The organism is Microbacterium aurantiacum (assembly GCF_040532595.1).
Lineage (GTDB): Bacteria > Actinomycetota > Actinomycetes > Actinomycetales > Microbacteriaceae > Microbacterium > Microbacterium chocolatum_B.
This window is the reverse complement of record NZ_JBEVYX010000001.1, coordinates 556,322-671,664: the sequence shown is the minus strand read 5'-3', so window position 1 is coordinate 671,664 and position 115,343 is coordinate 556,322. Positions and strand designations below refer to the sequence as shown.

At 70.5% G+C, this 115,343-nt stretch carries 99 protein-coding genes, 3 tRNA genes and 3 pseudogenes (1 of these 105 cut by a window edge); 65 read left to right on the top strand and 40 right to left on the bottom strand.

What is annotated here, in order from left to right; genetic code table 11:
• Positions 1–825 carry the 3' portion of a pyrroline-5-carboxylate reductase gene (gene proC / locus ABXJ56_RS03335; protein ID WP_353998301.1) on the top strand. It extends 24 nt beyond the left edge of the window, so the window shows 825 of its 849 coding nt (coding positions 25–849); its start codon lies beyond the left edge, outside the window; it ends in the stop codon at positions 823–825.
• A gap of 102 nt (positions 826–927) precedes the next feature.
• Here the strand turns inward: proC and ABXJ56_RS03330 are convergent, their stop codons facing one another.
• Positions 928–5,268, bottom strand: coding sequence for a family 43 glycosylhydrolase (locus ABXJ56_RS03330; RefSeq protein WP_353998300.1), 4,341 nt, complete (start codon positions 5,266–5,268; stop codon positions 928–930).
• Positions 5,269–5,439: 171 nt separating this feature from the next.
• Here ABXJ56_RS03330 and ABXJ56_RS03325 point away from each other — a divergent pair, with 171 nt between their 5' ends.
• Positions 5,440–6,804 (top strand): TrkH family potassium uptake protein, encoded by a 1,365-nt coding sequence (locus ABXJ56_RS03325; RefSeq protein WP_353998299.1) that lies wholly within the window; start codon positions 5,440–5,442, stop codon positions 6,802–6,804.
• Entirely contained in the window at positions 6,797–7,492 is a 696-nt protein-coding gene (locus ABXJ56_RS03320; protein WP_353998298.1) for a potassium channel family protein, read from the top strand. Before ABXJ56_RS03325 ends, ABXJ56_RS03320 begins: the two co-directional genes overlap by 8 nt.
• Before the next feature lie 27 nt (positions 7,493–7,519).
• On the opposite strand, the gene ABXJ56_RS03315 is transcribed toward ABXJ56_RS03320, so the two are convergent.
• Together ABXJ56_RS03315 and ABXJ56_RS03310 are read right to left on the bottom strand one after the other, a co-directional pair.
• A complete protein-coding gene (locus tag ABXJ56_RS03315) occupies positions 7,520–8,191 on the bottom strand; it encodes a potassium channel family protein (RefSeq protein WP_353998297.1) in 672 nt (223 codons plus the stop codon).
• Complete coding sequence (locus ABXJ56_RS03310; protein ID WP_353998296.1) at positions 8,184–9,623, bottom strand: TrkH family potassium uptake protein; 1,440 nt, start codon at positions 9,621–9,623, stop codon at positions 8,184–8,186. Before ABXJ56_RS03310 ends, ABXJ56_RS03315 begins: the two co-directional genes overlap by 8 nt.
• A gap of 69 nt (positions 9,624–9,692) precedes the next feature.
• Between ABXJ56_RS03310 and ABXJ56_RS03305 the strand changes: the two genes are divergently transcribed.
• From ABXJ56_RS03305 to ABXJ56_RS03285, 5 genes are all read left to right on the top strand, one after another.
• Positions 9,693–10,100, top strand: coding sequence for an ArsR/SmtB family transcription factor (locus tag ABXJ56_RS03305; protein ID WP_353998295.1), 408 nt, complete (start codon positions 9,693–9,695; stop codon positions 10,098–10,100).
• 102 nt (positions 10,101–10,202) lie between these two features.
• The gene (locus ABXJ56_RS03300) at positions 10,203–10,394 is read left to right on the top strand and encodes a helix-turn-helix domain-containing protein (RefSeq protein ID WP_301133176.1); all 192 of its coding nucleotides are present in this window, start codon (positions 10,203–10,205) and stop codon (positions 10,392–10,394) included.
• Positions 10,395–10,476: 82 nt separating this feature from the next.
• Positions 10,477–10,575 carry a 30S ribosomal protein bS22 gene (locus ABXJ56_RS03295; protein WP_003792170.1) on the top strand — a complete coding sequence of 33 codons (99 nt, stop codon included), beginning with the start codon at positions 10,477–10,479 and terminating at the stop codon, positions 10,573–10,575.
• Positions 10,576–10,681: 106 nt separating this feature from the next.
• The gene (locus ABXJ56_RS03290; protein WP_353998294.1) at positions 10,682–10,978 is read left to right on the top strand and encodes a rhodanese-like domain-containing protein; all 297 of its coding nucleotides are present in this window, start codon (positions 10,682–10,684) and stop codon (positions 10,976–10,978) included.
• Entirely contained in the window at positions 10,975–11,226 is a 252-nt protein-coding gene (locus ABXJ56_RS03285; protein ID WP_353998293.1) for a glutaredoxin family protein, read from the top strand. The genes ABXJ56_RS03290 and ABXJ56_RS03285 overlap by 4 nt, the downstream gene beginning before the upstream one ends.
• A gap of 108 nt (positions 11,227–11,334) precedes the next feature.
• Here the strand turns inward: ABXJ56_RS03285 and ABXJ56_RS03280 are convergent, their stop codons facing one another.
• The gene (locus ABXJ56_RS03280) at positions 11,335–11,805 is read right to left on the bottom strand and encodes a MarR family winged helix-turn-helix transcriptional regulator (RefSeq protein ID WP_353998292.1); all 471 of its coding nucleotides are present in this window, start codon (positions 11,803–11,805) and stop codon (positions 11,335–11,337) included.
• Between the two features lie 101 nt (positions 11,806–11,906).
• On the opposite strand from ABXJ56_RS03280, the gene ABXJ56_RS03275 reads away from it, so the two are divergent.
• Entirely contained in the window at positions 11,907–12,731 is an 825-nt protein-coding gene (locus ABXJ56_RS03275; RefSeq protein ID WP_353998291.1) for a bacteriorhodopsin, read from the top strand.
• Between the two features lie 103 nt (positions 12,732–12,834).
• On the opposite strand, the gene aspS is transcribed toward ABXJ56_RS03275, so the two are convergent.
• Positions 12,835–14,175, bottom strand: a complete 1,341-nt coding sequence (gene aspS / locus ABXJ56_RS03270) for an aspartate--tRNA(Asn) ligase (protein ID WP_353998290.1) — start codon at positions 14,173–14,175, stop codon at positions 12,835–12,837.
• Between the two features lie 183 nt (positions 14,176–14,358).
• Between aspS and ABXJ56_RS03265 the strand changes: the two genes are divergently transcribed.
• The 7 genes from ABXJ56_RS03265 to ccsB are packed head-to-tail and all read left to right on the top strand — an operon-like array spanning position 14,359 to position 20,927.
• Positions 14,359–15,015 carry a DedA family protein gene (locus tag ABXJ56_RS03265; RefSeq protein WP_353999955.1) on the top strand — a complete coding sequence of 219 codons (657 nt, stop codon included), beginning with the start codon at positions 14,359–14,361 and terminating at the stop codon, positions 15,013–15,015.
• Positions 15,012–16,022: a DUF368 domain-containing protein gene (locus tag ABXJ56_RS03260; RefSeq protein WP_353998289.1), complete on the top strand. Its 1,011-nt coding sequence runs from the start codon at positions 15,012–15,014 to the stop codon at positions 16,020–16,022. Before ABXJ56_RS03265 ends, ABXJ56_RS03260 begins: the two co-directional genes overlap by 4 nt.
• A 9-nt stretch (positions 16,023–16,031) precedes the next feature.
• A complete protein-coding gene (locus ABXJ56_RS03255; protein WP_353998288.1) occupies positions 16,032–16,661 on the top strand; it encodes a histidine phosphatase family protein in 630 nt (209 codons plus the stop codon).
• Positions 16,661–17,266 (top strand): TlpA family protein disulfide reductase, encoded by a 606-nt coding sequence (locus ABXJ56_RS03250; protein ID WP_353998287.1) that lies wholly within the window; start codon positions 16,661–16,663, stop codon positions 17,264–17,266. Before ABXJ56_RS03255 ends, ABXJ56_RS03250 begins: the two co-directional genes overlap by 1 nt.
• Complete coding sequence (locus ABXJ56_RS03245; protein ID WP_353998286.1) at positions 17,263–18,108, top strand: cytochrome c biogenesis CcdA family protein; 846 nt, start codon at positions 17,263–17,265, stop codon at positions 18,106–18,108. The genes ABXJ56_RS03250 and ABXJ56_RS03245 overlap by 4 nt, the downstream gene beginning before the upstream one ends.
• On the top strand, positions 18,089–19,840 hold the full coding sequence (gene resB, locus ABXJ56_RS03240; protein WP_435404950.1) for a cytochrome c biogenesis protein ResB: 1,752 nt from the start codon (positions 18,089–18,091) through the stop codon (positions 19,838–19,840). The genes ABXJ56_RS03245 and resB overlap by 20 nt, the downstream gene beginning before the upstream one ends.
• A gap of 10 nt (positions 19,841–19,850) precedes the next feature.
• Entirely contained in the window at positions 19,851–20,927 is a 1,077-nt protein-coding gene (gene ccsB, locus ABXJ56_RS03235; protein WP_353998285.1) for a c-type cytochrome biogenesis protein CcsB, read from the top strand.
• Positions 20,928–20,933: 6 nt separating this feature from the next.
• On the opposite strand, the gene ABXJ56_RS03230 is transcribed toward ccsB, so the two are convergent.
• The 3 genes from ABXJ56_RS03230 to ABXJ56_RS03220 all read right to left on the bottom strand — a co-directional run bounded on the left by ABXJ56_RS03230 (position 20,934) and on the right by ABXJ56_RS03220 (position 26,542).
• Positions 20,934–21,578, bottom strand: a complete 645-nt coding sequence (locus ABXJ56_RS03230) for a class I SAM-dependent methyltransferase (RefSeq protein ID WP_353998284.1) — start codon at positions 21,576–21,578, stop codon at positions 20,934–20,936.
• 78 nt (positions 21,579–21,656) lie between these two features.
• Positions 21,657–23,786 (bottom strand): YhgE/Pip domain-containing protein, encoded by a 2,130-nt coding sequence (locus ABXJ56_RS03225; protein ID WP_353998283.1) that lies wholly within the window; start codon positions 23,784–23,786, stop codon positions 21,657–21,659.
• Positions 23,783–26,542, bottom strand: coding sequence for an efflux RND transporter permease subunit (locus ABXJ56_RS03220; RefSeq protein WP_353998282.1), 2,760 nt, complete (start codon positions 26,540–26,542; stop codon positions 23,783–23,785). Before ABXJ56_RS03220 ends, ABXJ56_RS03225 begins: the two co-directional genes overlap by 4 nt.
• Positions 26,543–26,697: 155 nt before the next feature.
• On the opposite strand from ABXJ56_RS03220, the gene ABXJ56_RS03215 reads away from it, so the two are divergent.
• Entirely contained in the window at positions 26,698–27,342 is a 645-nt protein-coding gene (locus tag ABXJ56_RS03215) for a TetR/AcrR family transcriptional regulator (protein ID WP_353998281.1), read from the top strand.
• A 22-nt stretch (positions 27,343–27,364) separates the two neighbouring features.
• Here ABXJ56_RS03215 and ABXJ56_RS03210 read toward each other — a convergent pair whose 3' ends face one another.
• Positions 27,365–28,384, bottom strand: a complete 1,020-nt coding sequence (locus tag ABXJ56_RS03210; RefSeq protein WP_353998280.1) for an o-succinylbenzoate synthase — start codon at positions 28,382–28,384, stop codon at positions 27,365–27,367.
• 62 nt (positions 28,385–28,446) lie between these two features.
• On the opposite strand from ABXJ56_RS03210, the gene ABXJ56_RS03205 reads away from it, so the two are divergent.
• Positions 28,447–29,247 carry an LLM class F420-dependent oxidoreductase gene (locus ABXJ56_RS03205; RefSeq protein ID WP_353998279.1) on the top strand — a complete coding sequence of 267 codons (801 nt, stop codon included), beginning with the start codon at positions 28,447–28,449 and terminating at the stop codon, positions 29,245–29,247.
• 204 nt (positions 29,248–29,451) lie between these two features.
• On the opposite strand, the gene ABXJ56_RS03200 is transcribed toward ABXJ56_RS03205, so the two are convergent.
• On the bottom strand, positions 29,452–29,838 hold the full coding sequence (locus tag ABXJ56_RS03200) for a hypothetical protein (RefSeq protein ID WP_353998278.1): 387 nt from the start codon (positions 29,836–29,838) through the stop codon (positions 29,452–29,454).
• A gap of 282 nt (positions 29,839–30,120) precedes the next feature.
• Between ABXJ56_RS03200 and ABXJ56_RS03195 the strand changes: the two genes are divergently transcribed.
• The 5 genes from ABXJ56_RS03195 (at position 30,121) to ABXJ56_RS03175 (ending at position 34,825) form a co-directional block, all read left to right on the top strand.
• Positions 30,121–30,534 carry a glucose-6-phosphate dehydrogenase gene (locus tag ABXJ56_RS03195; RefSeq protein WP_353998277.1) on the top strand — a complete coding sequence of 138 codons (414 nt, stop codon included), beginning with the start codon at positions 30,121–30,123 and terminating at the stop codon, positions 30,532–30,534.
• A gap of 35 nt (positions 30,535–30,569) precedes the next feature.
• Positions 30,570–31,277, top strand: coding sequence for a formylglycine-generating enzyme family protein (locus ABXJ56_RS03190; RefSeq protein WP_353998276.1), 708 nt, complete (start codon positions 30,570–30,572; stop codon positions 31,275–31,277).
• Between the two features lie 69 nt (positions 31,278–31,346).
• Positions 31,347–32,255 carry a 1,4-dihydroxy-2-naphthoyl-CoA synthase gene (locus ABXJ56_RS03185; RefSeq protein ID WP_353998275.1) on the top strand — a complete coding sequence of 303 codons (909 nt, stop codon included), beginning with the start codon at positions 31,347–31,349 and terminating at the stop codon, positions 32,253–32,255.
• A gap of 358 nt (positions 32,256–32,613) precedes the next feature.
• A complete protein-coding gene (locus tag ABXJ56_RS03180) occupies positions 32,614–33,768 on the top strand; it encodes an AMP-binding protein (RefSeq protein WP_353999953.1) in 1,155 nt (384 codons plus the stop codon).
• A gap of 79 nt (positions 33,769–33,847) precedes the next feature.
• Positions 33,848–34,825 (top strand): 1,4-dihydroxy-2-naphthoate polyprenyltransferase, encoded by a 978-nt coding sequence (locus ABXJ56_RS03175; RefSeq protein WP_353998274.1) that lies wholly within the window; start codon positions 33,848–33,850, stop codon positions 34,823–34,825.
• Here the strand turns inward: ABXJ56_RS03175 and ABXJ56_RS03170 are convergent.
• The gene (locus ABXJ56_RS03170; RefSeq protein WP_353998273.1) at positions 34,772–35,122 is read right to left on the bottom strand and encodes a DUF4229 domain-containing protein; all 351 of its coding nucleotides are present in this window, start codon (positions 35,120–35,122) and stop codon (positions 34,772–34,774) included. The two genes, ABXJ56_RS03175 and ABXJ56_RS03170, sit on opposite strands and share 54 nt — an antisense overlap.
• A gap of 65 nt (positions 35,123–35,187) precedes the next feature.
• Between ABXJ56_RS03170 and ABXJ56_RS03165 the strand changes: the two genes are divergently transcribed.
• Genes ABXJ56_RS03165 through ABXJ56_RS03150 form a run of 4 tightly spaced genes read left to right on the top strand, consistent with a single transcriptional unit; the run spans position 35,188 to position 40,108 of the window.
• A complete protein-coding gene (locus ABXJ56_RS03165; protein WP_353998272.1) occupies positions 35,188–35,667 on the top strand; it encodes a PLD nuclease N-terminal domain-containing protein in 480 nt (159 codons plus the stop codon).
• A gap of 1 nt (position 35,668) precedes the next feature.
• Positions 35,669–37,498: a 2-succinyl-5-enolpyruvyl-6-hydroxy-3-cyclohexene-1-carboxylate synthase gene (gene menD, locus ABXJ56_RS03160; RefSeq protein WP_353998271.1), complete on the top strand. Its 1,830-nt coding sequence runs from the start codon at positions 35,669–35,671 to the stop codon at positions 37,496–37,498.
• Between the two features lie 18 nt (positions 37,499–37,516).
• Entirely contained in the window at positions 37,517–38,380 is an 864-nt protein-coding gene (locus ABXJ56_RS03155; protein WP_353998270.1) for a polyphosphate kinase 2 family protein, read from the top strand.
• Between the two features lie 42 nt (positions 38,381–38,422).
• Positions 38,423–40,108 (top strand): DUF885 domain-containing protein, encoded by a 1,686-nt coding sequence (locus ABXJ56_RS03150; RefSeq protein ID WP_353998269.1) that lies wholly within the window; start codon positions 38,423–38,425, stop codon positions 40,106–40,108.
• A 27-nt stretch (positions 40,109–40,135) separates the two neighbouring features.
• Here ABXJ56_RS03150 and ABXJ56_RS03145 read toward each other — a convergent pair whose 3' ends face one another.
• The 10 genes from ABXJ56_RS03145 to ABXJ56_RS03100 form a co-directional block, all read right to left on the bottom strand.
• The gene (locus ABXJ56_RS03145) at positions 40,136–41,158 is read right to left on the bottom strand and encodes an LLM class flavin-dependent oxidoreductase (RefSeq protein WP_353998268.1); all 1,023 of its coding nucleotides are present in this window, start codon (positions 41,156–41,158) and stop codon (positions 40,136–40,138) included.
• Positions 41,155–41,523, bottom strand: coding sequence for a TIGR04076 family protein (locus ABXJ56_RS03140; RefSeq protein WP_353998267.1), 369 nt, complete (start codon positions 41,521–41,523; stop codon positions 41,155–41,157). The genes ABXJ56_RS03145 and ABXJ56_RS03140 overlap by 4 nt, the downstream gene beginning before the upstream one ends.
• Positions 41,520–42,764 (bottom strand): amidohydrolase family protein, encoded by a 1,245-nt coding sequence (locus tag ABXJ56_RS03135; protein ID WP_353998266.1) that lies wholly within the window; start codon positions 42,762–42,764, stop codon positions 41,520–41,522. Before ABXJ56_RS03135 ends, ABXJ56_RS03140 begins: the two co-directional genes overlap by 4 nt.
• A gap of 57 nt (positions 42,765–42,821) precedes the next feature.
• The gene (locus tag ABXJ56_RS03130) at positions 42,822–43,499 is read right to left on the bottom strand and encodes a response regulator (protein WP_353998265.1); all 678 of its coding nucleotides are present in this window, start codon (positions 43,497–43,499) and stop codon (positions 42,822–42,824) included.
• Positions 43,496–46,021, bottom strand: a complete 2,526-nt coding sequence (locus tag ABXJ56_RS03125; protein ID WP_353998264.1) for a sensor histidine kinase — start codon at positions 46,019–46,021, stop codon at positions 43,496–43,498. The genes ABXJ56_RS03130 and ABXJ56_RS03125 overlap by 4 nt, the downstream gene beginning before the upstream one ends.
• A 7-nt stretch (positions 46,022–46,028) precedes the next feature.
• Positions 46,029–46,634: a K(+)-transporting ATPase subunit C gene (kdpC, locus tag ABXJ56_RS03120; RefSeq protein ID WP_353998263.1), complete on the bottom strand. Its 606-nt coding sequence runs from the start codon at positions 46,632–46,634 to the stop codon at positions 46,029–46,031.
• Positions 46,635–46,655: 21 nt separating this feature from the next.
• On the bottom strand, positions 46,656–48,809 hold the full coding sequence (gene kdpB / locus ABXJ56_RS03115) for a potassium-transporting ATPase subunit KdpB (RefSeq protein WP_353998262.1): 2,154 nt from the start codon (positions 48,807–48,809) through the stop codon (positions 46,656–46,658).
• A 2-nt stretch (positions 48,810–48,811) separates the two neighbouring features.
• Entirely contained in the window at positions 48,812–50,494 is a 1,683-nt protein-coding gene (gene kdpA / locus ABXJ56_RS03110) for a potassium-transporting ATPase subunit KdpA (RefSeq protein WP_353998261.1), read from the bottom strand.
• 1 nt (position 50,495) lies between these two features.
• Complete coding sequence (locus ABXJ56_RS03105; RefSeq protein WP_353998260.1) at positions 50,496–50,585, bottom strand: potassium-transporting ATPase subunit F; 90 nt, start codon at positions 50,583–50,585, stop codon at positions 50,496–50,498.
• Positions 50,586–50,863: 278 nt separating this feature from the next.
• Complete coding sequence (locus ABXJ56_RS03100; RefSeq protein WP_435404949.1) at positions 50,864–52,174, bottom strand: isochorismate synthase; 1,311 nt, start codon at positions 52,172–52,174, stop codon at positions 50,864–50,866.
• A 67-nt stretch (positions 52,175–52,241) separates the two neighbouring features.
• Here ABXJ56_RS03100 and ABXJ56_RS03095 point away from each other — a divergent pair, with 67 nt between their 5' ends.
• The 6 genes from ABXJ56_RS03095 to ABXJ56_RS03070 are packed head-to-tail and all read left to right on the top strand — an operon-like array spanning position 52,242 to position 57,367.
• Positions 52,242–52,790, top strand: coding sequence for a DUF402 domain-containing protein (locus tag ABXJ56_RS03095; protein ID WP_353998259.1), 549 nt, complete (start codon positions 52,242–52,244; stop codon positions 52,788–52,790).
• Between the two features lie 9 nt (positions 52,791–52,799).
• Entirely contained in the window at positions 52,800–53,567 is a 768-nt protein-coding gene (locus ABXJ56_RS03090) for a demethylmenaquinone methyltransferase (protein ID WP_353998258.1), read from the top strand.
• A gap of 9 nt (positions 53,568–53,576) precedes the next feature.
• Positions 53,577–54,629 carry a polyprenyl synthetase family protein gene (locus ABXJ56_RS03085; protein WP_353998257.1) on the top strand — a complete coding sequence of 351 codons (1,053 nt, stop codon included), beginning with the start codon at positions 53,577–53,579 and terminating at the stop codon, positions 54,627–54,629.
• A gap of 17 nt (positions 54,630–54,646) precedes the next feature.
• On the top strand, positions 54,647–56,020 hold the full coding sequence (locus tag ABXJ56_RS03080) for an FAD-dependent oxidoreductase (protein WP_353998256.1): 1,374 nt from the start codon (positions 54,647–54,649) through the stop codon (positions 56,018–56,020).
• A 9-nt stretch (positions 56,021–56,029) separates the two neighbouring features.
• Positions 56,030–57,058, top strand: coding sequence for an alpha/beta hydrolase (locus ABXJ56_RS03075; RefSeq protein ID WP_353998255.1), 1,029 nt, complete (start codon positions 56,030–56,032; stop codon positions 57,056–57,058).
• Positions 57,059–57,067: 9 nt separating this feature from the next.
• Positions 57,068–57,367, top strand: a complete 300-nt coding sequence (locus tag ABXJ56_RS03070) for a hypothetical protein (RefSeq protein WP_353998254.1) — start codon at positions 57,068–57,070, stop codon at positions 57,365–57,367.
• Positions 57,368–57,387: 20 nt separating this feature from the next.
• On the opposite strand, the gene ABXJ56_RS03065 is transcribed toward ABXJ56_RS03070, so the two are convergent.
• The gene (locus tag ABXJ56_RS03065; protein WP_353998253.1) at positions 57,388–57,756 is read right to left on the bottom strand and encodes a MerR family transcriptional regulator; all 369 of its coding nucleotides are present in this window, start codon (positions 57,754–57,756) and stop codon (positions 57,388–57,390) included.
• 164 nt (positions 57,757–57,920) lie between these two features.
• Between ABXJ56_RS03065 and ABXJ56_RS03060 the strand changes: the two genes are divergently transcribed.
• Entirely contained in the window at positions 57,921–59,444 is a 1,524-nt protein-coding gene (locus tag ABXJ56_RS03060; RefSeq protein ID WP_353998252.1) for a SulP family inorganic anion transporter, read from the top strand.
• On the opposite strand, the gene ABXJ56_RS03055 is transcribed toward ABXJ56_RS03060, so the two are convergent.
• Positions 59,438–60,667: a GAF domain-containing sensor histidine kinase gene (locus ABXJ56_RS03055; RefSeq protein ID WP_353998251.1), complete on the bottom strand. Its 1,230-nt coding sequence runs from the start codon at positions 60,665–60,667 to the stop codon at positions 59,438–59,440. The genes ABXJ56_RS03060 and ABXJ56_RS03055 overlap by 7 nt on opposite strands.
• Before the next feature lie 61 nt (positions 60,668–60,728).
• Positions 60,729–61,217: a YajQ family cyclic di-GMP-binding protein gene (locus ABXJ56_RS03050; protein WP_053548136.1), complete on the bottom strand. Its 489-nt coding sequence runs from the start codon at positions 61,215–61,217 to the stop codon at positions 60,729–60,731.
• 280 nt (positions 61,218–61,497) lie between these two features.
• On the opposite strand from ABXJ56_RS03050, the gene ABXJ56_RS03045 reads away from it, so the two are divergent.
• From ABXJ56_RS03045 to ABXJ56_RS03010, 8 genes are all read left to right on the top strand, one after another.
• Positions 61,498–62,754 (top strand): sugar ABC transporter substrate-binding protein, encoded by a 1,257-nt coding sequence (locus ABXJ56_RS03045; protein ID WP_353998250.1) that lies wholly within the window; start codon positions 61,498–61,500, stop codon positions 62,752–62,754.
• Positions 62,755–62,844: 90 nt separating this feature from the next.
• A complete protein-coding gene (locus tag ABXJ56_RS03040) occupies positions 62,845–64,452 on the top strand; it encodes an ABC transporter permease subunit (protein WP_353998249.1) in 1,608 nt (535 codons plus the stop codon).
• Entirely contained in the window at positions 64,452–65,426 is a 975-nt protein-coding gene (locus ABXJ56_RS03035) for a sugar ABC transporter permease (protein WP_353998248.1), read from the top strand. The genes ABXJ56_RS03040 and ABXJ56_RS03035 overlap by 1 nt, the downstream gene beginning before the upstream one ends.
• Positions 65,423–67,315: an alpha-amylase family glycosyl hydrolase gene (locus ABXJ56_RS03030; protein WP_353998247.1), complete on the top strand. Its 1,893-nt coding sequence runs from the start codon at positions 65,423–65,425 to the stop codon at positions 67,313–67,315. The genes ABXJ56_RS03035 and ABXJ56_RS03030 overlap by 4 nt, the downstream gene beginning before the upstream one ends.
• On the top strand, positions 67,312–68,124 hold the full coding sequence (locus ABXJ56_RS03025) for a hypothetical protein (RefSeq protein WP_353998246.1): 813 nt from the start codon (positions 67,312–67,314) through the stop codon (positions 68,122–68,124). The genes ABXJ56_RS03030 and ABXJ56_RS03025 overlap by 4 nt, the downstream gene beginning before the upstream one ends.
• 23 nt (positions 68,125–68,147) lie before the next feature.
• Positions 68,148–68,648 carry an FBP domain-containing protein gene (locus ABXJ56_RS03020; protein WP_053548131.1) on the top strand — a complete coding sequence of 167 codons (501 nt, stop codon included), beginning with the start codon at positions 68,148–68,150 and terminating at the stop codon, positions 68,646–68,648.
• Positions 68,645–69,562, top strand: coding sequence for a PfkB family carbohydrate kinase (locus tag ABXJ56_RS03015; protein WP_353998245.1), 918 nt, complete (start codon positions 68,645–68,647; stop codon positions 69,560–69,562). Before ABXJ56_RS03020 ends, ABXJ56_RS03015 begins: the two co-directional genes overlap by 4 nt.
• 98 nt (positions 69,563–69,660) lie before the next feature.
• Positions 69,661–69,745 (top strand) — tRNA-Tyr (locus ABXJ56_RS03010).
• 152 nt (positions 69,746–69,897) lie between these two features.
• Here ABXJ56_RS03010 and ABXJ56_RS03005 read toward each other — a convergent pair.
• On the bottom strand, positions 69,898–71,022 hold the full coding sequence (locus ABXJ56_RS03005) for a calcium/sodium antiporter (protein ID WP_353998244.1): 1,125 nt from the start codon (positions 71,020–71,022) through the stop codon (positions 69,898–69,900).
• A 96-nt stretch (positions 71,023–71,118) separates the two neighbouring features.
• Between ABXJ56_RS03005 and ABXJ56_RS03000 the strand changes: the two genes are divergently transcribed.
• A complete protein-coding gene (locus ABXJ56_RS03000) occupies positions 71,119–72,456 on the top strand; it encodes a hypothetical protein (RefSeq protein ID WP_353998243.1) in 1,338 nt (445 codons plus the stop codon).
• 78 nt (positions 72,457–72,534) lie between these two features.
• On the opposite strand, the gene ABXJ56_RS02995 is transcribed toward ABXJ56_RS03000, so the two are convergent.
• On the bottom strand, positions 72,535–74,136 hold the full coding sequence (locus ABXJ56_RS02995) for a phytoene desaturase family protein (RefSeq protein ID WP_353998242.1): 1,602 nt from the start codon (positions 74,134–74,136) through the stop codon (positions 72,535–72,537).
• A gap of 50 nt (positions 74,137–74,186) precedes the next feature.
• Between ABXJ56_RS02995 and ABXJ56_RS02990 the strand changes: the two genes are divergently transcribed.
• From ABXJ56_RS02990 to ABXJ56_RS02970, 5 genes are all read left to right on the top strand, one after another.
• Complete coding sequence (locus ABXJ56_RS02990; protein ID WP_353998241.1) at positions 74,187–74,981, top strand: inositol monophosphatase family protein; 795 nt, start codon at positions 74,187–74,189, stop codon at positions 74,979–74,981.
• A gap of 158 nt (positions 74,982–75,139) precedes the next feature.
• Positions 75,140–76,498, top strand: a complete 1,359-nt coding sequence (locus ABXJ56_RS02985; RefSeq protein WP_353998240.1) for a M23 family metallopeptidase — start codon at positions 75,140–75,142, stop codon at positions 76,496–76,498.
• A gap of 63 nt (positions 76,499–76,561) precedes the next feature.
• Positions 76,562–76,633: transfer RNA gene (locus ABXJ56_RS02980), tRNA-Thr, on the top strand.
• A 34-nt stretch (positions 76,634–76,667) separates the two neighbouring features.
• Positions 76,668–76,744 (top strand) — tRNA-Met (locus tag ABXJ56_RS02975).
• Between the two features lie 163 nt (positions 76,745–76,907).
• Entirely contained in the window at positions 76,908–77,072 is a 165-nt protein-coding gene (locus ABXJ56_RS02970; RefSeq protein WP_353998239.1) for a hypothetical protein, read from the top strand.
• Positions 77,073–78,669: 1,597 nt separating this feature from the next.
• Here the strand turns inward: ABXJ56_RS02970 and ABXJ56_RS02965 are convergent.
• From ABXJ56_RS02965 to ABXJ56_RS02935, 7 genes and pseudogenes are all read right to left on the bottom strand, one after another.
• A complete protein-coding gene (locus ABXJ56_RS02965) occupies positions 78,670–78,891 on the bottom strand; it encodes a hypothetical protein (RefSeq protein WP_353998238.1) in 222 nt (73 codons plus the stop codon).
• Between the two features lie 190 nt (positions 78,892–79,081).
• Entirely contained in the window at positions 79,082–80,287 is a 1,206-nt protein-coding gene (locus tag ABXJ56_RS02960; protein ID WP_353998237.1) for a hypothetical protein, read from the bottom strand.
• Positions 80,288–80,477: 190 nt separating this feature from the next.
• Positions 80,478–80,801: pseudogene (locus ABXJ56_RS02955) on the bottom strand (transposase); the annotation flags it as partial.
• A 1,367-nt stretch (positions 80,802–82,168) separates the two neighbouring features.
• Positions 82,169–82,930, bottom strand: a complete 762-nt coding sequence (locus ABXJ56_RS02950) for a LysM domain-containing protein (protein ID WP_353998236.1) — start codon at positions 82,928–82,930, stop codon at positions 82,169–82,171.
• A gap of 43 nt (positions 82,931–82,973) precedes the next feature.
• The gene (locus ABXJ56_RS02945; RefSeq protein WP_353998235.1) at positions 82,974–84,032 is read right to left on the bottom strand and encodes an agmatine deiminase family protein; all 1,059 of its coding nucleotides are present in this window, start codon (positions 84,030–84,032) and stop codon (positions 82,974–82,976) included.
• Positions 84,026–86,929, bottom strand: coding sequence for an aminotransferase (locus ABXJ56_RS02940; protein ID WP_353999951.1), 2,904 nt, complete (start codon positions 86,927–86,929; stop codon positions 84,026–84,028). Before ABXJ56_RS02940 ends, ABXJ56_RS02945 begins: the two co-directional genes overlap by 7 nt.
• Before the next feature lie 356 nt (positions 86,930–87,285).
• Positions 87,286–88,959: pseudogene (locus tag ABXJ56_RS02935) on the bottom strand (amidase); the annotation flags it as partial.
• Between the two features lie 191 nt (positions 88,960–89,150).
• On the opposite strand from ABXJ56_RS02935, the gene ABXJ56_RS02930 reads away from it, so the two are divergent.
• From ABXJ56_RS02930 to ABXJ56_RS02905, 6 genes and pseudogenes are all read left to right on the top strand, one after another.
• On the top strand, positions 89,151–89,684 hold the full coding sequence (locus ABXJ56_RS02930; RefSeq protein ID WP_353998234.1) for a TetR/AcrR family transcriptional regulator C-terminal domain-containing protein: 534 nt from the start codon (positions 89,151–89,153) through the stop codon (positions 89,682–89,684).
• A 35-nt stretch (positions 89,685–89,719) separates the two neighbouring features.
• Positions 89,720–90,370 (top strand): hypothetical protein, encoded by a 651-nt coding sequence (locus ABXJ56_RS02925; RefSeq protein WP_353998233.1) that lies wholly within the window; start codon positions 89,720–89,722, stop codon positions 90,368–90,370.
• 100 nt (positions 90,371–90,470) lie between these two features.
• Positions 90,471–91,082, top strand: a complete 612-nt coding sequence (locus ABXJ56_RS02920) for a copper resistance CopC family protein (RefSeq protein WP_353998232.1) — start codon at positions 90,471–90,473, stop codon at positions 91,080–91,082.
• Positions 91,083–91,246: 164 nt separating this feature from the next.
• Positions 91,247–91,646, top strand: a pseudogene (locus tag ABXJ56_RS02915) (copper chaperone PCu(A)C).
• Entirely contained in the window at positions 91,646–92,896 is a 1,251-nt protein-coding gene (locus tag ABXJ56_RS02910; protein ID WP_353998231.1) for a Dyp-type peroxidase, read from the top strand. The pseudogene ABXJ56_RS02915 and the gene ABXJ56_RS02910 overlap by 1 nt, the downstream one beginning before the upstream one ends.
• Complete coding sequence (locus ABXJ56_RS02905; RefSeq protein ID WP_353998230.1) at positions 92,893–94,383, top strand: PepSY-associated TM helix domain-containing protein; 1,491 nt, start codon at positions 92,893–92,895, stop codon at positions 94,381–94,383. The genes ABXJ56_RS02910 and ABXJ56_RS02905 overlap by 4 nt, the downstream gene beginning before the upstream one ends.
• On the opposite strand, the gene ABXJ56_RS02900 is transcribed toward ABXJ56_RS02905, so the two are convergent.
• Positions 94,349–95,179 (bottom strand): oxidoreductase, encoded by an 831-nt coding sequence (locus ABXJ56_RS02900; protein WP_353998229.1) that lies wholly within the window; start codon positions 95,177–95,179, stop codon positions 94,349–94,351. The genes ABXJ56_RS02905 and ABXJ56_RS02900 overlap by 35 nt on opposite strands.
• 75 nt (positions 95,180–95,254) lie before the next feature.
• Here ABXJ56_RS02900 and ABXJ56_RS02895 point away from each other — a divergent pair, with 75 nt between their 5' ends.
• Genes ABXJ56_RS02895 through ABXJ56_RS02875 form a run of 5 tightly spaced genes read left to right on the top strand, consistent with a single transcriptional unit; the run spans position 95,255 to position 98,860 of the window.
• Positions 95,255–96,040 (top strand): DUF2510 domain-containing protein, encoded by a 786-nt coding sequence (locus ABXJ56_RS02895; protein WP_353998228.1) that lies wholly within the window; start codon positions 95,255–95,257, stop codon positions 96,038–96,040.
• A 15-nt stretch (positions 96,041–96,055) separates the two neighbouring features.
• On the top strand, positions 96,056–96,844 hold the full coding sequence (locus tag ABXJ56_RS02890; protein WP_353998227.1) for a sulfite exporter TauE/SafE family protein: 789 nt from the start codon (positions 96,056–96,058) through the stop codon (positions 96,842–96,844).
• A 21-nt stretch (positions 96,845–96,865) separates the two neighbouring features.
• Positions 96,866–97,315: an FAS1-like dehydratase domain-containing protein gene (locus ABXJ56_RS02885; protein ID WP_353998226.1), complete on the top strand. Its 450-nt coding sequence runs from the start codon at positions 96,866–96,868 to the stop codon at positions 97,313–97,315.
• Positions 97,312–97,719, top strand: a complete 408-nt coding sequence (locus tag ABXJ56_RS02880) for a MaoC/PaaZ C-terminal domain-containing protein (RefSeq protein ID WP_353998225.1) — start codon at positions 97,312–97,314, stop codon at positions 97,717–97,719. Before ABXJ56_RS02885 ends, ABXJ56_RS02880 begins: the two co-directional genes overlap by 4 nt.
• 4 nt (positions 97,720–97,723) lie before the next feature.
• A complete protein-coding gene (locus ABXJ56_RS02875) occupies positions 97,724–98,860 on the top strand; it encodes a UDP-N-acetylmuramate dehydrogenase (protein WP_353998224.1) in 1,137 nt (378 codons plus the stop codon).
• A gap of 28 nt (positions 98,861–98,888) precedes the next feature.
• Here ABXJ56_RS02875 and ABXJ56_RS02870 read toward each other — a convergent pair whose 3' ends face one another.
• The 4 genes from ABXJ56_RS02870 to aceB all read right to left on the bottom strand — a co-directional run bounded on the left by ABXJ56_RS02870 (position 98,889) and on the right by aceB (position 103,846).
• Entirely contained in the window at positions 98,889–100,097 is a 1,209-nt protein-coding gene (locus ABXJ56_RS02870) for a pyridoxal phosphate-dependent aminotransferase (protein WP_353998223.1), read from the bottom strand.
• 58 nt (positions 100,098–100,155) lie between these two features.
• Positions 100,156–100,491 (bottom strand): YciI family protein, encoded by a 336-nt coding sequence (locus ABXJ56_RS02865; protein WP_353998222.1) that lies wholly within the window; start codon positions 100,489–100,491, stop codon positions 100,156–100,158.
• 75 nt (positions 100,492–100,566) lie between these two features.
• Positions 100,567–102,162 (bottom strand): isocitrate lyase, encoded by a 1,596-nt coding sequence (locus ABXJ56_RS02860; protein WP_353998221.1) that lies wholly within the window; start codon positions 102,160–102,162, stop codon positions 100,567–100,569.
• 28 nt (positions 102,163–102,190) lie between these two features.
• Positions 102,191–103,846 carry a malate synthase A gene (aceB, locus tag ABXJ56_RS02855; RefSeq protein ID WP_353998220.1) on the bottom strand — a complete coding sequence of 552 codons (1,656 nt, stop codon included), beginning with the start codon at positions 103,844–103,846 and terminating at the stop codon, positions 102,191–102,193.
• 136 nt (positions 103,847–103,982) lie between these two features.
• On the opposite strand from aceB, the gene ABXJ56_RS02850 reads away from it, so the two are divergent.
• Positions 103,983–105,464 carry a helix-turn-helix domain-containing protein gene (locus tag ABXJ56_RS02850; RefSeq protein WP_353998219.1) on the top strand — a complete coding sequence of 494 codons (1,482 nt, stop codon included), beginning with the start codon at positions 103,983–103,985 and terminating at the stop codon, positions 105,462–105,464.
• A gap of 99 nt (positions 105,465–105,563) precedes the next feature.
• Here ABXJ56_RS02850 and ABXJ56_RS02845 read toward each other — a convergent pair whose 3' ends face one another.
• Complete coding sequence (locus tag ABXJ56_RS02845; RefSeq protein WP_353998218.1) at positions 105,564–106,964, bottom strand: NAD(P)/FAD-dependent oxidoreductase; 1,401 nt, start codon at positions 106,962–106,964, stop codon at positions 105,564–105,566.
• A gap of 15 nt (positions 106,965–106,979) precedes the next feature.
• The gene (locus ABXJ56_RS02840; protein WP_353998217.1) at positions 106,980–108,539 is read right to left on the bottom strand and encodes a PucR family transcriptional regulator; all 1,560 of its coding nucleotides are present in this window, start codon (positions 108,537–108,539) and stop codon (positions 106,980–106,982) included.
• Positions 108,540–108,643: 104 nt separating this feature from the next.
• Here ABXJ56_RS02840 and gabT point away from each other — a divergent pair, with 104 nt between their 5' ends.
• The 5 genes from gabT (at position 108,644) to ABXJ56_RS02815 (ending at position 115,294) form a co-directional block, all read left to right on the top strand.
• Positions 108,644–110,002 (top strand): 4-aminobutyrate--2-oxoglutarate transaminase, encoded by a 1,359-nt coding sequence (gene gabT, locus ABXJ56_RS02835; RefSeq protein WP_353998216.1) that lies wholly within the window; start codon positions 108,644–108,646, stop codon positions 110,000–110,002.
• Positions 110,003–110,101: 99 nt separating this feature from the next.
• Positions 110,102–111,463: a flavin monoamine oxidase family protein gene (locus tag ABXJ56_RS02830; protein WP_353998215.1), complete on the top strand. Its 1,362-nt coding sequence runs from the start codon at positions 110,102–110,104 to the stop codon at positions 111,461–111,463.
• Entirely contained in the window at positions 111,460–112,350 is an 891-nt protein-coding gene (locus ABXJ56_RS02825) for a universal stress protein (protein ID WP_353998214.1), read from the top strand. The genes ABXJ56_RS02830 and ABXJ56_RS02825 overlap by 4 nt, the downstream gene beginning before the upstream one ends.
• The gene (locus ABXJ56_RS02820) at positions 112,347–113,897 is read left to right on the top strand and encodes an APC family permease (RefSeq protein WP_353998213.1); all 1,551 of its coding nucleotides are present in this window, start codon (positions 112,347–112,349) and stop codon (positions 113,895–113,897) included. Before ABXJ56_RS02825 ends, ABXJ56_RS02820 begins: the two co-directional genes overlap by 4 nt.
• A 35-nt stretch (positions 113,898–113,932) precedes the next feature.
• The gene (locus tag ABXJ56_RS02815; RefSeq protein ID WP_353998212.1) at positions 113,933–115,294 is read left to right on the top strand and encodes an NAD-dependent succinate-semialdehyde dehydrogenase; all 1,362 of its coding nucleotides are present in this window, start codon (positions 113,933–113,935) and stop codon (positions 115,292–115,294) included.
• Positions 115,295–115,343: the final 49 nt, after the last annotated feature.

Below are 115,343 nucleotides of genomic sequence, written 5' to 3'. Positions count from 1 at the left end.
GCGATCCTCGGTGCCGGCTCGATGGGGGGTGCGATCCTGCAGGGTCTGCTCGCTTCGGGGCGGGCCTCCCGAGTGGTCGTCACCAACCGCACGCGGGCGAAGGCCGACGCGCTGGCGGATGCCGCGGCAACGGCATCCGCGGATCTCGAGAGCATCGCGCTCGAGACCGACCCCGACGGCAACGCCCGGGCCGCGGCATCCGCCGACATCGTCCTCATCGGGGTGAAGCCGGGGATGGTGCCGGGCCTCCTGGACGAGATCGCGCCGCACCTCCGCCCCGGAGCCCGTGTCGTGAGCCTGGCGGCCGGTGTCACGATCGCGACGTTCGAGGCGCACCTGCCCTCCGGTGCCGTCGTGCTGCGGTCGATGCCGAACACCCCCGCGGTCGTCGGGAAGGCCGTGACCGGACTCGCGCCGGGGTCGTCGGCGACACCCGCGGACGTCGCGAGCGTGCGCGCGGTCTTCGACACGTGCGGCGCGGTCATCGAGGTCGTCGAGGAGCAGATCGACGCGCTGTCGACCATCTCGGGGTCGGGTCCCGCCTACGTCTTCCTCCTCGTCGAGGAGCTGACCAAAGCCGCGGTGGCAAAGGGATTCGACGAGGCCGATGCCCGCCTCATGGCCGAGCAGACCTTCGTCGGCGCCGCGGCCCTCCTCGACGCCACCGGGGAGGACCCCGCCGAGCTCCGCCGCCGCGTCACGAGCCCGAAGGGCACCACCGAGCGCGCCGTCGCGGTGCTGCAGGACGCCGACCTCGCCGAGGTCTTCGGACGGGCGACGGATGCCGCGCTCGCGCGGGCGAAGGAGCTCGCCGCCGGGGCGTGATCTCTCCGCCTCGAGGCCGCTGAACAGCGCAACGGCCGCCGACGCGAGTGCGTCGACGGCCGTTGCGCTGTGTGGGGGGATCAGTCGGGTGTCACCCGATGGTCAGCCGCAGGAGCGTGCTCCGACACTCACCTCCTCGGTCGCGCTGACGCCGTCACCGTCCGTCGCCGTCACCGTGACCGTGGTCGGCTCGACGTTGCCCACGCGGGTGGTGAAGGCGTGCGACGACGCCTTTCCGGCCGCGAGGGTCAGTGTCTTGGAACCGAAAGCGGTCTGGATCCGCACCGCGACGGGCTCGGTCTCGCCGCTGGTGACCTTCACGGTGACCAGCACCTTGCCGGCGAGGCAGCGCGTGCCCACTTCGGTGTCCACCTCGGGGCCGGCCGGCGGCACCGTCTGCGGGTCGACGCTCTCGAGGGTCGGGATGACCTTCTTCATCAGCCCGTTCTCGTCGAACTCGAGCTTGTCGATCGTCGTCTCGCGGTTGTTGCCGTTGCCGCCGGGCATCGCGAACCGGTGGTAGGCGATGTACCAGTCGTCGGTGCCGGGGACGTTGATGATCGAGCTGTGGCCCGGTCCCTTGATGCCGAGGGACAGATCCTTCTCCAGGATCACGCCGCGGTAGGTCCACGGGCCGTTCATGCTCGTGGCGGTGGCATAGCCGACGCGGTAGTTCTCCGACCCGGTGTCATCGATCGCGTAGGTCAGGTGGTACAGACCGTTGCGGTAGTTGAAGAACACCCCTTCGCGGAAGTCGGTCAGACCGTTGATGCGCTGGTAGGTCCCGGGCTTGATCGACACCATGTCGTCGTTCAGCTCGGCGAGGACCGGGCTGCCGTTGCCCCAGCCGAGATACCACTTACCGGTCACCGGGTCGTGGAACGCGGCCGGGTCGATCGCCTGGCCCGAGGTCACGGCCTCGTTGTTGACGATCATCGGCAACGGCTGTGCGACGAACGGGCCCTCCGGGCTGTCCGCGACGGCGACACCGAGCGTCTTGCGGTTGTAGGTCGGGTTGTGACCCGAGAAGTAGAAGTAGTACTTCCCGTCCCGCTCGATGATCGTGGGCGCCCACGCGTTGCCGGTTGCCCACGGCACGTTGCCGTTCTCCCCGTCGAGGGTCAGGAACGGCTCCTCCGAGCGTTCCCAGTCCACGAGGTTCTTCGACTTCCAGACGTAGAACTCCTTTCCGCCCCAGCCGGGGAAGCCGTCGGAGGTCGCGTAGATGTAGTACGTGTCGCCGAACACCGCGATGTTCGGGTCGGCGTACAGGCCCGGAAGGATCGGGCTCTTCATCTCGCGTGCCTCGATGGTCCACGTCACCGTCTCACCGTCTCCGGTGGTGAGGGTGTACGTGACGGGCGAGGAGAGGTCCACAGTCGTGCCGCTGGCGGGCGCCACCGTCACGCCCTCCACCGTGGTGAAGGTCGGCGCGAGCGCGGTGAGGTCGGTGCCCCGGTTGACGGGGAGCACGACCGAACGCGCGGTGCTGTCGGTGATGGGGGCGATCTTCAGCGCCGACGGGTCGCTCAGCGACACGTCGATGAGCTGGTCGTCGACCCCGGCGTTGCCGAGGATCTCGGTGGCCGACAGCGCCCGGTTGTACACCCGGATGTTGTCGTACCACCCCTGGAAGAACGCGTCGCCCTCGTAGAAGGATCGTCCGAGGTAGCCGAGCAGGTCGTCGCCGAGTCCGCCGACCGTGGTGCTGAGCGAGGCGTTCTCGCCCACCTTCACGCCGTCGATGTACAGGGTCATCTTGTTGCCCTCGAACACCACGTCGTAGCGGTGCCACTGACCCGAGACGGTGGTGCCGGTGACGGCCGACTCGTTCTGCCACGACTCGGTGGTGATGGCGCTGCGCACATCGCCGCCGCGGACCCGGAGGAAGTAGTAGTCGATGTTGCTCTTCCCGAAGGCGAACGTGAAGAAGTTCCCGCTCGTCCGCTCGGAACGGATGTCCATCGACACCGTCATGGTGCTCCTGCCGTCGAAGAACCCGGTCGGGAACGACGCATAGCCGCCGGATGCCCCGGTCATACGCAGTGCGCTGCCCTTCGTGGCGTCCGTGCCGACCGCTGCCGCACCGTGCGCGGTGAGGTCGGCATCCCCGACGGAGTCCGTCAGGGTCCCGTCGTCGAAGGTGTACTCCGCGATCGGTCCCTGCTGGGGCTCTTCGGGCTCCTCCGGGTCGACGGGGGAGTCGCCGTAGGCGGCGAGAAGGCGCTCCTCCTCGGCAGCCGAAAGGCGCAGAACCGAGCCGTGGCGGAAGCGCTGGTCGAACGAGTACTGGTCGGGGCCGGTGCCCACGCTCAGCTGACGGAACTCCAGGCTCTCCAGGGTGTCGGCGATGTGGCCGTAGTAGCCGCCGTCGTCGCCCATGATCGCCCAGCGGCCGTCGGGCAGCTGGTAGACCGTGTGGCCCTCCATGCGGGTGCGGAGGCCGAAGTCTCCCGCCTCGTCGCGCGCGACGACCGTGGTCCACGGTCCGTCGAGGCTCGGGGCGGTGTCGATGACCGTCCACCAGTCCGACGTGGAGAAGCGGTAGTAGGTGTCACCCTCCTTCGCGATCGAGGAGTCGATGATGTTCGGACCGGTCTGCCCGTCGCCCTGGGCGTTGAGGGATGCCCAGACCTCGGGCTCGGTGAAAGTGACGAAGTCGCGTGTCTTGGTGAGGTACACCCGCAGTGCCCAGTCGGGCGTGTTGTTCTCGCGGCGGTCGCGGGCCGACCAGTACACGTAGTACTCGCCGGTCTCCTCGTTGTAGATCGCCTCCGGCGCCCACACGTTCCCGGCGTGCTCGAAGCCCGCGAAGACGATGCGCTGATCGCTCCAGTTCACCAGATCGGTCGATTCCCACACCACGAGGTTCTTGCTCGCGTTCAGCTGGTCCCATCCGGAACCGCCGGGGCCGCCGCCTTCGGCGTGCAGGTCGGTGCCGATGATCCAGTACTTGTCGCCCTCGGGGGAGCGGATGAGGTGCGGGTCGCGCACACCGAGGTCGCCGCCGAGGTTCGCGAGGATGGGCTCGTTGTCGTTGAGCTTCGACCATTGCAGGCCGTCTTCGCTGTGTCCGAAGAAGATCTTCTCGTATCCGCCTTCGGCCGCGAAGTGCGTCCACAGGTACCCAGCCGTGTAGTCGGTGTCGAGACCCTCGGGGGCGGCGACGACGGTGATCGGGATCTGGCGCGTGGCATTGGTGTTCGCCACGGTCGCGGTGAGGGTCACCGTGGTGTCCTCGGCCCCGCGCGTCACGACACCGGCGGCCTTGCCGTCCTGGGCGGCGGTGGTCACCACGCCCGACGGGGAGGCCGACCACGTGATCGACGTGCCGTTGACCGACCCGGTCGAGGGGAGCGTGATGTTCCCGCGGATGTCGTCGGCGTTCGGGATCTCGATCGCGTCGAGGTCCTCCTGCGCGAGCGCGTCGTCACCCGGCATGGCGCGCACCGTCACGTCGAAGGACCGTGTCTCCGTCGCGCCGCCCCGGGTGAGGGTCGCCGTCAGAGTCGCCGTGGCGTTCGGCTGGCCGCTCGCGGGGCGCGTGATGACGCCGGTCGCGCTGACGATTCCGGCGTCGCTGGTGGACCAGGCGATGCTGGCGCCGTTCACCCCGGTCGTGGGCAGGGAGAGGTTCGTGGTCAGGCCGGAGACGTCGCCGAGCGAGATCGCCGCGGCATCCCGCGCCAGCTTGGTGGCGTCATCGGGGTGGAGGGCGGCGACATCCGTCGCGCTCAGCGCGCTGTCGTAGATGCGGAAGTCGCGGACGCTGCCCGCGAGGCGCCGGTCGGCGTCGTAGTTCGAGCGGCCGATGTAGTTGGCGGTCGTCACGCCACCCCCGAGCGACCCGGGCGTGATCGTGACGTTGGTGTTCTGCGCCACCTGCACGCCGTCGAGGTACAGACGCGCCGTGTTGGTGGCGTCGTCCAGGGTGTAGGTCAGGGTCTTCCACACGCCGCGCTGCAGGTTCTGACCGCTCGTCGTGTTCTGCTCGCCCTGCCAGTTGTTGGGCGAGATGGTGCCGCGGTAGGCGTTGCCCGTGGTGAACAGGTAGCCGTTGCCCGAGTTCGAGGTCGCGGGGGTGCCGAGGCCCCAGATGAAGTACGGGGTCGCCTGGTCCTGCCGGATGAGGACTTCGGCGCTGACGGTGATCGAGTTCAGCCCCGCGAGGATGTTGTTCGGCAGGCGGACGTGGTCGTCGCTGCCGTCGAGCCGGACGCCCTCGGCGCCCGTGAGGGTGGGTCCGCCGACGTAGGTGCCGTCGTTTCCGTTCCCCGAGGCGTCCACCGCGGTCGTCCCCGTGGCGTCGTTCAGGGCGTAGTGCAGCACCAGTCCGTCGTCCGGCGCCGCGGCCGCGGGCTGGGCCGCCACCACCGCTCCGGTCAGGCTGAGTGCGATCGCGGTGATACCCGCGAACGTTCTTCTCCAGCGTGGTTGCGTCATCGCATGTCCTTCCGCATCCGACCCCCGGGCGGGCGTCAGCGGCCGTCGTTGGCCGGTCGCTGGCGATGTTATCGCTCACAGTCAGAGCGTCGCAAGAGTTGTTACCGCGCACGCACGACGTCGGGACATTGCCTCTTGCGCGCGGCGCAAACAGGCGTAGTGTTCTCGTTCGTGCTTCCTCGCGTCGTCGCCGGCACGCGCCGGCGGCGCGTTCTCCGACTGCATCCCGCCCAGGCCGTCGTCTTCGGCTTCGCCTCCGCCGTCCTCGTCGGGACCGCGCTCCTCGCCCTTCCGATATCCGCCGCCGACCGTCGACCCACCGACCTCGTCGACGCGCTGTTCACCGCGGTCTCGGCCGTCTGCGTGACGGGCCTGGTGACGCTCGACACCGCCACCCACTGGAGCGGCTTCGGTCTCGCCGTGATCCTCATCCTCATCCAGCTGGGCGGCCTGGGCATCATGGTGTTCGCGACGCTCATCGGCCTCGTGATCGTGCGCCGGGTCAGCGTCCGGTCGCGACTGAACACCGCGGCGGAGACGGATGCCGTCGGGTCGGCCGATGTCCGCCGTGTGGTGCGCGGCATCCTGATCAGTTCCCTCCTGATCGAGGCCGTCGTCGCCGTGGTGCTCACCGCGCGGTTCGCGTGGGGCTACGGGTTCGACCCGCTGCGGGCCGCATGGAACGGCCTCTTCCACGCCGTGTCGTCCTTCAACAACGCCGGGTTCGCCCTGTTCAGCGACAACCTGATCCCTTTCGCCGCCGACCCGTGGATCTGCCTCCCCATCTGCGCGGCCGTGATCCTCGGCGGTCTCGGCTTCCCGGTCATCATGCAGCTGCGCAGCGAGTGGCGCGTCCCGCGTCGGTGGACGATGAACACCCGCCTCGTCCTCGTGATGACGGTGATGCTCCTGCTGGGTGGGTCGGTCTACATCACGGTGCTCGAGTGGGAGAACCCCGCCACCCTCGGCGCCTACGACCCGGCATCCCGCCTCCTCATCGGCTTCTTCCACTCGGTGCAGACCCGCACCGCCGGGTTCAACTCGGTCGACATCGGCCAGATGCGCGACGAGACCTGGGTCGGCATGGACGTGCTGATGTTCATCGGCGGAGGCCCGGCCGGCACCGCGGGCGGCATCAAGGTCACCACCTTCGCGGTGCTGCTGTTCATCCTCCTCACCGAGCTCCGCGGCGAGGGCGCCGTGAACATCTTCGGCAAGCGCCTGTCGCGCGCCGTGCACCGCCAGGCCATCGCCGTCGTGCTGATGGCCATGGGGGCCGTCATGGCCGCCACGATCGCCCTCATGCTCGTCACCGGATACCCCTTCGACCGGGTGCTCTTCGAGGCGGTGTCGGCGTTCGGCACCGTCGGGCTGTCGACCGGCATCACCTACGAGCTGCCGCCGGCCGCGGAGATCATCCTCTCCGCGCTCATGTTCCTCGGCCGGATCGGCCCCCTCACGCTCGGCTCCGCGCTCGCCCTCCGCCCGCGCCGCATCCTGTACGAACTCCCGAAGGAGAGGCCCGCCATTGGCTAAGTTCCCCCTGTTCTCCGAGAAGTCCCGGCGCATCGCCGAGGCCGACTCCGTCGCCGTGATCGGTCTCGGGCGCTTCGGCAGCGCGCTCGCCGAAGAGCTCATGGCCTCCGGCACCGAGGTGCTCGGCATCGATGCGAGCGAGGAGATCGTGCAGTCGTTCAACGGGACGCTGACGCAGGTGGTGCGCGCGGACGCCACGAAGGAGGAGGTGCTGCGCCAGCTCGCCGTCGACCAGTTCGATCGCGTCGTCGTGGCGATCGGCGACGACGTCCAGGCATCGATCCTCACGGCCTCGGTCCTTCTTCACCTGAACGTTCCGGTGGTGTGGGCCAAGGCCATCAGCGAGCAGCACGGACGCATCCTCGAGCAGCTGGGCGTGCACCACGTGATCTTCCCGGAGAAGGACATGGGACGCCGCGTGGCACACCTCGTCCGCGGTGCCGCGATGGACTACCTCGAGGTCGAACGGGGCTATGCGATGGCGAAGATCGCACCCCCGCAGGTCATCCGCGGCATCCCGCTCGGACAGACCGGCATCCGCAAGTCGCACGGCATCACCGTCACCGCCTACAAGACACTCGAGGAGCAGTGGCGCAACGCCGACAACCAGACCGTCGTGAACGAGGGCGACACGATCCTCATCGTGGGCCCCACGGCGCAGGTGGAGGCCTTCGCGCAGCTGCGCTGACGCCCACCGCGCTGACGGCCGCGGCCGTCAGCGGTCGAGGGCGGCGAAGCGCTCGATGTCGGAGTTCGTCCCCGACACGATGATGAGGTCGTGGTTGGTGACCACGGTGTTCGCCTCCGCGTAGCGGAACGGGCGACCGGGACTCTTCACCCCGACGACGGTGACGTGGTACTTGGTGCGAACGCCGGACTCGTTGAGGCCCACACCGCGGATGAACTTCGGCGGATACATCTTGGCCAGCACGAAGTCGTCGTCGAACCGGATGAAGTCCAGCATCCGTCCGCTCACGAGGTGCGCGACGCGCTCGCCGGCCTCGCGCTCGGGGTAGATGACGTGGTTCGCGCCCACGCGCGCGAGGATCTTGCCGTGCGACTGCGAGACGGCCTTCGCCCAGATCTGCGGGACCTTCAGGTCGACGAGGTTGGCGGTGATGAGGACGGATGCCTCGATCGACGACCCGACGGCGACGACGGCCACCTGGAAGTCCTGGGCGCCGACTTGCTTGAGCGCATCGATGTTGCGCGCATCCGCTTGGACCGTGTGGGTGACCCGCTCGGACCACTTCTGCACGAGGTCGAGGTTGTCGTCGATCGCGAGCACCTCGCGGTCGAGCCGGTCCAGCTCGCCGGCGCAGGCGGCGCCGAAACGCCCCAGCCCGATCACCAGGACGGGGGCGTCGCTTCTGATCCGCTCAACCAACGATGGGCCTTTCCACGGGCAGCGAGTACAGCTGCGATCGGCTGGTCGCGGCCACCGCCGCGGCGAGTGTCACTGTACCAATGCGACCCATGAAGATGGTCGCGGCCAGGACGTACTGGGCGGCTTCCGGTGCGGATGCGGTAAGGCCCGTCGACAGGCCCACGGTGCCGAAGGCGGAGATGACGTCGAAGAGGACGTCGGAGACCGGCTCCTGACTGATCTGGGCCACGATGATCGTCGACAGAGCCACGATCGTGGCGCCCCACGCGACGACCGACAGGGCGACCCTCTGGACGTCGCTGGGGATGCGTCGGCCGAAGGCCTGCACCGAGGGACGTCCCTTCGCCTCCGACAGCACGGCGAGGGCGAGGACGGCGAGGGTCGTCACCTTGATGCCGCCGGCGGTGGAGGCCGACCCGCCGCCGACGAACATCAGCATGCTGCCGACGATCAGCGACGAGCCGTAGAGCTCGCCGACTTCGACGACCGAGAATCCCCCCGACCTCGTCATGGCGGAGAGGAAGAACGCCTGGAACGTCGTGTCGCCTGCGTTCATCGAGCCGAACGTGGCGGGGTTGTTGTACTCCAGGGCGAGGAACGCGCCGGCGCCGGCGAAGAACAGCGCGACGGTCGTGATGAGGGTGAGCTTCGTGTGCAGCGGCCACAGGCGCACGTGCCAGACGTTCTTCCACAGCGCGTAGATGACGGGGAATCCGATGCTGCCGAGGAAGACGCCGGCCATGAGCACCGTGAGGAGGAAGTAATCGTCGGCGAAGGGCACCAGGCCGCCGGGATTCGGGGTGAAGCCGGTGTTGGTGAACGCCATCGCCGCGTAGAACGGCGCCTCCCACAGCGCCTCCAGCGGCGCGATCCCCGCGAAGATCAGCGACGGGTAGAGCAGGATCGCGAGGATGAGCTCGATGAGGAGCGTGGACAGCGCGACCGTCCGCAGGAGCTGACCCACTTCGCCCAGGCGCACCGTCTGCCCCTCGTTCACGGGCCCGCCGTGCGTGCGCAGCGGATTGCTGTCGCTCGCGGCGATGAGCTTCGCGCGAAGTCCCAGGCGCTTCGAGATCACCAGGCCCAGGATCGACGCCAGGGTCAGCACGCCCATGCCGCCGATGTTGACGCCGATGAAGATGAAGACCTTTCCGAGCGGGGAGAAGAACGTCGCGACGTCGACCGTGGCGAGTCCCGTCACGCAGATCGTGGAGACCGCCATGAAGACGGCGTCGACGAGTGGCGCCGGCTGCCCGCTCGACGTCGCGGCCGGAAGCGAGAGGAGGCCCGTGAAGAGCAGGATCAGGGAGGCGAAGACGAGCACGGCGAACCGCGACGGCGAGGAGGTCGTCAGGTGGCGGAAGTCGTCCCACAGGCGACGGAGGGTCAGCGGCGTCCGGGTGCTGTCGGAGCCCGACGATTCCCTCGCCATCCACCGCCCCTTCCGACGTTCGGCCGTGCGTCATGGTACTCCGCCCCGGGGCGCGACTACGCTGGGGTCATGGCGGACATCTTCGACGTGATCGCGGACGGCACGCGCCGCGACATCCTGCGGATTCTGCTCGATCGGTCCGCCGCGGGCGAGCGCGGGACGAGCGTGTCGCAGATCGTGCACGAGCTCGGCGCCAGCCAGCCGACGGTGTCCAAGCACCTCAAGGTGCTGCGCGAGGCGCACCTGGTCTCGGTCCGAGAAGAGGGCCAGCACCGCTTCTACAGCCTGTCGGCGGGGCCGCTCGACGAGGTCGACGAGTGGCTCGTGCCGTTTCTCGACGACGTCGCCGCGGCCGACGAGGAGACCGTCGCGGGGCTGCCGGAATCGGCCGCGCATGCCGCTGACGTGGTCGGTCGTGCCGCGGCATCCGCCAAGCACGCGTGGGAGAACGCGTGGCGGAAACTTCCCGGTCGCTGAGGGTTCTCCCCGCCCCTGCGGCCACACGAGTCACACAGGTTTACACGTGTCCCGCGCAGCCCCTAGAGTGTGGTGAACAATCCTGGGGAAAGGGAATCGGTGATGGCGGACATGCCCGACGTGCGCTTCCTCACCGTCGCCGAAGTCGCGGACATCATGCGCGTATCGAAGATGACGGTGTATCGACTCGTCCACGCGGGCGAGCTGCCCGCCGTGCGTTTCGGTCGTTCGTATCGCGTGCCGGAGGCCGCGGTCACAGAGGCCTTGCAGCGGCCGATCGCCGACGTCGGCTAGACTGATCTGAGGCATTTTTCCATCTGCCCGTTCCCGGACGTGATCGACACACGTCCAGACCCCTGACTTAGTGAGGTTTCCCGTGGGTTCAGTCATCAAGAAGCGCCGCAAGCGCATGGCGAAGAAGAAGCACCGCAAGCTGCTTCGGAAGACTCGCCACCAGCGCCGCAACAAGAAGTAAGCGGCATCGCACCAAGCGCCCCCGATCGGCATCCGCCATCAGTGGGGCGCTTCGTGTCTGTCCCCCCGGGCCTTCGGCCACGTCACCGTCACTTCGGGAGCACACGATGAAGTCCATCACCGTCCAGCAGCTGCGCGAGCGGACCGGCATCCCGCTCATCGATGTCCGCGAGACCGACGAGTACGCCGCGGGCCACGTCCCCGGCGCCGTCAACCTGCCGATGTCGACGATCGGCGACCACCTCGACGAGCTGCCCGACGGCCCGTTCGACGTCATCTGCGCGATGGGCGGACGCTCCGCGCGGGTCGTGGAGGCGCTGGAGGCGCGCGGCCACGACGCGACGAATGTCGACGGCGGTACCAACGGGTGGGCCGCCGAGGGCTACCCGCTCGACCGCCCGTGACCACGCTCACCCTCATCGGCAAGCCCGGATGCCACCTCTGCGACGTCGCCCGGGAGGTGGTCGAGACCGTCGTCTCCGACCTCGATGAGAGCGACATCGAGATCGTCGAGCTGTCGATCCATGACGACCCCGCGCTCTACGCCCTGTGGTGGGAGAAGATCCCCGTGGTGCTGATCGACGACAGGCTGCACGCCCACTGGCGCGTTTCGCCGGACCGCTTGCGCGCCGCGCTCGACGCGGCCGACTGACCCGGCGCCGGCCTCATCGGACACAGGCGATCCGCCGGAAACAGGACGATCCCCCCGGAACGTCCTGTTTCGGGGGGATCGCCTGTTTTCGTGCAGACGCGGCGGTGATCAGGGCGTATCGAGGTCGGCGCGGATGCGGTCGGCCATGGAATCGAGGACCTCGACCAGCTCCGCGCGCTCGTCCTCTCCGAGTTCCGCAGACGCGCGGGAGAGAAGGCCGTTGAACTGCCGGTGCATGCATCGCAGGTGCTCGTGTCCGCGTTCGCTCAGTTCGAGCAGGATGCTGCGTCCGTCGGTGGGATGCGTCTGTCGCTGGACGAGCCCGCGCTGGTCGAGGGACCGCGTCAGCTGCGTCATCGCCGCCGTGGAGACCCCGATCCGGTCGGCGATCTCTTTGGGCGTCGTCGGGCTGTGGAGCGCGACCTGGAAGAGCACGCGGAGTTCGGTCTGCGTCAATCCCGCCTCGGCGGCGAGTCGTTCACGATTGCCCTCCAGTGCGCGCGCGAACCGAACGGCCGCTGCCGCCAGCGGAGGGAGCTCGTACGAGTCTCCTCCCGTCCCTGCTCCGCCGATCTCCATGACATAGATCTTCGTCGATTCCGCCTCTGCGGTGATAGCTAACGAATAAAGTTAGCTATATTCCCCGCCGACGGAGGCGGAGACCGATCCAAGGAGGCATCGTGATTCCGGAGGTCTTGACCGCGGGGCAGTTCGCCACGGTCTACAACGCACTCTCGCTCGTCATCGCCGCTCAGCTCTTCACGGCGATCTTCCTCGTCATCGCCCTTCCGCGCGTGCTCCCGCGGTACCGCACGGCCCTGACGATTGCCGCGATCGTCTGCGGAATCGCGGCGTATCACTACTTCCGCATCTTCGCCTCGTTCACCGAGGCCTTCGAGACGGAGACGCCGGGCGGACTGGGCGACTTCTCCCAGGCGATCGGCGTCGGCTTCAACGAGGGCTACAGGTACGTCGACTGGCTTCTGACCGTTCCGCTTCTGCTGGTGGAACTCGTCGCCGTGCTCGCTCTGACGCGCAAGGCGCAGAACCGACTGTTGTGGATGCTGGTCCCCGCCTCGATCCTCATGATCGCGTTCGGCTACCCCGGTGAGATCAGCTCCGACCCGGTCGCGAGGACGATATGGGGCATTCTCTCCACGATCCCGTTCCTGGTGATCCTCTACGTCCTGTTCGTCGAGCTGACGAAGTCGCTGGCTGTCCAGCCCGTCCGGGTGCGGCGCACGCTCAGCAACCTCCGCTGGCTGCTGCTGTTGAGCTGGGGCGTGTATCCCATCGCGTATCTGCTCCCGTCCTTTGACATCGGAGCGGACGGCTGGGTCTACAAGCAGGTGGGGTACTCGATCGCCGACATCATCGCCAAGGCCGTCTACGCCATCGTCATCTACCAGGTGGCTCGCACCAAGTCCTTCATCGAGGATCCGTCGTTCGCGCGGGCCGAAGAGGGGCACGCGGGCGAAACCGCGCCCGCCGCGGCGCGACGCTGAGTCCACCCAGCTGGCGAGTACAGGCGATCCGCCGGAAACAGGACGATCCCCGCCGGAACGTCCTGTTCCGGGGGGATCGCCTGTTCTCGTGCAGACGCGCTACTCAGGGAGCGAGGCGCGTGGGTCCACGGAAGAGGTAGGTCACCTCGCGGATCGAGTCCTGGCCGAGCAGAAGCATCAGCAGGCGTGCGAGGCCCATGCCGAACCCGCCGTGGGGCGGGGCTCCGTAGCGGAAGAAGTCGAGGTAGAAGTCGAGGTGCTCGGGGTCGAGACCCTTCTCCTTGGCCTGCTCGATGAGGACGTCCACGCGGTGCTCGCGCTGCGCGCCCGTGGTGATCTCGACGCCGTTGAAGAGCAGGTCGTACGACTTCGTCAGCCCGGTCCCCTCGTCGCGCATGTGGTAGAACGCGCGGATCTCGGGGTGATAGTCGGTGATGAAGACGAACTGGTGGCCGAAAGCCTCCTGCACGTGGGCGGCGATCTGACGCTCGCCTTCGGGGTCGAGGTCGCCGTCGGTGCGCGGGATGTCGTACCCGCGGGCCGCGACGATCTCGCGCGCCTCGGCGAGGGGGATCCGCGGGAACGGGACTTCGGGCACGACGACCTCGAGGCCGAAGAGCTCCTGGATCTCGTCGCCGTGCTTGTCCTTGACCGCACGGATCGCCGTCTGCAGGAGCTCCTCCTGCATGCGCGCGACGTCCTCGTGGGACTCGACCCAGCTGATCTCGGCATCGACGGAGGTGAACTCCGTCGCGTGGCGCGAGGTGAACGAGGGGTCGGCGCGGAAGGCGGGGGCGATCTCGAAGATCTTCCCGAAGCCGGCCACCTGCGCCATCTGCTTGAAGAACTGCGGGCTCTGCGCGAGGTAGGCCGTGTTCTCCTCGAAGTAGGGCACCTCGAACAGCTCGGCGTTGGACTCCGAGGGGCTCGCCATGAGCTTGGGGGAGTGCACCTCGATGTAGTCGCGCTCGATCCAGTAGGTGCGCATGGCGTGCTCAAGCGTCGTCTGCACGCGGAAGATGAGGTTGTTGCGGCGCTGGCGCAGGTCGAGGAATCGCCAGTCCATGCGCTTGTCCAGCCCCGAGTCCGCCGCGATCGGGGTCTCGGGAAGAGCCGCCGCCGCGATGTCGAGGCCGCCGATCTTGATCTCCACTCCGCCGAGCTTCACGCGCTCGTCGTGCTTCAACTCGCCCTGCACGGTCAGGAACGTGCCCGTCGCGAGGTTCGAGATCGTGTCGGTGAGGGCGAGGGCCGCGGCATCCTGCTCGGACCCGTCCTCGGTGGGGCGCGTGGCGGGGTTCACCAGCTGCACGGCGCCCGTCTCATCGCGCAGGATGACGAACTGCACCTTCTTCTGGTCGCGGACGGTCTCGACCCATCCCGACACGGACACCGGGCCATCGGCCCGCGACTGCAGCTGCTTGACCAGAACGCGTTCACTCACGAGGCCACAGTCTACGTGTGCGGGTTCCCCGCCCCCGCGCGGCGCCTTCTGCGGATACTCCCAGCTGCCGGCAACGTGCGGTCAGGGATCGGTAACCTGCGCCCGCTAACGTCGCACGCCGTGACCACTCCTGCCCCCGACGGCTCCTGGCTGAGCGCCCTCGCCGACTGGACCGTGTCGCTGATGGACATCGTCGGGCCCGCCGGTGCGGGCCTTGCGGTCGCGCTGGAGAACCTCTTCCCCCCGCTCCCGAGCGAAGTGATCCTTCCCATGGCGGGCCTTGCGGCCAGTCGCGGCAGCTTCACCCTCTTCGAGGCGCTGGCGTGGACGACGGCGGGGTCCGTCGTCGGAGCGTTCGCGCTGTATTTCCTCGGCGCCGCGCTCGGGGTCGCCCGGCTTCGCGCCCTCGCGTCGCGCATCCCGCTCATGAGCCCGGGCGACATCGACCAGACGGTCGGGTGGTTCCAGCGTCACGGGTCGAAAGCGGTGTTCTTCGGCCGTATGCTCCCGATCTTCCGCAGCCTCATCTCCATCCCCGCGGGAGTCGTGCGGATGCCGTGGTGGAAGTTCGGGCTGCTCACCCTCGCCGGGAGCCTGATCTGGAACGGCATCTTCGTGATGTCCGGGTTCCTCCTCGGGGAGGCATGGCCGATCGTGGAGGAGTACGCCTCGATCCTCCAGTACGTCGTCATCGCCGCCGTCGCGGTCGCCGTCGCCTGGTTCCTCGTCTCGCGCATCCGCGGGGTGGTGCGCCGCCGACGGGGCGGGGCCGCCGATGCGAGGACCGCGGATGCCGCGGCCGCGGCCCGCACGGACGCGCCGTCTACGCTGGACGCATGACGACGCCTGCCGCGACGCCGCCTCGAACCTCGCCCTCCTTCCTGGTCGCCCTCCCCACGGTCCTGCTGAATGCCCTCCGTGGGGCGCTCATCGGCATGGCGGAGCTGATCCCGGGGATCTCCGGCGGAACCGTCGCCCTCATCACCGGCGTCTACGAGCGCCTCATCGACGCCGCCGCGCACGTGGTGTCGGCGGTGAAGCGTCTGGTCTTCGGGCCCGACCGTCGCGCCGGCTTCGTCGCGGAGATCCGCGCGGTCGACCTGTGGCTGATCATCCCCGTCGTCGGCGGCATGGCGGCGATGGTGCTGACCTTCGCCGGATTCGTCGAGGCTTTCGTCTCGGGCAACGCGGAGCTCTCCCGCGGTCTCTTCTTCGGCCTCGTCGCGGCGAGCATCGTCGTGCCGCTGCAGCTGATCCCGCGGGTTCGGCGCACGGTCGCCTCGCACGCCCGCGGCGCGATAGTCTTCCTCGGCTCCGCCTTCATCGCGTACGCCTCGATCGACCTCGCCGGCGGCGGACTCGTCGTCGATCCCCCGATCTGGCTGGTGTTCATCGCCGCCGCGATCGCGGTGTGCGCGCTCGTCGTCCCCGGCGTCTCGGGATCTTTCTTCCTCCTCGCGATCGGCCTTTACTCGCCGACGCTCCGTGCCGTCGCCGACCGCGACTGGGGCTACCTCGCCGTCTTCGCCCTCGGCGCGCTGGTGGGTCTGGTCACGATCGTCCGCGTCATGAAGTGGATGCTGGAGAACTACCGCCGCTTCACGCTGCTCGCGATGGCCGGCCTCATGCTCGGCTCGCTCCGGGCGCTGTGGCCCTGGCAGGCGCTCCCCCCGGGGGAGGACCACGGCGTCGGCGAACTCGTCGCCCCGTACGACCCGGTCGCAGGGCCCATCCTTCTCGCTCTCGTGGGCGCGGCGGCGGTCGTCGTGCTGCTCTTCGTCGAGCGGGGACTGCAGAGGCGTGCGGATGCCGTCCGCTCAGACGACCCCCAGAACCCGCCGACGTAGACTGGATAGGTGCCCGCCGAACGCCTCCATCTCGTCCGCCACGGGGAGGTCTTCAATCCCGGGCGCGTGCTCTACGGCCGCCTCCCCGGATTCGGGCTGAGCGAAGACGGGCGCCGGATGGCGGCGGATGCCGCGGCCTGGGTGAAGGAACTCGACCGGCCCGTGACCACTCTCGTGTGCTCGCCGCTGCAGCGGACGCGCGAGTCGGCGGAGCCGTTCACCGCGACGTTCGGACTCGACCCGCGCATCGACGAGCGCGTGATCGAGCCGACCAACGTCTTCGAGGGCCGTCGTATGAAGCGGGCGATGATGAACCCGCTGAACTGGCGTCACCTCAGCCGCCCCGCGCTGCCGTCGTGGGGCGAGCCGTACGCGCAGGTCATCTCCCGCATGGACGCGGCGATGACGGATGCCTGGAACGACGCCGACGGCGGCGACGTGGTCATCGTGTCGCACCAGCTGCCGATCTGGATCACCCACCTGTGGGTGGAGGGCGAGCCGCTGCGGCATGATCCGCGGCGTCGTCGGTGCGCGCTGTCGAGCGTGACGAGTTTCGAAGGCGGTCCCGGACAGTGGACCGAGGTGTCGTACGCCGAGCCCGCGTCCACCGCGGGCGCGGTCGATGTGGGAGCGGTGTGATGACGACGAACCGACGGCGCCGGGTGGCGGCATCCGTCCTCGCCCTGGCGCTCGCGGCGGGACTCACCGCCTGCACGAGCGATCCCCTGGCCGAGCAGTACCGCGAGGGTGACAACAAGGGCTTCATCGCCGCCGACGGCTTCCGCGTCGTCGAGATCCCCGAGGCCGATCGCACCAACCCGATCGAGTTCGAGGCGGTGCTCGACAACGGCGAGACCGCGACGAGCGCCGACTACGCCGGAGAGGTGCTGGTCGTGAACTTCTGGTACGCCGCCTGCGCGCCGTGCCGGGTCGAGGCCCCCGAGCTCGCCGAGGTGCACGAGAGCTTCCGCGACGACGGTGTCGACTTCCTCGGAGTGAACCTCTACGACGGCGCCGAAGCGTCCCAGGCCTTCGCCGAGACCTACGGCATCGAGTACCCGAGCGCGCTCACCACCGTCGACGGCTCGATCAAACTCGCGTTCGCGGGCGAGACGCCGCTGAACGCGGTGCCGGTCACCCTCGTCCTCGACCGCGACGGCCGGGTCGCCGCGCGCCTCATCGGACAGATCAGCGACGCGTCGATCCTCGAGACCCTCGTCCGCGACACCCGGGACGAAGCGTGAACATCGCCGCGATCGTCGCCGACGGCACACTGCTCCTCGCGATCCCGATCGCCGTCCTCGCGGGGCTCGTCTCGTTCCTCTCGCCGTGCGTCCTTCCCCTCGTGCCCGGATACCTCGGCTTCCTCGGCGGGGCCGTCGCCCCGCGTCCGCGGGCCCGGGTCGCCGTCGGCACCTCCCAGAGCTCGGCAGGAGGAGTGACGGATGCCGCGCCCGACGCCGGAGCGCCCTCGCCCCGCAGCGACATCGCCCCCGAGCCCGACGGCTCGCGCGGCCGGCTCCTGTGGGGGGTCGTGCTCTTCATCGCCGGGTTCACCCTGGTCTTCGTCAGCATCGCGATGCTCGGCGGGACGCTCGGGCGCTTCCTCATCGAGTATCAGGACGTCATCACCCGCATCCTGGGTGTCGTCATCATCGCCCTCGGGCTCGTCTTCATCGGCGTCTTCGGGATGGCCCAGCGCACCCTCCGACCCCAGGTGCGCGGGGGAGTGGGACTCGCCGGAGCACCCCTCCTCGGTATCGCGCTCGGGATCGGCTGGACGCCGTGCATCGGGCCCACCCTCGCAGTCATCCTCGGGATGTCGTTCGACTCCGGCTCGGTCGCCCGCGGTGCTGTCCTCGGCCTCGCCTACTCGCTCGGTCTCGGCATCCCGTTCGTCCTCCTCGCCCTCGGCTTCGGCTGGGCGACACGGTCGGTGTCGTTCCTCCGCCGCCACATCCGCACCGTGAACCTCCTCGGCGGCGGTCTGCTCATCGTCCTCGGCCTCCTCATGGTGACCGGGGTCTGGACGGCGCTCATGGCGCAGCTACAGGGGGTGTTCCTCAGTGTCCCGCTCCCGATCTGACCTCGACGGGGTCCGCGCAGACGCCGACGCCGACGGGCGTCGCGAGACGCTCGAGGGTCGCCCGTCCGATCACGCCGACAGTGCGGCATCCGGCGACGACGACATCACCCAGCCGCGTCTCGGCGTCGTCGGGTGGCTCCGCTGGGGCTGGCGTCAGCTCACGTCGATGCGGACGGCGCTGCTCCTTCTCCTCCTCCTCGCCATCGCGGCGGTGCCGGGGTCCCTCGTCCCGCAGCGCGGTGCCGACCCGAACGGCGTCACGCAGTACTTCGCCGACAACCCGGATCTCGCCCCGATCCTGGACGACCTGAGCCTGTTCGACGTGTACACGTCGCCGTGGTTCTCGGCGATCTACATCCTGCTGTTCATCTCGCTCATCGGCTGCGTGATCCCGCGCACGAAGCACCACTGGAAAGCGCTCCGTTCGCGTCCGCCGCGCACGCCCGCACGCCTCGAGCGTCTGGCGGCCTTCCGGTCGGAGACCCTCGAGGTCCCCTCGGGAGCGGATGCCGCAGCCCGAGCCGAAGCGGCCGTCGACAGCGCCGCGCGCCAGCTGCGGCGCGCGGGCTACCGCGTCGAGCGATACGACGGGCGGGGGAGCGTGTCGGTCTCGGCCGAGCGCGGCTACCTGCGAGAAACCGGCAACCTCGTGTTCCACGGCGCGCTCGTGGGCGTGCTCATCGCGGTCGGCCTCGGCGGGGGGTTCACCTACACCGGGCAGACGGTGATCATCGAGGGGCGTTCGTTCGTCAACACCCTCCTCGACTACACCTCCTTCAACCCGGGGCGCTTCGTCGACGAGGAGGCCCTCGCCCCGTACGCGCTGACGCTCGACCGATTCGACGTCACCTACCAGCCCGTCGGCGAGCCGGGAGCCGGCCAGGCGGGTGACTTCGTCGCGAACCTCACCACGGAGCGTCCGGGCGAGGCCACGCAGCCCGCGGAGGTGCGCGTCAACGAACCGCTCGACATCGACGGCGACCGGATCTACCTCATGGGCAACGGCTACGCGCCGACCATCACGATCCGCGACGGCGAGGGCGACGTCGTCTTCTCCGAGCCGGTGCCGTTCCTTCCGCAGGACAGCTTTATGACCTCGCTCGGGGTCATCAAGGTGCCCGACGGGATGCCGGAGCAGCTCGGCATGGTCGGCTTCTTCTACCCGACCCAGGGTCAGCTGGCCTCGGGGGCCTTCACCTCGATCTACCCGGCGCTGATCAATCCGGTCGTGACGCTCGAGGTGTATGAGGGCGACCTCGGCATCGATGACGGAACCCCTCGCTCGGTCTACACCCTCGACCCGTCCGACATGACCCCGATCGCGGGCCGCGACGCCGAGGCGGAGGCCCCGACGCTCGAGCTCGCGCCCGGGCAGACCGCGGAGCTCCCCGGCGGTCGCGGGTCGGTCACCTTCGAGTCGGAGGCGCCCGAGGGTGCCCAGGGATACGACGAATCCGTCAAGCGCTACGTGTCGCTCTCGATCCACCGGGACGCCGCGGCCACGTGGGTGCTCCTGTTCGCGATGCTCGCCACCGGCGGGCTGCTCGCCGCCCTGTTCGTCCCGCGTCGGCGCATGTGGGTCAAGGCGACCGCCGACGGCGACCGCGTCACCGTGCAGTACGCCGGTCTCGCCCGCGGCGAAGACCCCGGTCTGAACCAGGCCGTGGACCAGTTCGCCGACACCCACGGCCAGTCCCTCTCCGCCGGAGAGGGTGCTCCGACCCGCACGTAGACTGGGAACCATGCCCGACGCCCTCGCTCTCGACTCGATCTCGGTGCTCCTCGTGTGGACGGCGATCGCCGTCTACGCCCTGGCCTTCATCGCCTACGCGATCGACCTCGCGCGCCGCTCCGCGGTCGCGATCGAGATGCAGGACGCCCGGGTCCGCGAGAGCGAGCGAGAGCTCGTCGGCGTCGGTGTCTCGGCAGGAGCCGCGGGCGCGGCATCCGGCGGGGAGACCCTTGCGCAGGTCCGCGAGAGTCAGCAGGCTGCCGAGAAGGCACTGAACGCTCCGGTCTCGGCGCGGACCAAGCAGCTGTGGGCCCGCCTCGGGACCGTGCTCACCGTCATCGGCTTCCTCTTCCACCTCGCCGCCACGATCGGGCGCGGAGTGGCGGCGGAGCGCGTGCCGTGGTCGAACATGTACGAGTTCGCCCTGACCGGCACGCTCCTCATCGTCGCGGTGTACCTCGCCGTCCTCTTCCGTTTCGACCTGCGCTTCCTCGGCTCCCTCATCACAGGAATGACGGTTCTGCTCCTGGGTGGCGCGACGCTGTCGTTCTACGTCGAGGTCGTGCCCCTCGCCGATCCGCTCAAGAGCGTGTGGCTCGTCATCCACGTCTTCGTCGCGACCCTCGCGACCGCCCTGTTCGCCCTGGCGTTCGGGCTGTCGGTGCTGCAGCTCATGCAGGGCCGCCGCGAGCGGCGCGCGATCGCCGCCGTGGGCGCGGTGGGGTCTGACGGGGCCGTGTCGACCGGGCCCCGATTCCTTCGCACCCTTCCGAGCGCGGACGCGCTGGAGTCCCTCGCCTACCGCTTCGCGATCGTCGGGTTCATCTTCTGGACCTTCACGCTGATCGCCGGGTCTATCTGGGCGAACGACGCATGGGGCCGATACTGGGGCTTCGACACCAAGGAAGTGTGGACCTTCGTCATCTGGGTGCTCTACGCCGGCTACATCCACGCCCGCGCGACGCGCGGCTGGCGCGGCTCGCGGTCGGCGTGGCTGTCGATCATCGGCTTCACCGCGGTGCTGTTCAACTTCACCATCGTGAATATGTTCTTCAAGGGCCTGCACGCCTACTCCGGCCTCAGCTGAGCGGCCTCAGACGCTCCGCCTGCGCGCCAGCAGGATCGCTTGGCTGTGCGCCTCGGTCGCCCGCGGAGCGCGGACCAGACTCGTCTCCGGCACGAGGTCGACGCTCGCGAGTGCCGACTCCACGTCGGACGGCGTGTGGAGGTGGGCGGTGAGCGCCACCTCGCGACCGTAGGCCCGTCGCACGGTCCGCGGGCCCGACCCCACCTGGAACGCGACGAGGACCGCCGCGCCCGGACTCGACACCCTCGCGATCTCCCGGAGGATCTCGGCCAGACCGTCGGTCGGCGTGTGGATCACCGAGTACCAGGCGATCACGGCGTCGAAGCGAGCATCGTCGAACGGCAGGGTGGCGAGATCAGCGCGGACGAGCTCGGCGTCGTGGGCCGCGCGCGAGGCCTCCTCGAGCATCCCGTCCGAGAGGTCGACGCCGACGAGGCGGAGCGACGGGCGCTGAGCGTGGACGTGCGCGAGGAGCCGGCCCGTGCCGCACCCGGCGTCGAGGACCGACGCCCCTTCCGGAAGTTCCCGCACGACCTCGTCGATCATCGCGCGATCGAGCGGGGCTTCGTGGGAGAGGTCGGGAAGGGCCGCCGCATAGGCGGCCGCCACGGTGTCGTAGGCAATGCGCGTCGCCTTCCCGCGTTCATCCATCGTCGGAGCCTACGGGGAGAGCAGGACGCGAAGGGGCCCCGGGCATGACGCCCGGGGCCCCTTCGTCGCGCGCGTGGGTCAGGCCTCTGCGAGGACCGCGCGTGCGGAGACGGTGCGCTTGCGGACCACCGCCAGGGTGCTGGCGATGAAGGCGAGGATCGCCCAGATGACCAGGCCCGCGATCCCGGCGCCGAGGCCCTCGGCGGGGGTGAGCGCCGAGAGCATCGCCGCGTAGGCGGGAGCTGTCGGGAGGAGGCTTGCGACATCCGCCAGCACGCCGGGGATCGTCGAGACGATTCCGGTGGCGACGGCCAGAACCCCCACGAGCGCGGCGACCCAGCGGCCGGCGCCCCCGAGGACGGCGACGAACGCCTGGTTCACCGCGGCGAAGGCGACACCGGCGACGACGCAGACGCCCGCGAACACCGCCCACTCGCCCCACGTGTACGACGCGGCGGTCTGCACGACCGCGGCGACCAGGAAGCCCTGCACCGCACCGATCCCCGCGGCGGGAAGGAACTGGCGTCCGGCGAGGACCGCCGACGGTGCGCGCGAGGTCAGCGCGCGGCGCGACACCGCCTGCAGAGCGATGAACGTGCCGACACCGCCGAACCACAGGGCGAGGGTCGCCAGGAGCGGCACCGCGGCGGCACCGAAGAGCGACGTGCCCGTGCCCTCGGCGCTGACGGGGTCGGCGACGACGGACGCCAGGTCGGTCGCCTCGCTGTCGGTGTAGCTGGGCAGGGCGTCGGCGGCCTCGGCGAGGCCAGAGGCGAGCGTGTCGGTGCCGTCCGCGAGCTGACCGATGCCGTCTCCGAGATCACCCGCTCCGGTCGCCGCCGTTCGCGCGCCCGCGGCCCACGTCTGCGCGCCGTACGCCCACTCGTTCGCGCCGGAGGCGAAGGTGTTCGCCCCCGAGGCGAGCGCACCGGCGCCGGCGGACAGGTCGTTCGCGCCGCCGGAGAGCTGCTGCAACCCGCCCGCGGCGTCGTTCGCGCCGGCGGCGAGCTCGGTGATGCCGCCGGTGATCGCGCCGTAGCCGCCGGCGATCTGCTGCAGGCTCGCCCCGACCTGGGGGAGCGCGGCGATGCCCTCGACGCCGGCGGCGATCTGGTCGGACTGCCCGAGGATCGCGATCGCCTCGGGGAGCGCCTCCTGCGCGCGGAGGGAGGCCTGGTCCAGCGCCGCGCAGATCTCCGGCGCGGTTCCGGATGCCGCGCAGTCGGCCGCTGCCTGCTCCAGCTCCGCGACGCTCGCCTCGAGGGTCTGCTGGATGGAGGCGCTGTTGGCGGCGAGGGCGTTCGCGGCGTCGACGACCTCGGCGGGCAGCTGCGGAGACGCGGCGATCCCGTCGGCGATCTGCGTCAGGCCGTTGTTCAGCGGGATCATTCCGGCGGCGAGGTCGCTCGCGCCGGTGGACAGCTCCTGCAGGCCGGATGCCGAGAGCGCGGCGCCGTTCGCGAGCTGTCCCGCACCGTCGGCGAGGCCGCCGGCGCCGGTGGCGATCTCGGAGGCCCCGCCACCGATCTGGTTCGCAGCCCCCGCCAGCTGGCCGGCGCCGTTCGCGAGCTCATCGATGCCGTCGGCGAGGGAGACCGCGCCGTCAGCGGCGTCGCCCGCTCCGTCCGCCAGCTCCCCGGCGCCGTCGGCGGCGTCGCCCAGCTGATCCCCGAGCGTGGTGAAGCCGAGGAAGACGTTCTCGAGATAGATCTCGGACAGTTCCTGCCCGGTCGCGGACGCGGCGGCCCGGGCGACCTGCGCGGTGATCGCATCGTCGACGAGACGGCTGTCCGGCGGCGTCTGCACCTCGATCACCGCACGCTCCGGGGTCTCGCCCGGCCGGGTCGAGGTCGCGGCGGCGGAGAAGTTGTCGGGGATCGTGATGACCGCGGCATACTCGCCATCGGCGAGCCCCGTCGCGGCATCCTCGTCGTTGGTGATGATCCACGTGAGGTTGCTGTCGAGTTCATCGGAGCCCTCGACGAGCCCCGATGTCAGCTGACGACCGAGCGGCACGAGCTGGTCGTCGATGGTCACCGGCTCGTCGTCGTTGACGACGGCGGCGGTGATCGCATCAAGCCGCTCGGTGGGGTTGTAGAGCGCGGCGACGAGGATGCCGCCGATCACGACCGGCAGCAGCAGCACGCCGAGGACGGTCAGCCAGGTGACGGGCCGGCGCGAGCGGGCGCGTTCGATGGGCAGGGTCATGCGAGGACTCCGTTCAGGTCGCGCGGCGCCGTGCGGGCGGCGGAGCCGGCGGACGAGAGGTCGAGGATCGTGGCCCCGCGGCGACCGGCGTCGTCGAGGAGCGCCGTGGCGAAGCGGGTGTCGCGCGCGGAGATCACGAAGGAGGTTCCGGCGGCGTCGCGCAGGAGCGCGGCGACCCGGTCGAGGTGCGGGCCCGGAGGGAGGGCGTCGAGGCCGTCGATGACGACCACGGAGGTGCGTCCCCGCAGGGCGCGGGCGATCTCGCCCACCGGATCCTCCGCGTCGCGGAGGAGGGCGACGCCCACGTGGGCGCGGACCCACGCCGCCCGCTCGGGGAGGAGGTGACCGGCCACCCGGAGGCGCCCGTCGGTCGGGGCGAGGCGTCCGGCGACGGTCAAGAGCAGCGCGCGAGAGGTGATCGGGGCCTCCGCGGTCACGACGAGGTCCTCACCGGGCTCGAGGCGGAAGGTCGCGCCGGCGAAGACGGAGCGTCCGTCGTCGGTGACGCCGAGCCCGTCGGCGACCACCGTGGCCGTCGTGTCGCGCTCCGGCCAATCGGTGAGCGAGAGCTCCCGCTCGACGGCCTCGCCCTCGATGTCGAAGTGCGGGAGGATGCGGTCGAGCCAGCGCGGCATCCACCACGCCTTGTCGCCGAGGAGGGTCATGAGCGCGGGGATGAGCGTCATCCGCACCACGAACGCGTCGAGCGCGATGCCCGCGGCGAGTCCCAGGGCGATGGGCTTGATGGACGAGTCGCCTTCGGGGACGAACGCGGCGAAGACGGCGAACATGATCAGAGCCGCGGCGGTCACCACGCGCGCGGAGGCGGTGAAGCCGGAGCGCACCGCGCCGATCGCGGTCTCGCGGGGCGCGCGGCCGCGGCGGGCACGGAGGGCGTGGACGTAGTCCTCCCGCATCCGCGAGACGAGGAAGACCTGGTAGTCCATGGCGAGCCCGAACAGCACGCCCATGAGGATGATCGGCATGAAGCTGATGACAGGGCCGACCCGGCCGACGTGGAGGAGGTCGGCGAACCAGCCCCACTCGAACACCGCCGCGACGATGCCGAACGCGGCGACCACCGACAGCAGGTAGCCGAGGGCGGCCGTGAGCGGCACCGCGATCGAGCGGAACACGATCATCAGCAGGATGAACGACAGCCCGACCACGAAGATCCCGAAGGGGAGGAGCGCAGCCCCGAGGCGGTCGGAGATGTCGATCGCGACGGCGGTGAAGCCGGTGACGACGAGGTCGACACCGTACTCGTCGGCGAGTTCAGGCGCGAGGTCACGGAGAGCACGCACCAGGTCGGCGGTCTCAGGATCGTCCGGGGCGGTCGTGGGGACGATCTGGATGATGCCGGTGTCGGCGGTCGCGTTCGGGGTCGCGAGGGCGACCTCCTTCACGCCGGGGACCTTCTCGACCTCCGCGGCGAGGTCCTCCATCAGTCCCAGCGGGTCGGTGGAGGTCACGATGGTCCCGGTCATGATGAGCGGGCCGTTGAAGCCGGGGCCGAACTCCTCCGCGGCGAGGTCGTAGCTCTCGCGGACGGCGGTGCCCTCCGGCTGGACGCCGCCGTTCGGGAGGGCGAGCGCGAGGCTCGTCGACGGGATGGCGAGGATGCCGAGCCCCAGGACCACCGCGATCGTCGTGATGAGCGGATGCCGGGTGACGGTCATCACCCAGCGGTTGGTCTTGTGCACGCGGCGCGTGCGGCGCGGCGTCCGTCGCTTCCAGCCGACGACCCGCCCGCGCACGAAGCCGAGGAGGGCGGGGGTGAGGGTGATGGCGACCGCGACGGCGATGGCGACGGCGACGGATGCCGCGATGCCCATCGTCGTGAGGAAGGGGATGTTGGCGAACGACAGGCCGATGAGGGCGATCAGCACCGTGACGCCGGCGAAGACGACGGCGGAGCCGGCGGTTCCCGTGGCGCGGGCGACGGACTCCTCCGGATCCATGCCGGCGCGCACCTGGTCTTGGTGCCGGGCGACGATGAACAGGGCGTAGTCGATGCCGACCGCGAGGCCCAGCATGAGGGCCAGCAGCGGGGTGGTCGACGACACGGTCGCGACGAGGGTCGCGAGGAGGATCAGGGCCATCGAGATGCCGACCCCGATGATCGCGGTGGCCAGCGGCAGGCCCGCGACGAGGAACGAACGGAACGTCACCATCAGTACCAGGAGCGCGATGACGACGCCGACGACCTCGGTGATGGTGAGTCCGGGGACGGAGGTGGCGAACAGGTCGCCGCCGAGCGCGACCTGCGAGCCGTCGGGGAGGGCGGCGGCGAGATCGTCGGAGATCTGCTGGAGGGCGGCGGTCGACTCGTCCGAGACCTCCGTCGCCTGGCCCTCGAACTGGAGCCGGACGATGGCCGCGGTCTCGTCCTCGTTCACCAGGCCGGTGACCAGTTCGTCGTAGGGGTCGGTGACCCCCAGCACGCCGTCCAGATCGCCGAGCTCGGTCACGGCATCCTCGATCGCGCCGCGGTAGGGCTCGTCCACGATCGACTCGCCCTCGGTGGCGACCACGACGATCTGCGCGCTCGTGCCGCTCACCTCCGGGAAGGTGCGGTTGAGCTGCTCGAGACCGGCCTCGGCCTCGGTGCCCGGGATCGAGAAGGAGTTGTCGGTGCCCTGATTGAACAGGACCGCGCCGCCGCCGCTGAGGACGAGGATCAGGAGCCAGCCGACGAGGACGCGCCACGGGTGACGGTACGACCAGCGCCCGAGGGCGTACAGAACGGTGGACACAGCGCCTCCGGCTCAGGGATCAGGTTTCGGGTTCGGTGTTCGGGGTGAAGCTCGGGATGTCGATACAGCGCTGTATCGGATACATGAGTGTATCGTAGAGCGCTGCACCCCGGGCCAACCTGAGTGCCCCGTGTGAGATCGAGACCGGAGGAACCATGACGGACGTCGCCGCCACCTCTCCCCGCCGTGAAGCCACCCGGCAGAAGCTCCGCGACGCCGCCGCCCAGACGTTCGCCGAGGTGGGTCTGGACGCGGCATCCGTCGAGGCGATCTGCGAACGCGCGGGCTTCACGCGGGGCGCCTTCTACTCGAACTACGAGACGAAAGAGGAGCTCTTCCTCGATCTCGCCGGCGAGGTGGCGCGCGAGCGGGTGGGCGTGGTGCGCGACCGCGTCGCCGAACTGCAGCGCGAGGGCGTGCTCGCAGAGGCATCGGGGCGGGCCATCGACCTGGTCGGGCAGATCGTCGACACGTCCCTCGAGGACCGCGCCGGTGTGCTGCTGATGAGCGAGATCCGCATCCACGCGCTGCGCTCGCCGGCGCTGGCCGCCGCCTACCTCGCGCAGGAGGACGAGATGGTCGCCGGTGTCGCGCAGATCATCGCCGAGATCGCCGACGGTGACACGCTCCGCTTCCGCCTCGCGCCGGAGCACGCGGCGCGGATGCTGATCACGGCCTGGGAGAGCGCGTCGGTGCGCGCGGTGATGTCCGGGGCCGACCAGGGCGAGCTCTGCCGTCGCTCGAACGAAGAGGTCGCGCGGGTCGCGCAGCTCCTTCTGGAGGAGGGGCCCGCGGTCTGAGCCGGCTCAGGCTTGCGCGAGGTTACGAGGTCTGCGCGAGGACGGCGTGGGCCCGGGTGAGCCGCGCACGCCACCAGGCGGTGCGCTCGGGCGAGGCAGCGTGACGCGCGAGCAGGGCCGGATCGGCGGCGACGCGGGCGACGGGGATCACGCCGCCGCGCGGGCGGAGAGGTGTGGTCGCGACATCCGCAGTGAGCAGCGAGGCGGTGCCGAGACCGCAGTCGAAGTCGAGGTCGGGCAGGGCCGCGGCCAGCGCCGCACCCATCGACAGGCCGACGGACGTGTCGAGGGCGCTGGAGACCACTGCGGGGAGGCCCGCCTCCGCGATCACCGCGAGTGCGCGCCGGATGCCGCCGAGAGGCTGGGCCTTCACCACGACGATGTCGGCCGCACCCGCACGCGCGACGGCCACGGGATCCTCCGCCTTCCGAACGCTCTCGTCGGCGGCGATCGGGATCCCCATGTAGCGGATGCGGCGCCGCAGCTCCGCGAGTTCGTCGACGCTCGCGCAGGGCTGCTCGACGTACTCCAGATCGAACTCGGCGAGCGCGTGGACGGCGTGCTCGGCCTCGTCGACGTTCCAGCCGGCGTTCGCGTCGATGCGGATGCGGCCCTCCGGACCGAGCGCCTCCCGCACGGCGCGCACTCGCGCGACGTCGTCGCTCAGGCGCTGACCCGCCTCGGCGACCTTGACCTTCGCGGTGCGGCATCCGTCGAAGCGGGCGAGGACATCGGCCACCCGCTCGGCAGGGACGGCCGGGACCGTGGCGTTCACGGGGATGTCGGTGCGGAGAGCCGGGGGAGCCGGCATCCATCCGAAGTCGATCGCACCCGCGAGCCAGTGCGCGGCCTCGACGTCGTCGTACTCGGCGAAGGGCGAGAACTCCGTCCAGCCTTCGGGGCCCTCGAGGAGCACGGCCTCGCGCACCTCGATTCCGCGGAAGCGCGTCGCCAGCGGGAGGGCGACGACGTGCGCAGTGGCGAGGAGCTCCGCGAGGGGAGGCAGAGGGGCGGCGGGCAGAAACGGGGCATCGGTGCGCACGCGTCCATCCTGGTCCCCGTCGGGGCGGATCCGGCGCAGGCGCCAGGACGTAGGGTCTTCTCATGCCTCAGCTCGACACCCCCGTACGCCTCGGCGTCCAGCTCCAGCCCCAGCACGTCTCCTACGCGCAGCTCCGCGACGCCGTGGCGCGGCTGGAGGAGATGGGGGTCGACATCCTGTTCAACTGGGATCACTTCTTCCCGCTGTTCGGGGAGCCCGACGGTGCGCACTTCGAGTCGTGGACGATGCTCGCCGCGTGGGCCGAGCAGACCAAGCGGGTCGAGTTCGGAGCCCTGGTGAACTGCAACTCGTACCGGAACCCCGACCTGCAGGCCGACATGGCCCGCACGATCGACCACATCTCCGCCCGTGGCACCGGGACCGGGCGCTTCATCTTCGGCACGGGCTCGGGATGGTTCGCGCGCGACTACGAGGAGTACGGGTACGAGTTCGGCACCGCGGGGTCGCGGCTGGACGACCTCGCCGACGGCCTCGCGCGCATCGAGAAGCGATGGGCTGCGCTGAACCCCGCCCCGACGCGGGAGATCCCGGTCATGATCGGTGGGAAGGGCGAGCAGAAGACCCTCCGGCTCGTCGCCCGGCACGCGGACATCTGGCACAGCTTCGTCGCGCCCGACGAGGTCGCCCACAAGCTCGACGTCATCGCCCGGTGGTCCGAGACGGAGGGGCGCGACACCTCCGACCTCGTCGTGTCGAACGAGCTGCGCGACCGGAGCGAGGCCGACGCCGACGCTCTGTACACCGCGGGGACGCGCCTGTTCACCCTGGGCTTCTCGGGTCCGGAGTGGGACTACGACGTCGTGCGCTCCTGGCTCCGCTGGCGGGACGCGAAGAACGCCTGACCCCGGAGCGCCGGGCGCGGTGCGCGGGGCTCGGTGCGCCGCGTGAAAAACGCGGGCGATATCGCCCCGAACGGGCCCCGCGAGCCCCGACACGCCGCGAATCTCCCCGGCCTTTGACGGCGGGTGTTCGGCATCCGCCCGGTTCGCTTGTCGCCTCTTGCGGGTCGGACGCCGCCGCACCCGCGCCACGCGACAAGTGAACGGTCAGGTCAGGCGGGCGAACGCCAGGGCGGGGATCCAGGCGGAGGTGAAGAGGGCGTAGCCCGCGGTCGCCGAGGTGAGCACGAGGCCGATGCCGGCGATGGTGCGGGCCGTGCCGGGGCGCGATCGCGCCACGGCCAGCGCCAGCGCGACCGGGATGATCGTGCCGATCGCGACGAGGGCCGTGCCGACCTGCGCGGCGGAAACACGGTCGCTCGGGAAGCAGTTCCTCGGGCCGGGCATGCTCAGTGCGCAGGCCTCGGGGCCTGTCGGCACCACCACCAGCCACAGGATGCCGAGCCCGACCGCGGCGATGACGATGACCGCGCCGACCATTGCGCGCAGCCGGCGGTCTGTCTCGGCCGCGACCCGCAAGGTCGGGGAGCTCATGCAGCCGACTCTAGCCGCGCGGTTCCGCGGGCCCCGCGTGAAAGACGCGGGAGAAAACGGCCCGAAAGGCTCTGGCGAAGGCCGACACGCCGCGAATCTCCCCAGGGTTTCACCGGGCAGCCCCCGGGTGCCCGGGGCTCGGTCACGTGTCGCGTCCCGCGGGTCCGCGCGTTGCGCCGGCAAGTAGCGAGTCCGAGACATCGGCTCGGTACCCGCGCGGGCGGATCGTCGCTTACCGTGGAGAGCGCGCTCGGCCCCGGGAGCGTAGAGCGGAAGGCACTCATGAAGATCGTCGCATCGGCCGACTGGCGAGACGGACTCGAGTACGACATTCCGGTCCTCGTCTCCGATGTCATCCCCGGAGAGCCGACCAAGTGCTTCGCGTGCGGGACGGACTCTCCGCTGCGCGAGCGTGATGAGCTGTGGGCGGTGAAGCACCGGCATCCGAAGAACCACGACGGGTTCGTGCGCTTCTACTGCGTCACGCACGTTCCGCCGCTGCCGGTGAAGGCTCCCGCGCCCGCCGCGGCCGCCCCCGCCCGCGCGCGCCGCGCCCCCGCCGCCCCTCGCCCCGAGCGCACGGTCGCCCCGCGGCGCACGCAGGATTTCGATCGCGTCCGCCAGATGTGCCCGAACTGCTTCGTCGAAGTCTCCGCGGCCGGCGAATGCGGCATGTGCGGCTGGTCGGCTGCGTGAATCGATCCGTCATCCGATGACGCGAGAGTGAACCGGTGAGCGACGTCGAACTCGCGCGCATCCCCGCCGGATCCGTCGACCTCGCCGCCGCCCGGGGGCGTCCTCGGCGTCGCGTCCTCCTCGAGGCGTTCGAACTCGGCGTGTACCCCGTCACCGAGGAGCAGCTCGCCGAGGTGATCGGCGAGACCGCCGTGCACCCCCGGCGCCCCGCGGTCCGGGTGAGCTGGCTGCGCGCGATCCGTTTCTGCAATGCCCTCTCGGAGTGGGAGGGTCTCGACGGGGCCTACGCATTCGACGGCGAGGACGTCACCTGGCACGTCGATTCCGACGGCTACCGGCTCCCCACCGAGGCCGAGTGGGAGTACGCCTGCCGCGCCGGATCCACGGGGGCGCACTACGGGCCTCTTCGGGACGTCGCGTGGACGGCCGCCGATGGCGTGAGTTCTCCGCAGGACGTCGGAGCGCGGCATCCGAATCTCTTCGGTCTCTTCGACACGCTCGGGAACGTCTGGGAATGGTGCTGGGATCTCTTCGACCCGGCGCAGCATCGCGCGGTGCGGGTCCTCCGCGGCGGATCGTTCGTCGACGACAGCGCGAGCGCACGCGCAGCGACCCGCCGTGGCGACGCCCCTCGCGAGGGATACGCGGATGTCGGGTTCCGTGTCGCCCGCGGCGGGTTCGACGCGATCGACGCGGCCCAGGGATGGTCGGCGCGAGCGGACCGCGACCGCGCGCTGGAGTGACACCGACGCGCGACACCGACGCGCGACCGCGCCCGACCGGGCGCTTCGGGGCGCGCGTAGTCTGGGCGGGTGAGCGTATCGGGCCTGTTCGACGAGAGTTCCTGGATGCCGGCCCCCGGCGCCCCCGACGGCGGTTACACCGACATCACGTCGCATGTGTCGCTCGACGGGCGCATCGCGCGGATCGCCTTCGACCGGCCCGAGGTGCGCAACGCTTTTCGCCCGCACACCGTCGATGAGCTGTTCCGGGCCCTCGACATCGCCCGGCAGGACCCGCGGATCGGCGTCGTCCTGCTCACCGGCAACGGTCCGAGCCCGAAGGACGGCGGCTGGGCCTTTTGCTCGGGCGGTGACCAGAGGATCCGCGGCCGCGACGGCTACACCTACGCCGCCGACGATGCGGTGGCGCCGGATGCCGCCCGCGCCGGCCGCCTGCACATCCTCGAGGTGCAGCGGCTCATCCGATTCATGCCCAAGGTCGTCATCGCCGTGATCCCCGGGTGGGCGGCCGGGGGAGGACATTCGCTGCACGTCGTCTGCGACATGTCGATCGCGAGCGCCGAGCACGGACGCTTCAAGCAGACGGATGCCGACGTCGGATCGTTCGACGCCGGATACGGCTCCGCCTACTTCGCCCGCCAGATCGGGCAGAAGTTCGCCCGTGAGGTCTTCTTCCTCGCCGAGGAGTACTCCGCGCAGCGCGCCTACGAGATGGGCGCCGTCAACCGGGTCGTCCCGCACGCCGAGCTCGAGCGGGAGGCGATCGCGATGGCGCGGACGATCCTGACGAAGTCGCCGACGGCGATCCGCATGCTGAAGTTCGCCTTCAACGCCGTCGACGACGGGATGGTGGGGCAGCAGGTGTTCGCCGGAGAGGCGACCCGCCTGGCCTACGGCACCGACGAGGCCGTCGAGGGCCGCGACTCGTTCCTGCAGAAGCGCGATCCGGACTGGTCGCCCTACCCCTGGCACTACTGATGCACGCCGGATGCCGGCCGGGCGCGGCGGGCCGAACTCCTCCGATCCGGGGCCGCCGGAGCGGCACGCGTGGCGTGTCGGGCGGTTCCGGCGCGGAATGGAGGAGTTCGGTACGGGCGGGTAGCGCGATAGCACCCCCGCGGCAGGCGACGGCAGCACCCCTGGCAGGACTGATGCACGCCGGATGCCGGCCGGGCGCGGCGGGCCGAACTCCTCCGATCCGGGGCTGCCGGAGCGGCACGCGTGGCGTGTCGGGCGGTTCCGGCGCGGAATGGAGGAGTTCGGTACGGCCCGGCGGCGGCAGTTCGGTGCGGCGCGGCGGCGCGACGTCGGTCGCCGGCGGCCGGGCGGCGCGGCCATGAGGCTCGAGACGGCCGCGGGGGATGACCCGCGCGACATCCTCCGGGCTCTGAAAGCCGCGATCCACGGCCCGGGGCCGGCCCTCGGGGTGGGGCTCGTCGGCGATGTGCCCGACGAGGTCCCGGCGGGCACGGCCGTGGTCGTCACCACGTCGGGGTCGACAGGCGTTCCGAAGAGCGTCGTCCTCGGTCGCGACGCGCTCATCTCCTCAGCCCTCGCGACCGCCGACCGCATCGGCGAGGGCGCGTGGCTGCTGGCCCTCCCGGCCACCTACGTCGCCGGCATCCAGGTCCTGGTGCGTTCGATCGTCGCCGGGCGCGAGCCCGCCGTGCTCTCGGGCTCCTTCTCGCCGCAGGCGTTCGCCGCCGCGGCGCTGATGATGGCGTCATCCGAGAACGGCGTCCGCACCCCGACCTTCACCTCGCTGGTCCCGGCTCAGCTCCAGCGCCTCCTCGACGCCGCGGTCGACGATCACGCCGTCGCCGCCGCCCTCGGGTCGTTCGAGCGGATCCTCATCGGCGGACAGGCCCTTCCCGCCGCCCTCCGCGAACGTGCGGAAGCCGCCGGGGTCCGCATCGTCCGCACCTACGGATCGACCGAGACCAGCGGCGGGTGCGTGTACGACGGACGCCCGCTCCGCGGGGTCGCGATGCGCATCGACGACGGTGAAGTCCAGCTCAGCGGGCCGGTCCTCGCGTCGGGCTACCTGGGTGAACCCGACCGCACGCGCGCGGTCTTCGTGCACGACGCCGACGGCACCCGCTGGTACCGCACGGGGGACGCCGGCGTCATCGACGACGGGGTCCTGCGCATCCAGGGCCGCATCGACAACGTGATCGTGTCGGGCGGGGTCAACATCTCCCTCGACCGCGTCGAGCATGCCGTGCGCACGGTCATGGGGCTGCAGGATGCCGTCGTGGTGGGCGTCCCCGACGACCGGTGGGGCGAGGCCTCGGTCATCGTTGTTCCGCGGGGCGAAGCCCTCCGGCGCAGCGAGGCGGATCAGCTCGCGCGGGCCCGCGAGGTCGTCGCCGCCGAGGTCGGTCGCCACGCGCGCCCGGCGCGTCTGGTCCTGGTCGACGAGATCGCCGAACTCCCGTCCGGGAAGCCCGACCGCGAGGCGATCCGCCGCGCCGTCCTCGCCCTGCACTGACGCTCGACCACGCACACCGACGCCGCCCGCCGGCGCCCCGTCCCCCGTGCCATCGCCCGTGCTCGTAAGATGTGCACTCGTGGCACGCACCTCCGGCAAGAAGCGCTCGCACCCGTCCAAGAACCGGCGGGGTTCCCGCGGCAACCCGCAGAAGGTCACGCCCCTCGTGCGCGAACCGGTGACCCCGGCGGGACCCCGCGACTGGATCGGCGCCGCTCGCCTGCGGACCCTGCCCCTCGCCGTGGCCCCCGTCCTCATCGGCACGGGCGCGGCGATGCTCGTGCTCGACTCGCTCCGCTGGGTCATCGCGCTCCTGTGCCTCGTCGTCGCCGTCGCGCTGCAGATCGGCGTGAACTACGCCAACGACTACAGCGACGGCATCCGCGGCACCGACGACGTCCGGGTGGGTCCCGCACGCCTCACCGGCGCCGGGAAGGCGAAGCCGCGCACGGTCCTCACCGTCGCCCTCGTCTTCTTCGGCATCGCCGCGGTGGCGGGGCTCGCGATCACCATCCGCACCGAGCAGTGGTGGCTGCTCGCCGTCGGCGTCGCCGCCATCGCCGCCGCGTGGTTCTACACCGGCGGGAAGCGTCCCTACGGCTACGCCGGGCTCGGCGAGCTCTTCGTCTTCGTCTTCTTCGGCCTCGTCGCGACGCTCGGGACGACGTGGGTGCAGGCCCTCGCCCTGCCGCAGGAAGCCTGGTTCGGAGCAATCGCCGCGGGCTTCCTCGCGTGCGCGGTGCTGCTGGCGAACAACCTGCGCGACCTCGACCAGGACCGTGCGGCGGGCAAGCGCACTCTGTCGGTGCGCATCGGCCGCACCGCCACACGCTGGCTCTTCACGGTCTTCGTGCTGATCCCGTTCGTGATCGCGGTGTTCCTCGCGCTGTTCTACCCGATCGCCTGGCTGACGCTGCTGGTGCTGCTGGCGGCCCTGCCGGCGATCCTCATCGTCTGGACCTACCGCGACCCCCGGGAGCTGGTCGTCGCGCTCGGGCTGTGCTCACTGACCTCGGTCGCGTACGCCGGGTTCCTCTTCTGGGCCTTCGTCGGCTGACACCGGAGTGGATGCCGCAGCCGCCGGCCCCGACCCGCGCTCGGCCGCGGCATCCTCGGCCTCCTCGTCGCTGACGCGCTCGCGCGATCGGGCGCGGCGCGCGGCGATGCCGGCGGTGACGTCCTCGAGCGGACGGCGGAGGAAGAGGAGCGAGAGGCTCAGGCCGATGAGGGCGGCGAAGATCGCCGCCAGCAGGTAGTACTGGCGCATGATCGGGAAGAGCATGAAGATGCCGAACGGCACCAGGAACGCCGCCAGCCGCAGCACGGTGTAGAGGATCACAGAGCGCGCTTTCACCCTGCCATCCTACGGTTCGGTCACGACGCCGCCCCCGCCTCCGGCGGGACGCCTAGGATGGAGGGATGACGAGGGTACTCCTCATCGGAGCGCTGGTGGCCACGCTGTTCTGGGTGTACAGCATCGTCGACTGCGCCCTCCAGCCGCCCACCCGCCACCGCGGGGTGAGCAAGCCGATCTGGATCCTCATCGTCGTGATCATCCCGGTCCTCGGCGGCATCCTGTGGTTCATCGTCGGTCGCGCCCGACCCTCGAGCGCGCGCCCGTCGCGGGCACCCGACGACGACCCCGACTTCCTGGGACGCATCGGCTCGATCAGCGACCAGGACGAGCGCATCCGCCGGCTCGAAGAGGAACTCGCCCAGCTCGACGCCGAGGACGACGATCCGCGCTGGCAGCGGCCGGGAACGGATGCCGGCACAACCGGGGCCGCAGGGGCCACCGGCGCGACCGCTGCGGGAGCCACCGACGCCGCTCTCCCGGACGCGCCGCCGCCCGCCGACGGCGACGACGACGCCCGCGGTCAGCGCGGCGCCCACGGCTGACGTGGGCGACGATCCCCGGGAGGCGGCCTCTCCGGCCACGGACGCGGCCGCCGCGCTCGTCCAGCGTCTCGTCGAACGCGGCGTGACGCACATCGTCCTGAGCCCCGGGTCGCGCTCGCAGTCCCTCGCCCTCGTCGCCGCCGCGCTGGAGCGCGACGGCCGCATCGCCCTGCACGTCCGCATCGACGAGCGCGTCGCGGGCTTCACCGCCCTCGGCATCGGCCGCGAGACCGGCACCCCCGCCGCGGTCGTCTGCACCTCCGGCACCGCCGTCGCGAACCTTCTCCCGGCCGCCCTGGAAGCCCACCATGCCGGCATTCCGATGCTGCTGCTCACCGCCGACCGCCCGCCGGAGCTGCGCGGGGTCGGCGCGAACCAGACCACCCGTCAGCCGGGGATGTTCGCCCCGAGCGTGCGCCTCGAGACCGACGTCCCGACGCCGGACGAGACGGATCCGACCGGCGACGGCCCGCAGACGCTCATGCTCCGCCGGCTCGCCGACGAGGCCATGGACGCCGCCCTCGGCGCCGGGCTCCGGTCCGCCGGGCCGGTCCATCTGAACCTGCCGTATCGCGAGCCCCTCGCCGGGACGCTCCCCGCGTGGCTCGCCCTCGACGTCGCGGCGTCCGGTTCCGACACCGGGCCGTCGACCGACCACGACGACGACACCGACCACGACGACACCGGCGTCGCCGTCGACCCCGACGGTTCGGGGGCGCTGTACCAGGGCGGCGGGGGGATCGGCGTCTCCGACCTCCCCGGCGACCCCGACGACGCCCCGCTCATGCTGGCGCGCGGACCGCGGACCCTGGTGATCGCCGGCGCGGACGCGGGACCGGATGCCGAGCATCTCGCGCACCTCGGCGGCTGGCCGCTGGTGGCGGAGGTCGTCAGCGGTGCGCGGTTCGGGCGGAACCTCGTCCACGCGTACCGCGCCCTTCTGTCGGACCCCGAACTCGGCGGTCGCGTCGAGCGCGCGGTCGTCCTCGGGCATCCGACCCTCAGCCGCGAGGTCGCCCGGCTCCTCGCCGATCCCGACATCGAGGTCGTCGCCCTCCGCGGCCCCGGGGAGCCGCTCAACCTCAACGGCGCGACGGTCGCGGCGGATGCCGTGGCCGTGGCCGCCGGAGAGATCGACCGCACGTGGCTCGGGGCGTGGGTCCGCGCCTCCCGCGACGCCGCCGTCGATCTCGCGCCGCCCGCCCCCGACGCGGACGCCCTCGCCTCGGCGGTCCCCGCCGAGCGCCTCGGCGCGCTGTCGGCCGAGCTCGCCGTCGCCCGCCGCCGCGTGGACCGCGAGATCCTCGTCGACGCCGTCTGGCGGGCATCGTGGCCGCACGATCGCCTCGTGTTCGGCTCGTCGCGCCTCGTGCGCGTGGCCGACACGGTCCTCGGCGGCAAGAAGGTCGTCGTGCACGCCAACCGCGGCCTGGCCGGGATCGACGGCACGATCGCCACCGCCTTCGGCGTGGCCGCCGCCAGTCAGCGCGGCGGTGCGCCCGGGGTCACCCGCGTCCTGCTCGGCGACCTCGCCGCCCTCCACGACGTCGGCGCACTGCTCCTCCCGCCCGCCGAGGACGAGCCGCGGCTCCAGGTGATCGTGGGGAACGACGCCGGGGGTACCATCTTCGACTCGCTCGAGGTGGCCGCCCTCGCCGACGCCGACGCGATGGACCGCGTGCTCTACACCCCGCACACGGTCCGCTTCGAGCAGCTCGCGCTCGCCTACGGGTGGGAGTACCGGCGGGTCACCACGCGCGCCGAGCTGGACCAGGTGCTCACCTCTCCGGTGGGCGGGCGGCAGATCATCGAGGTTCCGCTCGAGCGCTGAACCGGACAGGATGGGGCGATGACGGCGAAGAGTCAGACACACAGCCAGGGCGACCTCGCGGAGCTCCTCCGCGTGCGGGAGGGCTTCGTCCTGACGGACGTCGACACCCGATCCACCCCGGGCTACGGCCAGACGAAGTCCGACGCGCAGGACGACCTCGCCGCCGGGGCGGAGGAGTTCGACGACCTGCAGGAGCGGCTCTACGCCCAGAGCCGCGAGAATCCGGATTCGCCCGCGGTGCTCCTGGTCCTCCAGGCAATGGACACCGCCGGCAAGGGCGGGATCGTGCGACATGTCATCGGCGCGACCGACCCCCAGGGCATCCACCTGAAGGCTTTCAAGAAGCCGACGCCCGAAGAGCTCGAGCGCGACTTCCTGTGGCGCATCGAGCGCGAAGTGCCCCGGCCGGGCTACATCGGCGTCTTCGACCGCTCGCACTACGAGGACGTCCTCATCGGGCGGGTGCGCGCCCTCGCGACGCCCGATGAGATCGAGCGACGCTACGACGCGATCAACGACTTCGAGCGCCGCCTCACGGACGCCGGCATCCACCTCGTGAAGGTCATGCTCCACATCTCGAAGGACGAGCAGCGGGAGCGTCTCGCCGCGCGCCTCGACCGACCCGACAAGCACTGGAAGTTCAACCCCGGCGACATCGACGAGCGACAGCTGTGGGACGACTACATGGGGGCCTATCAGGTCGTCCTCGACCGCACGTCCACCCCGCACGCGCCCTGGCACGTCGTACCCGCCGACCGGAAGTGGTACGCGCGCCTGGCCGTCCAGGCGCTGCTCCTCGACGTGCTGGAGCGCATCGATCCGCAGTGGCCTGTGGCGTCCTTCGACGTCGAGGCCGAGAAGGCACGGCTCGCCGCGAGCTGACCCGCACCCGGCGTCACGGCCGACGTTTCGTAGGCTGAGTCGGTGCCCCAGCCCCCTCAGCCTCCCCACCCGGATCCGGTCCACCGGATCGCCGACGCCTACGTCGTCGAGCTCGCCCGCCACGAGCCGGATGCCGCGCAGGCGCTCGGCCGGGACGACGGCCCCGCGCTCCCCGACCTGTCGCCGGCCTGGCTGCGGCGTCGATACGACCTCCAGGGCGAGGTCCTGGAGAGCCTCGACGCCCTCCCGGCGGATGCCGGCGATCCCGCGCTCCGCGCCGCCCTGCGCGAGCGTCTCGAACGCGAGCGACTGCTGTTCGACACCGGATTCACCCCGCGCCTCGTCGCGGGGCTCGCGACGCCGGTACACCTCGTCCGCTACGCCGTGGAGGGGCTCACGCTGACATCGGATGCCGCGGGTCAGGCCCTCCTCGCGCGCCTCGAGGCTGCGCCGGCAGCGGTCCGGGAGTATCTCGCGAGCCTCCGCTGGGCGCGCGAGAACGCCGACCGCTTCACCGGGAGCGGCGTCGCCCCCTTCCGGCAGCTCGACACCCTCGCCGCCCAGCTGGAACGCTGGATCGAGGCGGACTGGTTCGGGAGCGTCCCGGTCGCCCCGGCCGTCGACGAGGGCATCCGCGCGCGCGTCCGCCGCGCCGCGGATGAGACGAACCGCGCGCTCGCCGATCTGGTCGCCGCCCTTCGCGGCGACCTCCGGGACGCCGCGCCGACGGAGGACGGGGTGGGTGAGGACGTCTACCCGGACCTCGCCGCCGCGATGCTCGGCGCGCGGATTGACCTCGTCGACACCTATGCGTACGGCTGGACGGAGCTCGCCCGTCTCACCGACGAGGCCAGCGCGCTCGCCCGGGATCTCGGGGGCGCCGGCGACGACCCGGTCCGCGCGGCCGCGGCTCTCCTCGACGACGACCCGCGCTACCGGCTCGAGGGCGTCGAGGCCATCCGCGGGTGGCTCACCCGGCGGGTGGATGAGACGACGACGGCGCTGTCGGATGCCTTCTCCCTCCCGGCCGGCATCCGTCGCGTGGAGTGCGTCGTCGCCGAGGCGGCGGACGGCGTCGTCTACTACACGCCCGCGCCGCCGGACGGCTCCGCGCCCAGCCGCATCGTCTGGACGATCCCGAGCGGGGTGCCGGTGGCCGCGTCCTGGCAGGAGGTGACGAGCGTCCACCACGAGGGGCTCCCCGGCCACCACCTGCAGTTCGTCGTCACCGCCTCCGACCCCCATCTGCACCCGTGGCAGCGACACCTCTGCCACATCCACGGGTACGCCGAGGGGTGGGCGCACTACGCCGAGCAGCTGTCGGACGAGCTGGGTCTCGTCCGCGACCCGGCCGAGCGTCTCGGGCTCGTGCTGGGGCAGATCTGGCGTTCTGTGCGGATCGTGGCCGACATCGGCCTCCACACCGGGTGGGCGGTGCCCGAGGGTGCGGTCGTCCCGCCCCAGGCGTGGACACCCGACCTCGCCCGGCGGATGCTGGTGGACCTTGCGCTGGTCGAGCCGCATCTCGCCGGCTTCGAGGTCGACCGCTACCTCGGGTGGCCGGGGCAGGCGCTCGCGTTCAAGGTGGGCGCACGGCTGTGGGCCGAGGCCCGCGCTGCACGCGAAGCCGCGGACGGCGCGGACTTCTCGCTCCGCGACTTCCACCGCGACGCGCTCGGCCTCGGGCCGATGGGCCTCGAGCCGCTTCGCGAGCGCCTCCTGGGCTGACGGAGCCGACGTCGGGGGCCGGGAGCGTCACCCCCGAAGCCGCGGGAGCACCTCCCGCCCGAGCAGCGTGATGCCCTCGGCGGGGATGCGCGCGTGCGGCGTCCCGAACTCGATCCGGTCCACGCCGGCATCCATCAGCAGTCGCGCTTGGTCGGCGATGTCGTCGGGGGTCCCGGAGAACGCGAAGAGATCGAGCACGTCGCGGGGGACCAGCCTTCCCGCACCCTCTTCGTCGCCGTCCGCGAGGCGGGAACGGATGCCGGGCAGCAGGTCGTCGGGGAGCTCCACGGTCGGATCGAGCGCGGCGATCACGTCGAGGTACATCGCCACCTCGCGCCGGGCGAGGGCCCGCGCGGCGGCACCGTCCCGGTCGACGACGGTCACCGCACCGACGACGACCGCGACCGCCTCGGAGGGACGGCCCGCGCGACGGAGACCGCGTTCCAGGCGCCGGCGGACGACGCCGACCATGGCGGGGTTCGCTGTGCCGCCGATCTTGATCTCGTCGGCGATCTCTCCGGCGAGGGCCATGCCCTGCGGACCCCACGACCCGATCAGGATCGGCGCGCGCTCGCGGACGACGGAGTAGCGCAGGCGCACCCCGGGCTCCAGTCGGAAGACGTCGCCGGCGTACCCCTCGCCGGATCCCGACAGCAGGGCCTGGATCACCCCGGTCGCGTCGCGGAGCGCCGCGATCGGACGCTCGGCCTCCACCCCGATCGCCTCCAGCCACGAGCCGCGGGCGAGACCGAGGTACGCGCGACCGGCGGAGGCGGCATCCACCGCGGCGAACTGCCCGGCGATCTCGTACGGATGCAGGGTGAACGGGTTCCAGCAGGCGCAGCCGAGCCGGATCCGCGCGGTGGCGTGCGCCATCTCGAGCAGGGCCGCGATCGGCGGCTGGTACAGGAGGTCGGAGAAGACGCTCACGCCGTCGAAGTCGAGCTCCTCGGCGAGGCGCGCGAGGGCGGCGTACTCACCCGGTGCCTTGTCGGTCTGCAGGCCCAGGGAGAACCGCACGGGACCGCGGCGATCGTCGGCGGCGCTCACGTGAGGTCGTCGGTGGGGATCGAACGGATGCCGGTGCGCTCGATCCGCATGATGAGGCGTTCCTCCGGGTCGGGGCACGCGACGAGGTCGTCGCGCTCGAGCCAGTCGCCCGGCGGGAGGCGGCGCTGCTTCGCGGGAAGCAGCGGCAGAACGGCCTGCAGGGCGTAGAGGCAGAAGTGCCCGCCGTCGGGGAGGCGCAGCCGACTGCTCTCGACCAGGTCGATGTGGTCGCCGACCCTCATGCCGCACACCGACCGGCCTTCGATGCGATCCACCACGACCCGGAGGTCGTAGAGCTCGGTGCGCGCACCGGTGTCATCGGCGCTCTCGGCGTCGAGGGTCGGGTCGTCGTGCGCCGCGCTCATCGTGTGCGTCCCTCGTCATCGCGGACGACGACGCCTCCGCGCATCACCAGGTCGATCCCGCGGAGCGCGGAGACGTCTGTCGTCGGGTCGGCCGGCATCGCGATGAGGTCGGCCCACGCGCCCGGCGTGAGCGTGCCCAGGTCGTCGGCGCCGAGCCAGCGCGCGGGGGCGGAGGTCGCGGCGCGGACGACATCGGCGGCGGGAAGTCCGCCGGCCTGCATGTGCTCGAGCTCGCGGACGACCGCGCTCGTGCCCTCGAAGCCCCAGAACGGCGGCATGTCGCTGCCGAGGAGCACGTCGACTCCGGCATCCAGGGCGAAGCGGAACGAGTCCAGGTGGCGGGGACCGGCGTCGAGCGAGCGCCGCTGCATCCACTCCGGGACGCCGAGGTCATCGAAGAACGCCTGGGCGCGGGTGACGACCAGGGTCGGCACGAGCGCCGTTCCGTGGGCAGCCATGAGGGCCGCGACCTCCGGGGTCAGCTCGTAGCCGTGTTCGACGCAGTCCAGCCCCAGCTCCACGGCTTCGGCGATGATCGCCGCGGGACCGGCATGCGCGGTGACTTTCCGTCCCCAGGCGTGCGCCGTCGAGATCGCCGCGGCCATCTCGTCCCGCGTGAGCTGCGGGGTGGTGATCTGCTCGTTCTCGCCGGCGATCCCGCCCGAGATCATCAGCTTGATGAGGTCGGCTCCCGCGGCGATCTGGCTGCGGACGCCCCGGGTGACGGCATCCGCGCCGTCGCACTCGAGGGTGTCGTCGGTGTCGTGCCCGTGACCTCCCGTGCAGCACAGGCCCCGCCCGGCGGTGAAGATGCGCGGACCCGCGACGTGGCCGGCGTCGATCGCTCGGCGGAGGGCGAAGTCGGCTCCGCCCTTCTCGGACACGCAGCGGACGGTCGTGACGCCGGAGAGGAGGGTGCGCCGCGCGCCGTCCGCCATGTACAGCGCCAGTTCGTGCGGATCGAGTGCGCTCACCGCGTCGCCGCCGGGCCCCGGGAGAGACAGGGAGAAGTGCGTGTGCATGTTGATCAGGCCCGGCATCACCACCGCGCCACCGAGGTCGTGCGTGGGCGCCGCTTCCTCCGCCGTGCGTCCCGTGTCGGGCTCGATGCGCGTGATGCGACCCGCCTCGATCACGATGGCGAGTCCGTCCTGCGGCGTGGGGCGGATGCCGTCCACCAGGCGCAGGTTCGTCAGCACCGCGTCGCCGCGGGTCGCGAGGGAGGGGACAGGCCCGCTCATGCCGGAACGCCCGACGGGGGAGGAGGAGGACAGTGCACCGTGCCAGGCTAGGCGCTCTCAGCCTTCGCGGACGAGCCGGTACCCCATGCCGGACTCGGTGAGGAGGTGACGCGGGTGCGCGGGATCGGGCTCGAGCTTCTTCCGCAGCTGCGACATGTACAGGCGCAGGTACCCGGAGTCGCTCACCTGGTCGCTGGCCCAGATCTCCTTGAGCAGCGTCTGCCGCGTGACCAGGGCGCCGGGGTTCCGCGCCAGGAACTCCAGCATCCGCCACTCCGTCGGGGTCAGGTGCACGCGCCGGCCGGCCCGGGTCACCGACTTGGTGGCCAGGTCGATCGTGACGTCCCCGAAGGTCACCTGGGGCGCGTCCGGCCCTGCGCCCGTCCGGCGGCTGAGGGCACGCAGGCGCGCCAGGAGCTCGTCGATCTGGAACGGCTTCGTGACGTAGTCGTCGGCGCCGGCATCGAGGGCCTCGACCTTGTCCGCCGATCCTGTCCGCCCGGATACGACGATGATCGGCGCGGAGGTCCAGCCGCGGAGGGCGTGGATGACCTCGACGCCGTCGAGGCGCGGCATCCCGAGGTCGAGGAGCACGATGTCGGGATGGGCCTGGGCGGCCAGCGTCACCGCCGCTGCACCGTCGGCGGCAGCCACGACGTCGTACCCGTGCGCGGAGAGGGTGATCCGCAGCGCCCGCACCAGCTGCGGATCGTCGTCGGCGACCAGGATCTTCATCGGATCATCCCCGAGGAGGGGTCGGCGGGCGCCGCGGCGACGGGGAGCGCGACGACCATCGTCAGCCCGCCACCGGGGGTGTCCTCGGGACGCAGCGTGCCGCCCATTCCGCGGGTGAATCCGCGGGAGAGGGCCAGTCCCAATCCGAGTCCGGTCGTGTTGTCGACGTCGCCGAGCCGCTGGAACGGCGCGAAGATGTCATCCAGCCGCTCGGGCGAGACGCCCGAGCCCTGATCGACGATGCGGATCTCCGAGGTGCCGCCCAGGTGGCTCGTGCTCACACGCACGCGACGACCGGGTGGGGAGTGGCGCAGCGCGTTCGAGAGGAGGTTCACGACCACACGCTGAAGGAGGACCGCGTCGGCGCTGATCAGCGGGAGCTCCGGGTCCAGGGCGAGCTCGACCCGGCCGGGACCGGCGCCGAGTTCGTCGATGGCGGCGAGGATCACATCGGCGGCATCCACCGGCCGCAGCGACACGGCGAGGACTCCGGCTTCGACACGGCTGACGTCCAGGAGGTCGGTGACGAGCGCGGAGAGGGTCGCGAGGGACTCGTCGGCGGTGGCGAGCAGGTCGCGTCGGTCCTCCGCGCTGAGGGTCACCCCGGCCGCGCGGAGTCCGCCCACGGCGGCGACGGCCGCCGCGAGCGGGCGTCGCAGATCATGGCTCACGGCGGACAGCAGTGCCGTGCGCACCTCGTCCGTCTCGGCCAAGGCGTCGGCTTCGCGGGCGGTCTCGGCGAGGTCGCTGTGCTCGAGAGCTGCGCCGAGCTGGGCCACGATCACCTCCAGCAGACGTCGCTCGGAGCTCCGCAGCTCGCCGCCGTGCAGCTCCAGATGGGCCCGGGGATGCTCGCTCCCTCCGACGGGGAGGCGCAGGACGCGGCCGTCGGGCACCGGTTCGCCGTCCGTGGCGAGGACGTCGCCGTTCGAGGCGACCAGGCGGGCGCCCGTCATGCCGAAGGCCTCTCTGGCCCGCGTCACCAGTGCGACGACCGCGTTCTCGCCGCGCAGGATGCTGCCCGCCACGGTCGCGAGCAGCTCGGCCTCGGCGGCGGCGCGCCGCGCGACCCGCGCGCGTCGCGCGGCCTGGTCGACGATGTAGCTGACCAGGGCGGCGATGACGACGTACAGCGACAGTGCCCACAGGTGGAGGGGGTCGGCGATCTGCACCGTGAACTGCGGGGCGACGAAGAAGAAGTCGAGGGTGAGCCCCGACAGGACGGCGGCGAAGAGGGCGGGCCAGATCCCGCCGACGAGCGCGACGACGACGACGAGGAGCTGGAACGCCAGGACGTCGGACGTGATGGACTCGGGGCTGCGGGACGAGTACAGCAGCCAGGTCATCAGGGGCCCCGCCACCAGTGCGATGACGAACCCGAGGATGACCCGCCGTCGGCTCAGCGCACCGCCGGAGAGCGACGGGAGCGCGAGGCGCCCGCCCGCGGCGGCGTGCGTGACGATGTGCACGTCGATGTCGCCGGACTCGCGGATGACCGTCGCGCCGATGCCGGGGCCGGCGAGCGCCGCCTGCAGGCGACTGCGGCGACTCACTCCGATGACGAGCTGCGTGGCATCCACGGAGCGGGCGAACTCGACCAGCGCCCGCGGCGTGTCGTCTCCGACGACCTGGTGGTAGGTGCCGCCGAGGGACTCCACGAGCGTGCGCTGCGCGGCGAGCGCACCGGGTGCCGACGCGCGCAGGCCGTCCTGCGCCGAGACGTGGACGGCCACCACCTCGCCTCCGGAGGATCGCGCTGCGATGCGGGCGCCGCGTCGGATGAGCGTCTCGCCCTCCGGGCCTCCGGTGAGGGCGACCACCACGCGCTCGCGGGCGGGCCACGTGCCCTCGATCTTGTGCTCGGTGCGGTACAGCTTCAGCGCGCTGTCGACCTCGTCGGCCAGCCACAGGAGGGCGATCTCGCGGAGTGCGGTGAGGTTGCCCAGGCGGAAGTAGTTGGACAGGGCCGCGTCGATGCGCTCGGCGGGATAGACCAGCCCCGCGGAGAGGCGCTCGCGCAGGGACGGCGGGGCGATGTCCACCACCTCGATCTGATCCGCGCCTCGGACCACGGCGTCGGGGATCGTCTCGCGCTGCGAGGTGCCGGTGATCTGCTCGACGACATCGCGCAGCGACTCGATGTGCTGGACGTTGACGGTCGTGATGACGTCGATTCCGGCATCCAGGATCTCCTCGACGTCCTGCCAGCGCTTGGGGTGGCGGGCACCCGGCGCGTTGGTGTGGGCCAGTTCGTCGATGAGGGCGACCTGCGGTCGACGCTCGAGGAGACCCTCGACGTCGAGCTCGCTGAGTTCGACGCCCCGGTGCGCGTGGACGGCCCGGGGAAGGGCCGGCAGACCCTCCGCCTGCGCGGCGGTGGCCGCCCGCCCGTGGGTCTCCAGGATGCCGATCACGACGTCCTTGCCCTGCTCCTGCAGCCGACGCCCTTCCTGCAGCATCTCGTAGGTCTTGCCGACGCCGGGTGCGGCGCCGAGCAGGACCCGCAGCTGCCCCCGCTTCATCGTCGCCTCACTCCTCGATCGCGTCCAGCGCCAGGTTGAGCTCGAGGACGTTGACCCGGGGCTCACCGAGGAACCCCAGGTCTCTGGAGTGAATCCTAGACTCGACCAGGGCGCCGACTTCGGACACCGGGAGGTCTCGAGCAGCCGCCACGCGCGGCACCTGCAGGCGGGCGTAGTCGGGGCTGATGTGGGGGTCGAGTCCCGAGGCGGACGCCGTGAGTGCTTCGGCCGGGATCTCGTCGGGATCGACGCCTTCGAACGCCGCGATGGCGGTGCGACGCTCCTCGATGGACGAGACGAGGTCGGCGTTCTCCGGGCCGAGGTTCGACCCCGAGGAGGCGCCGCCGTCGTACCCGTCGCCGGCGGCCGACGGCCGGGACTGGAAGTACTCCGGAAGGGGGAGGCCGTCGGCATCCGTGAAGGATTGGCCGATCAGAGCTGAGCCGACGGTGTCGCCTGCGTCGTCACGGATCAGCGAGCCGTTCGCCTGAGCGGGAAAGAAGATCTGGCCGATGCCCGTGATCAGGAGCGTGTACCCGAGGCCGAGGACGACCGTGAAGACGATCATGGCGCGCACGGCGACGCCGAGCGAACGCAGGAGGGGATTGCGCATGGGAATGCTGTCCTTTCCGGCTCAGAAGCCAGGGATGAGGCTCACGAGGAGGTCGATGAGCTTGATGCCGATGAAGGGGGCGATGACGCCGCCGAGGCCGTAGACGAGGAGGTTGCGGCTGAGGATGCGGGAGGCGCTCGCCGGTCGATAGGCCACCCCGCGGAGGGCGAGGGGGATCAGGACGACGATCACCAGGGCGTTGAAGATGATCGCGCTCGTCACCGCGGATGCCGGCGAGCTGAGCTGCATGATGTTCAGCGCGGCGAGCCCGGGGAAGACCCCGAGGAACATCGCCGGGATGATCGCGAAGTACTTGGCGATGTCGTTCGCCAGGGAGAAGGTCGTGAGGGCCCCGCGCGTGATCAGCAGCTGCTTCCCGATGCGCACGATGTCGATGAGCTTCGTCGGGTCGCTGTCCAGGTCCACCATGTTCCCGGCCTCCTTGGCTGCGGAGGTGCCGGTGTTCATGGCGACCCCGACGTCGGCCTGCGCCAGAGCGGGCGCATCGTTCGTCCCGTCCCCGGTCATCGCGACGAGATTGCCGCCCTGCTGCTCGCGCGTGATGAGCGCGAGCTTGTCCTCCGGTGTCGCCTCGGCGAGATAGTCGTCCACGCCCGCCTCGGCGGCGATGGCCTTCGCGGTGAGCGGGTTGTCCCCGGTGATCATGACGGTCCGGATGCCCATCTCCCGCAGCTCCTGGAAGCGTTCGCGCAGACCCTCCTTCACGACGTCCTTCAGGTGGATCACGCCGAGGATGCGACCCACGCCCCGGGGCGAGAGGGTCGCGACGACGAGCGGCGTCCCGCCGGCACCGGCGATCGCGTCCGTGAGGGAGAGCAGCTGGGCGCGTGTCCGCGTGGCGACCTGGACGCCGCCGGCTTCGAGCCACGCGAGCACCGCGGACCCGGCGCCCTTGCGCACGAGGGTGCCGTCGGGGAGGTCGAGACCGCTCATCCGCGTCTGCGCCGTGAAGGGCTCGAACACGGCATCCGGGATGCGCTCCGGCACGACACCGCGTGCGGCGGCCAGTTCCACCACCGAGGTGCCCTCGGGCGTGGGATCGGCCAGCGACGACAGGGCCGCGAACGTCGTGAGCTCGTCCTGATCGACGCCCTCGAGGCGGACGAAGTCGGTGGCGCGGCGGTTGCCGTACGTGATGGTGCCGGTCTTGTCGAGCAGGAGCGTCGTGACATCGCCCGCCGCCTCCACCGCGCGTCCCGACATGGCCAGGACGTTGCGCTGCACGAGGCGATCCATCCCCGCGATGCCGATCGCCGAGAGCAGCGCCCCGATCGTGGTGGGGATGAGGCAGATGAGCAGCGCGATCAGAACGGGGATGCTCACGGGCGCCGCCGCGTAGGACGCGATCGGATTGAGCGTCAGGACGACCACCACGAAGACGATCGACAGGCTCGCCAGCAGGATCCCGAGGGCGATCTCATTCGGCGTCTTCTGCCGGCTCGCCCCCTCGACCAGCGCGATCATGCGGTCGACGAAGGTCTGACCGGGTTGCGAGGTGATGCGCACCACGATCCGGTCGCTGAGCACGCGGGTACCGCCGGTGACCGCGCTGCGATCGCCGCCGGACTCCCGGACCACCGGGGCGGACTCTCCGGTGATCGCCGATTCGTCGACGGTCGCGATGCCCCACACGATGTCGCCGTCTCCCGGGATCAGCTCACCGGCGGTGACGACGACCACGTCTCCGAGCTGGAGCTCGGAGGAGGGCACCAGCGCGGTCGCTGCGCGTTCGGCCGCGGCATCCGTGGCGGCGTCGTAGGACCCCACCCGGGCGGCCATAGTGCTCGTCCGGGTCTTCCGCAGGCTCGCCGCCTGCGCCTTCCCGCGGCCTTCGGCGACGGATTCGGCCAGATTCGCGAACAGCACGGTCAGCCACAGCCAGAGGGCGATGCCCCCCGTGAAGCCGGGCGGAACGGCGCTGCCCGCGGACGACTCGGGCCCACCGAGGAACGGCTCGGCCACGGCGATCGCGGTCGTGAGGGCCGCGCCGACCCACACCAGGAGCATGACGGGGTTGCGCCACAGTGCCGCGGGATTGAGCTTTCGCAGCGCGCCGGGCATCGCCGCGCGCAGCTGCGCCGCGTCGAATGCGCGCGCCGTGCGCGGGGACGACGACGCGTCGGGGGAGGTGTCGGTGAGGGAGGAGGATGACATGACTAGACGAGCCCTTCCGCCAGGGGACCCAGCGCGAGAACGGGGAAATAGGTGAGTGCGGTGACGATGACCGTCACGCCCACGAGGAGGCCGGTGAACTGCGGCCGGTTCGTGGGGAGCGTGCCCGCCGTGACGGAAGCGGCCTGCTGGCGCGCCAGCGATCCGGCCAGGGCCAGCACGAGGACCATGGGCAGGAAGCGGCCGAGCACCATCGCCACGCCGAGCGCGGTGTTCAGCCACGGGGTGTTCGCGGTGAGCCCCGCGAAGGCCGAGCCGTTGTTGTTCGATGCCGAGGTGAAGGCGTAGAGCACCTCGGTCATCCCGTGCACCCCGGGGTTCCAGATCGACACCGCCTCGACGTCGGCGGCGATCGCGGGGATCCCGAAGCTCAGCGCCGTGCCGACGAGCACGAGCGTCGGGGTGACGAGGATGGAGAGGCTCGCGAGCGTGATCTCCCGGGGCGTGATCCGCTTGCCGAGGTACTCGGGGCTGCGGCCGACGAGCAGACCGCCGACGAACACCGCCAGCACCGCCAGGATCAGCATCCCGTAGAGGCCGGATCCCACGCCGCCGGGAGCGACCTCCCCGAGCATCATGTTGAGCAGCGGGACCATGCCGCCGAGCGCGGTGTAACTGTCGTGCATGGAGTTGACGGCCCCGGTCGAGGTGAGCGTGGTCGCCCCGGCGTAGAGGGTGGATCCGAGGATGCCGAACCGCACCTCCTTCCCCTCGAGCGGGCCGCCGGCGAGCTGGGGCGCCGTTCCCGCGCCGAGCGCCTCCAGCCACGAACCGGCCGCCAGGGAGACGACGGCGATGGTCGCCATGGCGCCGAGGATGGCGTATCCCTGGCGGTCGTCGCCGACCATGCGTCCGAAGGCACGGGGGAGCGCCACCGGGATGGCCAGGAGCAGGAGGACCTGCAGGACGCTCGTCCACGGTGCGGGGTTCTCGAACGGGTGGGACGAGTTGGCGTTGAAGAAGCCGCCGCCGTTGGTCCCGAGCTCCTTGATCGCCTCCTGCGAGGCCACCGGCCCGCCCGGCAGCGTCTGAGGAGCACCGCCGAGGGTCGTGACCTCCACGAAGCCGTTCATGTTCTGCACGACGCCGCCGATCAGCAGCGCGATCGCCGCGACGATCGACAGCGGGAGCAGCAGGCGTGTGACGCCGCGGACGAGGTCGACCCAGAAGTTGCCGATCAGGCCCGTCCCGCGCGCGGCGAATCCGCGCACCAGGGCGACGGCCACGGCGATGCCGACAGCGGCGGAGACGAAGTTCTGCACGGCCAGGCCCGCCAGCTGGACGGTGTAGCCCAGGGTGAGTTCGGGGGAGTACGACTGCCAGTTCGTGTTCGTCACGAACGACACCGCGGTGTTGAAGGACAGCCCCTCCGGAACGGCCGGGAGGCCGAGGGAGTACGGCAGGACGCTCTGCACGCGCTGGAGCGTGTAGACGACGAGCACACCGATGGCGGAGAAGACGAGCACACCGCGCAGGTAGGCCTGCCAGGTCTGCTCGGCACGGGGCTCCACGCCGATGATGCGATACACGCCCCGCTCGGCGGCGAGGTCCTTCGAGGACGTGTAGACGTGCGCGATGTAGTCGCCGAGCGGACGGTAGACGAGCGCGAGGACGAGCAGGACGGTGGCGGCCTGGAGGACGCCGAACCAGATGGTCTCGGCGGTCATGTCAGAACCACTCCGGCTTCACCAGGGCGAGAACGAGGTAGACGATCGCGGCGACGGCGAGGATCGCGGCGATGGCGGAGAAGGCGATCACAGTCGCTCGACCCCTTTCGCGACCAGGCCGATAAGCGCGAACAGCGCGATCGTGAGCGAGATGTAGAGGACGTCGAGCACGGGTACTCTCCTGCGGCTGGTGCGGCACCCCGTGGAGAAGCGGGATGCATGCCGATGCGGCACGGAAGACGACACAACACCGCTCCCGTGCGCCGCTGCGGGTCCCTTACGGTTTCCCTACGGCCGCGCCGGGGATGCCTACGGATGCCGAACGCTCGGTCGGCGGACACTCCGGGCGGTGCGTCCGTCTCGGCCCCGTCAGGCCAGCGCGTCCACGATGGGACGGAACTTCACGCGTGTCTCGAGCATCTCGGTCTCGGGGTCGCTCCCCGCGACGATGCCGGCGCCGGCGTGCGCGGTCACCGGCATCGTGTCGCTGTACTCGGCGAAGCGGCGCGCAGGTTCGGACCCGATCTGCGCGCACCGGAGGGCGATCGCCCATTCGCCGTCGCCGTTGCCGTCGACCCATCCGACGGGTCCGGCGTAGCGGCCGCGGTCGAAGGGCTCCAGGCGCCGGATGAGGTCGACCGCGGCATCCGTCGGGGTGCCGGCGACCGCCGCGGTCGGGTGCAGCGCCGCGACGAGGTCGAGGGCGGATGCCGATCCGCGGACGTCGCCGGAGATGTCGGTGGCGAGGTGCCACACGTTCGGCAGCTCCAGGGTGAAGGGCCCGGCGCCGGCATCGACGTCGCGCGTGAACGGGTCGATCGCGGCGAGGACGCTCTGGACGGCGAATCGGTGCTCGTCCCGGTCCTTCGTGCTCGCCGCGAGCGCGGCCACCGCGCAGGCGTCCGCGTCGGCATCCGCTCCGCGCGCCGCGGTGCCCGCGAGCACGCGCGCGGTCATCCGACCACGGGAGACCGTGACGAGGGTCTCGGGGCTCGCGCCGACGAGGCCGTCGACCGCGAACGCCCACGTGTCGGGGTAGCTTCCGGCGAGAGCCCGGACGAGCCGGCGGAGGTCGGCGCCGGCGGGGACGGTGCCGACGAGGTCGCGCGCGAGCACGACCTTCTCGACGGTCCCCGCGTCGATGGCGGCGAGGGCGTGGCGCACGGCCTCCTGATAGGCGACGGGGTTCATCGCGCCCGGGCCGAGCGTCGCCGACCAGTACGGGCCGTACGGGCGCGGCGTGAGGAGGTCCGCCTCATCGGCGCGGTCGGCTCGGCCGCTCCGGACGCGGGTGACCCACGCGCGGCCGTCACGACGCCCGACGATCGCACGCGGGACGATCAGACGACTCGTGAACGCGGAGCGAGGGTCGAACGCGAGAGCGCCGAAGGCCACGAGGCCGGTGCCGGGGATGCCGAGCGGATCGTCGATCTCGCTGTGGGCGACGATTTCGCGCCAGGCGTCGGCGGGCGTGGGGCGGTCGGCCGGCTCCGGGCGACCGAAAGGAATGCCGGCACCGGCCTCGTACCCGGCGACCATCCCGCCGATCCCGACTATCCCGTCGCCGCGGCGGAGCCACGCCAGAGGGGAGGCCGGGTCGGCGAAGAGGAGGGGATCGTCGATCGGGTCGATCTCCTGCGTCTGCGCCACGAACCGCGGCGCACCGGAGGTTTCGATCACCCATCCAGCCTATGGCCCGCCGCGCCCCGCGGATCCGCGCCGGGAGCCCGCGGCTTAGACTCTGCGGGTGACCGAGAACACCGTGCCGGACCGACCGCCCGTGGGCGCGCGCATCCTCTTCCGGTGGCGCAAGTGGGACGGCGGCGAGCACTGGGTGCACGACTGCGTCTACCTCGGCAGCGACCGCTGGGGCGATTGGGTCGGTCAGCGTGCCGGCTGGCGCAGCTTCCGCCCGGGGCGCGACAACCGCACCGAGTTCGACAACGTCACACTGCTGCCGCCGTCGGCCGACTACGCCTTCACGCGCAACGCGCGACCCGACCGCACCCACACGTACATCGACCTCGGGTGGGACGTGACGTTCCGAGGCGGCGAGCCGACCGGCATCGACATGGACCTCGACGTGGTCGATCGGGCGGTGGGCGGCATCTACATCGACGATCGCGACGAGTGGGACGAGCACCGCGTCCATTACGGCTACCCGGCCCACATCGTCGCGCACCTGGAGGCGCTCGCCGTCGACCTCGAGCAGAAGGTGCGCGCGGCCGAGTCGCCCTTCGACGAGGACACCGCCGGCGCCTGGCTCGAGCGGCTCGCCACCCTGCACCCGGCTTAGACTCGACGGGTGACCGACACCCCCGCGAACCCGCCCCGCCGCGCCGATCTGGGCAAGGACCCGGCGAGCGTCAGCGGAATGTTCGACGGTGTCGCGCGCGGGTACGACCGCACCAACACCGTGCTCAGCATGGGCAACGACCGGCTGTGGCGGGTCGCCACGACCCGCGCGGTGTCGCCGCGTCCGGGCGAGCGCATCCTCGATCTCGCCGCCGGCACCGGGGCCTCCTCGGTCTCCCTCGCCCGCAGCGGCGCGGAGGTCGTCGCCGCCGACTTCTCGCCGGGGATGATCGCCGAGGGACGACGCCGGCACGGACCGGAGGCGCCGGGAGGCGGCATCCGGAATCTGTCCTTCGTCCACGCCGACGCGACCGATCTGCCGTTCGCCGACGAAGAGTTCGACGCGGTCACCATGTCGTTCGGTCTGCGCAACGTCAACGACCCGAAGAAGGCGCTCGGCGAGCTGCTGCGGGTGACGAGGCCCGGCGGGCGGATCGTCGTGTGCGAGTTCTCGCACCCGCCGTCGCGGGCCTTCTCCGGTGTCTACCGCTTCTACAACGACCGGGTCCTCCCGGTGGTCGCCAAGGCGGTCAGCTCGAACGCCGACGCCTACGACTATCTCAACGAGTCCATCCGCGACTGGCCCGACCAGCCGACCCTGGCGGCATGGATGCGTGCCGCGGGATGGGCGGATGTCGCCTACCGCAACCTGTCCTTCGGCATCGTCGCGCTCCACCGCGGCGTCAAGCCCGCCGAGGGCACCCTCGCACCCCGATAGGCTGAACAGGTGACCCCCTCCGCGTCCGATTCGCGTCTCGGCAAGCTGGGCCTCACCGACCGCATCTTCGCCGGCGCCCGTTCGCGTCGGCTCCTCGCCACGGTCGATGAAGGCATGCTCCGCGTCGACGCCGCCCTCGGCGACGAGCTGCGCATGGCGCAGCCGGTCGTCGACGCCGTCAGTCGCTACCTCTACGAGGCCGGGGGCAAACGGGTGCGGCCCATGCTGGCGCTGCTCACCGCACAGCTCGGCGAGGGGACGACGGATGCCGTCGTCGAAGGCGCCGCCGCCCTCGAACTCACCCACCTCGGCTCGCTGTACCACGACGACGTCATGGACGACGCGGACAAACGGCGCGGGGTCCCGGCCGCGCACGAGGTGTGGGGCAACAGCGTCGCGATCCTCGCGGGCGACCTGCTCTTCGCCCGCGCGAGCCAGATCATGGCGCGGTACGGCGAGCGCGCCATCCGCATCCAGGCCGACACGTTCGAGCGCCTGGTCCTCGGCCAGATGCGCGAGACGGTCGGACCCGCCGAGGGCGACGACCCGGTGCAGTTCTCCCTCGACGTCCTCGCCGACAAGACGGGGTCCCTCATCGCGGCATCCGCTCAGGTGGGCAACATCTTCGCCAACGGTCCCGAGGAGTTCGAGCAGCCGCTCGCGGTCTTCGGTGAGAAGGCGGGCGTCGCCTTCCAGCTGCTCGACGACGTGATCGATCTGGCCGCCGACCCGGCCGAGACCGGGAAGGTGCCCGGCACGGACCTGCGCGCGGGCGTCCCCACCATGCCGTACCTCGTGCTCACCCGCCGCACCGACGCCGACTCGGTGGGCCTGCGCGAAGAGATCGACGAGGGTGTCGCCCGGATCGCCGACGGCGCCGATCCGGCGATCCTCGACCACGCCCTCGCGCGCCTCCGCGACCACGAGGCCACCCAGGCCACCCGCGACCTCGCGGGCTCGTACTCGCAGGAGGCCATCGACGCCCTCGAGCCGCTGCCGGACGGCGCGGTGCGCGAGGCCCTCACCCGGTTCGCGCGCGCCGTCGCCGACCGCTCCCGTTGATCCCAGGAGGACATTCCTTGACCAAGCTCAGGCTGGCCATCGTCGGGGCGGGCCCCGCAGGCATCTACGCCGCCGACATCATCCTGAAGGCCGAGCGCACGTTCGACGTGTCGATCGACCTGTTCGACCACCTTCCCGCCCCGTACGGCCTGGTCCGCTACGGCGTCGCGCCCGACCACCCGCGCATCAAGGGCATCATCACGGCGCTGCGCGAAGTGCTCGACCGTGGCGACATCCGCATCTTCGGCAACGTGCGCTTCGGCGAGGACCTCACCCTCGACGACCTGAAGAAGCACTACAACGCCGTCATCTTCGCCACCGGCGCGGTCCGCGACGCCGATCTCGACATCCCGGGGATCGAGGCGAAGGGCTCCTACGGGGCCGCGGACTTCGTCAGCTGGTTCGACGGGCACCCCGACGTGCCTCGTGAATGGCCCCTCGAGGCGCAGTCCGTCGCCGTCATCGGCAACGGCAACGTCGCCCTCGACGTCTCGCGCATGCTCGCCAAGCACGCCGACGACCTCCTGCCCACCGAGATCCCCGACAACGTCTACGAGGGCCTGAAGGCCAGCCCCGTGACGGACGTGCACGTGTTCGGCCGTCGCGGACCCGCGCAGGTCAAGTTCACGCCGCTCGAGCTGCGCGAGCTCGGCGAGCTCCGCGACGTCGACATGGTCGTCTACGACGAGGACTTCGACTACGACGAAGCCTCCAAGGTCGCCATCGCCAGCAACAAGCAGGTCATGGTCATTGACCGGGTGCTGCAGCAGTGGCGCACCCGCGACTCGGCCAACAACGCCGGCGGCACGGCATCCCGGCGCCTGCACCTGCACTTCTGGGCCAAGCCCGTCGAGGTGAAGACGGATGCCGACGGCACCGTCACCGCATTCGTGTACGAGCGCACGCGTCCCGACGGCGAGGGCGGCGTGGTCGGGACCGGCGAGCTGCGCGAGGTGCCGATCCAGGCGATCTACCGCGCGGTGGGCTACTTCGGCTCGCCCCTCCCGGGCGTGCCGTTCGACAAGCGCCACGGCGTCATCCCGAACCACGAGGGCCAGGTCCTGCACAAGGACTCGAACGAGCGGGTGCCGGGCGTCTACGCGACCGGCTGGATCAAGCGCGGACCCGTGGGTCTCATCGGCCACACGAAGTCCGACGCGATGGAGACGGTCCGCCACATCATCAACGACCAGGCGTCGTGGTGGCAGCCGGCCGACCCCTCGGACGAGGCGATTCCCGCGCTCCTCGCCGAGCGGGGAGTGGCCTGGACCGACCTCGACGGGTGGCACCGCCTCGACCAGCACGAGATGGCGCTGGGCGAGCCGCACGGCCGCGCGCGCATCAAGGTGGTCGCGCGCGACGAGATGGTCTCCGTCTCCCGCGGAGAGTAGCCTTCGGCGATGACCGACGCGTGGGGGCCCGACATCCTCGGGCCTCCGTTCGCGCAGCGGACCCTCCCGCTGGGGTCGGATTCCGAGGGGGAGGTCGTCGCGACCGTGGTGCGACGGGAACCGTCGACCTGGGCGGCGCTGGTCGGGCCGCTGCGCGGCGTGGACGTCCTCTACGTCCATGGCTGGTCGGACTGCTTCTTTCAGGTCGAGCTCGCCCGATTCTGGTGCGACCTCGGTGCGCGCTTCCACGCGCTCGATCTGCGGAAGTACGGCCGGAGCCTCCGCGACAGGCAGACCCCCGGGTACGTCACCGACCTCGCCGTCTACGACGAGGACATCGCTGCGGCGCTTACCGCGATCGGACACGACCCGGCGTCGGACGCCGCGTCCCGCCGCCGGCTCGTCCTCCTCGGGCACTCGACCGGCGGCCTGACCCTCACCCTGTGGGCCGCGCGGCACCCGGGTGTCGCCGACGCCCTCGTGCTGAACAGCCCGTGGCTCGAACTGCAGACGGGGCCGTTCGCACGCCAAGCGCTGCTGCCCCTCATCGAGGCGCGGGCGCGCTGGGATCCGCTGGGGGCGCATCCGGAGGTCGATCTGGGCTTCTACACCCGAGCGCAGCGGGAGACCGGCTCTTTGCCGGGGGAGGGGATTCCCGCCGACTGGAGACCCGAGCGGGGCTTCCCGACACATCCCGGATGGCTCCGGGCGGTGGTGCGCGGGCACGCCACTGTCGCCGCCGGCATCGAGACCGGGTGCCCGACGCTCGTTCTGCTCTCGGCGCGCTCGAGCTCGCCGCTGTCATGGTCCGAGCAGGCGCTGACATCCGACTCGGTCCTCGTGGTCGACGAGATCGCCCGGGCGGCGATCCGTGTCGGCAGCGATGTCACCCTCCGCCGGGTGGACGGCGCTCTCCACGACGTCTTCCTCTCGGCCGCACCCGCGAGGGCGTCGGCCTACCGCGCCCTCCGGGACTGGCTCGTCGAGGGGGCGGTCCGACGGGACGCACGGCAGGGGAGCGCCAACGCCCCGCACTAGGCTGACCGCGTGGACGAGTGGGACGAGATGGCGCAGTGGCTCGAGAAGGCCACGAAGGATCCGATGGCCGACGCCGTGCGTGGTCGGGTGACCGTCGTCGCGGTGTCCGAGCCCCAGGGTCGTGCCCGCTACCAGGAGTGCCGCGTGGAGCTCCGCGCCGAGGCCCCCGGCGTCCCGACCCGCACGGTGTCGACCGCGGCGGTGTTCCCGAAGAACCGGTGGCCGCAGCCGGGTGACGTGCACATCGCGCGCGTCTCCCCTTCGCACGACGATGCGATCGAGGTCGACTGGGAGGCGGCGGCGCGCTGACGCGCCGAGGAGACTCGGGGTCAGATCGCGTCGAGCTGACGGAGGAACTCGTCGGCCATGCCGACCTTCGTCTCGAGCTGCGCCTTCCGCTCCGTCGCCTCGGTGCGGATCTCGTCCAAGCGGGTCCGGGCGGTGCCGTCGGCGGCATCCGCGGCGAGGCGATCCAGCACCCCGAGCACCTCGCGCATCTCCTCCAGCGAGTAGCCGAGCGGCTTCATGCGTCGTACGACCATGATCCGGGCGACATCCTCGTCGGTGTACAGACGGAAGCCGCCCTCGGTGCGCGCCGACGGGACGATCAGCCCGATCTCGTCGTAATGACGGAGCGTCCGCAGCGACAGCGCGGTCTCCTCGGCGACGTCGCCGATGTGGCGGTGCTCGGCATCCATGGGGCTCCTCGTCCGACTCGCTGCAAACCTCACGTTACGGTAGAGTCTTCGGGTGCCGCGTCCTGCGGCATCCCTCCATTCTTCCCGACCGCACGCGCGGTCCCGGCGCATCGGTGCGTCCTTCCCCGATCGCCCCGGCGGTCTCCCTCTCCCCTGGAGTGCTCATGACCCGTGTCGTGCCCGTCCCCGATCCGCCCGGCCGCTACCGCATCGAACCCACGGTGCTGCAGGCGCTGCGGAGCCCGCGCCTGCTCACCCGCGAGGCGCTCGCCGGTCTCGTCGTGGCGATCGCCCTCATCCCCGAGGCCATCGCGTTCTCCATCATCGCCGGCGTCGACCCGCGCCTCGGCCTGTTCTCGTCGTTCGTGATGGCCGTGGCCATCTCGTTCCTCGGTGGCCGTCCCGCGATGATCACCGCCGCGACCGGCGCCATCGCGCTCGTGATCGCCCCCGTCGCACGCGAGTACGGGGTGGACTACCTCATCGCCACCGTCATCCTCGGTGGCCTCATCCAGGTCGTGATGGCGGCGCTCGGGATCGCGAAGCTCATGCGCTTCATCCCCCGCAGCGTCATGGTCGGCTTCGTCAACGCGCTGGCGATCCTCATCTTCACCTCGCAGTTCCCGCAGCTCATCGGTGTCCCTTGGCTGGTGTATCCGATGGTCGCGGCGGGCCTGCTCATCATGTACCTGATGCCGCGATGGACGAAGGTCGTCCCTGCCCCGCTCGTGGCGATCGTGCTGCTCACCGCGGCCGCCGTCGTCTTCGCGATGAACATCCCGACCGTCGGCGACCAGGGGGATCTCCCGGAGAACCTGCCGTTCCTGTTCCTCCCGAACGTCCCGCTCACCCTGGAGACGCTGCAGATCATCGCACCGTACGCGCTCGCGGTTGCCGTCGTCGGACTCCTCGAGTCGCTCATGACCGCCAAGCTCGTCGACGACATCACCGACACCCACTCCCGGAAGACGCGGGAGGCGTTCGGTCAGGGCGGCGCCAACATCCTCTCCGGCCTGTTCGGCGGCATGGGCGGGTGCGCGATGATCGGCCAGACGATGATCAACGTCACGGCGTCCGGGGCGCGCACCCGCATCTCGACCTTCCTCGCCGGCGTCTTCCTGCTGGTCCTCGTGCTCGTCCTCGGCGACATCGTCGCGATCATCCCGATGGCGGCGCTCGTGGCGGTGATGATCGTGGTGTCGGTGGCCACCTTCGACTGGCACAGCGTGCGGATGTCCACGCTCCGGCGGATGCCGAAGAGCGAGACCGCCGTGATGGTCATCACCGTCGTCTTCACGGTCTGGACGCACAATCTCGCCATCGGCGTCGGTGTCGGAGTCCTGGCCGCCATGGTCCTGTTCGCCCGTCGCGTGGCCCACTTCGTCCGCGTGCGTCGGACGGTGGACGACTCCGCGGCCGAGCCGATCGTGCGGTACGAGGTCGAGGGAGAGCTCTTCTTCGCCTCCAGCAACGACCTCACGACGCTCTTCGACTACGCCGGCGACCCCGACACGGTGGTCGTCGACATGTCACGCTCGCACGTGTGGGACGCCTCCACGGTCGCGGCTCTGGATGCCGTCGTGACGAAGTACCGTCAACGGGGCAAGGAGGTCGTCCTGGAGGGGATGAACGACGCCACCGCCCGGCTGCACACGCGTCTGTCCGGCGGGCTCGGCGCCGGTCACTGAGCGGACGCGGCTCCGTCGACCACGGTGTCGGCATCCGCCGTGTGATCCTCCAGGAGCGGAAGGGTCACCCAGACCGCAGCGCCGCCGGTGGGGGAGGCGTCGATGCCGAGGCGCCCACCGTGCTCCTGAGCGATGCGGCGGCACACGGACAGGCCGAGACCGAGCCCCTCCACGCCCTGCGCCGCCGCGCCCCGCTCCATCAGGCCGACGACCCGCCCGCGCTCGGCTTCGGGAATGCCGGGACCGTTGTCCGCGACGCGGATGACCAGGGCGTTGTCGGTGCGCGTCGTGCTCACCTCGACCATCGGCGGGGTTCCGGCGGCGGCGGTGAACTTCACGGCATTGGCGATGAGGTTCTGCAGGACGAGGCGGATGAGGGTCGCGTCGCCGAACGCGGTGCCGTCCACATCGAGGCTCACTCGGGCCCCGCGTTCGCGCAGCGCCGCATCCAGGTCGTCGACGGCGGCCACGGCGGCCTCGCGGATCGAGACCGGTCCGAAGTGGCGCGCGGCGCCGCCGATCCGGGCGTAGGAGAGCAGGTCGCCCACGAGGTCGGTCATGCGGCCGGCCGCGGCCTCCGCGCGAGCGAGGGAGGCCACGGCCTGCGCGGCTTCGTCGACCTCGAGGCTGTCGCTGGCGAGTTCGATGTAGCCCACGAGCGCCGTGAGCGGGTTGCGCAGATCATGGCTGACCTGTCCCGCGAACGTGCTCAGCCGGTCGTTCGAGGAGCGCAGCTCGCGACCGGCCCGCCGCAGTTCGAGGACGTCGACGACCTGGCCGGCGAGGATGTCCATCGTCGACCGCTGAGCGGCATCCAGCTCCGCGACATCCTCATCGAAGACGCAGAGCGTGCCGATGATGACGCCGTCCGGGGTGCGCAGCGGGCTCGACGCGTAGAAGCGCACGCGGCCGAGTTCGCCCGTGACGAAGGGGTTCTCGGCGAACCGCTCATCCTCGCGGGCATCGGGCAGGACCACCGGCTGGCCGGAGAGGTACACCGCGGCGCACATCGAATCCTCCCGCGTGCAGACCGCGGCGTCGAAACCGTAGGCGGCGATCTGGTGCTGGAAGCGCTCGTCGATGATGTTGATGACCGCCTTGTCGACGCGGCAGACGCTCGCCGCGATCCGGAGCAGGCCCTCGAGGCTCGACACCGGCGCTTCGCCGATCACACCGTAGTCTGCGATCGCCTCGCGCCGGATCGCCTCGTCCACTGCAGTCATCGGCATCCCTCCCCTCGGGCCGATGCTGACGAATATACGGGGCGACGAGCGACGCCGGGTTTCAGCGGTAGTTGAGGAACTGCAGGTCGACGTCGAGGTCGGCCGCCTTGAGGAGGCGGATGACCTCCTGCAGGTCGTCGCGGCTCTTGGACTGCACGCGGAGCTCGTCGCCCTGGATCTGCGACTTGACCGACTTCGGTCCCTCGTCGCGGATGATCTTCCCGATCTTCTTGGCGTTCTCCTGCGAGATGCCTTCCTTCAGCGTCGACACAATGCGGTACTCGCGGCCGCTCGCGACGGGCTCCCCCGACTCGAGGCTCTTGAGGGAGATGCCGCGCTTGATGAGCTTGGTCTGGAAGACGTCGAGGACGGCCTGGGCGCGCTCCTCGCTGTTGGCCTTGATGAGGATCGACTCGCCGCTCCACGCGATCGACGCGTCGGTGCCCTTGAAGTCGTAGCGCTGCTCGACCTCCTTGCGTGCCTGGTTGAGGGCGTTGTCCGCCTCTTGGCGGTCCACTTTGGAGACGATGTCGAACGAGGAATCAGCCATGCCGGGGAGTCTACCGGGGGAGGGGGCGTCCGCAGCGGGGGTGGCTTGTCCCGCAGAAGTGAGCGCGCACATGTGACACCGCGTGTCATCTGCAAGCGGTTCCAGTCCACTCCGCAGATCACGGCGAGATATCGATCCGAAATCCGCGGTTGCATGATCGTGAGTCGCGGGTCACAATGTAAGCGCTTGCATCACAGCGAGCGGAAGAACGGTCTTCTCGGTGCTCCGCGCCGGCAGAGGCCGGCTCTCCACGGATCAGCACTTCAAGAGAGGCACACCGATGAAGGTGAACAGGAAGAGCGTGCTCGCACTCGGCGCGCTGGTGGCGAGCGGTGCGCTCGTGCTCAGCGGCTGCGCGGGCGGCGGCGGCGACACGGCCGAGGGCGGCGACACCGGTGAGGGCAGCGGCGACGCGAACGCCATCACCGTCTGGGTCGACATCGAGCGCAAGCCCGCACTGGAGGGTGTCGCGGCATCCTTCACCGAGGACACCGGCATCGAGGTCGAGCTGGTGACGAAGGACTTCGCCACCGTCGATCAGGACTTCATCTCGCAGGTCCCCACCGGCAAGGGCCCCGACGTCATCGTCAGCCCCCACGACAAGCTCGGCGCCTACGTCGCCGCCGGAGTCGTGGCACCGCTCGAGCTCGGCGACGTCGCCGCAGGCTTCGCGGAGTCGGCCATCCAGGCCATGACCTACGACGGCAACGTCTACGGCGTCCCGTACTCGATCGAGAACGTCGCGCTCGTGCGCAACGCCGATCTCGTCGCGGAGCCGAGCGAGACCTTCGACGAGGTCATCGCCAAGGGCCGCGAGGCCGGCACCACCTACCCGTTCCTCGTGGGCCTGTCGCCCGAGCAGGGTGACCCGTACCACCTCTACCCGCTGCAGACCTCGTTCGGTTCGCAGGTGTTCGCCCAGAACGCCGACGGCAGCTACGACTCCTCCAACCTCGTCCTCGGTGACGAGGCGGGCGTCGAGTTCGCGACCGCGCTGAAGCAGTGGGGCGCGGAGGGCATCCTCAACGCCAACATCGACGGAGACCGCGCTCGCGAGTTCTTCCTCGCCGGCGAGTCGCCCTACTACCTCACGGGCCCGTGGAACACCCCCGCGATCGCCGAGGCCGGCATCAACTACGTCATCGACCCGCTGCCCAGCGCCGGTGGCGAGGAGGCCCGTCCGTTCATCGGCGTCAACGGCTTCTTCCTTTCCAGCAAGTCCGCCAACGCGCTGGCCGCGACGAACTTCATCGTCAACTACCTCAGCACCGAAGAGGCGCAGCTCGCGCTGTTCGAGGTCGGCGGACGCCCGCCGGCACTGACCGCCGCATACGAGAGCGCCGCGGCATCCGACCCGGACGTCGCCGCCTTCGGTGCCATCGGCCAGACCGGTGCCCCGATGCCCGCGATCCCCGAGATGGGCGCCGTGTGGTCGGACTGGGGCAACGCCGAGCTCCAGCTGATCAAGGGCGAGGGTGAGCCGCAGGAGGTCTGGGAGACCGCCGCGACGAACATCCAGACCAAGATCGACGGCTGAGTCCAGCCGACACAGGGCGGGTGGGGTTCTGCTCGAACCCCACCCGCCCCTACTCTGTAGCCCGACACTGCGATGAAGGAGCGTCCATCGATGGTCGACGCCAAGCCCGCCACGACCGCCCGCCGGTCCGGCTCCCCGTCCTCCGGACAGTGGGGTGACAACCCGTTCCACACCCCGTCGCGCCGACTCACCTCGGGCGGCATCCTCGCCCTGGTGGTGAAGGTCGTCCTCCTCGGCGTCATCGACGCCCTCACGGTCTTCGCCGTCTGGGTCCTCATCGCCACCGGCGACTGGGTGGCCGCGGGTGTCCTGACGCTCGTCGTCATCGCGGTGAACGTCATCTACCTGCGTCCGGGACTCCTTCCCGGCAAGTACCTCACGCCGGGCCTCGCCTTCCTCGCGATCTTCCAGGTGTTCGTGATCTTCTACACCGGCTACATCGCCTTCACCAACGCCGGCGACCAGCACAACAGCACCAAGGACGACGCGGTCGCGCAGATCATCAGCACGTCGCAGGCGCGCGTGCCCGATTCGCCCGAGTACACCGTGCAGGTCTTCCGTCAGGCCGACCAGTTCGGTCTCCTCGTCGCCGAGCCCGGCGGCACGCTCGCCTTCGGGACGAACGAGCAGCCGCTCGAGGACGTCACCGCCGCCCCCTCCGGCTGGGATGAGCTGAACCTCAACCAGGTCATCCGATTCCAGGACGAGGTCCTGGCCCTGAACGTCCCGGTCTCGGACGACATCAACGATGGGACGCTGCGCACCTCCGACGGTCAGCGCGCGTTCATCTTCACCTCGAACCTCGAGTACGACGAGGTCGCCGACACGTTCACCAACACCGACACCGGGCTCGTCTACGTCGACGACGGCGAGGGCAATTTCCGCGCCGAGGACGGTTCGATCCTCACCCCCGGCTGGCGCGTGGTGATCGGCTGGGACAACTTCGCCTACGCCTTCACCAACGATCAGATCCGCGATCCGCTCCTGCGCGTGACGATCTGGACGTTCGTCTTCGCCGCGGGCTCGACCTTCCTCTGCTTCGCGCTCGGCCTGTTCCTCGCCGTGGCGCTGAACCATCCGACCCTCAAGGGCAAGAAGTACTACCGGATCCTGGTCATCCTCCCGTACGCGTTCCCCGCCTACCTCACGGGTCTCGTCTGGGCGGGCATGCTCAATCAGGAGTTCGGCTTCATCAACCAGATCCTGCTGGGCGGCGCGTCGATACCCTGGCTCGCCGATCCCTGGCTGGCGAGACTCAGCGTGCTCATCGTCAACATGTGGCTCGGCTACGGGTACATGTTCCTCGTGAGCACGGGCGCCCTGCAGTCCCTTCCCGAAGACATCGTCGAGGCCGGCAAGATGGACGGCGCCGGCGCGTGGCGGATCTTCCGCTCGGTGAAGCTGCCGCTCCTGTTCGTCGCCGTCGCGCCGCTGCTGATCGCCACCTTCGCGTACAACTTCAACAACTTCGGCGTGATCTACATGCTCACGCGAGGAAACCCCCGCTTCACCGACACGACGCTGGACATCGGTGCGACGGACATCATGATCACGATGGTCTACAAGGTCGCCTTCGGCGGCGGCGGAGGCCGTGATCTCGGTCTCGCGTCGGCGCTGTCGATCCTGATCTTCATCATCGTCACCGTCGTCGCCGTGATCAGCTTCCGGCAGACCAAGGCACTGGAGGACCTGAACTGATGAGCGAGCGCATCGACCAGTCCGTTCCCGACGCCGCCCGCGTCGGGGTCGTCAGCCGCATCGGCGGCGTCGCCGGCCTCCCCGCCGACGACCAGCCGCCGATCCCGACGCATCGGCGTCAGTCGTTCCGCCGGTGGTTCGCCGACAAGGGGTGGCGTCACGTGGTGGCGTGGATCGCGATCGCCTTCGCGCTCTTCCCGCTGCTGTACATCGTCTCGGCATCCCTCAACCCGATCGGCACACTGACCGGGTCGAACCAGCTCTTCTCCGCGATCTCGCCCCGCAACTACGAGCGGCTGTTCACCGACCCGGCGATCCCGTACGGCACGTGGTACGTCAACTCGCTGATCATCGCCATCGTCACCAGCGTCGTCACCGTGCTCCTGTGCGCCCTCGGTGCTTACGCGTTCTCGCGCATGCGCTTCCGCGGACGCCGGTTCGGGCTCATGACGCTGCTGGTGCTGCAGATGTTCCCGCAGCTCCTGGCGATCACCGCGATCTTCCTCCTGATGATCCAGATCAGCGACGTCTTCCCGGCGATCGGACTCGGCACCCACGCGGGCCTCATCATGGTGTACCTCGGCGGTGCCCTCGGTGTGAACACGTTCCTCATGTACGGGTTCTTCAACACCGTCCCGGCGGCCATCGATGAGGCGGCGAAGATCGACGGCGCCGGTCATGCGCGGGTGTTCTTCACCATCATGCTGCCGCTGGTCACCCCGATCCTCATCGTCGTCGGGCTCCTGACCTTCATCGGCATCATCGGCGAGTTCGCCATAGCGAGCGTCATCCTCACCGACCCGGCCACGCAGACGGTCGCGATCGGCCTGTTCCAGCTCGTGTCGGGCTTCCAGTCGCAGAACTGGGGCGTCTTCTCGGCGGGTGCGATCCTCGCCGCCCTCCCGGTGATGGTGCTGTTCCTCCTGTCGCAGCGCTACATCGCGGGCGGGCTGGTCTCCGGCAGCGTCAAGTGACGCATGCCGCACCCCGGCTGATCCCGCACCACGACGGGTCGCCGCTGCACGTGTCGACCCTCGCGCCGACGCTCGGAGAAACCGTGCGGGTGCGGGTGCGGATCCCGCACGCGTGGGGGCGGGCCGAGGTCGTCCGCTCACGGTCCAACCCCGACCACGAGCCGGCGTGGACGGATGCCGTCCTCCTCGGCGCCGAAGACGGGTGGGACTGGTGGGAGGCGGAGGTCGTCGTGGCGAACCCGCGTCACGGCTACCGCTTCATGATCCGTCGTGACGACGGTCGCGTGTTCTGGCTGAACCAGGCCGGCCTCGACGAGATCGAGACCGTGGATGCCGAGGACTTCGCGCTCGTCGCGCACCCCGCACCCCCGGAGTGGCTGTACGACGCGGTGATGTATCAGGTCTTCCCCGACCGGTTCGCGCGGTCCGCCGAGGCCGACACCCACCCGACGCCGGACTGGGCGATCCCGGCGTCCTGGGACGATCCGGTGGACGTCCTCGCCCCGGGACGGTCGCAGCAGCTCTACGGCGGCGACCTCCCCGGGATCATCGACAAGCTCGACCACCTCGTTCACCTCGGCGTGAATCTGCTCTACCTCACGCCGGTCTTCCCGGCCGCATCCAACCACCGCTACGACGCGTCGAGCTTCCTGACCGTCGACCCCCTCCTCGGCGGGGACGACGCGTACGCCCGCCTCATCGCGGAGGCCCATGCCCGCGGCATCCGTGTCATCGGCGATCTGACCAGCAACCATTCCGGCGACCGGCACGAGTGGTTCCTGTCGGCCTACGGCACCCCCGCGGCGCCCGCGGAGGAGTTCTACTACTTCACCGACGAGGGGAACACCGAGTACATCTCCTGGCTCGGATATCCGACACTGCCGAAGTTCAACTGGGCGTCGGAGAAGCTCCGGGAGCGCTTCATCTCCGGCCCCGACTCGGTCGTCGCGATGTGGCTCAAGCCCCCCTTCAACGCCGACGGATGGCGGATCGACGTCGCGAACATGACCGGGCGGCTCGGCGACATCGACCTCAACGCCGAGGTGCGGCAGCTTCTGCGCGAGACGATGATCGCCATCAACCCGGACACCCTCCTCCTGGGTGAATCCACGAACGATGCCGTCAGCGACCTGCAGGGCGACGGGTGGCACGGCGCGATGACCTATCCCTCCTTCACGCGGCCGCTGTGGGCGTGGCTGAGCGATCCGCAGTCGACCAGCTACCGGAACGCCGAGGGCGACGAGGTCAGCGAGCCGTGGTTCTTCGGCCAGCCGATCGGGGGCATCCCGCGCTACACCGCGGCCCAGTTCGTCGACTCGGTCTCCCGGTTCGCGGCCGGCGTCCCGTGGCGCGTGCGGCTCGGGACCATGCAGCCCCTCGACACGCACGACACCGCCCGCTTCGCCACTCACGCGGGGGAGGGGACGATTCCGCTCGCGGTCGGGCTGTCGATGACCTTGCCGGGCCTCCCGGTCGTCTACGCCGGCGACGAGTTCGGCGCCGTCGGAGTGGACGGCGAGGCCAGCCGGACTCCGATGCCGTGGGGCACCGAGGGCGAGCCCGCGGTCGCCGAGCGCATCGCGCTGTACCGCGACCTCGTGCACCTCCGTCGCGCCCACCCCGCGCTCGCCGGCGGCGGGCTGCGGTGGGTGCACGTGGACGAGGACGCCGTGCTCTTCGTCCGGGAGGCTGCGGAGGAGAGCATCCTCGTCCTCGCCGCGCGCGGCGACGTGGAGGTGACCGTGGCGGCGGACGCGATCCCGGGCGCCGGGGCTGCGCAGACGCTGTACGGCGCTGCTCGGGTGGAGGCGGCATCCGGTGTCGTGACGGTCTCGGCACCCGGTCCGGTCTTCGCCGCGTGGGCTCTGCCCGGAGTGCGGGTGCCGTGAACCCGGACGCGTTCGACGCGCTCAGCGCCGACCTCGCCGAGGGCGTCCGCGCCGATGACCGCCTCCTCGGTCTGGTGCTGCTCGGATCGGCCTCCGAATCGGGACGCATGCGTCGCGATGAGTGGTCCGATCACGACTTCTTCGCGCTCGTCCACCGTGGACGAGGGGCTGAGGCCCGGGAGAGTCTCGACTGGCTCCCGAGTCCCTCTTCCCGCGTGCTCCTCGCGCGGGAGGGGGACATCGGCTTCGCCGTACTCTTCGCGGACGGACACCTGCTCGAATTCGCGCTCGCCGAGATCGATGAGCTGTCCGGGGCGGTCGCCGGCGACGCGTCCGTCGTCGTCGACGACGAGGCCGGATCGGCGGCCGGCCTCATCGGGGGCGCACAGCGGCGGGCCGAGGCATCCGACCGCTTCGACCCGGCGAACGACGCGGCGCTCTTCCTGGTCAAGCTGCTGGTCGGAGTCGGACGCGTCCGACGCGGCGAACGCCTGAACGGCGGTCAGTTCGTCCGTCAGTGGGCGGTGCAGCATCTCGTGCGCGCCGTGCGGGGGCGTTTCGCGGCGGCATCGACGTCCCGACGGGACATCATCGACCCGTTGCGGCGCTTCGAAGACGACTTCCCCGCGGAGGGCGCGCGCCTCGCGGAGATCCTGGACAGCCCCGTCGAGGAGGCAGCGCGTGGACTGTTCGATCTGGCCCGCGAGATGCTCGAGCCGGGCTGGGGGCAGTTCCCCGCGGCGGCTGCGGACGCGGTCGCTGCGCGCCTCGCATGGGGACCGGACGCCGCCGAGCGGAGAGCTTCGTAGACTGGGTCGGGCGAGGAGGTGCCATGCGCCCACTGACCGAAGACGACGTGCGTTCCCATTTCGTCAACGCCACCCCCGATGAGCTGCGGATCGTCGCCCTGCCGACCGACTTCGTGCTGCTCGACTGGTTCCACCTGGACTTCCTGGCGTGGCGCGACCCGCGCACCCGCGGTCGGGGCTACCTCTTCGTCGAGATCGACGACGAGCCGCGCGGCATCGTGCTGCGGGCCGCCGAGGGCAGCTCGCACGCGCGCTCGGCGATGTGCAACCTCTGCCACACGATGCAGCCGGCCGATCAGGTCGTGATGTTCTCCGCGCGACGCGCCGGTGCTGCCGGCGAACGCGGCGACAGTGTGGGAACGTACATGTGCGCCGACCTGTCGTGTCACGAGAACGTGCGGCTGGCCGCGCCGCTCGCGCCGAGCGAGATGCGCGCGAGCGTGGACATGCGCATCGACGGAACGCGTCGGCGCACCGAGACCTTCGTCGGTCGAGTGCTGGAGAGTGTGGGGAGCAGGGCATGACGGAACGGATCGTCGTCGTCGGAGACGCGCTGATCGATGAGCTGCGCGACGACACGGGTGTGCGCGAGTTCGTCGGAGGCGCGGCGCTGAACGTGGCCGTCGGGCTGTCGCGCCTCGGCGTGCCCACGACGCTGCTCGCGATGGTCGGAGACGACGAGCCCGGCTCGCGGATCCGCGCCTACCTCGCCGACTACGGCGTCGAGCTCGTCGCGACGGCGTCGCCGCTCGGCACCGCCCGCGCCGTCAGCACGCGATCCGGTGGGGGCGAGCCCACCTACGTCTTCAACGAGGCGTCGCAGAAGCGCCGCATCCGCTTCGGTGATGCCGAGCGTGCGGCGATGGCGGATGCCGCTCTCGTGGCCGTCAGCTGCTTCGCGTTCGACGACACCGAGCAGACCCGGGAGTTCGCGGCCGCGGTCGCGGCATCCGGCACTCCTCTGGCGATCGATCCGAATCCGCGCGAGGGCATGATGCACGACCGTGCGGAGTTCGTCCGCGGCTTCGAGGCGCTCGCCGCCGATGCGGCGCTCGTGAAGGTGGGTGAGGACGACGCGACCCTGCTGTACGGCGAGCCGCTGGACGCCCTGCGGGCCCGGCTGCGGGGTCTGGGGGCGCGTGCGGTCCTGGCGACGCAGGGTGCCGCGGGCGCCTCGGTCGAGGCGGCGGGGGTCACCGCGACGCGGCCGATCTCGAGCCTGCCCGGTCCGATCGTCGACACGATGGGAGCGGGCGACGCCGCGTTCGCGTCGACCCTCGCCTCGCTCGCGCAGGGGCAGCCGCAGTCCGAGGAGGAGTGGGGCGACGTGCTCGAGAACGCGATGGATGCCGCCGCGGCGACCTGCCGGTTCGAGGGCGCTCTGCTGCGTCTGCCGTCGGCGCTCGAGGACACCGACCTCGACGCCATCGGCACCTGATCCTCGCACCGCATCCGATTTCTCGAGAGCGGCCTCGGGAGAGTAGGATCGGTGATCGCGCCTCCGGTCGACTGCACAAGCCGGGCGGGTGCGCACCTGGCGAGTTACCCAAGCGGCCAAAGGGATCTGACTGTAAATCAGACTGCTCAGCATTCGGGGGTTCGAATCCCTCACTCGCCACCACCGGGAAGGGCTCCGCATCGCGGGGCCCTTCGTCGTTCCTCCCCGGCGTTCTCGAGCGAACGGCTTTTCGGTGGCGCCGTGAGGCGGGTGTGCGCGCCCATGACCCGCGAGAAGGCGCCACCGAACCGCGGGTGCGGCGGCGTCCGAACGGGTCAGGGGGTGGGCGCCTCGCGGCGGCCGCGACGGAGGCCCACCTCGTAGGCCGTCACCGCGATGAGCGTCACCGCGAGGAGCGGCAGCACGAAGAAGAGCATCACGATCGAGAAGCCGCGAAGCGCGTCGTGCTCGACCGCGGCGAGGATCAGGTACACCGTGTACGCGACGTAGAGGGCGACGAACACCCCGCCCTCCCACCGGGCGATCGCGAAGCCCGTGAACGCGATCGGCACGAGGGCGATCGCGGCGGCGATCATCAGCGGGATGTCGAGTGAGATCGCGGCATCCGGAACGGGGATGCCGGCGGGGAAGAAGATCGCCGGGAGCCCCAGCACGACGCCGATGTTGAAGATGTTGCTGCCGACGATGTTGCCGACGGCGAGGTCGCGCTCGCCGCGGCGGACCGCCGCGATGGACGTGGCGAGCTCGGGCAGGGAGGTGCCGATCGCGACGACGGTGAGTCCGATCACGAGGCTCGAGACGCCGAACCCGGTCGCGATCGCGACGGCTCCGGTCACGAGCTGGTCCGCGCCGAACACGAGCAGACCGATTCCGGCGAGGATGAGCACCGCGGGGACCACGAACGACAGGACTCCGGATGCCGGTGCCCGGCGCGTCCGCACCGCACCCGTCGACGCAGCCGGGGCGGCGGCGGGCGCGGCATCCGGATCCTTCTTGCTCAGCGTGAAGCTCAGCACGATGTGGGCGACGGCGGCGAGGAAGAGGATGACACCGTCGATCTGCGTGATCTCGCCGTCGAGGGCGAGGACGAGAAGCACGATGCTGATGCCGACCATCACCGGGAGGTCGAACTTCACCAGGCGACGCTTGACGGCCAGAGGCAGGAAGAGCGCCGAGAGGCCGAGGATCAGCAGGACGTTGGCGATGTTGCTGCCGACGACGTTGCCGACGGCGAGGCCCGGCTCCTCATCGATGACGGAGCCGATCGTCACCGCCAGCTCGGGGGCGCTGGTCGCCGCCGACACGATGACGAGTCCCACGACCAGCGGGGGGATTCCGAGCTTGGTCGCGAGGGCCGAGGCTCCGCGCACGAGCACCTCGCCGCCGCCGATGAGCAGGACCAGCCCGAGCAGGACCCGGCCGATGTCGAGGAGCTCCACGTCGCGATTCTAGGGGCGAAGAGACCGGGTCGCCGCCGAGAACCGCGCATGTCAGGATGGGACGGCGGGTCCATCCCGCCGACGAGAGGACGGACCATGTCGCAGCCCGATCAGCAGGCGCTCGAGCCCTCGCGCGCTGATGCGCAGACCTCCCCGCTGCTGCGTGCGGCGATCTGGGTCGCCATCGGCGCCCTCATCGCGGCGGCGCTCGTGTGCGTCGTGTGGGTCCTGATCGGCGAGCAGAACGGCATCGTCGGCCGTGCATTCCTCACGATCCTGCTCTTGGCGGGCTTCGCCGGCGTCGCGATCCTCGACGCCCACCTCGCTCCGCGCCGTCCCGCCTGGTTCGCCCTCGCGAGCATGGGCACGTGGATCGCCTCGCTCCTCATCGGCGCCGTGATGATCTGGATGCCCGAGCGCTACCCGTGGAGCGGCTTCGGCCGGTTCCTCCAGTTCCTCTTCATCGTGCTGATCCTGCAGCTCGCGCTGCTCCACGTGCGCCTGTACATGAAGGCGCTCCAGCGCTACGTGACGCGCTTCACGCAGATCGTCGCCTTCACGACCATCGGGCTCGTCGCGCTTCTGGCGATCCTGCTGATCATCCCGCTCATGCTGTCGGAATGGTTCGACTTCGCCGACATCTACTGGCGCATCGTGGTCGCCACGGCGATCCTCGCGGCCGTCGGCACCGCCCTCCTGCCGCTCGTAAACGCCCTGTTCGCACCGCGCAAGCCGCGTCCGGTCGCTCCCCCAGCGCCCGCGCCCGGCTACCCCGGGGGTCCCGCGTACGGCGCGTCGTACGGTTCGGCGGGGGGCTATGGGCTCCCGGCCGCGCCCGCGGCGTACCCGGGCGCGCAGGCAGCGCCCGGCTCCGGCTTCCCGCCGCCCTCGTCGCAGCTCCCCGCGGCCCCCGAGCCCTACCGTGGGCCGGCCGGCGCCGTGCCGGTCCACCAGGCCGCGGGAGCGGATGCCGCACCGCCGGCACCCCAGGGCGAGCAGCCGCATCCGGCCCGCTCGGTCGTGACCCACGCCGCGGTGCAGCAGGCCCAGGCCGGGGCCGGCCAGGAGCCGGCATCGGAGCACCGGCCGGCATCCGAGCCGTCCCCGGACCGCGCGCCGTCCCCGGACCGGGCGTCGTCTCCGGATCAGGCGCCCGCCCCCGATCAGGCGCCCGCCCCCGCGGCATCCGCGGAGCAGGAGCTGCTGCCGTGGCCGATGTTCGCGGACGGGGTCACGCCGCTGCCGATGATGCCCGACGGTTCGCCCGATTTCGCGGCCTACCAGACCGGCTACCCGAGCCCGGGCGCGCACGTGTTCGCGCCCGTCGCCCCCGCTGCGGAGGCGCCCGCCCCGGATGCCCCCGCGCAGCCCGCGCCGCCGGCTCCCGGCTACGACGGCTTCCCGCCGCCGCCCCCGCTGCCGCCCCGCGGCTGACGTCTGCGGCGTGCGCGGGGCGGCACCGGGGCGACGAGAGCCCTCCGGGCGCCGCTCACAACGTGCCCGGCGCGTCGCTCAGTGGCCCGCGAGGATCTCCAGGGCCGCGTGCGCCGCGCTGTGACCACCGAGTCCGCTGACGGCCCCGCCGCGACGCGATGCCGAACCGCACACCAGGATGCGCTCATGCGCGGTGGCGACGCCCCAGCGCTCGGCGGGGGTGTCCAGCGGTTCGTCCTCCTCGACCCACGGCCAGGACAGATCTCCGTGGAAGATGTCCCCGCCGGTCATGCCGAGACCCGCCTCGAGGTCCGCGGTCGTCTTCGCCTCGACGCAGGGCGATCCGTCCGGGGCCTCGAAGATGCAGTCCGCGATCGGCTCGGCGAGCACAGAGTCGAGCGAGCGCTCCGCCGCGTCCAGGAGCTCGCGCCGCGCGGCGTCGCGGTCGCGTCCGGCCACCAGCCGATGCGGCACGTGCAGGCCGAAGAGGGTGAGCGTCTGCGCACCCGAGGAGCGCAGCTCCGGGCCGAGGATCGACGGATCCGTGAGCGAGTGGCAGTAGATCTCCGCGGGGAGCGGATCCGGGATCTCTCCGCCGACAGCGCGCGCGTGCGCGGCATCGAGCTGACTCAGCGCCTCGTTGATGTGGAAGGTGCCCGCGAACGCGGCCTCGGGGGCGACGGTCTCGTCCCGCAGCCGCGGAAGGCGCCGCAGCAGCATGTTCACCTTCACCTGCGCGCCTTCCGGGTCCGGTCGTGAAGCGGCATCCGTCGACGACGTCCCGCCGGCGCGGAGCAGTGCCGCCAGGACGCTCGGGCCGACGCCGCTGAGCACCAGGCGGCCGCGCACGGTACTCGGATGCGCGCCGGCGATCTCGACCTCGCCGTCGGGGGTGAGGGACACCACCTCGGCGCGCGTGCGGATCTCGGCACCCGCCGCGCGGGCCGCGCGCTCCAGCGCACCGGTGACCTGGCCCATCCCGCCCACGGGCACGTCCCAGTCCCCGGTTCCGCCGCCGATCACGTGATAGAGGAAGCACCGGTTCTGACGCAGGCTCGGATCGTCGGATGCCGCGAACGTGCCGATGAGCCCGTCGGTCAGGGCGATCCCGCGTGCGATGTCGCTGTCGTACGACGCCCGCAGCAGCTCGCCGAGCGGACGTTCCACGACTCCCTCCCACAGCGCGGCATCCGTCACAAGAGACTGGACCTCGGAGCGCCGCCGCAGGGGCTCGGTCATGGTCGGGAAGACGGATGCCGCGAGCGGCGCGAGCCGCGCCCCGAAACGCGCGTGACGGGAGGCCTCGGCCGCTGACCCCGTCACGCGAGCGAAGGACGCGGCGGTGGCGGCGGCGTCCTGCGTGTCGATGAGGATGCCGCACCCCGGATCCTCCGGATCCGGGGTGTAGGACGAGTAGCGCCGACGCTTCAGCGTCAGGGCGAGGCCCAGGTCGTCGACGATCTTCCGGGGGAGGAGGCTCACGAGGTACGAGTACCGCGACAGCCGCGCGTCGACGCCGGCCCAGGGCTGCTCCGAGACCGCGGCGCCGCCGGCGTGCGCGAGCCGTTCGAGCACCACCACGCTGTGCCCCGCGCGGGCGAGGTAGGCCGCGGCCGTCAGTGCGTTGTGGCCACCGCCGACGATGACGACGTCGTGGGTGCAGGCGGGTTCCGCAGTCATGGACCCACGCTAGCGCCGAGGCCCCCGCCCACCCGCAGTAGCGTGGACGCATGGCATCCGATCGCGACCTGCACGACCTCGCCCTCGACATCGCGCGGGAGGCGGGTGCTCTCGCCCTCCGGCGCCGGACCGAGGGGGTGGCGATCGCCGCGACCAAGTCGGCGCTCGCCGACATCGTCACCGAGGCCGATCGCGAGGTGGAAGCCCTCGTCCGCGACCGGCTGGCGGCCGAAGCCCCGCGCGACGGATTCCTCGGCGAGGAGACGGGTGCCGAGGTCGGCGAGAGCGGCCTGACCTGGGTGGTCGATCCGATCGACGGCACCGTGAACTACGCCTACGGGATGCCGCAGTACGCCGTGAGTATCGCCGTGGTCTCGGGCGATCCCGATCCGGACCGCTGGGAGGCCGTGGCCGCCGCGGTGTACGCGCCCGCCGTGGATGAGATGTTCCACGCCGTCCGGCAGGACGGGGCGTACCTCGACGGTGCGCGCCTGCGGGTGGCGGAGGTGACGGATGCCGGCGGCCTCATCGCCACCGGATTCGACTACGATCCGTCCACCCACGCCGGCGACCTCGCCGCCGTCGGACGCGTCCTGCCCCTCGCGCGCGACCTGCGGCGTGCGGGCGCGGCATCCCTCGATCTGTCGTACGTCGCCGCCGGGCGGCTCGACGGGTATTTCGAGCGCGGGCTCCAGCCGTGGGACCACGCCGCCGGCGCGCTGATCGTCCGCGAAGCCGGGGGGCGCTTCGGTCGCGGCGACGCGGACGCGGCGGGACGCGTGCTCAACGTCGCGGCCACGCCGGACCTCTACGACCGCTTGTTCGCCGCCGCGCTGCAGCCGTGACGCGGCGGGCGGCCGGGCGTGTGTACATCGCATTCCCAGGCCGTCCGGGGTAGTGTTTACCCGATCGTTATCTTTCCGTGCCCGTGCGGAACCGACGACATCCCCCCTGACTGAGATGACCTCCGTCGCGCGTGCGACACGACTGAGAGCCTTTTCGTTTGCCCCTCGATTCACCCCAGGCCGAGCCCGCGCCCACGCGGCGCTCCCGCCGACTCCCCACGTCACCTGCGGCCCCCGACGCGGCCGTGCCGGCCCTCTCCCGGGCACAGCGTCGCCGCGCCGTGGCCGTCGAGTCCACGGCATCCGTCACCCTCCCCGGTGATGCGGTGCTCATCGAGCTCGACCTCGCCCCGATCGACGACCTCGCCCCGATCGCGGCGGAATCCGCCGGTGCCGTCCAGGACGAGCCCGCGACGCCCGCGCCCGAGCGCCGGGCCGAACCCGCTCTGACGCGCCGCGCGCGTCGTGCCCGCCAGGCATCCGAGCCCGTCGTGGAGCACCTCGTCGTCGACGAGATCCCCGCGCCCGCCGCCGATACCATCGCGCACGACCCCGCCGCCGTCGAGCCGGAGCTCCTGGAGAGCGTCGTGGATTCGCCCGCGGCCGAGTCGCTCGTCGACGCGGACGCTGCGGATGCCCCGGTGGAGGACGAGTTCGAGCGGGCCGCGCGTCTGTTCTGCTTCACCGGCGAGACCCCGGTCGCCACCGCGGCCGCCTCGGCCGCCGGGTCGGCTCCGCTCACCATCACCGGGGCCCACGTCGTGCCGCCTCGAGGCCGTCGCTCCGGACGGTCGGCGTTCACACGCGTGGCGACGGCATCCTTCTCCGTCGGCGTGTTCGGCATCGTCGGACTGATGGCGGTCGGGATGACCACCCCGGCCGAGGCGGTCGCCGCAGCGTCGACTTCGACCTCCGCGGTCGCCCCGGCGAACATGACGGTGGCGTCGAGCGAGATCGACCGCGACGAGATCCAGGCCTACGTCGCGCCCTCGACCGCCCAGAACGACACGCTGCAGCGCACGGAGAGCTACTCCACCCAGACGATGGCGGAGCTGGCGTCCGAATCCGGCATCCAGAACTTCTCGAACTTCTTCTACAACGATCCCAACGGCGAGATCCAGTGGCCCTTCCCCGTCGGCGTCTCGATCAGCTACGGCTTCGGAATGCGCTCGGGAAGCATGCACGAGGGTCTGGACTTCGTCCCGGGTGACGGTGCGCCCATCCAGGCCATCACCGACGGCGTCGTCCGCGTGGCCAGCAGCGCCGGCGGCGCCTACGGGGTGCACGTCATCATCGACCACGAGATCGACGGGCAGCTGGTCTCGAGCCACTACGCGCACATGCAGTACGACTCGCTCCAGGTCGAGGTCGGAGACACCGTCACGGCGGGCACGATCATCGGCCTGACGGGCAACACCGGGCGTTCGTTCGGCGCACACCTGCACTTCGAGATCCTCATGAACGGCACGACCGCGATCGATCCGCTGCCCTGGCTGCGCGAGCACGCGGGAGGCTGAGCCGATTCAGCAGGATGCCGTGATTCTGGTATCCTCGTGGAGTTGCCTGCGCGCAGGTGACATGCCCCGATAGCTCAGTGGCAGAGCACTTCCATGGTAAGGAAGGGGTCGTCAGTTCAATCCTGACTCGGGGCTCGCAGCATCTCGTCCGACCGGCGGAATGCGTCGCGGCGGGGTAGCTCAGTTGGTGAGAGCGCACGACTCATAATCGTGAGGTCGCGGGTTCAAGCCCCGCTCCCGCTACCAAAGTACTCATACTCGAACAAATGACCTCAAGATGAAGGTTTGCCTGTTCTGAAGAAGAGGCGTCGGAGATCTCTCCGGCGCTTCTTTTGTTGTGTGCGGGCTGGAGGGCCGCGTTGCGGGTAGCCGCGACGCGTGGCTGCAAGTCGTGAGTGAGGCTCATGAGGTGTCCGTCGTCGTCGACCCAGATTCGTCGAAAGAAGGCGGCGAGGAGCTTTCGCTTTACAGCGCCGGTGGCGGAGGCGAAAAGAGCGTCCGGGCGTGCCATGAGATCGAGATAGCTCAGTACCATCTGGGTGTGTTGTTCGAGGGACTCGGTGGTCGTCTCTAGTCCGCTGTGAACTTCGTGCTTCTTGATCTGCAGAGCCCGCAGGCGTGAGCGGAGTTTGTCGGTAGGGAGCGTCCCATCCGCGGCGAGGTCAACGAGGCGTTCCTCTTGAACGTCGAGCTTCTTGAGCTCCGTTGGAACGCGAGCGCGCTGCGTCGCCTGGCTTGCGAGGACATGTTGAAGTGCCGAGGAGACTTCACCCTTGGCCCCATCGATCGCTTCGACGGCGTGGGTCGGGTGATTTCGAGATTGACCAAGCATTTTGAAACGATGTCTCGAGGGTCGCTCCTCCTTAGGACGCCAGTCCCGCCAATAGCGCCACGTGCGTGGTCGCGCTTTCCTACCTCGACTGCGGGCATACGGGCGACTAACCCGGCGGGCGCCTTCGGACTGATGGGTGTGGGAATCACCAACCGGGTGGAGAATGTGACCGCGGCCTATAGCCCACCCGTGAAGAGGCGCGGGTCCGGATCGACGAGAGTGTATGCGGTGTGATGGCAACGAGGGGGAGGCTGCGACGCAACCAGAGTGGCTGCGTTGTCCGGGCGTTCGGCAGCTATCTGAGGCAGACGAGAGCTGACGTTGCAATCGGTCTTCCCACGGTGTTCATCCTCCTCTTTGCCCTTTGCCCTTTGCCCTTTGCCCTTTGCCCTTTGCCCTTTGCCCTTTGGCCAGCAGCAGGGTGGAGTGCGTTGATCCTGCTGGGGGTGGGGACGGTCACCATGATTTGGAGGTTCAGTATCGCGTGGCGTCGAGAACGCCTCGCCCGCGAGCGGCCCACCGATGCTGGTGGCGGGGGACGTCGGAGTCGTAGAGGTCGCTGAGTGGGCAATGGGAGCCTGACCCGTGTGAGCATGTCACGGCTTCTGTACGGTGTGACCCGCCGAGGCTCCCAATCTGAAATGGATGTTGATGATCGGAAACGTCGCAGAGAGCTCACCCCAGTATCCGGAAGCACTGAGACGAACTCTCACTGTGGTGGGCGAGGGGCTCGCGAAACTCGGTGTGCCGAAGTACGCATACACCGCTCGACTTGTCCGCACGGATCCAGGCCTGAGTTCGGTGCTTCTCGAACCCAGGCCGATGCCAGCAGAGCCAACTGTTCTGCAGCTTGACGTACTCGCGGCGGGTGGCGTCTTTCTGTCATTGCCAACGTGGGCTGAGCCAATTGCTCAAGGAACGTGGTCGGATTCTGAGGCTGTCAACGACGACCTCGAAGACATCCTCCAAGTGATCGCGTGCGCGGCGCATCATGGTGTGATTTGGCAAGGAGCTCGGCCTTGGCGTCAAAGAAGGTTTCTCTGGCAGCCGACTGTTCCAACCACACACGGCGATATGGATCGACTTCGCGATGAAGGGTACGTCAAACTCACAGCCCCCTGGATCTGAGATGCGTCCGGTACGAAACCCGCCTTGTATGGGCTGGGGGGAGCCTGCCCCGCTTTCCCGGACACCGGGTCATGACCAGACCCCCGTTGACATCGAACAGGCGTACTACGCTGACCTGGAATCAACCCAAACGGCACATGCCGGACAAGGCACCCGATAGGAACGAAAGTCAGGCCGATTCATCCCGCCCGAGCCCGTGGGTGCCGACAGGCTACCGCGCGAGGGGTGTCACAATGAATGCCTCCGCCGCCTGGCAGCCTTCCGGCAGCTCAACCTGAGCCACGGGCACAAACCCGCCGGCGATCTCAACGTAGTCTCCGAGATGCACCTCGGTGTTGCCGCCCCAGCTAAGCGCGCCCGAGCTATCCACTTCGGTCCAGCCAATCGGGAACGATGGAACGACCACCGTCCCATCGTCCATGAGAACCACCACGCACCCATCCTGGGCGTCGAGCGTGCCGACGAGGAGCCCAGAGTCTCCACCAGCGTCGGGACCCTCACTCTCGTGACCGACCAGGGTCGCACCCAACGACACGCTCACATCGGTGAGATCAGGCGCAGAGCACCCCGTGAGGCATAGCCCGGAAATGAGTGCTGCGAGGCCAACGGTAATCACGCGAATCTCAGCCATAGAAGACCGCGACGCCGAGACTGCCGAAGTAGTTGGTCGAAGTGTGAACCGAGTAGCTGCTACTGCCGCCCTTCTGAATGCCGTATCCAGCGCTTGCGTTGAACCATGGGCCTCCGCTGTCACCTCCCGAGGTCCCCGCGCTTACCCTGACAAAGACTGCATTGCATGTCGTATTTGGGCATGCGCCGCTCCAGGTCGGCTGGTACGAAATGCTCGTGACATCGCCACATCGGTAACCCGACGTCTTCCCGCGTGAGCAGACATAGTCACCGCCCTGGTTTGCGCGTGGCACAACCGACGTGAGCGCCCGGCTCGACGATGTCGAGTTCGCATGGAACCGTCCTTCCTCGGCTGCGGCAGTGGTGTGCCACTGCAGATCCGCATTGGCCGACCGCAACTCATTCTGGTACGTCATCGAGTACCAGGTGGACGACCCGTGGAGCTGGTAGGACTGGGAGTTACCGCAGTGCCCAGCTGTAATGATGCCCCTCGTGCCGCTACTGTTCTGGACACCGAATCCCGTAGTGCAGGAGGACATGTGGAGTCCCCCTCGACGCGTGTCACCCACAGGACCTTCCGACACCTCGACGAGAACGCTCTCGAGATCAACGCCCACCTGAGCCACTCTCGACATCACGATGTCCTCGGCGGCAACAGAGCCTGGTCGTTCTGCGCTGACGTCAACCTGGATGTTCCCGGTCGAGCCGTCTACGCCGATTCCAACCACACCTTCGAGTCCAACGAGCGCCGATGCAACGGCCTCCAGATTTCGTGCGGCGGACTCGTCTGACCCAGACGAGACAACGACCAATGGGGACAGCTCGCTCAAGGCCTTCACAAGCTTCACATCATCGGTACCCTCCTTGAGGCGAACCTCAAGCACGGGCACCTCACCGTGGTGAGTCCAGGTTGAAGATAGTGCGTCTCCCGAAATCCGCGAGATGCGAGCTTCAAGAACACCGAAGGCTGCCTGTATCGCAAGGTTTCGTGTGGCGGTCGATGCATCCACTCCGTGATCGGACATGTACACATCCACAGCTCCGACCTCGACATCCTCGGATGGCACGGAACTGGCAAGAGTATCTAGGTATTCTGCAGTTGCCTCGTTGGAAACGGCATCCGATGAGGTTTCCGGCGCCACTACACCCGACGCGGCAGTCGCGGACGGAACTTGGTTCGCAACGAGGATTGACGCCATGGCAAAATCAATCAGCAATACCCGAAAACGTGCAAGACGAAGAGGCATCATTCAGGTTCCCTTCTCGTTCACCCGATTTCCCTAGAAGCTGAGTGGGCAGCCCAATCGAATGGGACATTTGCTGATTCAGATTGCAGCAACGGCGCCCTTCGGCGAGAAGCTACTACATGGCGACATCAAAGTAACGGACTCATCCCAATTCAGGGTGTAGGGCGGGTTTAAATCCGCCGATCTCGAGTGGGGATCTGGCGATGTAATTGGTGAGGTTGCGGAAGCCGCGGAGGTGCTCGAGCCGGCCGTTGATCGCCTCGGTTGGGCCGTTGCTGGTGCCGGGTCGGTCGAAGAACGCGAGGACATCGGTGGCTCGTTGCTTCAGCGTTCGGCCGAGGCGACGAACCTCGGTGAGGGCGGCGGGGACGCCGTTGCTGACGGCGTCGATCACGGCTCGCATCATCTGTTTGCCCGTGTTCTTGTTGGGTTCGCGGTAGGCCGCGACGAGCCGCTGGTAGATGCCCCGGCCACTCGCCAGTTGCCCTTCGCGCTGCAATCCCGCTCGGCGATGTCGCACTACTTTCCTCTCTCGTTTGAAAGCTCAGTTAGTGGATCGCGCAGCTCGAAGAGGCTTCGGCGTCAGCTACAGCGGTGTCCGTCAGGCCTTCGTCCGAGCTGGCATCCAGAGTCGTCCGCGGGGTGGAAAGCGTGGCCCAACCAATTCCTCGTCGCGGCACCCAGTGCCAATCGGTGCACCTGTGAGGAGAACTCATGCGTTGCCGTCATCCTCGAAGTGAAATGCAGGTCTGGCCTCCCATGGAAGAGCGAATGAATCATGAATACTTCGCGGCCGATTCGGTTTAGCGCGCCCCTGCTTCCCAGAAGCTGATCGCGTCGTTCCTGTCAGCGGGCTTCCTCGTTCGTGTCGCTGGAATTCCCTCAAGTAGCGCATCGAACATTCACTACCGCAACAGGCGGGCCCGGCGTATGCGCATCTACGGGCGATCGAAGCCCAGCTCGCAAAGCTGCCACCCCGCCCGCCTGTCACCAAGGACGGCAAGCGCCGGAACCGCCGTGCGAAAGATCTCATCGTCGAGGTGCGTACACTCGTTCATCTCACCATCGACTACGAGAAGATCGCATCGGCGCTGCGGGAGCACGCACGAAACGAGCTACGACATCAGGTCGACGAGGACTCGAAGGCCGCCTAGGCCCGACTACCACCCCGAGGTCGGCGCTCAATACCTTCTCGAACGAAGGCTTGACGGACACCGTTGTAGCTCACATCGAAGTGGGCCGCGATAGCCGCGAGCGACTTGCCGTTCTTATAGAGCACAGCTGCTTGACGGACTTGCTCACCACTGAGCGGCTGACAGCGGAGCTGGACGCCTTCGTCGCGCAGCAGCTTCAGCAAGCCGCCCTTCGAGAGGTTGTAGTGGTCACAAAGAGACGGCGTCGAGTCGCCAGACTGGTACTTCTCGACGATCTCGGCGATGAGGGCTGGCTCGAGCCGACGACGCAAGGGCCGAGGCGCCTGCCCGAAGGACGAGTTTGAGGTAGTCCGATTTGGCGTAAGACCGGCCAATTTCTGCAGTTCCAGCAGGGGCGGCGGGAACAGCGCCGATTTATTCGAGTTGCGGTGTACTGGGCCTACAGGAAAAGCGCCCCCCCGAGGGGCGCTTCTTTCGTTTCGGCGGCGTCCGCGACCCGCCGCCCGCGTACCGAACTCCTCAGATTCGCGCGACGCCGGCCGGTTTCCGGTGCGCGGGGGCGGTTGCGCGCGGTTTCTGCGGAGTTCGCTACAGCACCCGGGCGGCGCGGCCCGGTTTTGAGGAGTTCGCTACAGCACCCGGGCGGCGCGGGCCGGCCGGGCGAGACGCGCGGGCGCGGCTACGCGAACATGTGGCGAAGGACGTCGAGCCGGCCGAGGTCGAGCGCGCGGGCGATGACGTTCGCGTGGTCCGGGTTCGGGAACAGGCCCGCGAGGTCGTTCTCGAAGATGGTCCGCATCGCGTCGAGGTCGCCGGCCTGCGCGGCCGCGCTCATCGACTCCACCGCATTCTGATAAGGGATCTGCTGATATCCAGCGGGGGCGTCGGGTGGGCTGTAGTACGGAATCCACGGCAGGGACTTGTTCGGTCGGAGGAGGAGCACATCCCCGGGTTGGATCATCCGCGTGTGATTGAGGGTGTCGATGGCGTGCGGGTTCGCGATGCAGAACCGGTCGCTGATGGCGTAGAGCGCGTCGCCGGGCGCGACGGTGTACGTCACGACCCGCCCCTCGGCGTCGAGCCCGGCCTCGCCGGCGGCGAACTCCCGGACGCCCTGGTCCGGGATGTCCCCGTGCAGCCACGCATTCATCTCACCCATGTGGATCCAGGCGGCTTCCTCGCAGTCGCCCGGGCCGCCCGCGGGGATCGCGGTGCCGTTCCCCACGTTCACGTACCCCTCAGGCAAGCCCGTGGGCCCTGCGTCGTCCTTGCCGAGCGATTCGGGTGCAGGGGAGGGAGACGCCGTCGGCTCGACCGCAGCGGGAGCGACGCGGGCAGCAGCCCACCCCACGGCACCGATGACGGGCGGGGCGGCGAGCACGACGAGGCCCGCGACCACCACCGCCGAGACGGCGATCGTGATCTTCTGCGCCCGGTTCATCGGACCGAGCCTCCCACGGATGCCGCTTTCCCGCCAGGAGCGATCAGCCGACGGCCGGCTGCTGCTGCGTGATGCAGTGGATGCCGCCGCCACGGTCGAAGAGCGGACGCGCGTCGACGGTCACGACGCGGCGACCGGGGTAGGCGGCGGAAAGGATGTCGCGGGCGCGCGCGTCGGCGCCCTCCTCGCCGAAACCGCACGCGATGACGCCGCCGTTCACCGCGAGGTGGTTGACGTAGCTCCAGTCGACCCATCCCGTCTCGTCCCGCAGGGTCGCCGGGGTGGGGAGTCCGGTGATGGTGACATCCCGCCCGCGGGAGGCGAACGCCGCCTCCAGCTCGCCGCGGATCTGCCGCGACACGGCGAAGTCGGGGTGGTCGGGGTCCTGCTGCTCGTGGAGCAGCACGTGCTCGGGCGAGGTGAAGGTGGCGACGATGTCGACGTGACCGTTCGTGCCCATGTCGTCGTAGTCCCGGGTGAGCCCCCGCGACAGCCAGATCGCGTCGGTCGCGCCGATCGTCCGGGCCATCTCGGACTCGACCCGTGCCCTGTCGGCGAAGGGGTTCCGGCGCGGGTCGAGCTGCACCGTCTCGGTCAGGAGCACGGTGCCGCTCCCGTCGACGTGCAGGCCGCCGCCCTCGTTCACCAGAAGCGAGTCGATGACCTCGACGCCGAGGTGCTCGCCGACGAAACGGCCGATGAGGGCGGACTTCTGCCACTCGGCCCAGTCCGGCGCCCCCCAGCCGTTGAAGACCCAGTCGACGGCGGCGAGCGTCCCGGGGTGCGCGTCGTCGACGACGAACGTCGGGCCCATGTCGCGCATCCAGAACTCGTCGATCGGCGCTTCGACGATCTCGACGTCGCCGCTCAGCATCCGCCGGGCACGGCTGATCTCGGTCGGGTCGACCACCATGGTCACCGGTTCGAACTCGACGATCGCGTGCGCGACGGCCGCCCACGCGGCGTAGCCCTCCTCGCGCTCCTGCGCGCCTTCGCCGAGCGTGAACCCCTCACGGGGGAAGGCCATCCACGTCCGCTCGTGCGGGTCGGTCTCGGCCGGCATCCGCCAACGGGGGGTGTCGAGGGGGCGCGAGGTCACCATCCGGTCTCCAATGTTCTGGCCAGCGCATCAGCGAAGTAGTCGACGGATTCCTTCGTCACGCACAGCGGGGGTTTGATCTTCAACACGTTCTGGTGGTCGCCGGTGGGCTGCATGATCACACCCAGCTCGAGCAGGCGGTCGCAGATGGCGGCGGTCTCGGCCGTCGCGGGCTCTCGCGTCTGGCGGTCCCGCACGAACTCGACGCCGAGATACAGGCCGGATCCGTGGACACGACCGATGATCGGATGCCGCGTCCCCAGCTCTTCCAGGCGTGCCACGAGGTGCGCGCCGACGACCCGGGCGTTCTCCTGCAGGTCCTCCTGCCGGATCACGTCGAGCACGGCGCTGCCGATGGCGGCGGAGACGGGTGATCCCCCGGTGGAGGAGAAGAAGTAGCCCTGCGTGCGGTAGCGGTCCGCGATCTCGCGGCGGGTGATGACCGCGCCGAGCGGGTGTCCGCCGCCGATCGATTTCGCCACCGCGACGATGTCGGGGATCACCCCCTGCTCCTGGAAGCCCCAGAACCACCGGCCCAGCCGTCCGAAGCCCACCTGGACCTCGTCCGCGATGGCGAGGCCGCCGTGCCGCCGCACGGCCGCGTACACCTCCTCGAGGTAGCCCGGGGGGAGGGCGACGCCCCCGGCATTGCCGAAGTACGTCTCGCAGATGAAGCCGGCCGGGGGCGTGCCGTCCGCGACCAGCCGGTCGATGTCGGCGACGGCCTCGGGTGCGTATCGCACGGCATCCGCATCGCGGTGGTCGCCGCGGTACGAGTTCGCCGCCGCGACCGTGTGCACCCAGTCGGGACGCGTCTCGAGCGCGAACGGATTGTCGGCGATCGAGGTCGAGACCGCATCGCTGGCGAACGTCCACCCGTGGTAGGCCTCCCGCATCGCGACGATGTCGGTCCGGCCGGTGGCGGCCATCGCGAGTCGCAGAGCCAGGTCCACCGCCTCGGAGCCGGAGTTGACGAAGAAGACGGTGTCGAGCTCATCGGGCAGGGTCGCGGCGATCTTCTCGCCGTACTCGGTGATGCCGCCGTAGTGGAACCGCGAGTTGGTGTTGAGCAGGTGCATCTGCCGCGTCGCCGCGTCGACCACCCGGGGGTGGGCGTGCCCCACCGACGCGACGTTGTTCACCATGTCGAGGTAGACCCGGCCGTCGACGTCCATGAGGTACTCGCGCCACCCTCGTTCGATCTGCGGGGGCGCGGTGTAGTAGTGCTCCTGCACGTCGGCGACGACGCGGTGTCGGCGTTCGAGCAGATCGTCGGACGGATGCCGCGGCTCGCGGCTCGCGGGAAGACCCAGTGCCGGCGCGACATCGCCGACGACCGTCCGCCAGGCGGGCGCGAGCGCGGCGGTGACCCGCACCGGGGGCGGCGGGCCGTCGGAACGGAATCGCCGCACGAACAGTCGAGTGCGTGCGGGGAGTTCGATCGCCGTCGCGTCGGGCGGGAGGCCGGAGATCGTCACCGTCTCGCGCCCGTCGGTCCAGGTGAGCGCGCCGTCGGCGACGGTCGCGCCCGCTGCCGCGGCGGCGGTGAGCGGCGTCGGCTCGGCCAGCCAGATCGTCGCCCCGGTCGGCACGGTCGCGGGGGCCGAGGGGGTCCGGTGCGGAGCGCCGGTGAGCACCGCGTCCCACGCCGGCAGCACGCTGCACGCCGCGCCCCGGTCGAGCGCGTCGGCCGCTGCGCGGTCCAGCCTGGCGTCCTCCTGCCAGGCGCCCTCGTCGTTCAGCTCCGACACCGTCCCGGCGTCGAGGACGGCGATCTCGCCGGTGAGCGACACCAGCGGCGCAGCCCGCCACGGGAGGTGGTCGATGTCTGCGTCGTCCCCGACGGCAGCGCGGATCGCCGCGGTCGTGACGGATATCGGCACGGCCGTCGCGGTCTCGAAGATCCGGTACTCGCGATCGAGCGCGCTCGCCGCGTAGTCGTTGCCGTCGTCGATGCGCACCTGCGCCCGCCCGCTCAGGACGAGGACGACGCCGCGGAGGACCACGAGAGGCCACAGCGCCGTGACCTCGTCGCCGGTGAGCGGGCGTCGGGCGTGGAACGCCTGGATGGCCGGCAGGGCCGACAGTGCGTCCGCGCCGTCGTGGTGGAGGACCGAGGACACCGTGGTGGCGATCTCGCCGACCCGCCACGATGCGGTGACGTCGCCGAAGTCGATGACCGCGTCCGGCAGCGCGCCCGGCTCCGGGCGCAGGACGTTGTCGTCGGTGATGTCGAAGTGTCCCGCCTGCACCGGCAGGCGCTCCGCGACGGGGGCCAGCGCCGACGCGGCATCCGCCGTCGCCGTCCGCAGGGCGTCCTGCACCGCCTCGTCGGTCTCGCCGGGGAGGAGCGCGTCGATGACGCGGAGGGCGTGTCGCGCGTCCCACTGCAGCACCCGGGCCGAGGCGGGGTGGGTGAAGCCGTCGAGGGCGACGCTCACCCGCGCGGCCAGGTCGCCCAGACGGGCGACGACGGCCGGGGAGAGGTAGCCCGAGCCCATCAGCGTCGAGCCCGAGATGTTCTCCAGCACCCGGGCGTGGACGCGGCCGCTCGAAGAGTCCCACCACGCGCTCATCGGTCCGCGGGGACCCGGCACGATCCGGGGGACGCGCAGCGTCGGATCGTGGTCGGCGACGCGCGCCGCGGCGCGATCCTGCATCTCGATCTCGGCCTCGCTGAAGGCGGGGTTGCTGATCTTGAGTACGCCCAGCGGCTCATCGGACCCCCGTGCGAAGACGCGGAAGTTCTGGTCCTGCTGACTCCCGAGGGAACGCAGGTCGATCTCGACGCCGAAGGTCGACGCGAACAGATGCCGGACCTCGTCGTCACCCAGGGAGGGGGTGGGCAGCTCGACGTGGGCGAAGTAGTCGAAGGGCGCGGCGGCGGAGGTCGGGTGCATGTCGGTCACAGCGGGGATCCTTCCGTCGAGCCGAACGCGCCGCACACCGCACCGTCCGCATCGCGGGCGACGATCACGACGAGAGGGCCGAAGGGTGCCAGCCACTCGCTGAACGGCGTCGTGTGCGCGTCGGGGTCGAGGGGATGCGAGCCGGTGATGCGCGTGCCGTCGCGCTCGACGGCGGTGCGGATGCCGTCGACATACGCGACCACGTCGGCGACGGCGGCGCCGCTCAACGTGGCCGAGAAACTCACGGTCACGGCGTCGACGTCGCGCTCGACGCGGATCTGGTCGATGTGCACCTCGATCCCACCCGCGGCGACCGCCCGCGCCGTCGGGAAGACGATCTCGTCCGGGAGCGCCGGCGTGCGCGGCGGCGTGACCCGGCGGTCTCCGAGCGCCGCGACGGCGGACGCGATCTGCATCAGGCGGGCGTCGGCGTAGGCGGGGCCGGCGAGGGTGACGCCGACCGGCATCCGAGTGTCCGTCATGATTCCCATCGGCAGGGTCACGGTCGGGATGCCCAGGTGGCGGGGGACCAGGTTGCCGTTGGAGACCCAGACGCCGTTCCGCCACGCGAGGTCGGCGGATTCCTCGTTCACATCGGCATCGGCGGGACCGACGTCGGACTGGGTCGGGAAGATCACCGCGTCGAACCCCTCCGCCGCCATCCACTCCTCGAGGTCGACCGCGCGCGTGCGCTCGAGACCGCGGAGACCGGGTCCGACCGAGGGGATCTCCGTCGGCACCCGGACTCCGGTCTGCGCGACATCCACGTATTCGGCCAGGTCGTAGGCGATGTCGAAGGGGAAGATCCCGTAGCGGTCGGGGAGGGCGCCGGCGGGGTGGGGGAAGATCTTCGTCGCGTCGACGTCGGCGAGCCGGTTCAGGCGAGGATCGCCGTTGAGGCGGAGGAAGGCGTCGAAGGCCCACACCGAGAGCGCGCCGACCTCGTCGGCGAGGAACTCGCGGGGCACGAAGCCCCGATCGACCATGTCGCGGCTGTGGGTGTGCAGCTTCTCGTAGTTGTCCACCGCGGGGAAGTCGGCCTCGATGACCTCGGCGCCGGCGTCCTGCAGATCCTGACGCAGGCGTTCCCAGAGGACCATGACCGAGGGGCGGGTGTCGATGGGGTGGGCGCTGTCGGCGTCGGCGTTGACATAGATGCGGGGGACGGCGAGACGGATGCCGGAGAGATCGGCGGCGGGAAGGGCGGCGAAAGACGCGGGCCGCACCTCCGAGGGGCGAGGGAGCGGGATCCACGGCTGCGATCGCCACAGGTCGCCGTCGGTGACCGGATCGTCCACGACCACGGCGTCGAGGATGTGCGCGAGGTCCTCGAGCGTGCGGGCGTGCGGGACGACCACGTCCATCGTGGGCACGAGCGGCCAGTTGCCGCGCACGGAGATTATGCCGCGGGACGGGGTGTACGCCGTCAGTGCGTTGTGCGAGGCGGGGGCGCGCCCCGACGACCAGGTCTCCTCGCCCAGGCCGAACGCGGCGAAGCTCGCGGCCGTGGCCGTGCCCGACCCGTTGGACGACCCCGAGCCGAAGGCGGAGGTGAGGTAGTCGGCGCTGTAGGGCGATTCCGCGCGACCGTAGAGACCGCGCTGCATGCCGCCCGCGGCCATCGGGGGCATGTTCGTGAGCCCCAGGAACACGGCGCCCGCGTCGCGGAGGCGTGCGATAGCGAACGCGTCGTCCTGCGCGATGAGGTCGGCGAAGGCGGGGGAGCCGGAGGCGACCGGGAGGCCCGACACGCAGAAGCTGTCCTTCGCGGTGAAGGGGATGCCGTCGAGCACGCCCCGGGTCTCGCCGCGTGCGCGACGCTCGTCGGCGGCCCGCGCCTCGGCGAAGGCCTCGGGGTTCAGGACGATCACGGAGGTCAGCGCGATGCCCGAGCGGTCGTAGAAGGCGATCCGGTTGAGGTAGCGGGCGACGAGTTCGACGCTCGTGATCGCGCCGTCGTGCAGGGCGCGGCTCAGTTCGGCGATGGGCGCGTCGACGACCGTCGGCAGAGGTGCGGTCATGGACAGAAACATACACCGTATGTTTTACTCGTCGCCACACCTTTCTTCGAGACGCCGCGTAAGCTCGGCCGCGACCTGAGGAGTCCGTCATCGCCAGACCGCCGCGCCCGCTGCTCAGCCGCGAGCTCATCGCGCAGACGGCCCTCGCGCTCGTGGATCGCCACGGCGCCGAAGGGGCGAGCATCCGCCGCGTGGCGACGAAGCTCGGTGTGAACCCCACGTCCCTCTACAACCATGTGCCGAATCTCGCCGCCATGATCGAGGACGTGCGCTCGCTGGTGTCGGCCCGGATCGACTCGCGGCCGCTGCGCGAGATGGCGTGGGAGGAGGGCCTCCGGGAGTGGGCGCGCTCCTACCGGCGGGCGTTCGCCGGGCATCCGCGGGTCGTCCCGCTGCTGATGACCAACGCGGTGAAGGCGCCGGTGCTGCTCGCGGAGTACGAGGACTTCGCCGTCGCGGCGCGCGCGGTGGGGTGGGCCGATCGCGACATCCTCCCCCTGCTCACGGCGTTCGAGTCGTTCATCCTCGGGAGCGTGCTGGACATGTCCGGTCCCGCGATCGTGTTCGATCCCCGGGGCCAGGAAGCAGAGCTCCCCACGTTCTCCGCCGCCTTCGCGACGCTCGCCGACGAGGATCCCGCGGATCCCATCGCGACGCGCGCGTTCGAGATGGGCCTGCGGATGCTGATCGCCTCGGCGCGACCGGAGGAGCACCCCGGCAGCTGACCGCGCTTCGTCGCCGCGGGTGGCAGACTGGAGGCATGCGTCCGTCCCGAGCGTCCCGAGTCGCTCGCGGACTGCTCGCCGCGGGTGTTTCGACGTTCGTCGCCCTGCTCTCGCACGTCGCCGCCGGCGGTGCGATGCCCGGGTGGCTCGGCATCCTCCTGCCGCTGATCCTCGCCGCCGCGGCCAGCACGCTGCTCGTCGGTCGACGTCTGTCGGTGTCGCGGCTGGGCCTCGCGGTGGTGCTGAGCCAAGCCCTCTTCCACGTCCTCTTCGTGCTCGGCGCGGGCCCCGCTGCGGGTACGGATGCCGTGCTCCACGCACACGCACACGCACACGCACACGGGCACCAGCACGGCGCCCTGACTTCGGCCGTATCGGGTGCCGAGCCCGCCGTCACCGCAGCGTCGCTGCACGGCGACGCGGTCATGTGGGCGCTGCACGCGCTCGCCGCCGTCGTCACCGTCGTCGCGCTGCACCGCGGCGAGCGCGCGTGCGCCATCCTCCGCCAGACCGCGGCGGATGTGGCCCGGTGGGCGCGTCGCCTCGTCCTCGTCGCCCTGGTCTTCGTGCCCGTCGGCCCGACGCGCACGCCCGTGATCGCCGCCGCAGCCCCACTCGGCGCCGTCGCGGACGTCGTCCTCTCCGCGGTCCGTCGTCGCGGGCCCCCCGTCGCCACCGTGCTCTGACACCACCGCGTTCCGCCGGAGCGCCGGTGCGACCGCGTGCCCGTGGCGCGCGTGTCGATGTTCTGCGCACCCGACGGGTGCATGTGCGAAAGGTTTCCCCGTGTCATCGGTGACGACGACGCGGTTGCGCGCGGCAGCGCTCGGGATGGCGACGGCCCTCGTCGTCCTCCTCGCTCCGGCCGCGCCCGCAGCCGCCCACGATCAACTCATCGGCAGCGATCCCGCCGCCGGAGAGCGCCTCGACAGCGCTCCGACCACCCTCACCCTGGAGTATTCCGCCGAGGTGATGGAGCTCGGCGCGATGATCATCGTCGCCGACGCCACCCGCGAGGACTGGGTCGACGAGGAGCCGGTGGTCGAGGGGACCGTCGTCTCGGTCGCGCTCCCCGAGGGGATGCCCGTCGGCGGATACGAGATCCGCTGGCGCGTCGTGTCCTCCGACGGGCACCCCATCTCGGGGGTCATCCCGTTCACCGTGGGTGACGCCGAACCGTACGAACGGGTGCCGTCCGCGGCGCCCTCGAGTACGCCGGGGACGCAGGACGCACGATCCGCGCAGGACAGTCAGGGCACACAGGACAGCGGAGGGGTCGCGCGCGTCGCCCTCCTCGGTGGCGGGGGTGCGGCCGCAGCCGTCGCCCTCTTCGCCGGCATCCACTTCCTCCGTCGGCGGAGAGACACCGCCGACACTCCTGAAAGGCACACCCTGTGAACACCCGCACCACCCGCGTCCGCGTCGGCGCACTCCTCACCGTCTCCCTCCTCGCCCTGGCCGGCTGCGCCTCGACCCCCGCGGAATCGCCCGCGGAGTCGTCGCTCCCCGCGGCCGAGGCGGTCTCGATCAGCGACGCCTGGGTCAAGTCCGCCGAGTCCGGGATGTCCGCCGCCTTCGGCGAGCTGACGAACGACTCGGATGCCGACATCACCGTCGTCTCGGTCTCCTCGCCCGCCTCGTCGATGCTCGAACTCCACGAGACCGTCGAGAACGAGAGCGGTCAGATGGTCATGCGCGAGATCGAAGGCGGGTTCGTCATCCCCGCCGACGGGAGTCTCCTGCTCACCCGGCGGCGACCACATCATGCTGATGGACCTCACCGACCCTCTGACGGCCGGGGCCGAGACGACCTTCACCCTCACGTTCTCGGACGACAGCACGTTCGAGTTCGCAGCCCCGGTCAAGGACTACGCCGGCGCGAACGAGAACTACGAGGGCGACATGGACATGGACATGGACATGGACATGGACATGGACGAGCACTCGGACATGGACCACTGATGACGCCGCGCGATCGGCGGCAACGACCCGATCGCAGCGGCGCCACCCGGCGACAGTTCCTCCTCGGAGGAGCTGTCGCCGGCGTGGGCGCCGCCACAGCGATCGGCGTCGACGCGGCGCTCGGCGCCACGCGCGCCCCCGCCCCCGCCCCCGCGGCATCCGTCCCGCTGAACGGCGACGTGACGGTGCCCTTCCACGGTGTGCATCAGGCCGGCATCGACACGGATGCCCAGGCTCACGGCGTCTTCCTCGCCCTCGACCTTCGCCCCGAGATCGACCGGGAGGCGCTCACCCGCATGATGCGCATTTTGAGCGACGACGCGGCGCGCATGACGCAGGGGCAGCCGGCCCTCGCCGATTCCGAGCCCGAGCTCGCGGTGGCGCCTGCTCGGTTGACGGTGACCTTCGGCTTCGGTCCGGAGCTCGTGCGTCGCGCAGGAGGGGCCGCGCCCGGGTGGCTCGCTCCGCTTCCGGCGTTCGGGATCGATCGGCTCGAGTCCGCGTACAGCGACGGCGACCTGCTGATCCAGGTCGCCGCCGACGATCCGCTGACCGTCGCGCACGCGTCGCGCATGCTGCTGAAGGATGCCCGCACCTTCGCCGAGCTGCGGTGGACCCAGCAGGGCTTCCGGCGCGCGCACGGCTCGGTGCGGGCCGGCACCACGATGCGGAACCTGTTCGGTCAGGTGGACGGCACCTCCAACCCGCAACCGGGGACGGCTGACTTCGACGAGGTCGTCTGGACCCGCGGGCAGGGCTGGCTCGACGGTGGCACCGGGCTCGTCGTCCGGCGCATCGCCATGGACCTCGACACCTGGGATCGGCTCGATCGTCCCGGGCGGGACCAGTCCCTCGGGCGGTTCCAATCCACCGGTGCGCCGCTGACGGGGACCGACGAGTTCGACGAACCGGACTTCGAGGCCACCACGGCGATCGGGTTCCCGGTGATCCCGGAGTTCTCGCACGTGCGGCGCTCACGCAGCGACGACCCGCGTGAGCGGATCTTCCGGCGCGCCTACAACTACGATGACACCCCCGTGTCCGGTGCGATCTCCAACGCGGGCCTCGTCTTCGTCTCCTTCCAAGCCGACGTCGGGGCGCAGTTCGTCCCCCTCCAGCGGCGCCTCGACGAACTCGACCTCCTCAACGAGTGGACCACGCCGATCGGATCCGCGGTCTTCGCGGTGCCCCCGGGCTGCTCCGAGGGCGGGTTCATCGGCGACACACTTCTCATCGGAAAGACCTCATGACCTCCATCGTCGACGGACCGCCTCGTCCCGTGGCGGCGCCCCGACCGCGCACCCGCGCTGGCTGGTTCGGCCAGCTGCTCCTGCGTCTGCATTTCTACGCCGGCGTCCTCGTCGGCCCGTTCATCCTCATCGCAGCGCTCAGCGGAGCGCTCTACGCGCTGTCGCCGACGATCGAGCAGGCCGTCTACGCGCGCGAGCTGCGCGCACCGGTGACCGCCACGACCGTGCCGCTCGCGGCGCAGATCGAGGCGGCCGAGGCCCACCTCGCCGCGAGCGGCGACGGTGACGGCGCGGTCCTCTCCGCCGTCCGTCCCGCACCCGAACCCGGCGACACCACACGGGTGATGTTCACCCAGGAAGGGCTGGGCGCGAGCGAGTCCCGCGCGGTGTTCGTCGACCCCGGCACCGCCGAGGTCCGCGGTGACCAGATCGTCTACGGAACGAGCGGCTCCCTGCCGCTGCGCACGTGGATCAGCAACACCCACCGCAGCCTTCACCTGGGGGACGCCGGACGCCTGTACAGCGAACTCGCCGCTTCGTGGCTCGGTGTCGTGGTGCTGGCGGGGGTGGGTCTGTGGGTCATCCGCGCGCTCCGGTCGCGTTCGCGGCGCGACATGCTGCGTCCGAACACGCGCGCGAAGGGCTACCGGCGTCTGTTCAGCTGGCACACCTCGATCGGCATCTGGATCGCCGTCGGGGCGCTGTTCCTCGCGGCGACCGGGATCACCTGGTCGACGTACGGCGGGGCGAACGTCTCGCAGGTGCGGACGGCGCTGGACTGGGGGACGCCGAGCGTGAACACCGCGCTCGACGCAGACGGCGAGGGCTCACACGCGGGTGATCACGCCGGCCACGCCGGTCACGACGGTACGGCCGCCACGCCGACGGGCGAGGCGAACCCGGCGACGTTCGATGCGGTCCTCGCCATCGCCCAGCGGGTGAACGTCGACACGGGGCTCGTGCAGATCACGCCGCCCTCCGAGCCGGGTACCGCGTGGACCGTGCGGGAGATCCAGCGCGGGTACCCGACGCAGGTGGACTCCGTCGCGATCGATGGGACCACGATGGAGGTCGTCGACCGGGTCGACTTCGCCGATTACTCGCTCGCCGCCAAGCTCGCGACGTGGGGGATCGCGATCCACATGGGCACGATGTTCGGCCTCGCGAATCAGATCGTGATGTTCGCCCTGGCCCTCGGCATCGCCGCCCTCGTCGTCCTCGGCTACGCGATGTGGTGGAAGCGCCGGCCGACGCGGCGGGACGCCCTCGTCGGGGTGCCGCCCGCCCGCGGCGCCCTTCGGGGTGCGCCGTGGTGGGGCATCGCGGCGGTCGGGCTCGCGGCGCTGGCGATCGGCCTGTGGCTGCCCGCGATCGGCGTCACCCTGGCGGTGTTCGTCGTGCTCGACGCGGTGATCGGAGTCCTGCGGGCCCGGCGGGAGCGGCGCGCTGGGGCTACTTCGCCAGACGCGCCAGCATCCCGTCCATGAGCACGTCGGGGAGCAGACGGCGAATCCCGACGATCGCCTTTGCGGAGACGGGAGTGGCGTAGCGCGAGCGCGGATAGCGCACGGTGACGGCCTTCACGATCGTGCGGGCGACGCCTTCGGCGGTGCCGGACAGCGGGGACGAATCGACGTTCTCGTAGTTCGCCACCAGGGCGGCGGCCTGCGCGGCGTAGGGGCCGTCACCGGAGCGCTCCAGCGCGCTCTCGCGTGAGATGGCGTTCCACTCGGTCCGGATGGGCCCGGGCTGGATGATGACGACATCGATGCCGTGCGGGGCGAGCTCCAGGCGCAGCGAGTCGGAGAGTCCCTCGACGGCGAACTTGGTCGCGTGGTACCAGCTGCCGATCGGCTCGTAGATGCGCCCGCCGATCGACGAGATGTTGACGATCCGTCCGCGTCCGAGTGCGCGCATCGTCGGGAGCACCAGCTGCGTCAGACGCGCCAGGCCGAAGACGTTCACCTCGAACTGGCGGCGCGCCTCCTCGATCGGGACGTCCTCGAGGGCACCGTACGAGCCGTACCCGGCGTTGTTGACGAGCACGTCGATGCGCCCCTGCTGGTGAACGATCCGCTCCACGCCCGCCCGCATCGAGGCGTCGTCGGTGACGTCCATCTCCAGGACCTCGCACCCGGATGCCGCGAGGTGCGCCATCCGGTCGACCCGGCGGGCGGCGGCGTACACGACCCAGCCGCGTGCGATCAGGGCGAGCGCCGTGGCGTGGCCGATACCGGACGAGGCGCCGGTGATGAGGGCGACGGGGCGGGTCTTGTCTGACATCGCCCTAGTCCATCACGGAATCCCAGGGGTGGGAGCGGGTGGGGGCGAGGGCGGCTGAGGGATAGGGTTGCGAGCATGACTGCGACCCCTCCCGGCTGGTACGACGACGGACACGGCGCGCTGCGCTGGTGGGACGGCACGCAGTGGACCACCCACGTCGCCGAGCCCGATGCCGAGGGTGCGGTGGACGGCGCCGCTCCGCCCGCTCCCGATGCCGCGACCCCCGTCCCGGCCGACGCGACCGATGCGTCGCTGCAGACCGTCGGATTCGACCCGCAGCCCGTCGACGGCGTCGCGCCGCCGGAGGGGTACACCGGCGAAGGCGGCGGATTCTCGGCGGCGACGCAGCCGAAGTCGAAGCTCTGGATCCTGTGGGTCGTCCTCGGCGTCGTGATGCTCGGCGTGGTCATCGCCGCGGCGGTCCTGATCCCCCTGCTCCTGGTCAACGCCGCGACGTCGGGCTCCTCCGGCGGATCCGGCGGCAGCGGCGCGCCGGCCGGTGATGACGAGCAGGCCGCCGTCGACGTCGTCATGGACTACGACGACGCGTGGCAGAACGTCGATTGCGACCTGTTCCTCGCCAGCACCACCGAGTCGTTCCGCACCGCCGGCGGCCTGGGGGACTGCGCCGCGTTCGAGGCGACGGCCAGCGAGTTCTCGGCATCCGTCGAGGACTACCGCATCGAGGTCACCTCCGTCGAGGGCGACGCCGAGCAGATTCTCGTCACCACCACCGAGACCTTCGAGAGCTTCTTCGACGAAGAGGGCAACCCGCTCGACGAGGCGGTCACGTACGACAACGTCTTCCTCTACACGCTCGTGCCCGCCGACGGCGGCTGGGCGATCGACTTCCTCGAGTAACCGGTGGCGGAGGAGATGACGCGCGCTCGCGGGGCGCGCTACGTGCTCACGTGCGTCGGGGTCGGACTGCTCGCCGGCCTCATGTCGGGGCTCTTCGGCGTCGGCGGAGGCACGGTCATCGTGCCGCTGCTCGTCCTCGTCCTCGGGTTCGATCAGAGGCTCGCCGCGGGCACCTCCCTCGGAGCCATCGTGCCGACCGCATCGGTGGGGGTCGTCTCCTACGCCCTCAACGACTCGGTCGCGTGGATCCCCGCGCTCATCCTCGCCGGCGGTGCGGTCATCGGCGCGCAGATCGGCACCGCGCTCCTCGCCCGGCTGTCGCAGACCGTCCTGCGGTGGGGCTTCGTCGGCTTCCTCGGCGTCGTCATCGTGATGCTGTTCATCGTCATCCCCTCGCGGGATGCCGTTCTCGAGCTCACCTGGTGGACGGGTCTCGGGCTGATCGCCCTGGGGCTCGTGACCGGCGTCCTCGCAGGACTCCTCGGCGTGGGTGGCGGGATCATCGTCGTGCCGGCGCTGATCTTCCTCTTCGGCACGAGCGATCTCGTCGCCAAGGGCACGTCCCTGCTCATGATGATCCCGACCGCCATCTCCGGCACGATCGGCAACATCCGCCGACACAACATCGACCTCGTCGCCGCCGGGATCGTCGGTCTCGCGGCGATCACGACCACCGCTCTCGGCGCGTGGATCGCCGTGCGCGTCGACCCTCAGGTCGGCAACATCCTCTTCGCCGCGTTCCTGGTCTTCATCGCCGTGCAGATGGCGATGAAGGCGATCCGGGGTCGCAAGAGGGCACGCTGACGCCGTCGATAGGATGATCGGGTGCCAGTGAACCCCGAGCTCGTCGGTCGCGCGTTCCCCGCGACCGCTCCCTACCTGGTCGGTCGTGAGAAGGTGCGCGAGTTCGCCCGCGCGGTGTTCTCCGCCTCCGACGCGCATCACGACCCGGAGGCCGCGCGCGCCCTCGGCTACGCCGACGTGGTCGCGCCCCCGACCTTCGCGATGGTCCTCCAGGACCAGACGCTGCAGCAGCTCCTCGCCGAGCCGGACGCGGGCATCGAGCTCTCGCGGGTTCTGCACGCCGAGCAGCGGTTCCGCTACACCCGTCCGATCGTGGCCGGCGACGAGCTCGTCGCGCGGCTGTCGGTGACGGGTCTGCGCGCGATGGGCGCGGCGACCATGGTGACCAGCGAGGCGGAGATCACCGATCTCCAGGGTGCGCACGTCGTCACGGCGACATCGGTCCTGGTCGTGGGGGAGGAGCAGGCATGAACGCGACCGTGAACGTCGGCGACGTCGTCGCCGAGCGGACCGTCCACCTCGATCGGGCGGCGCTCGTGCGCTACGCCGGAGCCTCGGGCGACTTCAACCCCATCCACTACCGCGATGACGTCGCCGCCGCGGTGGGACTCCCCGGCGTTCTCGCGCACGGGATGCTGACGATGGGTCTGGCGGTCCAGACCATCGAGGAGTGGGTCGGAGACCCCGGTCGCATCCTCGAGTACGGGGTGCGGTTCACCCGCCCGGTCGTGGTCGACCCCGAGCTCGGAGCCGACGTCACGGTGCGGGCCGTCGTCGGACAGGTGGCCGACGACGTCGCGCGCATCGACCTCACCGTCACCTTCGACGGCGCGACCGTCCTCGGCAAAGCCCAGGTCCGAGTCCGGGTCGCCTGAGCGGATGCCGGAGATCACCCCGCTCCCTCTCGCGCAGCTCACCACGCTGCGTACCGGCGGCGTCCCCGAGCGGATGATCGACGCCGTCACGACGGACGAGCTCGTCGCGGCGCTCCGCGAGGTATGGGCCGCGGGTGGGGAGTGGCTCGTCCTGGGCGGCGGATCGAACCTGTTCGTGGGCGACGACCCCTTCGACGGCATCGTCGTGCGTGTCCTCACCCGGGGGATCGAGCGCCTCGCCTCTCCGCGGGACGGCTTCGTCCGCCTGCGCGTGGCCGCCGGGCACGACTGGGACGATCTCGTCAAAGTCTCGGTCTCGGAGGGGCTCGCGGGTCTCGAGGCGATGTCCGGCATCCCCGGAACCGTCGGTGCCGCGCCCGTGCAGAACATCGGCGCGTACGGACAGGAGACCGTCCAGACCCTCGTCGAGGTGGAGCTGATCGACGAGTCCACCGGCGAGGTCGAGACCGTCCCCGCCGCCGACCTCGGACTCGGGTTCCGCACCTCGGTCCTCAAGCACCACTACGGCTCGGTGCCGGCACGGCGGGCTGTCATCCTCTCGGCGACCTTCGAGCTCGCGGATGTCGGACACGGCGAACGCAGGATCGCCGGAGCGCAGCTGCGCGGGGCCCTGGGGCTCACGGAGGACGACACCGTGAGCCTCGCCTGGGTGCGCGAGCACGTGCTCGCCACGCGCGCCCGGAAGGGCATGGTGCTCGACGACGCCGACGTCGACACGCACAGTGCGGGCTCGTTCTTCCAGAACGCCGTGGTGTCGGCATCCTTCGCCCGGACCCTGCCCGACGCGTGCCCGCGCTGGCCGGTGGCCCCGGACCTCGACCCTGTCGTGGTGATCCCGCTCGCCGCCTACGACGGGCGGGTGCCGGCGCCCGTGAGTCAGGAGTCTGACGTGAAGGTCAGCGCGGGGTGGCTCATCGAGAACGCGGGGCTGCGGAAGGGGTTCCGCTTCCCGCGCTCACGGGCGGGCCTGTCGACCAAGCACGCGCTTGCTCTCACCAACCGTGGAGGCGCCACCGCGGCGGAGCTCGCCGAACTCGCCCGCTACATCCAGAGCCGGGTCGCCGCGGAATTCGGACTCGTCCTGCAGCCGGAGCCCGTCCTCGTCGGCGTCGAGCTGTAGAGCTGCGGGGCTTCTCCGACGGCCCTTTTCAGTCCGAAGTGGAGAAGAGCTCCTGCAGGCGCGAGACGCCCTCGAGGAGTGCGTCATCGCCGAGCGCGTAGGACAGGCGGAGGTACCCGGAAGGACCGAACGCCTCGCCCGGGACGACGGCGACCTCGGCGCGCTCGAGGATGAGGTCGGCCAGCTCGAGGGACGTCTGCGGAGTGACCCCGCCCCACGTGCGACCGAGAAGGCCGCGGACGTCGGGGTAGACGTAGAAGGCGCCGAGTGGATTGGGGACGACGACACCGTCGATCTTCGACAGCTCCTCGACGATCAGTCGGCGGCGACGGTCGAACGCGACCCGGAATTCCTCCGCCTCGTCCTGCGGGCCCGTCAGAGCCGCCAGCGCCGCGCGCTGGGCGATGTTGTTGACGTTGGAGCTGAGGTGCGACTGCAGGTTGCCGGCGACCTTGATCGCGTCGGCGGGACCGACCATCCAGCCCACGCGCCAGCCGGTCATCGCGTAGGTCTTTGCGACGCCGTTGACGAGGATCGTCTGTCCGGCGACCTCGGGAACCGCCTCGACGATGGACACCGCGCGCGTGCCCTCGTAGACGAGGTTCTGGTAGATCTCGTCCGAGATGATCCAGATCCCGTGTTCCAGAGCCCACTCGCCGATCGCGCGGGTCTCCTCGGCGGTGTAGACGGCGCCGGTCGGATTCGACGGCGAGACGAAGACGAGCACAGTGGTGCGGTCGGTGCGGGCCGCCTCGAGCTGCTCGACGGTGACCTTGTACTCCTGGTCCGCACCCGCGAAGACCTCGACCGGGACGCCGTCGGCGAGGGCGATCGCCTCCGGGTAGGTCGTCCAGTACGGCGCGGGGAGGAGGACCTCGTCGCCGGGGTTCACCACGGCCTGGAACGCCTGGTAGACCGCCTGCTTGCCGCCGTTGGTGACGATCACCTGCGAGGGCGCGACATCCAGTCCCGAATCGCGTGCGGTCTTCGCGGCGATCGCCTCGCGGAGCACCGGGAGCCCCGCGGCGGGGGTGTAGCGGAAGTTGGCGGGGTCGTGCAGCGCCTCCGCGGCCGCGTCGACGACGAACGCGGGCGTGGCGAAATCGGGCTCGCCCGCGGCATAGCTGATCACGGGACGGCCGGCGGCCTGAAGGGCCTTGGCCTTGGCGTCGACCTTGAGCGTGGCCGACTCGGCGATGGCGGAGAGCTTGCGGGAGAGCGGAGCGCGATGTGTCACGGGGCCAGCGTAGTCGCCCGGGCGTGTCCGCCGGGAGCCACGGGGCGCGCGGCGCGGGTCAGAGGTCCAGTGGCCACGCGGGACGCAGCTCGATGATGCCCGACGTCGCCATCGGATGCCGGGAGGCGACGGCGACGGCCTCGTCCAGATCGGCGCATTCCAGGATGTCGAACCCGGCGATCTCGACCTGCGCGGGCGCGGCCGGGCCGTCGGCGACGCGGACCTCTCCCTCGCGACGACGGATCGTCTTGGCCTCGGACGACGGGCGGAGCCGGTCGCCGTCGAGGGCCTTGCCGGAGCCGTAGACCTCGTCGACCCACTGCTCGATCGAGACGGGGGGCTCCTCGTCGGAGGACCGATCGGGGTCGGAGAGGACGAGCATGAGGAACTTCATCGGTCTTCCTTTCGCCGGGCCGGCGCGCGGCGGTGCGGGCCGGGGATTCCCCTCCGGCCCGCACCGCCCCGGACGTCAGCCGAATTGGTTCATCGTATTGTGCGCGCCCCCGGCCTTCAGCGCCGCATCCCCGGCGAAGTACTCCTTGTGGTTGTCGCCGATGTCGCTGCCCGCCATGTTCTGGTGCTTGACCGTGGCGATGCCTTCGCGGATCTCGCGACGCTGCACCCCTCGGACGTAGGCGAGCATCCCCTCGTCTCCGAAGTAGCCCTTCGCGAGGTCATCGGTCGACAGGGCCGCCGTGTGGTAGGTCGGCAGGGTGATCAGGTGATGGAAGATCCCGGCGCGGGCCGAGCCGTCCTTCTGGAACGAGCGGATCTTCTCGTCCGCCAGGCGACCGAGCTCGGTGTCGTCGTAGTCGGGGCTCATCAGCTCGGCCCGGTCGTACGCGGAGACATCGGCCCCCTCCGCTGCGAGCAGGTCGTAGGCCTGCTGGCGGAAGTTCAGCGTCCAGTTGAACGAGGGGCTGTTGTTGTAGACGAGCTTCGCGTTCGGGATCACCTCGCGGATGCGGTCCATCATCCCCGCGATCTGCTCGACGTGCGGCTTCTCGGTCTCGATCCACAGCAGGTCGGCGCCGTTGCGGAGCGAGGTGATGCAGTCCAGGACGCAGCGATCCTCTCCGGTCCCGGGGCGGAACCGGTACAGGTTGCTCGGCAGCCGCTTCGGTCGGACGAGTGTGCCGTCGCGCGTGATGACGACATCCCCGTTGCCGAGCTGGTCCGCGGAGATCTCCTCGACGTCCAGGAACGCGTTGTACCGGTCGCCCAGGTCGCCGGGCTCGCGGGTGACCGCGAGCTTCTGCGTCAGCCCCGCGCCGAGCGAGTCGGTGCGGGCGACGATCACGCCGTCGTCGATGCCGAGCTCGAGGAATGCGTAGCGGACGGCGGTGATCTTGGCGAGGAAGTCCTCGTGCGGGACGGTGACCTTCCCGTCCTGGTGGCCGCACTGCTTCTCGTCCGACACCTGGTTCTCGATCTGGATCGCGCAGGCGCCCGCCTCGATCATCTTCTTCGCCAGCAGGTACGTCGCCTCGGGGTTGCCGAAGCCGGCGTCGATGTCGGCGATGATCGGCACCACGTGGGTCTCGTACGTGTCGATCTGGGTCTGGATGAACTCCGCCGCCGTCTCGTCGCCCGCAGCCCGCGCGGCATCCAGCTTCGTGAACAGCAGGTCGAGCTCCCGAGCGTCGGCCTGACGGAGGAACGTGTAGAGCTCCTCGATGAGCGCGGGGACCGCGGTCTTCTCGTGCATGGACTGGTCGGGCAGCGGCCCGAACTCCGAGCGGAGCGCGGCGATCATCCATCCGGAGAGGTAGAGGTAGCGCTTGTTCGTGCTCTTGAGGTGCTTCTTGATCGAGATCAGCTTCTGCTGCCCGATGAAGCCGTGCCACACCCCGAGCGACTGGGTGAACACCGAGGAGTCCGCGTCGTACTCGGCCATGTCGCGCCGCATGATCTCGGCGGTGTAGCGGGCGATGTCCAGGCCCGTCCGGAACCGGTTCTGCGCCCGCATCCGGGCCACCGACTCGGGATCGATGGCGTTCCAGCCGGCGCCGTGGCGGTCCTTGAAGGAGCGGATGGCGGCGATGTCGTCCTGGTAGAGGGTCATGTCGTGTCCTTTGCGGGAGAGAGGTCGGTCACGCGGTCTCGTCGACGTCGACGAGGAACTTCGCGTAGGCGGGAAGCGTCAGGAAGGCGGGGAACTCGCGGCCGAGGGCGACGTCGCGGAAGATCGTGGCGGCATCGTCGAACCGGTCGCCGTCGCGGCGCGGGGTCTCCTCCAGTACGCGCGAGATGAGCGCCTCGACGTACTCGCGCGTGATGAGGTCGCCCTCGGCGGTCGAGCGGTCCTGATGGATCCACTGCCACACCTGCGACCGCGAGATCTCGGCGGTGGCGGCATCCTCCATCAGGTTGTCGATCGCGACCGCGCCGAGGCCCCGCAGCCACGCCTCGATGTAGCGGATCGCCACCGACACGTTCGCGTGCACGCCCTCGGCCGTCACCGGGCGGCCGATGTGGACATCGAGCAGATCGGATGCCGTCACCGCGACGTCCTCGCGCTGCCGGTCGACCTGGTTGGGGCGGTCGCCGAGGACGGCGTCGAACTCGGCCATCGCGGTGGGGATCAGGTCGGGATGCGCCACCCACGTTCCGTCGAAGCCGTCGCCGGCCTCGCGCTTCTTGTCGGCGGCGACCTTCTCGAAGGCCCGCGCCGTGACCTCGGGGTCACGACGGTTCGGGATGAACGCGCTCATGCCGCCGATCGCGAAGGCGCCCCGCTTGTGGCAGGTCTTCACGAGCAGTTCCGTGTACGCGCGCATGAAGGGCACCGTCATGGTGACCTCGCTCCGGTCCGGCAGGACGAAGCGGGCACCGCGGCCGCGGTAGTTCTTGATGATCGAGAAGATGTAGTCCCAGCGTCCGGCGTTGAGCCCCGCGCAGTGGTCGCGCAGCTCGAAGAGGATCTCCTCCATCTCGAAGGCCGCCGGCAACGTCTCGATCAGCACGGTCGCCCGGATCGTCCCGTGCGCCAGACCCGCATACCGCTCGCTGAAGGTGAAGACGTCGTCCCAGAGCTTCGCCTCCTCGCTCGATTCGAGCTTGGCGATGTAGAAGTACGGGCCGCGGCCGCTGTCGATGAGGCGCTGCGCGTTGTGGAAGAAGTACAGGCCGAAGTCGACCAGGGAACCGGAGGCCGCCATCTCTCGGCCCGCGCGGTCGGTGAACCGCAGGTGCGCCTCGCTCAGGTGCCATCCGCGGGGGCGCATCACGATGGTGGGGGTGCGCTCGGCGGTGACCTCGTACGTCTTGCCTTCGGGGCTGGTGAAGGTCAGCTCGCCGCGGATCGCGTCGCGCAGCGACAGCTGGCCCTCGATCACGTTCTTCCATGTGGGGCTGGTCGCATCCTCCTGGTCGGCCAGCCACACCCGCGCGCCCGAGTTCAGCGCGTTGATCGTCATCTTCGGGTCGGTGGGCCCGGTGATCTCCACCCGGCGGTCCTCCAGGCCCGGCCCCGCCCCGGCGACCCGCCACTCCGCGTCCTCGCGGATGTGCGCGGTGTCGTCGCGGAACCGCGGGTCGTGGCCGTTGCCGATCTCGAAGCGGCGGCGCATGCGGTCGGCGAGGCGGTCGTGCCGCCGACCGCCGAACCGCTGATGCAGCTCGGCGAGGAAGTCCAGTGCCTCGGGGGTGAGGATCTCGTCGTAGCGGGGGCCCATCCGGCCGAGGACCTGGACGGCCGGCGCCGGCGCCGTGGTGGGGGCGGTCAGTGTGGCGGTTGCAGGTGTCATGTCTGTGTCCTCCTGTGAGCGGATCCGCGGTGAGGGTTCCGCGGTGACTCCACTGTGCGGTGAATATCCACCCTGAACATGACGAATCCGGGTGTGAACTTTTCCGAATATTCGACAAACGTGACAGAATCCCGCCATGTCGATCATCCAGAGCCGGGATGTCGGGCCCGACGCCACCGACGATGAAGAGGTGGACTCCCTCACCATCGGCCGCCGCATCCGACAGCTGCGGACCGCACGCGGCATGACGCTGGACGACCTCGCCGCCGCGGTCGAGCGCGTCCCGAGTCAGCTCTCGATGATCGAGAACGGCCGGCGCGAGCCGAAGCTGACGCTCCTGCGGCAGATCGCGCGCGCGCTGGGGACGACCCTCGACGCGCTCCTCGAATCCGAGCCCCTCGACGAGCGGGCGACGATGGAGATCGCCCTCGAGCGCGCCATGAGGGGGCAGACGTTCCAGGCGCTGGGGATCGAGCCGTTCCGCATCGGCAAGACCGTCCCCGACGACGCCCTCCGCGCCATGCTCGCGCTGCAGGGCGAGATCGAACGGCTGCGCGACGAACGGGCGGCCACCCCCGAGGAGGCCCGCCGTGCGAACGTCGCGCTCCGCCGTCTCATGCGCACCCAGAACAACCACTTTCCGGATCTGGAGGAGCAGGCGCTCGCGATCCTGGCGGCGGTCGGACACCCCGGCGGGCCGCTGACCCAGCGGACGGCATCCGACATCGCCGCGCACCTCGGATTCACGCTGCACTACGTGCCGGATCTGCCGCAGACGACCCGCAGCGTCGCCGACATCAAGAACGGTCGGCTCTACCTCTCCAGCCGCCTGGCCTCGAAGGGCGACCCGCGGACCGCGGTGCTGCAGGCGCTCTCCAGCCGCATCCTCGGGCACACCGAACCCACGAGCTACGCGGAGTTCCTCCGCCAGCGGGTCGAGACGAACTACCTCACCGGGGCCCTGCTGATCCCCGAGGATCACGCCGTCCCGTTCCTCCTCGAGGCCAAGGGGCGCCGGGCGGTGTCCATCGAGGACCTCCGTGACGCGTACTCGGTGTCGTACGAGACCGCCGCGCACCGGTTCACGAACCTCGCGACCGTGCACCTCGGCATCCCGGTGCACTTCCTGAAGGTGCACGAGTCGGGCACGATCACGAAGGCGTACGAGAACGACGACGTCAACTTCCCCACCGATCGCCTCGGGTCGATCGAGGGGCAGATGTGCTGCCGCAAGTGGACCTCACGCGTCGTCTTCGACGAGGACGACCACTTCAACCCGTACTACCAGTACACCGACACGGGGAACGGGACGTACTGGTGCACCGCCCGTGTCGAGCTCTCCAGCGAGGGCGCGCACTCGGTGTCGGTGGGGGTCCGCTTCGACGATACGAAGTGGTTCCTCGGCCGCGACACCCCGCACCGCGGAGTCTCGAAGCACTCGGTCGAGGTCTGCTGTCGCCGCGCCCCCGCGGATCTCGAGGCGTCGTGGCGCGAATACGCGTGGCCGAACGTCCGTACCCCGCGGACGCTCCTGGCGACCCTCCCCACCGGCGCGTTCCCCGGCGTGGACACCACCGACGTCTACGAGTTCCTGGAGGCCCACGCCCCGCGCGGGTGAGGCGCGCGCCTCGCCGGAACAGGTGAGTCGGCGAGAACAGGAGGATGCGGGCGCATCCGTCCTGTTCGCGGCTGATCGCCTGTCTCCGGATGCCGTCGCTCAGCGTCCGGCGATCAGGTCCGCGACCCGCGCCGGCCATGCCGTGCGCGCGGAGCCTTCGGCCTCCATCCGATCAGCGCTCCGGTAGGCGGCGTAGATCGCGTGGACCGCGAGGAACCGCAGCGGCTCGAGCTCCCAGCGTCGCGCCCGGTGCCCCACCCACGGCAGACGGGTGAGATCGGTGTCGCGGCCGAGCACGAGGTCGGCGAGCGTCCGGCCGGCGAGGTTCGTGGCGGTGACGCCGGTGCCGACGTACCCTCCCGCCCAGCCGAGGCCGGTGCTCCGGTCGTGGCCGACGGTCGCGGCCCAGTCGCGCGGGACCCCCAGCACGCCCGACCACGCGTGCGCGACGGGCACGTCCGCCGCGACGGGGAAGAAGTCGCGCAGCAGCGCGGTGAGCGAGGCGATGGTGCGCTCCTGCGTCGACCCGTCGGTGTCGACACGCGAACCGAAGCGGTAGGGCACGCCCCGACCGCCGAAGGCGATGCGGTCATCGGCGGTGCGCTGGGCGTACATGTACACGTGCGCGAAGTCGCCGAGCGTCTCGCGCCCCGCCCAGCCGATCTCCGCCCAGGCGGAGGCGGGGAGCGGCTCCGTGACGATCATCGAGGAATTCATCGGCAGCCACGTCCGGTGCTCGCCGCGGAGGTCGGCGGTGAACCCCTCCGTGGCGCGGAGCACGTGCGCGGCGCGCACCGTCCCGCGGTCGGTGACCGCGCGGCCGGGGGCGATCTCGCGCACGCGGGTGTCCTCGTGGATGGTCACCCCGAGGCGCTCCACCGTCGCCGCGAGTCCGCGCACGAGCTTCACCGGGTGCACCCGCGCGCAGTGCGGATGCCGGATCGCCCCGAGCGTCCCGGCCACGCCGATCCGGGCCGTCGCGGATGCGGCATCCAGCTCCTCGACATCGGTGTCCGGCCAGTCCTGTTCGGCGCGCGCGGCGGCGCGGAGACGGGCGAGCTGGGCGGGGGTGCGCGCGACCTCGAACTCGCCGCCGCGGACGATGTCTGCGTCGATCCCCTCGCGCTCGGCGACGTCGATCACCTCGTCGACCGCGGCGTTCAGGGCCCGCTGCTGTGCGGTGCCGGGCCCTCGCCCGTAGCGCGCGCGACCGCCGGTGACGCTGTTCGTGAGCCACCCGCCGTTCCGGCCGGACGCGCCGAAGCCGGCGAAGCGCTGCTCGAGCACGGCGACCCGGAGGTCTGGCTGCAGGGTCTTGAGGTAGTAGGCCGCCCACAGTCCCGTGTACCCGGCGCCGACCACGGCGACGTCCACGTCGATGTCCCCCGCGAGTGCGGGTCGCGGCGCGGGTGAGCCGCCGACCGAACGCCACCACCACGACACGTCCCCGTTGGGCACACCGCCGTCCGCCACGCCGCCGGTCCTCGTCGCGCTGCTCATGCGGTCATCATGTCCTCAGCCCTCCGCCGCGCGCAACGCGGCGTACAGCTCGGCGCGCACGGGGAAGGACCCGAGGTCGAGCCCGAGCACACGCTCGATGTGCGCGAGCCGGGTGCGGACGGTGTGCCGGTGGACTCCGAGGGCCCGGGCGCAGGCCTCGTGCGAGCAGTCCGCCTCGAGCCACGCCCGGAGGGTCGCCCGCAGCGCGGTCCCCTGATCGCGGTCGTAGTCGACGAGGGGGCGCAGCTGTGCGTCCGCGAGGGCGCGGGCGTCCGCGGACAGGGCGGAGAGGACGCCCGCCCGACCGATCTCGGTGAACTCCGTGACGGATGCCGTGCCCCGGTCGCGGGCGACGCGCGCCTGATCGAGGGCGGCCGCGACGCCGTCGTAGCCCGTCGGCTCGGAGACGCCGATCCGGATCTCGAACCGCTCGGCGATCTCCTCGATCACCGCGCGCTCGCCGGCGTGGACGACGAGAACGAGCGCCCCCTCGACGCGGCCGAAGAAGAGCGTGCCGCGTCGCTCATCGCCGCGCAGCTCGAGGAGCTCGGTGATGGCATCCAGGCGCGCGCGGGCGCTCGCCGTCGCCCGCGCGCCGTCCCCCGCGAGGACCTCGGTGACGGCGACGTCGACGGGCGACGCGGGGAGCGCCCCCCACATCTCGCGTGCGATCCTGCGCGCGAGCGAGGGGTCGCCGGTGAGGAGGGACTGGATGAGGCCGGCGCGCAGCGCGCTGCGGGCCCGGCTGAGGCCCTGCTGCTGCTCGAGCGCGAGGCCTGCCATGGCGATGACGGCCGTGACGACACCGCGGCCCTCCTGATCGAGATCGCCCGCCGCGATCGCGATCACCCCGCGGAGATGTCCGCCTCGCCCGAGGGTCTGCAGCGAGAACGGTCCCTCGCCGATGCGCAGCGCCGAGCCCGCGCGCGCCCCGCGGCGGAGCACCCCGCCCACCTCGTCGCGCAGGGACGCGGCCGTCACGGCGTCCAGCGCGCCGACCGGGTGCTCCCGGACCAGCTCGCCGGCGGCGTCGAACATGCCCACCCACGTGTCGAGCTGTCGGGCGAGCTCTGCGACGGTCGCTCCGAGCCCATCGGGGCGGAGGGCGGCCAGGGCGATGGCCCGCTGCGCGGCGAGGGCCCAGCTGCGGCGGGCGTAGGCCTGCGCGGCGATGGCCTCGGCGTTGGCCCGTGCCACGGCGATGAACGGCGTCCGGTACGGCACCTCGAACAGCGGCATGCCCGCTGTCGTGCACGCCTCCTCGAGAGCGGGAGGGATGCCGTCGCGGACGACCTCCGTGCCGAACCCCAGGCCGACGACGCCGCGCGCGGACAGCCGCTGGACGTAGTCCCGGTAGGGCGCGCGTTCGTCACCCGCGCCGTCGAACTGGGTGCCGGTGGTCAGCAGCACGAGCCCCTCGGAGAGGAACGGGGTCGGGTCGTCCAGATCGGAGCTGTGAACCCACCGGACCGGCCGGTCGAGGGCGTCACCGCGCGTGTCGCCGGCCAGGCGCAGCTGGAGGTCCGGTCGACTCAGCAGCGCCCGCAGGGTCGGGGCGTCGGCATCCGTGGTCATGGCCCTCCGTCGATCGCACGGCTGTACGGGGCGTACAGCAGGTAGGGAAAAATGTACATCCGGTCAGGTGTGCGCCGTGCACCCACCCCCGTACGCTCGCCGACATGACCGCGATCGACACCGTTGCCGCCCCGGTGGGCGGGCCCTCTCTGCCCCAGGAACGCCGCCTCGTCACCGAGATCCCGGGTCCCCGCTCCCAGGAGCTCCTCGCGCGCAAGGCCGCCGCCGTGGCGTCCGGGGTCGGACACACCGCGCCGATCGAAGCGGTCGCGGCCGGCGGAGGTGTCGTCGTCGACGCCGACGGCAACTCCCTCATCGACCTCGGGTCCGGGATCGCCGTCACCACGGTCGGCAACGCCCACCCCCGCGTCGTCGAGGCCGTCACCGCGCAGGTCGCGCAGTTCACGCACACGTGCTTCATGGTCTCGCCGTACGAGTCGTACGTCTCCGTCGCCGAGGCCCTCAACCGCGTCACCCCGGGCGACCACGAGAAGAAGTCGGCGCTGTTCAACTCGGGCGCCGAGGCCGTGGAGAACGCGATCAAGATCGCGCGCAAGTTCACCAAGAAGCACGCCGTCGTCGCCTTCGACCACGGCTACCACGGGCGCACGAACCTCACGATGGCCCTGACGGCGAAGTCGATGCCGTACAAGAGCGGCTTCGGCCCGTTCGCCTCCGAGATCTACCGTGCGCCGATGTCGTACCCGTTCCGCGACGGCAACCTCAGCGGTGCGGATGCCGCACGCAAGGCCATCTCGGTCATCGAGAAGCAGGTCGGCGCCGAGAACCTCGCCGCGATCATCATCGAGCCCATCCAGGGCGAGGGCGGGTTCATCGTCCCGGCCGACGGATTCCTCGAGCACCTCCTCCGCTGGTGCCGCAGCAACGACGTCGTCTTCATCGCCGACGAGATCCAGACCGGCTTCGGTCGGACCGGCGCGATGTTCGCGTCCGAGCTGTTCGGCATCGTCCCCGACCTCATCACCACCGCCAAGGGCATCGCGGCGGGACTCCCGCTCGCGGCCGTCACGGGGCGCGCGGAGATCATGGACGCCGCGCACACCGGCGGGCTCGGCGGCACCTACGGCGGGAACCCGATCGCCTGCGCCGCGGCGCTCGCGGCGATCGAGGTGTTCGAGAGCGAAGACCTGCCCGCCCGCGCGCGGGAGATCGAGACCGTGCTCACCGGGCGCCTGCGCGAGCTGCAGGCCTCCGACCCGCGCATCGGCGACATCCGCGGGCGCGGCGCCATGGTCGCGGTCGAGTTCGTCGTGCCCGAAACCGGCGATCCCGACGGCACCCTCACCTCGGCGATCGCCAAGGCCTGCATCGCGCAGGGCGTGATCGTGCTCACCTGCGGCACCTACGGGAACGTGATCCGTTTCCTCCCGCCGCTGAGCATCCCCGACGACCTGCTCCACGAGGGCCTGGACGTCATCGCCGCCGCCCTCGCGGCGCACTGATCGGCCCTTTTCCCACCCACTGCCCCCGCATCGTCGCGAGAGCGTTCCGTCTCCGCACGATCGACCCCCCGCATCCGCGGGAGAGCTGAGGAGACGAACATGAACGAGGTGACGCGCGACGTCGTGATCGTCGGCGCCGGCGCCGCCGGTCTCACCGCCGCCCACGAACTGCGCAAAGCAGGGCTGTCGGTGGCGGTGCTCGAGGCCCGCGAGCGGGTCGGCGGGCGCCTGTGGACCGACGTCATCGAGGGCGCGATGCTCGAGATCGGCGGACAGTGGGTCTCGCCCGACCAGGAGGCGCTCAAAGAGACCATCGCCGAGCTCGGGCTGGAGACCTACTCCCGGTACCGCGAGGGCGAATCGGTCTACATCAACTCCGCCGGTGAGCGCACGCTCTTCACCGGGGAGATCTTCCCGGTGAAGCCGGAGACCGAGAAGGAGCTCGTCCGCCTCATCGACAAGCTCGACGCGATGGTCGCCGAGACCGACCCGGACCGCCCGTGGGACCGTCCGGACGCCGAGGAGCTCGACCGCATCTCGTTCGAGGCCTGGCTGGAGCAGGAGACCGACGACCAGGAGGCGCGCGACAACATCGCCCTCTTCATCGCCGGCGCCATGCTCACCAAGCCCGCCTACGCCTTCTCGGCCCTGCAGGCGCTGCTGATGGCCGCGAGCGCGGGGAGCTTCTCCCACCTCGTGGACGCCGACTACATCCTCGACGAGCGCGTCGTCGGGGGCCTCCAGCAGGTCCCCCTCCTCCTCGCCGAGCGCCTCGGCGACGACGTCTTCCTCGAGCAGCCCGTCACCGAGGTCAAGACGTCCGGCGACGGCGTCACGATCGTCACCGACAACGGCATGGTCGTCCGCGCGCGCTACGTCATCCTCGCCCACGCGCCGATCCTGTACCCCTGGATCGAGTTCGACCCGCCGCTGCCCCGCCTGAAGCAGCAGCTGCACCAGCACATCTCGATGGGCTTCGTCATCAAGGTGCACGCCGTCTACGACCGCCCGTTCTGGCGGGACAAGGGCCTGTCGGGCACCGCGTTCAGCCCCTACGAGCTCTCGCACGAGGCCTACGACAACACCAACCACGGCGACGAGCGCGGCACCCTCGTCGGCTTCGTCTCCGACCGCAACGCCGACGACCTCTTCCGCGTCTCGGCCGAGGAGCGCAAGGAGCGGATCCTGGCGTCGCTGGCGAACTACTTCGGCCCGGAGGCGAAGGATCCCCTCGTGTACTACGAGAGCGACTGGGGTGCCGAGGAGTGGACCCGCGGAGCGTACGCGGCGAGCTTCGACCTCGGCGGACTCACCCGCTATGGTGCGGACCTGCGGACCCCCGTCGGTCCCATCCACTTCGCCTGCAGCGACATGGCCGGCGCCGGGTACCAGCACGTGGACGGAGCCATCCGCATGGGGCGCCTGGTCGCGCAGAACATCCTCGACGAGGCCCGCCGATGACCGGGCGGCTGCGCCTGGTCGTCGGCTACACCGCGACCAAGGCCGGGAAGGATGCCGTCGCCTTCGCATCGCGGTTCGCCGCGGCATCCGGTGCCGACGTCCACCTCGTGCAGATCCTGCCGGCGGAGGGCCGGAGCGTCATCACGCCGCCCAACGCCGCGTACGACCGCTACCTGGAGGGCCAGGCGCGCGAGTGGCTCGCCGAGGCGGCATCCGCGGTCCCGGACGGGGTGGAGCACGCCGAGCACGTCCGCTACGCCGAGTCCTTCGGCGAAGGGCTCCTGGAGACGGCCGAGGAGCTGTCGGCCACGCACATCGTCGTCGGCGCCGCCGACGGCGGACGCCGCGGCCGGCATCGCCTGGGCACCACGACGAACGAACTGCTGCACGTCTCCGACATCCCCGTCATCCTCGTTCCCAAGGGCGCGCGCAAGGCGCCGGCGGATGCCGGCGTCCCGCGGCTGACCGTGGCGGTCGGCACCCGCCCGGGCGCGGACGCCCTCATCGAGGAGGCCGCGTCCCTCGCCGCCGCCACCGGAGCGTCGGTGCGGCTGCTCTCGCTCGTGACGGTCGACCTCCCGGCATCCGTCGACACCGGCGTCATCCGCATCGCCGGCGCCGCGCACGCCGATCAGGTCCTCCAGACCGCGCAGGCCGCCCTCCGCGCCGAGAGCGCCAGCGAGGTCGTCGTGGCCCGCGGGGAGAGCATCGAGGACGCCGTCTCGCACCTCGAATGGGAACCCGGCGAGATCGTCCTGGTCGGCTCGAGCCGACTCGCGCAGCCCAAGCGCCTGTTCCTCGGCTCGACCGCGGCGAAGATGCTCCACGAACTCCCCGTCCCCATGATGGTCGTGCCCCGCACGCGCAAGGAAGAGGGTCAGAAGTGAGCGCACCCGAGAAGCCGCTGGCGGGCGAGGCCGCCCCGACCGGCGGACTGTCGAGCAAGGGGCTCGGTGCCGGCACCGTCGGCCTCATCGGCGCCGTCATCATCGGCATCTCCTGCATCGCGCCGGCGTACACCCTGACCGCGGCGCTCGGCCCCACGGTCTCGGCGGTCGGCGTGCAGGTGCCGGGCATCATCCTGCTCGGGTTCATCCCGATGCTCCTGGTCGCCTTCGGCTATCGCGAACTCAACCGCGCCATGCCGGATGCCGGCACGTCGTTCACCTGGGGCGCCCGCGCCTTCGGCCCGTGGGTCGGCTGGATGGCCGGCTGGGGGCTGATCGCCGCGACCATCCTCGTGCTCTCGAACCTCGCGGGCATCGCGGTGGAGTTCCTCTTCCTCTTGATCGCGCAGATCACCGGACAGCCCGGGATCGCCGATCTCGCGTTCAACCCGTTCATCAACGTCGCCGTCTGTCTGCTGTTCGTCCTGGGGGCGACGCTGGTGTCGTACCGCGACATGCAGACCACCCAGAAGCTGCAGTACTTCCTGGTCGGCTTCCAGGTGCTGGTGCTCCTGGTCTTCGCGATCGCGGCCATCGTCGAAATGCTCACCGGCAACGCCTTCGACGCCACACCCTTCGACTTCTCCTGGTTCAACCCGTTCGCCGTCGGCGACTTCTCAGCGATCGTGGCGGGTCTGTCGCTGTCGATCTTCATCTTCTGGGGATGGGACGTCACCCTCACGATGAACGAGGAGACGAAGGACCCCGAGAAGACGCCCGGCCGGGCGGCGACCCTGACGGTCCTCATCATCGTCTCGCTGTACCTGCTCCTCGCCGTCTCGCTCATCATGTTCGCCGGCGTCGGCACGGGGGAGTACGGGCTCGGGAACGAGGACATCCAGAGCAACGTCTTCTTCGCGCTGTCGGGTCAGGTGCTCGGGCCGCTGGCCTTTTTGGTGTCGCTGGCGGTGCTCACCTCCTCGGCGTCGTCGCTGCAGTCCACGTTCGTCTCGCCCGCCCGCACGCTCCTGTCGATGGGGCACTACGGCGCCCTCCCGGCATCCTTCGCCCGGGTGAGCCCCCGCTTCTTCACCCCGGGCTACGCCACGATCGTCTCGGCGATCGTCGCCTCCGGGTTCTACGCGGTGATGCGCTTCATCAGCGAGAACGTGCTGTGGGACACCATCACCGCGCTGGGCATGATGATCTGCTTCTACTACGGCATCACCGCGTTCGCGTGCGTGTGGTACTTCCGCAAGCAGTGGTTCGACTCGGTCCGCGGGATCTTCTTCACTCTGCTGTTCCCGCTCGTGGGCGGCGTGATCCTGCTGGTGCTGTTCGTGCAGACCCTCGTGGACTCGATGGACCCCGACTACGGCAGCGGCTCGAACATCGGCGGGGTGGGCCTGGTGTTCATCCTCGGCGTCACCGTGATCCTGCTCGGCGTGGTCATCATGATCTGGCAGGCCATCAAGCGCCCGGCGTTCTTCCGCGGCGAGACCCTGACGATGGACGCCCCCGAGAGCCTGCGCCGCACGCGCCGGTGACGGCAGACTGTACCGAAACGATCGGAGAGAACAACATGAGTGACTACGCCGTCGTCAACCCCGCCACGGGCGAGACCCTGGCCACCTATCCGACCATCAGCGACGCCGACCTCGAGGCGGCGATCGCCGCCGCGGACAGCGCCTACCGTCGGTGGCGCGAGGTTCCGGTGGCGGAGCGCGCCGCCGGCATCCGCCGCGTCGCCGAGCTCCATCGCGAGCGCCGCGACGAGCTCGCCGCGATCATCGTCCGGGAGATGGGCAAGCCGCTCGCCGCGGCGGAGGGCGAGGTCGACTTCGCCGCCGACATCACCGAGTACTACGCCGACCAGGCCGAGAAGATCACCGGCGACCAGCCGCTGGACATCGAGGGCGAGGGTCCCGCGTTCATCCGCCGGTCGCCGCTCGGCGTGCTCCTCGGGATCATGCCGTGGAACTTCCCCTACTACCAGGTGGCCCGGTTCGCCGCCCCCAACATCGTGGTGGGCAACACGATCCTCCTCAAGCACGCGCCGCAGTGCCCGGAGTCCTCCGCCGCGATCCAGAAGATCTACGAGGATGCGGGCCTGGAGGGCGTGTACATCAACCTCTACGCCACCAACGACCAGGCCGCGACCGTCATCGCCGACCGCCGCGTCCAGGGCGTCTCGGTCACCGGATCGGAGCGTGCGGGATCGGCGGTGGCGGAGCTGGCCGGACGGCACCTGAAGAAGGTCGCGCTCGAGCTCGGCGGATCCGACCCGTTCATCCTGCTCTCCACCGACGACCTCGACGCCACCGTCCAGGCCGCGGTCGACGCGCGCCTGGACAACAACGGCCAGTCCTGCAACGCCGCCAAGCGCTTCATCGTCATCGACGAGCTGTACGAGGCGTTCCTGGAGAAGTTCACCGCGGCGATGTCCGGTGCCCGGGTCGGCGACCCCTTCGCCGAGGACACGGTGCTCGGGCCCCTGTCGTCGCTGGCCGCGGCCGAGCGCCTCGCCGAGCAGGTCGACCGCGCCGTGGCCCAGGGGGCGCGCCTGGTCACCGGCGGCACCCGCACCGACGCCTTCTACCCGGGAACGGTCCTCACCGACGTCACCCCCGAGATGGACGTCTACCGCGAGGAGCTCTTCGGTCCGGTGGGCGTGGTCTACCGCGTGTCCTCCGAGGAGGAGGCGGTGCAGATCGCCAACGACACCAGCTACGGCCTCGGCTCCTACGTCTTCACCACGGATGCCGCGCAGGCCGCGCGGATCGCCGACCGGATCGACGCGGGCATGGTCTACATCAACCTCGTCCTCGCCGACGAGCCGGCGCTGCCCTTCGGCGGCGTAAAGCGCTCCGGCACCTCGCGGGAGATGGGGCTCCTCGCGGCCGACGAGTTCGTCAACAAGAAGCTCATCCGCGCGGCGAGCTGACCGACCGGCCCGGCTCGCGGCATCCGTCGAGCCGGGCCGAAGGTCCCTG

Bases quoted from the DNA above. Each gene is read 5' to 3' on its own strand.
- ABXJ56_RS03330 (WP_353998300.1), bottom strand. From the start codon at position 5,268: ATGACGCAACCACGCTGGAGAAGAACGTTCGCGGGTATCACCGCGATC.
- ABXJ56_RS03310 (WP_353998296.1), bottom strand. From the start codon at position 9,623: ATGGCGAGGGAATCGTCGGGCTCCGACAGCACCCGGACGCCGCTGACC.
- ABXJ56_RS03305 (WP_353998295.1), top strand. From the start codon at position 9,693: ATGGCGGACATCTTCGACGTGATCGCGGACGGCACGCGCCGCGACATC.
- ABXJ56_RS03300 (WP_301133176.1), top strand. From the start codon at position 10,203: ATGGCGGACATGCCCGACGTGCGCTTCCTCACCGTCGCCGAAGTCGCG.
- ABXJ56_RS03290 (WP_353998294.1), top strand. From the start codon at position 10,682: ATGAAGTCCATCACCGTCCAGCAGCTGCGCGAGCGGACCGGCATCCCG.
- ABXJ56_RS03280 (WP_353998292.1), bottom strand. From the start codon at position 11,805: ATGGAGATCGGCGGAGCAGGGACGGGAGGAGACTCGTACGAGCTCCCT.
- ABXJ56_RS03265 (WP_353999955.1), top strand. From the start codon at position 14,359: ATGGACATCGTCGGGCCCGCCGGTGCGGGCCTTGCGGTCGCGCTGGAG.
- ABXJ56_RS03260 (WP_353998289.1), top strand. From the start codon at position 15,012: ATGACGACGCCTGCCGCGACGCCGCCTCGAACCTCGCCCTCCTTCCTG.
- ABXJ56_RS03250 (WP_353998287.1), top strand. From the start codon at position 16,661: ATGACGACGAACCGACGGCGCCGGGTGGCGGCATCCGTCCTCGCCCTG.
- ccsB (WP_353998285.1), top strand. From the start codon at position 19,851: ATGCCCGACGCCCTCGCTCTCGACTCGATCTCGGTGCTCCTCGTGTGG.
- ABXJ56_RS03230 (WP_353998284.1), bottom strand. From the start codon at position 21,578: ATGGATGAACGCGGGAAGGCGACGCGCATTGCCTACGACACCGTGGCG.
- ABXJ56_RS03225 (WP_353998283.1), bottom strand. From the start codon at position 23,786: ATGACCCTGCCCATCGAACGCGCCCGCTCGCGCCGGCCCGTCACCTGG.
- ABXJ56_RS03215 (WP_353998281.1), top strand. From the start codon at position 26,698: ATGACGGACGTCGCCGCCACCTCTCCCCGCCGTGAAGCCACCCGGCAG.
- ABXJ56_RS03205 (WP_353998279.1), top strand. From the start codon at position 28,447: ATGCCTCAGCTCGACACCCCCGTACGCCTCGGCGTCCAGCTCCAGCCC.
- ABXJ56_RS03200 (WP_353998278.1), bottom strand. From the start codon at position 29,838: ATGAGCTCCCCGACCTTGCGGGTCGCGGCCGAGACAGACCGCCGGCTG.
- ABXJ56_RS03195 (WP_353998277.1), top strand. From the start codon at position 30,121: ATGAAGATCGTCGCATCGGCCGACTGGCGAGACGGACTCGAGTACGAC.
- ABXJ56_RS03180 (WP_353999953.1), top strand. From the start codon at position 32,614: ATGAGGCTCGAGACGGCCGCGGGGGATGACCCGCGCGACATCCTCCGG.
- ABXJ56_RS03165 (WP_353998272.1), top strand. From the start codon at position 35,188: ATGACGAGGGTACTCCTCATCGGAGCGCTGGTGGCCACGCTGTTCTGG.
- ABXJ56_RS03155 (WP_353998270.1), top strand. From the start codon at position 37,517: ATGACGGCGAAGAGTCAGACACACAGCCAGGGCGACCTCGCGGAGCTC.
- ABXJ56_RS03140 (WP_353998267.1), bottom strand. From the start codon at position 41,523: ATGAGCGCGGCGCACGACGACCCGACCCTCGACGCCGAGAGCGCCGAT.
- ABXJ56_RS03135 (WP_353998266.1), bottom strand. From the start codon at position 42,764: ATGAGCGGGCCTGTCCCCTCCCTCGCGACCCGCGGCGACGCGGTGCTG.
- ABXJ56_RS03130 (WP_353998265.1), bottom strand. From the start codon at position 43,499: ATGAAGATCCTGGTCGCCGACGACGATCCGCAGCTGGTGCGGGCGCTG.
- ABXJ56_RS03125 (WP_353998264.1), bottom strand. From the start codon at position 46,021: ATGAAGCGGGGGCAGCTGCGGGTCCTGCTCGGCGCCGCACCCGGCGTC.
- kdpC (WP_353998263.1), bottom strand. From the start codon at position 46,634: ATGCGCAATCCCCTCCTGCGTTCGCTCGGCGTCGCCGTGCGCGCCATG.
- kdpB (WP_353998262.1), bottom strand. From the start codon at position 48,809: ATGTCATCCTCCTCCCTCACCGACACCTCCCCCGACGCGTCGTCGTCC.
- kdpA (WP_353998261.1), bottom strand. From the start codon at position 50,494: ATGACCGCCGAGACCATCTGGTTCGGCGTCCTCCAGGCCGCCACCGTC.
- ABXJ56_RS03075 (WP_353998255.1), top strand. From the start codon at position 56,030: ATGACCGACGCGTGGGGGCCCGACATCCTCGGGCCTCCGTTCGCGCAG.
- ABXJ56_RS03065 (WP_353998253.1), bottom strand. From the start codon at position 57,756: ATGGATGCCGAGCACCGCCACATCGGCGACGTCGCCGAGGAGACCGCG.
- ABXJ56_RS03060 (WP_353998252.1), top strand. From the start codon at position 57,921: ATGACCCGTGTCGTGCCCGTCCCCGATCCGCCCGGCCGCTACCGCATC.
- ABXJ56_RS03055 (WP_353998251.1), bottom strand. From the start codon at position 60,667: ATGACTGCAGTGGACGAGGCGATCCGGCGCGAGGCGATCGCAGACTAC.
- ABXJ56_RS03050 (WP_053548136.1), bottom strand. From the start codon at position 61,217: ATGGCTGATTCCTCGTTCGACATCGTCTCCAAAGTGGACCGCCAAGAG.
- ABXJ56_RS03045 (WP_353998250.1), top strand. From the start codon at position 61,498: ATGAAGGTGAACAGGAAGAGCGTGCTCGCACTCGGCGCGCTGGTGGCG.
- ABXJ56_RS03040 (WP_353998249.1), top strand. From the start codon at position 62,845: ATGGTCGACGCCAAGCCCGCCACGACCGCCCGCCGGTCCGGCTCCCCG.
- ABXJ56_RS03035 (WP_353998248.1), top strand. From the start codon at position 64,452: ATGAGCGAGCGCATCGACCAGTCCGTTCCCGACGCCGCCCGCGTCGGG.
- ABXJ56_RS03020 (WP_053548131.1), top strand. From the start codon at position 68,148: ATGCGCCCACTGACCGAAGACGACGTGCGTTCCCATTTCGTCAACGCC.
- ABXJ56_RS03015 (WP_353998245.1), top strand. From the start codon at position 68,645: ATGACGGAACGGATCGTCGTCGTCGGAGACGCGCTGATCGATGAGCTG.
- ABXJ56_RS03000 (WP_353998243.1), top strand. From the start codon at position 71,119: ATGTCGCAGCCCGATCAGCAGGCGCTCGAGCCCTCGCGCGCTGATGCG.
- ABXJ56_RS02995 (WP_353998242.1), bottom strand. From the start codon at position 74,136: ATGACTGCGGAACCCGCCTGCACCCACGACGTCGTCATCGTCGGCGGT.
- ABXJ56_RS02990 (WP_353998241.1), top strand. From the start codon at position 74,187: ATGGCATCCGATCGCGACCTGCACGACCTCGCCCTCGACATCGCGCGG.
- ABXJ56_RS02960 (WP_353998237.1), bottom strand. From the start codon at position 80,287: ATGGCGTCAATCCTCGTTGCGAACCAAGTTCCGTCCGCGACTGCCGCG.
- ABXJ56_RS02950 (WP_353998236.1), bottom strand. From the start codon at position 82,930: ATGAACCGGGCGCAGAAGATCACGATCGCCGTCTCGGCGGTGGTGGTC.
- ABXJ56_RS02945 (WP_353998235.1), bottom strand. From the start codon at position 84,032: ATGGTGACCTCGCGCCCCCTCGACACCCCCCGTTGGCGGATGCCGGCC.
- ABXJ56_RS02940 (WP_353999951.1), bottom strand. From the start codon at position 86,929: ATGCACCCGACCTCCGCCGCCGCGCCCTTCGACTACTTCGCCCACGTC.
- ABXJ56_RS02925 (WP_353998233.1), top strand. From the start codon at position 89,720: ATGCGTCCGTCCCGAGCGTCCCGAGTCGCTCGCGGACTGCTCGCCGCG.
- ABXJ56_RS02910 (WP_353998231.1), top strand. From the start codon at position 91,646: ATGACGCCGCGCGATCGGCGGCAACGACCCGATCGCAGCGGCGCCACC.
- ABXJ56_RS02905 (WP_353998230.1), top strand. From the start codon at position 92,893: ATGACCTCCATCGTCGACGGACCGCCTCGTCCCGTGGCGGCGCCCCGA.
- ABXJ56_RS02900 (WP_353998229.1), bottom strand. From the start codon at position 95,179: ATGTCAGACAAGACCCGCCCCGTCGCCCTCATCACCGGCGCCTCGTCC.
- ABXJ56_RS02895 (WP_353998228.1), top strand. From the start codon at position 95,255: ATGACTGCGACCCCTCCCGGCTGGTACGACGACGGACACGGCGCGCTG.
- ABXJ56_RS02890 (WP_353998227.1), top strand. From the start codon at position 96,056: ATGACGCGCGCTCGCGGGGCGCGCTACGTGCTCACGTGCGTCGGGGTC.
- ABXJ56_RS02880 (WP_353998225.1), top strand. From the start codon at position 97,312: ATGAACGCGACCGTGAACGTCGGCGACGTCGTCGCCGAGCGGACCGTC.
- ABXJ56_RS02875 (WP_353998224.1), top strand. From the start codon at position 97,724: ATGCCGGAGATCACCCCGCTCCCTCTCGCGCAGCTCACCACGCTGCGT.
- ABXJ56_RS02865 (WP_353998222.1), bottom strand. From the start codon at position 100,491: ATGAAGTTCCTCATGCTCGTCCTCTCCGACCCCGATCGGTCCTCCGAC.
- ABXJ56_RS02860 (WP_353998221.1), bottom strand. From the start codon at position 102,162: ATGACCCTCTACCAGGACGACATCGCCGCCATCCGCTCCTTCAAGGAC.
- aceB (WP_353998220.1), bottom strand. From the start codon at position 103,846: ATGACACCTGCAACCGCCACACTGACCGCCCCCACCACGGCGCCGGCG.
- ABXJ56_RS02850 (WP_353998219.1), top strand. From the start codon at position 103,983: ATGTCGATCATCCAGAGCCGGGATGTCGGGCCCGACGCCACCGACGAT.
- ABXJ56_RS02845 (WP_353998218.1), bottom strand. From the start codon at position 106,964: ATGAGCAGCGCGACGAGGACCGGCGGCGTGGCGGACGGCGGTGTGCCC.
- ABXJ56_RS02840 (WP_353998217.1), bottom strand. From the start codon at position 108,539: ATGACCACGGATGCCGACGCCCCGACCCTGCGGGCGCTGCTGAGTCGA.
- gabT (WP_353998216.1), top strand. From the start codon at position 108,644: ATGACCGCGATCGACACCGTTGCCGCCCCGGTGGGCGGGCCCTCTCTG.
- ABXJ56_RS02830 (WP_353998215.1), top strand. From the start codon at position 110,102: ATGAACGAGGTGACGCGCGACGTCGTGATCGTCGGCGCCGGCGCCGCC.
- ABXJ56_RS02825 (WP_353998214.1), top strand. From the start codon at position 111,460: ATGACCGGGCGGCTGCGCCTGGTCGTCGGCTACACCGCGACCAAGGCC.
- ABXJ56_RS02815 (WP_353998212.1), top strand. From the start codon at position 113,933: ATGAGTGACTACGCCGTCGTCAACCCCGCCACGGGCGAGACCCTGGCC.